The following is a 112956-nucleotide window of genomic DNA, read 5'->3' as shown; positions in this document are numbered from 1 at the left end:
CGCGGAGAGCAGCCGCTCCAACCGCAGCGCGATCTGACCATGACCACCAGCGATGACAATGCGCATGTTTCCGACCGTACGCCCGAAGCCCCGCATCCGCTGCACGACTTCATGCGCCCCACGTGCTCACGCAGGTCCCTGGAAGCGCCCGCCGGGTTCGGACCGTCCCTGTGGACGCGCCCCTTCGCGCCGCACGCTCCCGCGCACCCCTCAGGACACCTCGCCCCGCCCCTGCCGAGGCAGCCCCAGCTCCGCTGTCGCCGCCGAGTTGCAGTACTCGCGGACCGCGCTCGTGCGTGCCACCACGCGCCCCCGGTGCACCACGATCCGGCTGTAGGCGAGGGAGAGGGCCCCGGCCAGATGGTCGCCGCGCACGGCGAGGAGTTCGGCGGGGAAGCCGGCCTCGACACGGACCTCGGGGAGGCCCAGGGCGGCCCGGGAGGAGGCGCTCACGGTGTCGTAGGCATCCTCGGGGCGCAGGCCGTGGCGGGAGGCCAGGAGGTAGGCCGCCTCCAGCGGGTCGCCCCGGCCGACGGGGTTCGACAGGTCGCGCAGGGCGCCGCTGCCGGCCGCGACCCGTACTCCGGCCGCGCGCAGCAGCCGTACCGGAGCCGTGCCGCGGCGGTCCACGGAGCCGCAGCCGCCTTGGGGCAGGCACACCACCGTGACGCCGGCTGCGGCGAGCTGGTCCGCGACCCGGGCGGCCGCCTCGGCGGGCAGGCGCGCGAGCCCGGCGCACGGGCCGAGCGTCACGCCGGGGCGCATGCCACCCGCCATCGCCGCGAGCCGCGCCAGCCGGGCCGGGTCGACGGCGTCCGTGTGCAGATCGACCGGGCAGCCGTGCTCGGAGGCCACCTCCAGGACGGCTTCCGCATAGCCCGTGGGATCGGGGTCCAGATCGGGGCAGCCGCCCAGCACGGACGCGCCCATCTTCGCGGCGTCCCGCAGTATCGCCAGCCCCTCGGCGCCGGCCACCCCGGTCAGCACGCGCGGCATCGCGACCGCCGTCAGTTCCGCGAGCCCGCGCAGCGAGCGGCGTGCCTGGAGCACGGCGGCAAGGGCGGCCAGCCCCTGGACGTCGCCCACGCGCACGTGCGCGCGTACCGCCGTAGCGCCGTGGCCGAGTTGCAGGAGGGCCGCCTCGGTGGCGCGCCGCTGGACGTCGTCGGGGTCGTACGAGACGGGACCGCCGCGATCGGCGGAGAGCGCGGTGTCGCCGTGGGCGTGCGGTTCGGCCGGGGCCGGGAGGAGGAGGTAGCCACTCAGGTCCACGCGCGCGCCGCCCGCGCGGGCCGGACCCGGTGCCAGGCTGCCGGCCGTACCGACCGCCTCGATGCGTCCGCCGCCCAGCCGTACGTCCACGGTCCGGCCGTCGGTGAGCCGTGCCCCGCACAGCAGGAGCCCGGTCGGCTCGGACTGTCCCGAGGAGCCCGGGGAGTTGGACGACGACGAGGGCGGCTGCGGCTGGCTGTCGGGCATCGCGCTCCATGAAGGTCGGTCCGGGCGGGGACTCAAGATCACGCAGAGTGAGTCGAGCCTAGGGTGGCGAACCGCGTGCGGCGGGGAGGAGCGCAATAGTCGTACCGGCCTCGTCGGACCGGTCGGGAACGGTTCGGCACGCGCGCGTGAGGAGCGTCGGAAGGGGCCCGAGAGGCTGCCGTGAGCCGGGCGGAAGAGGACCGGTGGGGCGGCGGGAAACGGATTTGGGTGAACGGCGGCCGAGCGTGTAATGTCTTCATCGCTCGCCCCAATAGCTCAGTCGGCAGAGCGTCTCCATGGTAAGGAGAAGGTCTACGGTTCGATTCCGTATTGGGGCTCTGGTGTGAGAGGTCCCGTCGCGAGGCGGGACTGATCTCATCAAAGCGGTGTAGCTCAGTCGGTAGAGCAAGCGGCTCATAATCGCTGTGTCACCGGTTCAAGTCCGGTCACCGCTACTGACAGTAGCCGATTGCGGGGTCGGTCCTTCGATCGGCTACTCTTTTTGCGTTGAATCAGTCCATCCGTTCGTCTTAGGAGCACTCACGTGGCTGCCACCGACGTCCGCCCGAAGATCACGCTGGCCTGCGTGGAGTGCAAGGAGCGGAACTACATCACCAAGAAGAACCGGCGTAACAACCCGGACCGTCTTGAGATGAAGAAGCACTGCCCGCGTTGCAATGCGCACACCGCGCATCGCGAAACGCGATAACAACAGGCTCGTTCGTGAGGCCGTTCCCGGCTCGGGGGCGGCCTCACGGCGTTTCGGCCGTCGGCTTCCCGCTAGTTTGTGGGGCATCACAGCAGACATCAGGAGGTGCCGGGCCAATGGCGCTCGACCAGTCCTTCGTGGGACGGACCTACCCACCCACCGAGCCCTACGAGGTGGGCCGGGAGAAGATCCGTGAGTTCGCCGAGGCGGTCGGCGACACCAACCCCGTGTACTCGGACCCGGAGGCCGCCAAAGCACTCGGCTACTCCGATGTGATCGCCCCGCCGACCTTTGTCTTCTCGATCACTTTCCGGGCGGCCGGGCAGGTCGTCGAGGACCCGCAGCTGGGCCTGGACTACAGCCGGGTGGTGCACGGCGACCAGAAGTTCGCATACCGGCGTCCGGTGCGTGCCGGCGACCGGCTGACCGTCACCTCCACCATCGAGGCCATCAAGTCCCTCGCGGGCAACGACATCATCGACATCCGCGGCGACGTCCATGACGAGTCGGGCGAGCTCGTGGTGAGCGCCCTGACCAAGCTGGTGGCCCGCGCGGCGGACGCCGAAGAAGGCGAGGCGTGAGGATCCGATGACGTCGAAGATCGCGTACGAGGACGTCGAGGTGGGCACCGAACTGCCCGCCCAGACCTTCCCCGTGACCCGCGCCACGCTGGTGCGGTACGCGGGCGCCTCCGGGGACTTCAACCCCATCCACTGGAACGAGAAGTTCGCCAAGGAGGTGGGCCTGCCGGACGTCATCGCGCACGGCATGTTCACCATGGCCGAGGCGATCCGCGTGGTCACCGACTGGACCGGTGACCCGGGCGCGGTCGTCGACTACGGCGTCCGCTTCACCAAGCCCGTCGTCGTGCCGAACGACGACCAGGGCGCCCTGATCGAGGTCAGCGGCAAGGTAGCGGCCAAGCTCGACGACAACACCGTGCGCGTCGACCTGACGGCGACGAGCGCCGGGCAGAAGGTGCTGGGCATGTCGCGGGCGGTCGTACGGCTGGGCTGAGCCCGGCGAGTTCCACGGCCTGGTAACCCGGCGAGTTCCACGGCCTGGTAAGGGGCGCTCCCCATGGTGGGGCGCCCCTTACGCGCGTACGACCCCTACCCATGAAACGGGCCGCGAGGAGGGGGCGTTCCCGGTCCCTTGACTTGGTTAGTGATTGAGTACTAACTTTCTCGCATGGTCAGGATGAGTGCTGAGGAGCGGCGCGAGAGCGTCGTCCGCGCGGCGATCGCAGAGTTCTCGCAGAGGGGCTACTACGGGACCTCCACCGAGGCGATCGCCAAACGGGTCGGGGTTTCGCAGCCCTATCTCTTCCGGCTCTTCCCGGGCAAGAAGGCGATCTTCGCCGCCGCCTCGCAGCGCTGCATCGACGAGATGCGTGAGCTCTTCGAGAAGGCCGCCGAGGGGTTGCGGGGCGAAGAGGCCCTGCACGCCATGGGGGACGCGTATGTGCGGATCATCCAGGAGCGGCCGGAACGGCTCCAGATGCAGATGCAGACGTACATCACGGTCGCGGCCGCCGAGGCGGAAGGCGAGCACGAGTTCGGCGAGCTCGTGCGGGCCGGCTGGGGGCGGCTGTGGGATACCGTCCATCTGCTCTCGGGCGCCGACGTCGACCGCACCACGACCTTCCTGGCCAAGGGAATGCTCATCAACACCTATGCGGCCATGGGGTTTCCGCCCGAACACCGGGTCTGGCAGGGGATGTACCAGGACGCCGGGGTCACCGGGCTGGGGAAGTGCAGCGACGGGTGAGGGGGCGGTTCGCCCTTCCCCGGCCTGGCCTTTTCATGGGCCAGAAACTTAGTGACCGATAACTAATAATTTCCGCAAGGCCACGCTCTGGGGGAGCGATGTCACAGCAGTCCGCACAGCAGACCGCACGCAAGGGAAGCGCCGCATGGGCGCTCGTCATCACCAGCGTCGCCGGATTCATGGCGGCCCTCGACAACCTCGTCGTCACCACCGCACTGCCCTCCATCCGCAAGGACCTCGGCGGCGCCCTGGACGACCTCGAATGGACCGTGAGCGCCTACACGCTCACCTTCGCCGTCCTGCTGATGTTCGGCGCGGCCCTCGGCGACCGCTTCGGCCGCCGCCGGCTCTTCCTCGCCGGAATCACCGTCTTCACCATCGCCTCCGCCGCCGCGGCCATGGCGCCCGGTATCGACTCACTGATCGCCGCCCGAGCGGTGCAGGGCGTCGGCGCGGCCGTGATGATGCCCCTGACGCTCACCCTGCTGACGGCGGCCGTGCCCGAGGCCAGGCGCGGGATGGCGTACGGCATCTGGGGCGCCGTCAACGGGCTCGCGGTCGCCTCGGGGCCGCTCATCGGCGGCAGCCTCACCGAACACGTGTCCTGGCACTGGATCTTCTGGCTGAACGTGCCGCTCGGCCTCGCCCTGCTGCCGCTCGCCCGTCTCCGTCTCGCCGAGTCCCACGGCACCGGCGCCCCGCTCGACTTCCCCGGCACCCTGCTCGCCAGCGGCGGCCTCTTCGGGATCGTCTACGGCCTGGTGCGCGGCCCCGCCGACGGCTGGACCAGCCCCCTCGTGCTCACCGGGCTGTTCGCGGGCGGCGCCCTGCTCGTCGGCTTCGTCATCCACGGCAGCCGCGCCAAGAACCCCATGCTGCCGATGCGACTCTTCCGCTCCCGGGCCTTCTCCGGGATCAACGCGGCCAGCCTGCTGATGTTCCTCGGGATGTTCGGCTCGATCTTCCTGCTCAGCCAGTACATGCAGGGCGTCCTCGGCTACTCGCCCACCGAGGCGGGCCTCAGGATGCTGCCCTGGACCGGCATGCCGATGCTCGTCGCACCCATCGCCGGGATCCTCTCCGACCGGATAGGCGGCCGCCCGGTCGCCGCCGCCGGACTCTTCCTGCAAGCCGCCGGGCTCGGCTACATGGCCTCCGTGGTCACCGCCCACGCCTCCTACGGCATCCAGCTGCCCGGCCTGATCATCAGCGGTATCGGCATGGCGCTGTACTTCGCCCCGGCCGCCAACCTCGTGATGTCCGCCGTGCGCCCGCAGGAACAGGGCATCGCCTCCGGAGCCAACAACGCGCTGCGCGAGGTCGGCGGCGCGCTCGGCATCGCCGTCATGTCGTCCATCTTCGCCGCCCAGGGCGGCTACGAGAGCGCCCAGAGCTTCGTGGACGGGCTGCGGCCCGCCCTGGTCACCGGCTCCGCCGTGGTCGCCCTCGCCGGGATCGCGGCCCTGCTCATCCCCGGCCGGCGACGGACCGCGCGGACGGTGACCGAGAGGGAGCCGGGCCCGGCCCTGGAGACCGTCGGCAGCTGACGGCACGCGCGCGTGGGGGGGGGGGGGGGGGGGGGGGGGTGTCTGCCTTTGCGTATTCCGGGGAACCCACAAACCCCCCTCTCCCCCCCCCCCCCCCCCCCCCCCAAAACCCCCCCCCCCCCTCCCCCCCCCCCCCCCCCCCCCCCCCCCCCCCCCCCCCCCCCCCCCCGCTGCAGTTTTCCGGGGATATTTCGGTGTATCGGCCGGTTTCGGCCAAGGTTCACGGTGGCTGAAACCCGTCTGTGGAACCCCGGTAGAACAGGGCGGCCGCCCCGGGGTGCCGACTCAATCCCGCCCCCCGTGCCCCGGCACCCACGCCGCCTCACCTTCGGTGCCCGCCGCGGAGGGCACCGCCCTCACCGAGAGCACTCTCCCACCCACTCCCCGCCCCGGGCCGCCGTCACCGCCCCGTCCCGGCCATCGGCCACCCGCTTTCCGCACCTCCCCCCGGTCATCGGCCACTCGCTCCCCGTACCGCCCCCCGGCCCCGACCGCCATCACCGCCCCGTCCCGGCCATCGGCCACCCCTCCCCACGCTTCCCGGCCGCTCGCTCGCCCCCTCCGTCCCGTCTCTCCCCCGCCGCCCGCCGCCCGCCGCACGGCGTCTCGCGTCCGCCGCCTCCGGTGTCCCCCCGGCGCCCCCGCCGCCCGCGCGGTCTCCTCCGTCCCCACCCCCTCGTCACGCCAAGCCCCCGCACCCCCGAAGCTGGTCCCCGGAAAGGCTCCCGTCTCTACCTTGAGTGGAATAGACTCAACTTTGTGTACGTTGGCTGAGTCAGCCGAACGATGCCGAGGAGGAGAACGCGAACGTGGACGCCGAGCTGACCAACAGGAGCCGGGACGCGATCAACGCGGCCAGCAGCAGGGCCGTGACCGAGGGGCACGCGGATCTGACGCCTGTTCACCTGCTGCTGGCTCTGCTTGCCGGGCAGGACAACGAGAACATCACGGACCTGCTCGCGGCCGTCGACGCCGACCAGGCCGCCGTACGCCAGGGCGCCGAGCGCGCGCTGGCCGCGCTGCCCAGCGTGACCGGCTCCACGGTCGCGCCCCCGCAGCCCAACCGCGAACTGCTCGCGGTCCTCGCCGACGCGGCCGACCGCGCCCGTGACCTCGGTGACGACTACCTCTCCACCGAGCACCTGCTCATCGGCATCGCCGCGAAGGGCGGCGCGGCCGGCGAGGTGCTCGACCGGCAGGGGGTCACCGCGAAGAAGCTGGTGGAGGCCTTCCAGAAGGCGCGCGGCGGACGCCGGGTGACCACCGCCGACCCGGAGGGCCAGTACAAGGCGCTGGAGAAGTTCGGGACGGACTTCACGGCCGCCGCCCGGGACGGCAAGCTCGACCCCGTCATCGGACGGGACCAGGAGATCCGGCGGGTCGTGCAGGTGCTGTCCCGCCGTACCAAGAACAACCCCGTGCTCATCGGCGAGCCGGGCGTCGGCAAGACCGCCGTCGTCGAGGGGCTCGCCCAGCGGATCGTGAAGGGGGACGTGCCGGAGTCGCTGAAGAACAAGCGACTGGTGGCGCTGGACCTGGGCGCGATGGTCGCGGGCGCGAAGTACCGGGGCGAGTTCGAGGAGCGGCTGAAGACCGTCCTCGCCGAGATCAAGGACTCCGACGGGCAGATCATCACCTTCATCGACGAGCTGCACACGGTCGTCGGCGCCGGAGCCGGCGGTGACTCCGCCATGGACGCCGGCAACATGCTGAAGCCGATGCTGGCCCGCGGCGAGCTGCGCATGGTCGGCGCGACCACCCTCGACGAGTACCGGGAGCGGATCGAGAAGGACCCGGCGCTGGAGCGGCGCTTCCAGCAGGTGCTGGTGGCGGAGCCGACCGTCGAGGACACGATCGCGATCCTGCGCGGGCTCAAGGGCCGGTACGAGGCCCACCACAAGGTCCAGATCGCCGACAGCGCGCTGGTGGCCGCCGCGACCCTCTCCGACCGCTACATCACCTCCCGTTTCCTCCCCGACAAGGCCATCGACCTGGTCGACGAGGCGGCCTCGCGGCTCCGCATGGAGATCGACTCCTCGCCCGTCGAGATCGACGAACTCCAGCGCTCCGTCGACCGGTTGAAGATGGAGGAACTGGCGCTGGAGAAGGAGACCGACCCGGCATCCCGGGAGCGCCTGGAGAAGCTGCGCCGCGACCTCGCCGACAAGGAGGAGGACCTGCGCGGCCTCAACGTCCGCTGGGAGCGCGAGAAGCAGTCCCTGAACCGGGTCGGCGAGCTGAAGGAGAAGCTCGACGAACTCCGTGGCACCGCCGAACGCGCCCAGCGCGACGGCGACTTCGACACCGCCTCCAAGCTGCTGTACGGCGAGATCCCGCAGCTGGAGAAGGAGCTGGAGGCCGCGTCCGAGGCGGAGGAGGAGACCGCCCGGGACACCATGGTCAAGGACGAGGTCGGCTCCGACGACATCGCGGACGTCGTGGCCGCCTGGACCGGCATCCCCGCCGGGCGTCTCCTGGAGGGCGAGACCCAGAAGCTGCTCCGTATGGAGGACGAGCTGGGCCGCCGCCTCATCGGCCAGACCGAGGCCGTACGCGCGGTGTCCGACGCCGTACGACGGTCCCGCGCCGGTATCGCCGACCCGGACCGCCCCACCGGCTCCTTCCTCTTCCTCGGCCCGACCGGTGTCGGCAAGACGGAACTGGCCAAGGCGCTCGCCGACTTCCTCTTCGACGACGAGCGGGCGATGGTCCGGATCGACATGTCGGAGTACAGCGAGAAGCACAGCGTGGCCCGGCTGGTCGGTGCCCCGCCCGGATACGTCGGCTACGAGGAGGGCGGCCAGCTGACCGAGGCGGTCCGCCGCCGCCCCTACACCGTGGTCCTCCTGGACGAGGTGGAGAAGGCCCACCCCGAGGTCTTCGACATCCTCCTCCAGGTGCTGGACGACGGCCGGCTCACCGACGGCCAGGGCCGCACGGTCGACTTCCGCAACACCATCCTGGTGCTGACGTCCAACCTGGGCAGCCAGTACCTGGTGGACCCGGTGCTCGGCGAGGAGGAGAAGAAGCGGCAGGTCCTGGAGACGGTCCGGCACTCCTTCAAGCCGGAGTTCCTCAACCGCCTGGACGACCTGGTCGTCTTCTCCGCCCTGGCCAAGGACGAGCTGGCCCGGATCGCCCGGCTCCAGATCGACCGGCTGGCCAAGCGCCTGGCCGACCGCCGCCTCGCCCTGGAGATCACCCCCGAGGCCCTGGCCTGGCTCGCCGAGGAGGGCAACGACCCGGCGTACGGTGCCCGGCCGCTGCGCCGCCTGGTCCAGACCGCCATCGGAGACCGTCTGGCCAAGGAGATCCTGTCCGGCGAGGTCAAGGACGGCGACACGATCCGGGTGGACGCCTTCGGTGAGGGCCTGATCGTGGGCCCGGTGACGGCGGAGGAAGCGGCCGGGGAATCGGCCGGTGAAACGGCCGGTGAAACGGCCGGGGAAGCCGTCGAAAGCACCGGTCAGGAGACCGGAAAAACGCTCTGAGCGGAATTCCGCCAACGGGAGATGAACCCGCCGGGGCGGGGGTTGCCACCCCCCTCCCCGGATGGGGGAGGATGGCGGGATCCGTATGAAGGGAAAATCACGGTGACCATCGACCCGTCCTCGATTCCGAACTTCGGGGGCCAGCCCGAGCCGCAGCCCCAAGGACCGGCGGGCCCCGTCGTCCCGGATCAGGATCTTGTGAAGCAGCTCCTCGACCAGATGGAGCTCAAGTACGTCGTCGACGACGAGGGTGACCTCGCGGCGCCGTGGGAGCAGTTCCGTACGTACTTCATGTTCCGTGGCGAGGACGAGCAGTCGGTCTTCTCGGTGCGGACGTTCTACGACCGCCCCCACAAGATCGACGAGAAGCCCCAGCTCCTGGAGTCCATCGACGACTGGAACCGTCGGACGCTGTGGCCCAAGGTCTACACCCACACCCACGACGACGGCGCCGTCCGTCTCATCGGTGAGGCGCAGATGCTCATCGGCATGGGCGTCGACATCAACCACTTCGTGTCGTCCACGGTCAGCTGGGTGCGGGCCGCGATCGAGTTCGACAAGTGGCTCGTCGAGCAGCTCGGTCTGGAGGAGGCCGTCAACGGGGCCGACCAGCCCGAGGGCGACGACGAGGAGTAGGCAGCTCTACAGGGGCGTGTCGGCGACGACGACCAGGTACGCGCCGTAGCCGAACGAGAGCCCGGCCAGGGCCGCGACCACCACGGACGCGTGCCAGGGCCGGGCTCTCGCCGTGCGGACCAGCGCCCGGGCCAGCGGGAGGAGGAGCGGGAAGGCCGGCAGGAGGAAGCGCGGCTTGGACTCGAAGAAGCCCGAGCCGCCGAGCGTGATCAGCAGGAGTACGGCGGTGTAGGCGAGCAGCGGCAGCGGGGCCCGGTCCAGCAGCAGGAGCGCGAAGAGGACCACCGCCGTCGCCACGATCACCAGGGCCATCGGGAAGACGAAGCGGTCGCCGCGCAGCAGCAGGTCGCGGACGAAGCGGAGCGAGCCCCGGCCGAAGTCGAAGCGCGACCCCCACAGGCGCTGTACGCCGAAGTAGCCGCCCAGCGGATCGCCGGCCCGGCGCCCCACCCACAGGACGTACGCGAGCCAGCCGAGCGGGGCGAGTGCCGCGCCCGTCCACAGCCTGTGGGCAACCCGGCCGCGGGAACGGTGTATCTCGCGGACGGCGGCGAGCAGCACGGCCACCGCGACCGCGAAGCCGTTCGGCCGGGACAGGCCCGCCAGGGCCGCCAGGGTGCCCGCCCACAGCCAGTTTCCGGCCAGGACCGCGTACAGGGACCAGGCGGCGAACGCGGTCAGGACCGGTTCCGTGTACGCCATGGACAGCACCACGGAGTGCGGGAGCAGGCCCCAGAGCAGGACGAGGGCCGTGCCCACCGCGCGGCCGTGCAGCCGGGCGCCCACCGCGTAGATGCCCGCGGCGGCGACACCGGCGGCCGTCCAGGAAACCAGCAGGCCGGCACCCGCCCCGCTGAGCGGGGTGACAGCCGTGAGGATGCGGATCAGGGCCGGGTAGAGCGGGAAGAACGCCAGGTCGCTGTGGATGACGTCGGGGCGGAAGTACAGGGTGCGGCCGTAGCCGTGCGCCGCGATGCCCAGGTACCAGACCGAGTCCCAGGACCGGCCGAGCAGGGTCAGCGGATGCCTGCCGCCCGCCCAGGCGGCCAGCGCGACCACGGCCATGCCGGTGAGCCGGGCCGCCGCGAACAGCCCCACCGCGACACCGCCCGCGGTGACGAGGGACGGGGTGAGAGCGGCGGTGCCGGTGGTCGTAGTGGCGGTCGTACTGGCGGTGGTGCTGGCGTGGCTCACATTCGCACCCTGCGGGGGACCGGGGCGAAGTGCGAGAGATATGCGCCCGATGGGGTAGCGGAGGGGCACGCCTCCTGGCGTGGCGCGGGCCGCCGACGAGCCTGGGGGTGGTAACGGGCACGGCTGCTACGGACGGGATCACGGGAACCGCTTGGTCTCCGCGCACGAGCCGATCATCCGCCGGGAGCTCCTTGACGGGCCGCCACGGTCACCACGTCCACCCTTGAGCCACGTCATCGGCTACGCCGCCCCTGACCGCGAGCGCACTGCCGTCGTGACCAGCTCCGGCGCCGAGGTCACCCAGGCGACACCTCCTTGGCCCACCTGTTCCCATGTCGTTGAACAGGCCCCGCCGCGGATCTCCGGCACCGGCGGTGAGCGGGCCGCACAACATGTCCGGACCGGTCTGCCGGCCGTACCGGCGGGCTCGGTGACGCGTCCCTGTCCGTCGTATCCTGACCGCACACGGGAAGGAGCCGTCCATGAGCGTCGACGCGATCGTGCACACCGAGTTCCCCAAGGGGTACACGGTCCTGTTCGGGGCCGACGGAAAGGTGATCATGACCCCGCAGAGCGAAGAGCACTCCAGCACCATCAGGTCGATGCAGATCGACTCCGCTCTTGCCCTCGGCCGTCACGCGAAGGTCACCTCCGATGTCTACATCGACTTCCCCGCCGACGAGAACTCTGCCCCCGACCTCGCGATCCTGCGCGAGGACGCACGCAAGGAAGGCAAGCGCTACGGCTTCGAGGACGTCCTGCTGATCTCCGAGGTCGTCTCGACCTCTTCCGCACGCAAGGACTACGACGACTGCACCGCGAAGTACGGCCGTTACGGCATCCCGACCTACCTGGTCGTGGACCCCTACGCCCAGGAAGTCGTCCTTCACACCCAGCCGACCGCCACCGGTTACATCGCCGCACACACCCACAAGTACGGCACGGGCAAGCTCCCCATCCCCCTGGCCGACGGCCGCACCTTCACCCTCGACCTCGACGAACTCCCGCGCCCGGAGCCGGAGCCGGACGCCCGCTGACGCGAAGGGCCTCCCGTGGCGTGGAGCGCGTCGGTGATGAGTCGCAGTTGAAGACCGAGGGCTATGGCGGGCACCCGACCCGGGATGGCCCGTCGAGCCGGCACCGTCCCCCTCGGCATCCCCGAGTTCCGCGACATCGCCAGTCGCACCGCGGAGCACCTGGACCTCCCGATCCCCTCCGACCTCAGGCAGTGCTCTGTCACCGGCAGCCGAATTCCCCGATCCCACCTACGGTACGGCTTCCACGCGTCCCCGGTCTCGACCAGGTACCCGACTTCGGGCAGCACGAGACCACTCGCATCCCTGCCGAGCTCCTTCACGTCCGCCATGCCCGGAAGCCGGCAGGCGGGCCCCTGAACTGCGAAAGCACTGTTCCGAGTTCAGTCAACATGTCGCGGCGGCCAACGGCCTGCTCATCGGCGCGCAGGCCAAGGGCGACATCGCGCGGGGGAGGTTCCGGAGCGTTCGGCGGTCCGCTCAGGCTTCGGCGATGCCGTCGTCCCGGGCGGATTCGCCGGCGAGCCGCGACCGGCCCCCCGCCGGAATCAGTGGGCGAATGCCTTGCGGAGCCGATCCGCCGCCTCGCGCAGGACCTCGGCACGCTTGCAGAACGCGAACCGCACGAACGGGGCCCCCGCCTCCCGGTGGTCGTAGAAGACCGCGTTCGGGATGGCGACGACCCCGGCCCGTTCCGGGAGCGAACGGCAGAAGGCGAAGCCGTCGTCCTCTCCGAGAGGGCGGATGTCGGTGGTGATGAAGTACGTGCCGGCGGTGTCGTAGACCTTGAACCCCGCCTCCGCGAGGCCCGCCGCCAGGATGTCGCGCTTGGTCCGCATGTCCTCGCGGAAGGCCTCGAAGTAGGCGTCCGGGAGGGCGAGGGCCTCCGCGACCGCGTACTGGAAGGGGCCCGAGGAGACGTACGTCAGGAACTGCTTCGCCGAGCGCACCGCCGTGACCAGCTCCGGCGTAGAGGTCACCCAGCCGACCTTCCAGCCGGTGAAGGAGAAGGTCTTGCCGGCCGACCCGATGGTGACCGTGCGTTCCCGCATACCGGGGAAGGTCGCGAGGGGGAGGTGCCCGGCCTTGTCGAAGACCAGGTGCTCGTAGACCTCGTCGGTGACGACCAGCAGGTCCCGTTCGACCGCCAGTTCGGCGATCGCGGTCAGCTCGGCGTGGGTGAGGACCGTGCCGGTCGGGTTGTGCGGGGTGTTGATCAGCAGGAGCCGGGTGCGCGGGGTGACGGCGGCACGCAGTTCGTCGAGGTCCAGGCGGAAGGCGGCGCCGTCCGGGCGGAGGGTGACCGGGACCCGGGTGCCGCCGGCCATCGCGATACAGGCCGCATAGGAGTCGTAGTACGGCTCCAGGGCGACGACCTCGTCACCCGGCTCCACGAGGGCGAGCAGGGCGGCCGCGATCGCCTCGGTCGCGCCTGCTGTGACCAGCACCTCCGCGTCCGGGTCGTACGACAGCCCGTACCGGCGCTCCTGGTGCGCGGCGATCGCGGTGCGCAGCTCGGGGACGCCCGGCCCCGGCGGGTACTGGTTGCCGCGCCCCTCGCGCAGCGCCCGCACGGCCGCCTCCCTGACCTCTTCGGGGCCGTCGGTGTCCGGGAAGCCCTGCCCCAGGTTGATGGACCCGGTGCTCAGCGCCAGGGCGGACATCTCGGCGAAGATCGTGGTCCCGAACTCTGCGAGCCGGCGGTTCAGGAGGGGGCGTTCGCTGGAGGTCATGCCGGTCATCCTGCGCCCAAGCTCTGGAGTTCCTCAACTTGCCTTCGCTGATGGGCACCTGCGCCAGTTCACGGTGTGCCGCCGCTGAGCAGGGGCGGGGCTGTCGTCGACTGTCGTCGGTTGTCGCCTCGGTCGCCCCCGGACGGCCCACAGACGGCCCGGCTCAGAGCCTCCAAGGCCCGCCCATGACGATGTGGGTCATGGGCGCGAGCGACGCCACAGACGACGCTTCTGATCGGCCGGTTCCTCAATCTCCTGTGGCTCAGGCGGCTCATGCACTTCGGCGAGTTCTGCGACTGATATGCGGAAGGATTCAACGATGATTGATACGCAGAAGAGCGACTCAGGGTTCCGTATCTCCCGGAGAGCCACCATGAGCTCTCTTTCGGACAACCGGTAGATCTCGCGCGTGGCATCAGGCGGTGAAGAGTACCGGTGCGACCGGGCGACCTCTAGCGCCGCATCCCAGGCCTCCTCGGCGCCCCCCTCCACCGCAACTGTGTCGACGGCACCTACCTCGCGTCCGATCTGCTCGATGACAACGAACCAACTTCCGGACCCACTCAACTTGTGCCCTCCCCTGCTGCCGGAAACGTCGCGGGCAGAGCCAATATCGCCTAGGCGGTGCTGTCCCTGGAAGCCAGAGGCCGCGTCTGCTCGGCTCTGCCTGGGTCGATGGCAGACGGGATGGGAGCTCCCCACGCATGCCACTCACCGGCCGGCACTCGCGAACGGCGCCCCTCCGTCTCGGAGCACATGGCCCAGGAAGATCACGGCCCACACGCGGCCCAGTGAGACCCGAACGGCCCCTGATCCGTCAATCCGTGCAGGTCAGGGGCCTTTTTCGGGCGGGGATGCTCAGAAGTTCCTCAACTCGGCTTTGGCCGTCGGCGGGGCCGGGCATCACCGGCTCACGCCGCGGTGACGCGGCGGCCGGGGCGCCCACGGGGGGTCGCTCCGCGCGAACGGAAAGAAGGTGACGCCATGGGCATCGTCTTCATCGTGGCGGCGGCCGCGATCGTCTGCTTCGTGATCGTCCGGGCCGTGGTCCGCAGGGGCGGGCTGACCGGGGGCTCGGCGTTCAGCAGGGGCGGGTCCTCCTCCTACGACGACTCCCGCAGCTGGTGGGCCGGGGACTCGGGATCGTCGTCCTCGCACGGAGGCCACCACGGCGGCCACCACGGCGGGCATGGGGGACACGGGGGTCACTCGTGCGGCGGAGGGCACTCCTCCTGCGGCGGCGGCTCGTCCTGCGGGGGTGGGGGCGGCTGCGGCGGGGGCAGCTGACCGGGGGGATCCGGGGGATCCGGGGGCCGGGGGAGCCCGGGGATCCGAGGGGACCGGGGCGTCCGGGCGGAGAGCGGGGAGCTCTTCCCCCGGGCGCCCCGGCGTGCGCCAGAGGGAGCAGGGCGCACAACGTGGTTGAACAGTTGAGCTGTGGAGCCCTCTGAGGGATGGAAACCCCACGAAGTTGGGTAAAAACGCTGTGGTAGCGCCACAGTTCATGATTCCCTCTAAATCACCAAAGCAGCGCCTCGGACGTCCTGACGACACCCTCCCCCGGCTGGGCCGGCCGGGCCGATCTCCCGGTGTCCACCGAGGTGTGCCGGACCACCCTCCTCCCCATTTGCGTGTTAGCGGAGCCGATCCATGCTCACGACCCTGAACACCACCTACACCGATACGCGCGCGGCCGACCTCGCCTGGGCCCTGGGGCGCGAGCCGCTGCCCGCCCTGGCCACCCTCGACCTGGAACTGTCCGGGGCGAAACTCCAGCTCAGACTGCTGGGCGCGTCCCACCAGGTGCTCCTGGAGGAGGAGTGCGGCGGCTGTTCGGAGACGGTGGCGTGCATTCCGGGGTCCAGCACCCCCCTGCCGCTCGGGGTCGCCAAGCGCATCGGCGACTGGGAGTACGAGTTCGCCGCCCGCGTCGAGGTGCTGTCACCGGGCTCCTTCGCGGGCCGCGCCCAGGAGTTGCTCGCCCTCGTCTCCGAGCATCCGCACGGCCTCGCCGGAGTCTTCCCGGGCAGCCCGCACGCGTTCACCGCGCTGCTCGCCCAGCGCCACCAGGGCCAGGTGCACTGGCGGACCTGGCACGCATACCCGCAGGACGGCCAGTTGGTGGCGACCCGGACCAGGGTCGGCGTACGGGTCCCGGTGCCCCGACCTCTCCCCGGATGACATAAACCAACAGGGCGTCAAGGGCGGCTGATTTCCACACGTGTGGGTGACGAAGCGTACCGAGCGAGTGACGTAACGTCGCAGAGTGATCGATCCGCACGCACCCGCCCCTCCTGGCGCACCGCCGCCCTGGGGTGCCCCCGCGCCGCTGCCCGTGCGGCCGGGGACGGGCCGGTTCCTGGTCCTGGCGTGCGTCTTCGTCTGCGCGGCCTGCGGATTGGTGTACGAACTCGAACTCGTGGCACTCGCCTCGTACTTGATCGGCGACTCGGTCACCCAGGCCTCCGTGGTGCTGTCCGTGATGGTCTTCGCGATGGGTGTCGGCTCGCTGGCCGCGAAGCGGCTGCGCTGGCACGCGGCGGCCGGATTCGGCGCGGTGGAGGCCGCGCTGGCGCTGGTCGGCGGCTGCAGCGCCATGGCCCTGTACGCCGTCTTCGCCTGGACCGGCGGCTGGGGTGGCCTGTGGTCGGCCGGCCCGCGCTGCCTCCTGGTCGCCTTCTCCCTCGCCATCGGCCTGCTGATCGGCGCCGAGGTGCCGTTGCTGATGGAACTCATCCAGCGCATCCGCCGCCAGGACGCGGGCGGCGCGGTGGCCGACCTGTTCGCGGCGGACTACGTCGGCGCGCTGGTCGGCGGCCTGGCCTTCCCCTTCCTCCTGCTGCCGTTCCTGGGCCAGTTGACGGGCACCCTGCTCACCGGCACGGTCAACGTCGTCGTCGGCGGCGCCCTGGTCCTCGGCCTGTTCCGCCGCGACCTGTCCCGCCGGGCCCGCTGGACCCTCCTCGTCGCCAACGTGACCGTCCTCGGCGTCCTCGCCTCCGCCGCCGCCCACGTCGACGACTTCGAACGAGCCGCACGGCACGCGGTCTACGGCGACGACGTCCGGGTCGCCCTCCAGACAGACGTCCAGGAGGTCGTCCTTACCGGCGGCACCCACGGCCGCCCCCTCGACCTCTTCCTCGACGGCCGGCTGCGCGTCGGCGGCCGTGACGAACGCCGGTACCACGAAGCCCTCGTCCACCCGGCGATGAACGGCCCGCACGCGCGCGTGCTGATCCTCGGCGGCGGTGACGGCATGGCCGCGCGCGAGGTGCTCCGCCACCCCGGCGTGGACCGCGTCGACGTCGTCGAACTCGACGCGGGCCTGGTCCGCCTCGCCCGCCAGGACCCCGCCCTCTCCGCGCTCAACGGCCATGCCTACGACGACCCGCACGTCCACGTGGCCATCGCCGACGCCTTCTGCTGGCTGCGCCGGACCGCGCCGCACGCCGCGTACGACGTCGTGATCGCCGACCTGCCCGACCCCGGCATCACGGCCAGCACCAAGCTGTACTCCGAGGAGTTCTACGGCCTGGCCCGCCGCGCCCTCGCCCCCGGCGGCCGCCTGGTCGTGCACGCCGGCCCGGTCCGGGCCCGCCCCCGTGACTTCTGGACGGTGGCCGCGACCCTGCGCGCCGCCGGCCTGGCTACGACCCCCTACCGGGTCCTCGGCCGCGACCCCGCCTTCACCGCCGGCCCCGACCGTTCGGTGGGCGAGTCCAGGGCCCCGCACGACTGGGGCTTCATCCTGGCGGCGGAGGCCTCGCGCGGGCCCCGGCTGCGGCTGCCGGGCGACGGTCCGCGGCTGCACACCCTGACCGGGCGGGACCTGCGCGGAGACGCGCTGGAGACGCCGCCGACCCGACTGCCGGCCTCCACGCTGGTGGATCCGCGGTACTGAGCACGGGCCCGTCCACGGGGAGCCCCACACCCGGCAGCGTGCCGTGCGTCGCGGAGGGTACGTCGGCTTGACTCCTGGGTAGGCTCAGTCGGCATGGAGCACCAGGTACACGTCCCGGCCCCGGCCTCGCGGCTCAGGGAGGCGCTGGCCGACCCCGCGCGGGTCGCCCGGGCGCTCCCCGGCCTCCAGCAGGACACCGGCGCCGCCCCCGGCACCGGCCGCGTCAAGGTCCGCGTCGGCAGCCACTCGATCACCTACCGGGGCTCCCTGCGCGTCACCGCCCGTGACGACGGTTCCTACGCGCTCGACGGCGACGCCACCGAAGCCCGCGGCACCGGCACGGTGAAGCTGGCGCTCACGCTCCGCCTCGCGGACACCGACGAGGGCTGCGAGGTCACGGTGACCGGCACGGCGTCCGCCGGCGGGCGGGTCGCGGAACTGGCGCCGGAGGCGGTGGAGTCGGCGGCGACGCGGCTGCTCACCCGCTTCGTGGAGGGCCTGGGGGAGGCACGGCCCGAGCCTCCGGACCAACCGGTGTCGCTCTTCGAGGCGGAGGTCCCGCCGCCGTCCCTGGCGCCCGAACCGGTCGAGGAGCCGCTGCCCGAGATCTTCGCCGAGGCGGCCCACGCCCGCCGCACGATGATCGGCCGCAGCGCGGAGGAGGTCGACCACGCCCCGCCCCGCGGCCGCTACGCGCCGGTGCCGGCGCCGCAGACGGTGGCGGCGGGTTCGGCCCTGCGGTGGGCCGCCCCGGCGGCGGCACTGGCCCTGGCGTCGGCGATCGTGGTGACGAGGGCGTTGCGCAGACGCCGCTGAGCGAGGCCGCCGCAGGAGGGGGTCCCACTCGCCCGAGCTCGCGGGTGCCGCTGCGCCCATCCGTGCCGCCTGGGGGCACCTCCCAGGCCTTGAGGCACCGGGGGAGGCACGACTGCCCGCGGCTACGACGGGCACCGTAAGGGGCGCGGGGCTGTGATCGATGTGCGGTCCGCCCCGTGGGCGCGAGCAACCCCCACCGACCCGCACCCGAAACCGAACCGCCCCTCCCCACTACTCTCATCCCGTGAGTAACGAAGACATCACGCTGACCGCAGGCGACGCCACCCTCCACCTGCACCCCGGCAACGGCGGCCGTATCGCCGGACTAGAAGTCGGTTCCCTCGAACTCCTCCGCCAGGGCGACCGCTTCGGCTGCTTCCCGATGGTGCCGTGGTGCGGCCGTATCCGGGACGGCCGTTTCCGCGACGGCGCCGACATCGTCCAGATGCCGCTCAACTCCCCGCCGCACGCCATCCACGGCACCGCCCGCGACGGCGCCTGGCGCACCGCCCGCCGCTCCGCGGACGAGGCCGTGATCACGTGCGAACTCGGCGATCCCTGGCCGCATCCCGCCCGCGTCACACACGTGGTCCGGCTCGCCGAGGACTCGTTGACGCTGACGATGGCTGTCGAGACGTACGACAACTCCTTCCCGGCGCAGATCGGCTGGCACCCCTGGTTCAACCGCAACCTCGGCGGCCAGGACGCCCGGATCGACTTCACCCCCGCCTGGCAGGAGGAGCGCGGCGCCGACCACCTGCCCACCGGCAACCGCGTCGACCCCCGGCCCGGCCCCTGGGACGACTGCTTCGGCATGCCCGACGGCGTCGACGTCACCCTCACCTGGCCGGGACAGCTGGAACTGAAGGTCGCCAGCCGCGAGCAGTGGGTCGTGGTCTACGACGAGCAGGAGGCGGCCGTGTGCGTGGAGCCGCAGACCGGCCCGCCGAACGGCCTCAACACGCTCCCCAGGCTCGTCACCCCGCTGGAGCCGCTGGAAGCCACGACCACGTGGACCTGGCGCCGCCTCTAAGCTGGTCGGCATGACGGACGTACGCGCTGAGCTGCTGCAACAGATCAAGGACAAGGCCGTGGTGCACGGCAGGGTGACCCTGTCGTCGGGGCTGGAGGCGGACTACTACGTCGACCTCCGCCGCGTCACCCTCGACGGCACGGCCGCCCCGCTGGTCGGCCAGGTGCTGCTCGACCTGACCGACGGCCTGGAGTTCGACGCCGTCGGCGGCCTCACCATGGGCGCCGACCCGGTCGCCGGCGCGATGCTGCACGCGGCCGCCGCGCGGGGCCGCCGCCTCGACGCCTTCGTCGTCCGCAAGGCGGCGAAGGCACACGGGCTGCAGCGCCGGGTGGAGGGTCCGGAGATCAGGGGCCGGCGGGTGCTCGTCGTGGAGGACACCTCCACCACCGGCGGCTCCCCGCTCGCCGCCGTGGAGGCCGTGCGCGAGGCCGGCGCCGAGGTGGTCGCCGTCGCCACCATCGTCGACCGGGCCACCGGCGCCGACGAGAAGATCCGCGAAGGCGCTGGTGTGCCGTATCTGTTCGCCTTCTCGAAGGATGAACTGGGGCTGGACTGACACCCCGGTCGACGAGTGGGATTGACCCGGACGCGACCGGCGCCCGGCGCCCGGAGCATCGGGTCATGTCTGGAAAGATGGGGACGACGATGACGTCGTACCTCAAGGTCTAGGTCAGGGCCGTAGAGAACCAGCAGTAAGCCGACCCGCACACTCAAGGAGCGGACAATGCCCATCGCAACCCCCGAGGTCTACAACGAGATGCTCGACCGGGCGAAGGCAGGCAAGTTCGCCTACCCGGCCATCAACGTCACCTCGAGCCAGACCCTGAACGCTGCGCTGCGCGGCTTCGCGGAGGCGGAGAGCGACGGCATCGTCCAGATCTCTACCGGTGGTGCCGAGTTCCTCGGCGGCCAGTACAGCAAGGACATGGTGACCGGCGCGGTCGCGCTCGCCGAGTTCGCGCACGTCATCGCCGAGAAGTACCCGGTCAACATCGCGCTGCACACCGACCACTGCCCGAAGGACAAGCTCGACGGGTACGTACGTCCGCTGATCGCGATCTCCAAGAAGCGCGTCGAGGCCGGTCTGACCCCGCTGTTCCAGTCGCACATGTGGGACGGCTCCGCCGAGACTCTCGCGGACAACCTGGCCATCGCGCAGGAGCTGCTCGAGCAGGCCCGCGCGGCCAACATCATCCTCGAGGTCGAGATCACCCCGACCGGCGGCGAGGAGGACGGCGTCTCGCACGAGATCAACGACTCCCTCTACACCACCGTCGAGGACGCGATCCGCACCGCCGAGGCGCTGGGCCTGGGCGAGAAGGGCCGTTACCTGCTGGCCGCCTCCTTCGGCAACGTGCACGGCGTGTACAAGCCGGGCAACGTCGTGCTCCGCCCCGACCTGCTCAAGGAGCTGGCCGACGGCGTGGCCGCCAAGTTCGGCAAGCAGTCCCCGTTCGACTTCGTCTTCCACGGCGGTTCCGGCTCCACCGAGCAGGAGATCCGCACCGCGCTGGAGAACGGCGTCGTGAAGATGAACCTGGACACGGACACCCAGTACGCCTTCACCCGTCCGGTCGCCGACCACATGTTCAAGAACTACGACGGCGTCCTGAAGGTCGACGGCGAGGTCGGCTCCAAGAAGACCTACGACCCGCGCACCTGGGGCAAGCTCGCCGAGGCGGGCATGGCCGCGCGTGTCGTCGAGGCCACGCAGAACCTGCGCTCGGCGGGCAACAAGATCAAGTAGTCGCGCAGAGCCAGGCATTTCCACGGACCCGGTGCTACGGCGCCGGGTCCGCTGTATACCTGGACCCATGTCCGACGTGCGGCTGGCCTCCTCGCAGGGCAAGTGGATCCTGTTCACCACCGTCCTCGGTTCCAGCATGGTGCTGCTGGACTCGACCGTGGTCAACGTCGCCCTGCCCACCATCGGCCGTGACCTGAACACCAGCCTCTCGGCCCTGCAGTGGACGGTCAACGCGTACATGCTGACGCTGGCCGGGCTGATTCTGCTCGGCGGCTCGCTCGGCGACCAGTACGGCCGCCGGAAGATCTTCGTGCTCGGGGTCGTCTGGTTCGCCGCCGCCTCGCTGCTGTGCGGCCTGGCCCCCGACGACATCGTCCTGATCGCCGCCCGCGCCCTCCAGGGCATCGGCGGCGCCCTGCTCACACCGGGGTCCCTCGCCCTCATCCAGGCGTCCTTCCACCCCGACGACCGGGCGAAGGCGGTCGGCCTGTGGTCCGGCTTCGGCGGCATCGGCGCGGCCGTCGGCCCGTTCCTGGGCGGCTGGCTGGTGGACGGCCCCGGCTGGCGCTGGGTGTTCCTGCTGAACGTCCCGCTGGCCCTGCTCTGCGTTCCCGTCGCGCTGCGCCATGTCCCGGAGTCCACCGACGGGCGGCCCCACGGCCGCTTCGACGTCCTCGGCGCGGTGCTGGCCGCCCTGACCCTCGGATTCGTGACCTACGCGCTGATCGATGCCGGGACCACGTCCCTGCTCGCCCTCGCGGGCCTCGCGACCGGCGTGGCCTTCGTGTACGTCGAGAAGCGCCGCCGGGACCCGATGCTCCCGCTGGACATCTTCGGCTCCCGCCAGTTCACCGCGCTGAACGTGGTCACCCTGTGCGTGTACGGCGCGTTCGGCGGCTACTTCTTCCTCACCGCGCTCCAACTCCAGGTGGTGGCGGGCTACTCGGCGCTGGGCGCCGGCACGGCCCTGCTGCCCTCCACCGCGCTGATGCTGCTCTTCTCGGCCCGCTCCGGCGCGCTGGCCGACAAGATCGGGCCCCGGCTGCCGCTCACCGTCGGACCCCTGCTCTGCGCCACGGCGATGATGCTGATGCTGCGGGTGGGCGAGCACGCGAACTACCTGACGGACGTCTTCCCGGCGGTCTTGGTCATGGGCGCCGGCATGGTCACCCTGGTGGCCCCGCTCACCGCCTCGGTCCTCGCCTCCGTGGACACCGCCCGGGCGGGTATCGCCAGCGGCATCAACAACGCGGCAGCCCGCGCGGCGAGCCTGATCGCGGTGGCGGCGCTGCCGCTGCTCGCGGGGATGGGTCCGGAGGCCTACCGGTCGCCCGCGGCCTTCGACGCGGCGTTCGACCGGGCGATGCCGATCTGCGCGGGGGTGCTGGTGGTGGGGTCGGCCCTGGCGTTCGCGCTGGTCCGCAGGCCGGCCCCGGGCTGTGTCCGCCCGGAATGCCGCACCCACGGAAACGTGACCTCACCACCGCTGGAGGCGAAGAGCCTGTAGCCGGAGGGCCGGAGGGCCGGAGGGCCGGAGGGCCGCCGGTGACCGGAGGCGGAGGGCCGGTGGCCGGGCCCTCCGCCTGTCCGCGCGCTATCCCTTCAGCTCGGTGTACGCCTCCGCGCTGCTGTCCTTCAGGAACTGCCAGCACCGCTCGTACTCGTCCTGCTCGCCGATCTCGCCCGCGGCCCGGCCGAGCGCGGCCAGGCAGCGCAGGAAGCCGCGGTTCGCCCGGTGGTCCCAGGGAACCGGACCGTGTCCCTTCCACCCGGCGCGGCGCAGCGCGTCCAGCCCACGGTGGTAGCCGGTGCGCGCGTAGGCGTAGGACTCGACGACCGCGCCGCGCTCGAACGCGTCGTCGGCGAGCAGGGCCCAGGCCAGCGAGAAGGTCGGGAACTTGGCCGCCACCTCGACCGGTGCCAGCTTCTCCTCGCCCAGCAGGCGGTACGCCTCTTCGTTCTCGGGCAGATAGGTCGGCTCCGGGCCGCCGAGCAGGTTCGTGTGCGTCGTCATGGCGCCAGTCTGCCACCGCCGCCCGCGCCGGAGCCCGGGGAGGGCGCCGGGCGGGGGTGCGCCGGGTGGGTGCGCCGGGCGGGGCGCCGGGGCAACCTCGCCCCGCGTCCTGCCGTCTTCCAGACCGCCGCCCCGTACGTGACGGCAGGGGGGAGCACACGTGCGTGATCCAATGCCCGGCGGGCAGCCGCCGGAGGCCCATGTCCTGGCCCGGTTCCTCGCCGCGGACCCGGAGCAGTGGCCGCGGCTCGCCCCGCGGGTGACGGAGGCGGTCGGGATGGCGACGCTGGAGCGGATCGTGCACGCCACGGCCGCCCGGACCGGCGGGTTCGGCACCGTCACGGACAGTCCGGACGGGCTGATCGTGTCCGGCAGCACGGGCCGGGTGCGGGCCTGGGCCCAGGCGGGCCCGGACGGTGAACTCACCGCGCTGCGCATCGAAGGCGCCCCCTACACCCCGCCCCGCCGCCGCCCGCGCCTGTCGGCGGCCCTGACCTGGGCGGTCTGTGCGGGCCTGGCCGTCCTCTGGAACGCCCAGGCCCTCTGGACCGCCGCCGACCGCCTGGCCTGGACCGGTGACCTTGCGATCCTCGCCGCCTGCTGGGTGGTCGTCGAGGGCTGGGGCGCGCCCGCGATGCAGCCCCGCCTGCTGCGGCGCACGGTCGAGGCGGGTGCCGTCGTGGCCCTCGCGTCCGCGTGGCGGCTGCCCGGCCTGCCCACCGGACAGGGTGTGCTCCGCCTCGCCGTCGGCGCACTGCTCCTTGCCGCCGTCGGATGGCCGGTCGGCGCCGCCCGGCTGCACCGCCGGCGGGCACCGTTGTCCCGGCCGCTGCTGTTCCCGCTGGAGGGCTCCTGGTACGTCGTACAGGGCGGCGGCCGCCTGCTGAACCACCACACCCGGGTGCCCGAGCAGCGCGGCGCCCTCGACCTGGTCGCGCTCGGCCGGTACGGCACCCGTACCCGGCGGGGCCGTGAACTGACCGCGTACGCCGCCTACGGGCGCCCGGTGCGCTCCCCCTGCGACGGCACGGTGATCTCCGCCGTCGACACCGTCCGGGACCAGAACCCCGGCGAGATCCGCTACCAGCCGCCCTACGGCAACCACGTCTTCCTGGACACCGGCCGGGAGATCGTCAAGCTCGCCCATCTGCGCCCCGGCTCGGTGACGGTCGCCGCGGGCGACACGGTCCGGGCCGGACAGCCGCTCGGTGAGGTCGGCAACAGCGGCAACACCACCGAACCCCACCTGCACATCCACGCCGAACGCGACGGGGTCGGCCTGGACCTGGAGTTCACCGGCGTAGCCGGCCGGCTGCACCGGGGGCGGACGATCCGCGCGCGGTCGTAGCCCAGCCGGTTCCGGCGGCCCGGAACGCTCGGCCGACCGGGTGGTCCGGTGCCGGTGGTGACGGGTGTGGCCCGTCTGGCAGCGGGCGGGTCTTGCCGTGTGCGGGGTACGTTGCGGAAGATGCGGGTGGGGACCGGGGCCCCCGTGTCGACAACGGCAGGGGCGGACCGCTACCCGGAGTACACAACAGGAGACAGCGATGTCCCTTCAGGCTCAGCCCGACGAGGCTTCGGAGCCCGAGACCCCGCATCTCGACTTCGCGGGCACGACGCCGTACGAGGACTACGTCAAGGCGGACGTGCTCACCCACCTCCAGCACACCCTCTCCGACGATCCCGGAGAGATGGTCTTCCTGGTCACCACCCAGGTCATGGAGCTGTGGTTCACCGTCATCGTCCACGAGTGGGAGACCGCGGCGGCCGCCCTGCGCGGCGACGACATCCCCACCGCGATCAACGCGCTGAAGCGTTCCACCCGTGAACTGGAGGCGCTGAACGCCTCCTGGAAACCGCTCGGCCAGCTCACCCCCGCCCAGTTCAACTCCTACCGCTCCGCTCTCGGCGAGGGCTCCGGCTTCCAGTCGGCGATGTACCGGCGGATGGAGTTCCTGCTCGGCGAGAAGTCCGCGTCCATGCTCGTCCCGCACCGCGGCGCCCCCCGCGTCCACGCGGAACTGGAGAAGGCCCTGTACGAGCCGAGCCTGTACGACGAGGTGGTACGGCTCCTCGCGCGCCGCGGACACCCGGTCCCGGACGCGGTGCTCCACCGTGACGTGTCCCGGCGGTACGACGCCTCGGACGCCGTCGAGGCAGCCTGGGCCGCCGTCTACTCGGGCGACGGGGACGCCGAACTCGCCCGGCTCGGCGAGGCGTTGACCGACGTGGCCGAACTGGTCTGGCGCTGGCGCAACGACCACCTGGTCGCCACCCGCCGCGCCATGGGCGCCAAGGCCGGCACCGGCGGCTCGGCCGGGGTCGCCTGGCTGGAGAAGCGCGCCCGCAACAACGTGTTCCCGGAGCTGTGGACGGCGAGGTCCCATGTCTGAACCGGCCCTGCGGGCAGCGAAACTGGACGCGGCGGACGAACTCGCCGGGGTGCGCTCCCGCTTCGTCCTCGACGAGGTGGTCTACCTGGACGGCAATTCGCTGGGCGCCCTGCCCGCGCACGTCCCCGGCCGGGTCGAGGACGTCGTCCGGCGGCAGTGGGGCGAACTGCGCATCCGGTCCTGGGACGAGAGCGGCTGGTGGACGGCGCCGGAGCGGATCGGCGACCGGATCGCCCCGCTGGTCGGCGCGGCGGCCGGCCAGATCGTGGTGGGCGACTCCACAAGTGTCAACGTCTTCAAGGCACTTGTGGGTGCGGTACGGCTCGCGGGGGAGGGGCGTACGGAGATCCTGGTCGACGCGACCACCTTCCCCACCGACGGCTACATCGCCGAGTCGGCGGCCCGGCTCACCGGCCGTACGCTGCGGCCGGTGGCGCCGGCGGACGTGCGCACGGCGCTGAGCGACCGTACGGCCGCCGTCCTGCTCAACCACGTCGACTACCGCACGGGCCGGCTGCACGACCTGCCGTCCCTCACCGCCGCGATCCACGCGGCCGGGGCCGTGGCCGTCTGGGACCTGTGCCACACCGCGGGCGCGCTTCCGGTCGGCCTGGACGAGCACGGCGTCGACCTGGCGGTCGGCTGCACCTACAAGTACCTGAACGGCGGCCCGGGTTCACCCGCGTACCTGTACGTCCGCCGCGACCTCCAGGACCGCTTCGACTCGCCGCTGCCCGGCTGGAACTCGCACGCCGAGCCGTTCGGGATGCGATCGGGGTACGAACCGGCCGCGGGCGCCGTGCGCGGCCGCGTCGGTACCCCGGACATCCTCTCCATGCTGGCCCTGGAGGCGGCGCTGGAGGTCTGGGACGGGGTGCCGGTGGCCGCCGTACGCGCCAAGTCCCTGGCCCTGACGGACTTCTTCCTGGAGTGCGTCGAGGCGTACCTGCCGGCGGGCCGCGTCGAGTGCGTGACCCCGTTGGCGCACGAGGAGCGCGGCAGCCAGATCGCGCTGCGCTGCCCGGACGCCGGGGACGTGATGAAGCGGCTGATCGAGCGGGGGGTGGTCGGGGACTTCCGGCATCCCGACGTCCTCCGCTTCGGCTTCACCCCGCTGTACGTCGGTTTCGCGGACGCGGAACGGGCGGCGCGGGTGCTGGCGGAGGTCGTGTAGCACCCCGCGGCGAGTCGACATACGGATACGACGACCCGGTTGGGAAAGGCCGGGACGGTACAGAACCGTGTAATCCTCACCGTGCGTGACATCCACGTGTCGCCGCACGTCACCGGCCTGATACCGTCCCGGCCAACGGCGATTCCCCACCTGGTCCGCCAATGTCTCCCCCAGTGCCGAAAGCCTGGGAGGTATCCCCATCGTCGCTGAGAGGTTGGAGCATGCCGGACGACGCCGCAGCAGAACGGGCCGCCGCCGAGGAGGAGTCGGCCTTCTCGCACCCGCACGTCGAGCCCGACGCCACGGCGGCCTACGGCGACCACCCCGACCAGGTGATCGACTTCTACGTCCCGCGCGGTGGCGAGACCGTGGCCCCGCTGGTCGTGATCCTGCACGGAGGCGCGTGGCGGGCACCGTACGACCGCGGCCATGTCACCCCCTTCGCCGACTTCCTGGCCCGGCGCGGCTTCGCGGTGGCCAACGTCGAGTACCGGCGCGGTGCGACGCTGCCCGCGCAGGGCGGCTCGGCCCCGGTGGCCGGCCGCTGGCCGGACACCTTCGACGACATCGCGGCGGCGCTGGACGCCCTGCCCGCGCTGGCCCGCGAGGCGCTGCCCCAGGCGGACCTGCGCCGCACGGTCCTCACCGGCCACTCGGCCGGCGGCCACCTGGCGTTGTGGACGGCGGCCCGGCACGTCCTCCCGGCGGACGCCGCGTGGCGCACCTCCGGCCCGGTGCCGCTGCGGGGCGTGGTGGCCCTGGCCCCGATCGCGGACTTCGCGGTGGCGGAGAAGCTGGAGGTCTGCGGCCACGCGGCGCTCCAACTCCTGGGCGGCGGTGACCAGTTCACCGACCGGCAGCGCTATGCCGACCCGGCGCTGCTGCTTCCCACCGGCATCGCGACCACCCTGGTCCAGGGCCGCGCGGACGACGTCGTCCCGCAGGCGGTCGCCGAGTCCTACGCGGAGGCGGCGGCGAAGGCCGGCGAGGTGGTGGGGCTGACGCTGCTGGAGGACGTCGGCCACTTCCCGCTGATCGACCCGGCGGCGGACGCGTGCGCGGTGGTGGCGGAGGAGATCGCCCAACTGGCCTGGTGAACCAGGCCGGTCCCGTGACGACCTGCCCCTGAGCCCGTCCCCCCATACCCGTAATACCTGAGAGCTACCTGCCAGGTGAGCTCTCCGGCGGGATGCGAACGGCGTCGCCCGTTCCGTAATTTCCTGATCAGACAGGTCCGACGGCCGGGCGAACTGAACGGGAAGGAAACGACCATGACGGGGGCGACGGGGGCGACGGGGGGAGGGGGCCGACGGTGCCGACCGGGGAGCGGGAGAAGTCTGTCCGGGGGTGCCGGGGGGCCGTGCCAGAGGCCACGCCGTACCGCGCTCTCCGGTCGGCCGGCAACGATCGGAGCCCGTCGTGTCTAGGCTGGCCGACGTGACGGAAACGGGGAGTCGGCGGGGGTTCGCGGGCCGTGTCCTGCTCGGGCTGCGGATCCTGCGCGACGATCTGTGCACCGTCCGGACGGACCCCCTGCCCCCCTCGGTGTGGCTGCGCTGGCTGCCGCACGGGGTGTTGTGGCTGGCGGCGGCCTGCATCACGTTCGGCGGCCTGGCCGAGCTGCAGAACCACGGGCGTCTCGGCTTCGGCGGCGCCTTCCTGATCGCGCTCTCGCAGGGCGGCGCGGTCGTTCTCGCCATGTGGCGGCCGATCCCGGCGTGGTGGCTGTCGACGGGCGGCATGCTGGTGGGCGCGGTGACGCTGCTCGACCGCCTGGACATACCCCCGGGAACGCGGTTCGCCTGGCCGTGGACGGTGTCCGGGATCATCGCGCAGCTGCTGGTCCTGCTGCTCCTCTCGCTACGGGTCCGGTTCCGGGTGGCCGTCGAGGCGCTGGTGCTGACCGCGCTCGTCACCCTCTTCCTGGAGGGACAACTGGGCGCGCGACCGCACGAGTCCACTGCGGTGGTGACCATCGCCCTGTCCGCGCTGGTCGTCCCGTTCGGCGCGGCGCTGCGCGGCCGCCGCGAGGCACGCGCGGAGCTCAGTCACCAGGCCACGCTGACCGCCGAGGAGCGGGCCCGGCGCACCCTGCTGGAGGAGCGCAGCCGGATCGCGCGCGAACTGCACGACGTGGTGGCCCACCACATGTCGGTCATCTCCATCCAGGCCCAGGTCGCCCCCCACCTGGTGGAGAACCCGTCGGACGAGCTGCGCGAGAACCTCGACGGCATCCGGCACAACGCCGTGGAGGCGCTGACCGAACTGCGCAGAGTCCTGGGCGTCCTGCGCTCGGAGAGCCCCGACGAGGACGCGCCCGACGACGCCGGCGTCGGCACGCACAGCCCGCAGCCCACCCTGGACCGGCTGGACGCGCTGGTCGAGAACACCAGGGCGGCCGGTCTGACGGTCACCGCACGGATCGTCGGCGACCGCCGTCCGCTGCCGCCGGGCGTGGAGCTGTCGGCGTACCGGATCGTGCAGGAGGCGCTGAGCAACGTCCTGCGGCACGCGCCGGGAGCCACCGCCCATGTGGAGATCGAGTACATGGCGTACGGGCTGCTGGTGGGGGTCGGCAACACCCGGCCGACCCGGCCCGCTCCGCCGTCGCCGGGTGCCGGGCACGGACTCCTCGGCATGCGGGAGCGGGCGGCGATGCTGGGCGGCGCGCTGACGGCGGGACCCCGGCCGGACGGCGGCTACCAGGTCTTCGTGCGGCTCCCGGCCGCCGGCACCGATGAGATCCCGGCACCCCGCCGCACGCCCGCCATCCCGCCCGGTGCCACCGAGCGCACCGGCACCCTCCCTGCCCTCGATTCGAAGGACGGCCGCGCATGACGAGCAGCAAGGGCAGCCCCATCCGGGTGGTCATCGCCGACGACCAGCAGATGGTCCGGCAGGGCTTCACCGTGCTGCTGAACGCCCAGCCCGGCATCGAGGTGGTCGGCCAGGCCGTGGACGGGCTGGAAGCCGTGGTGAAGGTCGCCGAACTCACGCCGGACGTCGTCCTCATGGACATCCGCATGCCCGAGCTCAACGGCATCGAGGCCACCCGCCGGATCGTCGGCGAACGCCCCGACATCAAGGTGCTGGTGCTGACCACCTTCGACCTGGACGAGTACGTGTACGAGGCGTTGCGGGCCGGGGCGTCCGGGTTCCTGCTCAAGGACGCGTCCGCGGACAAGCTCGCGGAGGCGGTCCGGGTGGTGGCGGCCGGTGACGCGCTGCTCGCGCCCGGCGTCACCCGTCGGCTGATCGCCCAGTTCTCCCAGCTCGACGGCGGCGGGGTGCGCGCCCCGCTGAAGACGCGCGTCGGCGATCTGACCGAGCGTGAGACGGAGGTCCTCTCGCTGATCGCGCAGGGGCTGTCGAACGCGGAGATCGCCGAGCGGCTGGTCGTCGCCGAGCAGACCGTGAAGACCCATGTGGGCCGCATCCTGGTGAAGCTGGGCCTCAGGGACCGGACCCAGGCGGCGGTGTTCGCGTACGAGTCGGGGCTGGTACGGCCGTCGGGACACGGAAGGCCCGGAGCCTCGTGGTGACCCTCCCGGCGGATCCCCGGCGGATCCCCGGCGGATCGTCGGTGGGCCCTCGTAGTACCTGAGAGGGACGCCGAAGGACCGACTCACTGGTGACGACGGTGACCCTGGCCGCCGCCTACCGTCGTGTATGTGACCGAGACGACCCAGACGCACACGATGCCATCGGAGCCACCGGACAGCGCGTTCGAGCCGTACAAGCCGCGCAGCCCGGAGATCCGGGCGGTGATGGACGCCCTGCGCAGGCTGCGGCAGGACCTGTTCCAGGACGCCTTCGCCTACCGGCCGTTGCCCCCGTTGAGCAGTGACGGCCCGCGCATCCGCCGTCTGTCCGGCCGCGTGCGGGAGTACGCGGTCTGGACCCCGCATCTCGCGGTGGCCGCGGCCGGCCTGGTGGCGCTGCTGGCGACCGTCACGAACCGTCCGCTGGGAACGGCCGGGGGCCTGCTGGCCGGCCTGATCGTCGTGGCACCCGTGCTGCTGACGCTGGCGCGTCCGGTCGCCGCCTTCTGGCTGTCGCTCGCCGCGAGCTGGGCCGGCACCCTGCTGGGCAGATCCTGGGACGACTGGCCGTGGACGCTGGGCCACTTCATCTCGCACCTGGTGGTGCTCACGGTCGTCGCGGTCCGCACCCGTCCGCGCACGGCGGCCTGGATGTGGGCGATCACCGCGGTCTACGGCGTCTCGTTCGTCTCGGTCGGCACGGTCCACTACACCGACGACGTCGGCCCGATGCTGGTCGTCTCAGCGATAGCCCTGCTGACCGTCACCGTCCGGCAGATCCGCCGGGAGGCCGAGCAGACGGTGACCGCCCAGCAGTCGGAGACGGCACACGAGCGTTCCCGGCGCACGCTCCTCGAAGAGCGCACGACGATCGCCCGTGAACTGCACGACGTGGTGGCCCATCACATGTCCGTCGTCGCCATCCAGGCGGAAGCCGCCCCGTACCGGGTGGAGAACCCGCCGCCGGAGCTGGAGAAGGCGTTCGTCACGATCCGGGAGAACGCGGTGGCGGCGCTCACCGAGCTGCGCCGGGTCCTGGGCGTGGTCCGTGCCGAGGACTACGAGGCCCCGGACGCCCCGCAGCCCACCCTCGCCGACCTGGACGCGCTGCTCGCCAATGTGCGGGAGGCGGGTCTGACCGTCGACAAGGGGGTGACCGGCGCGGTCCGTGAACTCCCGCAGGGCGTGGAGCTGTCGGCGTACCGCATCGTCCAGGAGGCTCTCAGCAACACCCTGCGCCATGCGCCGGGTGCGCCCGCCCGGGTGGAGATCGGATACGTGATCGGCGGCCTGGGGCTGCGCGTGGTCAACGGTCCCCCGCCCCGGCCCGCCCTCCTCAAGCCCTCTCCCGGCGCCGGCCACGGCATCACGGGCATGCGGGAGCGCGTGTCGATGCTGAACGGCGAGATGACAGCGGCCCCGACGGCCGAGGGAGGCTACGAGGTGACGGTCTTCCTGCCGGCCGTCACCCTGACCGAAGGTGACGCATGACCATCCGCGTGCTGATCGCGGACGACCAGATGATGGTGCGCGAGGGCTTCTCGGTCCTGCTGAACGCGATGCCGGACATCGAGGTCGTCGGCGAGGCGGTCAACGGCCGTGAGGCGGTGGACCGCGTCCGTGCACTCGCCCCCGACGTGGTCCTGATGGACATCCGGATGCCCGAGCTGAACGGCATCGAGGCCACGAGGGAGATCGTGGCCGTCGACAACACGGCCAAGGTCCTGGTCCTGACCACCTTCGACCTGGACGAGTACGTCTACCAGGCGCTGCGAGCCGGAGCCTCCGGCTTCCTCCTCAAGGACGCCTCGGCCCGCCAACTGGCGGAGGGAGTACGGGTGGTGGCGGCGGGCGAGGCCCTTCTCGCCCCGTCGGTGACCAAACGCCTGATCACGGAGTTCTCCAGACTCTCCGGCACCCCGCGTCTGATGCCCACGGCCCACGCGGCCTACGGCGACCTCACCGACCGAGAGACGGAGGTCCTGGTCCTCATCGCCCAGGGCCTCTCGAACGCCGAAATGGCCGAACGCCTGGTGGTGGCCGAGTCCACGATCAAGACCCACGTCAGCCGCATCCTGGTCAAGCTGGGCCTGCGCGACCGGACCCAGGCGGCGGTCTTCGCCTACGAGGCACGCCTGGTGACACCGGGCTAGCGGCCGAAGGGCGCGAGCCGGGGGCCGAACGGGGAGCCGAACAGGGCGCACATGCCACAAGCATGATCGTTGTTGCGATTCGGTCCCGAGCCGCACAGCCGTGGACCCGCTGTGATCAGGTTGTGTTTGACTAGTGAAGGAATCAGTCAGATGGCTTGTTTCGGCCGCGTTGTTGATTCCCCTTTCCTTCCCCCCTCCCCCCTTCCTCTCTTTCCTCCCCCCTTCACTCCACACTCTTTCGCCTCCCTCCCGCTGCCTCCGGCGGGAGGTGCCGTCGCCCCCGTTTCGCGTGAAGAAAGTTGCCCGCGATGACCGCTGACGTGTCCGAGTTCCACTACGGCCTGATCACCCCGATAGCCGCGTATCTGATGGCATGTCTGGGTGCCGTGCTGGCTCTGCGCTGCACGACCCGTTCGCTAGGCCGGGGGCGCGGCCAGCGGCGGCTGGGCTGGCTCGCCCTGGGGGCGATCTCCCTCGGCTGCGGCATCTGGACCATGCACTTCATCGCGATGATCGGCTTCAGCGTGGACGGTGCCCTGGTGAACTACGACGCCGGCCGGACGCTGCTGAGCCTCCTCGTCGCCATCGCGGTGGTCGCCGTCGGCGTCTTCCTGGTCGGCTATCGGGGCTCGGGCCCCGTCACCCTGGGTGCGGCGGGCGTTGTCACCGGTCTCGGGGTGGCGGCGATGCACTACCTCGGCATGACCGCGATGCACACCGGCGGCACCGTGCGCTACGACGCCATGGTCGTCGTCCTCTCCGTAGTGATCGCCGTGCTCGCCGCGACCGCCGCGCTCTGGGCGGCGGTGTCGATCAGCGCGGTGTGGGCGACCGTGGTGGCCAGCCTGGTGATGGGCGCGGCGGTGTCGGCCATGCACTACACCGGCATGGCCGCGGTGAGCGTCCACATCCCGCAGATGCAGACGGGCGGCCAGTCCTCGACGAGCCTGCTGTCCTTCCTCCTGGTCATGCTGGCCGGCCCGGTCGCGGCCCTGGTCCTGGCCGGGGCGATCGTCATGTTCGACCCCGAGGTCGTGGGCGGCCAGTCCGACCGGCAGCCCACCAGCCGCCCGGAGCCCGTGCCGACCCGGCGTTTCATGTCCTGACGTCCTCGGGTCTCCTCGTCGCGCTCGGTGCCCCCCCCCGCAACGATCACCTCAAGGCCGGTGAAACCGATCCGCCAGTCGGGTGAAGCCCCTGCTCGGAGCCTGTCGGCGGGGGAACCGGTCCCGCTACATCAAGAGACATGATCAAGCATCTGGAGCGCGGCCTCATCGCGCTCGCGCTGACCGCTGTCCCCCTTCTTCTCACCGGCCTGCCCCTCCAGGCGACCGCGGTGCCGCAGTACTTCCAGATCACCACCCAGCTGAACGGCAAGTGCCTGGCCTCCAACGGCGACAACGTCGAGGTGCAGACCTGCAACGCCGGCACCGGCAACCAGCTCTGGTACTGGTCGGGCAAGAAGCTCGTCAACGGCGCCGAGCAGCACTGTCTCGACGTGAAGAACGGCGAGGTCGACGCCGCGGCCCAGGTCGTCGGCGACTGCCACGGCCTGGCCAACCAGCGCTGGTACAAGGACGGCAACTGGCTGCGCTCGGACGTCAACAGCCAGTGCCTGAGCATCCAGAACAACGGCGACCAGCGCGAGCACGCGGGGATCAACGTCCGCAACTGCGGCTCCAACACCTGGCAGTGGTGGACCCTGCCCAACCCGTAAGCCCTGAGACACCCCTGGTCAGGAGGGGGACCGGCGGTCTAACGTCCGTCCATGGCAGCCTTCGACCCCTGGGACCCGGACTTCCTCGCCGACCCGTACCCCTCCTACGCCGAGCTCCGCTCCCGGGGCCGGGTGCAGTACTACGAGCCCACCGACCAGTGGCTGGTCCCGCACCACGCCGACGTCTCGGCGCTGCTGCGGGACCGGCGGCTGGGGCGGGCGTACCAGCACCGGTTCACCCACGAGGACTTCGGGCGGACCGCACCGCCGCCGGAGCACGAGCCGTTCCACACGCTCAACGACCACGGCATGCTCGACCTCGAACCACCGGACCACACCCGCATCCGCCGCCTGGTGTCGAAGGCGTTCACCCCGCGCACGGTCGAGCGGCTCAAGCCGTACGTGGCGAAGCTCGCCGGCGAACTCGTCGACGGCCTGGTCCACAAGGGCGGCGGCGACCTGCTCGCCGACGTCGCCGAACCGCTGCCCGTCGCCGTCATCGCCGAGATGCTGGGCATCCCGGAGGCGGACCGGGCCCCGCTGCGGCCTTGGTCGGCGGACATCTGCGGAATGTACGAGCTGAACCCCTCGCAGGAGACGGCGGCGCGGGCGGTGCGGGCCTCGGTGGAGTTCTCCGACTACCTGCGGGAGCTGATCGCCGAGCGGCGCGTCCAGCCCGGCGAGGATCTCATCTCGGGGCTCATCGAGGCCCACGACGAGGGCGACCGGCTCACCGAGCAGGAGATGATCTCCACGGCCGTCCTGCTCCTCAACGCCGGCCACGAGGCGACCGTCAACGCCACGGTCAACGGCTGGTACGCCCTCTTCCGCAACCCCGCCCAGCTCGCCGCCCTGCGCGCCGACCACTCCCTGGTCCCCACCGCCGTCGAGGAGTTGATGCGCTACGACACCCCGCTCCAGCTCTTCGAACGCTGGGTGCTGGACGAGATCGAGATCGACGGCACGACGATCCCGAGGGGCGCGGAGATCGCGATGCTCTTCGGCTCCGCCAACCACGACCCCGACGTGTTCCACCGCCCCGACGACCTCGACCTCACCCGCCGCGACAACCCGCACATCTCCTTCAGCGCCGGCATCCACTACTGCATCGGCGCGCCACTGGCCCGTATCGAACTGGCGGCCTCCATGACGGCCCTGCTGGAGAAGGCCCCGACGCTGAGCCTGGCGGCGGAGCCGGAGCGGAAGCCGAACTTCGTGATCCGGGGGTTGGAGGGGCTGAGCGTGGAGGTGAGGTGATCACCCGTTCGGATGATCACCGCTACTCCCGCAGATGGACGCGAATGACCGGTCAAGCTGGTGCCTGCCTGCGAGAGGAGGCACCATGACGGTTATGGCAGAGCGCGCGTCGTCACAGTTGTCCGTGGACGTGTTCGAGCAGATTGCCGAATTCGCCGCCCGTGAAGACGAGACCGTCGGTTTCGAGTTCATCGGCGGACGGATCGGGGTCAAGAAGGTGACGAACGGCAGCCACGGCGAGATCGCGATGTGGTTGGTCTTCCACTGCAAGCAAGCACGGCCCGACCTCACCCTGAACCCAACCGGTCAGGGGCTGAAGGTAGAGGCGTATCGCAGGGGCCGCGCCGAGCCCGACGCCGTACTCGCGCCGACGGGACACTTTAGCGGGAAGGGCGACTGGGCCGACCCCGAGGGTGTGTTGATGGCAGTCGAGATCACCTCCTACGACTCGGACACCCACAACCGTGATCGTGTGGAGAAGCCGAAGGCCTACGCCGAGGCCGGGATTCCCGTCTACCTCCTGATCGACCGCGACGCTCTCTCGATTCTGGTCCACAGCGATCCGGATCCGGAAGACGGATATCGGGACATCCATGTCGTGAAGCTCGGGGCCAAGGTCACTCTCCCGGACCCCGTCGGCATCGAACTCGACACCGAGGAGCTCAGGGACTACCTCGACTGAGCAGTCGTCGTCAGCTGGTGAGGTCCCGCCTCCGCAGTCCCGCCAGCCCGCAGCCCGCCAGCAGCACGGCGAGCCCCAGCAGGATCAGCACCGGCCCCCACGCCATCCCCGCGCCCGGCAGCTTCGGCAGGTGGCCGAAGGGGGAGAGGTCCAGGACGAGTCGGGGGGCGTTCAGGGCCGGGCCCACCCACCCGATCAGCAGCACCGCCACCGCCACTCCCCAGGCCGCCGGGGCCAGCCGGGGTGCGACCCCGTACAGCAGCAGCGCCAGGCCGCCGACCACCCAGACCGCCGGGAGCTGGATGAGGCAGGCGCCCAGCAGCGGGCCCACCTCCCTGCCGTAGCCGACCGCGAAGCCCAGGCCCGCCAGCAGCATGATCAGGACCGAGCCGCCGAAGGCGATGGTCAGATGCCCGGCCGCCCAGCGCAGCCGGCCCACCGCACAGGCCAGCAGCGGTTCGGCGCGGCCCGCGGTCTCCTCGCCGTGCAGCCGGAGGACCGACGCCACGACGTACAGCGCGGCGATCAGGCCCAGCATCCCGACCATCGAGGCGAGGAACGCGTCCGTCACTCCGCTCTGCCCGCCCATCCGCTCGAAGATCTCACGGGCGTCGGCGTTGTCGCCGACGAGGTCGGCGGCCCCGTCCGTCAGTCCGCCGAAGACGATCCCCGCCAGGAAGAACCCGAGCGACCAGCCGAGCACGCCGCCCCGCTGGAGCCGCCAGGCCAGCGCGGCGGCGGAGCCGAGGCGGCCGGTGGCCGGCCCCGGGCGCGTCGGGAAGAAGCTCATCCCCAGGTCACGGCGGCCGGCCAGGACGTAGGCCACCCCGGCCTGCACCAGCACCGCGGCCGTGAACAGCGCCAGCACCCACCAGCGTTCGGCGGCGAAGGGCCGGAGGTTCTCCAGCCAGCCCAGCGGCGACAGCCAGGTCAGCGGTGACGACCCGGCACCGTCCGCGGAGTCGCCCGCCGCGCGCAGCACGAAGGCCGCGCCCAGCACCGCCGACGTCAGGCCCCTGGCCAGCCGTGCGCTCTCGGTCAGCTGCGCCACGATCGCCGCCGTCGTCGCGAAGACCATGCCGGTTCCGGCCAGGCCGAGCCCGAAGGACAGTGCCCCGGCGGCCCCCTGCCCCGCCAGGCCCGCCGTGATCAGCAGGGCCAGTACGGCGTTGGCCACGGCCGCCGCCAGCAGGGCCGCCGTCAGTGCCGCCCGGCGGCCCACCGCGCCGGAGGCCAGCAGCTCCGCGCGGCCGGCCTCCTCCTCTTCACGGGTGTGCCGTACGACGACCAGCAGGCTGGTGACGGCCGCGAGGACACCGGCGTACACGCCCACCCGCCACGCCGTCAGACCGCCGAGCGAGGTGTCGTAGAGCGGGCCGATCAGGGCCCGGAAGGACGCGTTGGTCTCCAACTGGCGGACGAGGTCGGTGCGTTCGGATTCCGTGCCGTACAGGGTCTTCAGTGTGTTCGGCATGGAGAGGACCATCAGCGCGTTCACCGCGACCCAGACCGGGGTCGTCAGGCGGTCGCGGCGCAGCGCGAAGCGCAGCAGGGTGCCGGTGCCCGTGAGGGTGGTCATCGGACGGCCGCCTCGTCCTGGTAGTGGCGCAGGAAGAGTTCTTCCAGGGTGGGCGGGGTGGAGGTCAGGGAGCGTACGCCGGTCCCGGCCAACGAGTGCAGGACGGCGGTGAGTTGCTCGGAGTCGACCTGGAGGCGGACGCGCCGGCCCTGGACGTCGAGGTCGTGCACCCCGGGGAGGCGGGCCAACCCGTCGGGGGGACCGGCGAGTTCGGCGGTCACGCTGGTGCGGGTGAGATGACGCAGGTCGGCGAGTGAACCGGACTCGACCGTACGGCCGTTACGGATGATGCTGACGCGGTCGCAGAGTTCCTCGACCTCGCTCAGGATGTGGGAGGAGAGCAGGATCGTACGGCCTCGGTCGCGCTCCTCCTCCACGCAGCGCTGGAAGACCTCCTCCATCAGGGGGTCAAGACCGGAGGTCGGCTCGTCCAGGATCAGCAGGTCCACGTCCGAGGCGAACGCGGCGACCAGGGCGACCTTCTGGCGGTTGCCCTTGGAGTAGGTGCGGCCCTTCTTGGTGGGGTCCAGCTCGAAGCGGTCGAGGAGCTCGGCCCTGCGACGCGGATCGAGGCCGCCGCGCAACCGGCCGTAGAGGTCGATGACCTCGCCGCCCGAGAGGTTCCGCCAGAGGGTCACGTCTCCGGGGACGTAGGCGATCCTGCGGTGCACCTCCACGGCGTCCTTCCAGGGGTCGCGGCCGAGGAGCTGCGCGGCGCCGGAGTCGGGGCGCAGCAGGCCGAGCAGGACCCGGATGGTCGTGGACTTGCCGGCCCCGTTGGGGCCGAGGAAGCCGTGCACCTCGCCCGCCTCGACGTCCAGGTCGAGGCCGTCCAGGGCCTGCGTGCGGCCGAAGGACTTGTGCAGCCCGGCCACCGTGATTGCCTTCGTCATGGTTCAGAACGTACGCGGTCTTCAGAAAGTTGTGAAGTTAAGGAAGCGTAGAAAGTGAGTGAATCCCGGATAGGCTGGTGACCATGACTACGGATGCGACGGGGCGCGATCAGGAGGCCGTCTCGAAGTTCGTGGAGAGCTTCGCGGCGCAGCTCGTCGAGGCCGGGATGCAGCGCATGCCGGCCCGGATCTTCGCGGCCCTGTTGTCCTCCGACTCGGGCACCCTGACCTCGGCTGAACTGGGGGAGCAGTTGCAGGTCAGCCCGGCGGCGGTGTCCGGCGGAGTGCGCTATCTGGCCCAGCAGCACATGGTCGCGCGCGAGCGGGAGCCGGGCTCCCGGCGGGAGCGGTACCGGGTGCACAGCAACCAGTGGTACGAGGCCCTCACCAACCGGGAGGCCGTGATCAAGCGGTGGGAGGGCGCGCTGCGGGAGGGCGTGAGCAGCCTCGGCGCCGACACCCCGGCGGGGCGGCGGATGGCCGAGACGCTCGCGTTCTTCGAGTTCGTGGACGGGGAGATCGCGGAGATGATGGAACGCTGGCGGGTGCACCGGGACGAGCTGTTCGGCGCGGGCTGAGGTGCGTTCGGTTTCGTCGTACGTCCGCCGACCCTCGTCGTACGTCCGCTAGTCCTTGTCGTACGCCCGTGATGTCTCCTCGTAGGTCCGCGCCAGGTGTTCCTTGAGCCGGGCGTGGCGGAACTGGTACACCGCGCCCGAGTGGCGCAGCACGCCCCTGCGGTGGGCGTCCTTCAGGAAGGCGTTCACCGCCCCCGGCAGCCGGCCGGTCAGCGGCAGCCAGACGCGGGCCAGGACCATCCAGTGGCCCCAGGCGGTCAGGGCGAGCCCGTAGGCGAGGGCGATTCCGAACCCGTGGACGAGCGTGAAGTACACCCAGTCCGGGATATTGCCGACGATCCCGTAGAACAGCCAGCCCACCACCCCGAAGACCAGCGTGTTCACGAGCGCCTGCTGGAGTACCGCCGTGCGGCTGGTCCGCAGGAGGTGAGCGGGGTCGTTCATGGAGTCGGCGGGGATCGGGGCGGCGAGCGCCGCCGTCAGGGCGTACGGGAGTCCGATCACGGCCCCGTAACTGAGGCCGCCGAGGAACGCGAACGCCAGCACGGTCCCAAGTCCGGCCTTGTCTCCCGTCGCCAGGTTGGACACCAGCGGGCCCACGATCGCGAACACGAGCCCGGCCGAGAACCCGCCCGCGTATCCGATCGTCAGCCGCGGTCCGAGCCGTTGCCGGAAGTGACGGATCACGCCCTTGAGCCGGGGGCGTTTCTCCTCCGGCCCGCCCGCGCCGCCGCCGTAGGCGAGCCCGAGGGCCAGCCCGGACACCAGGCCGCCCGCGAGCCCGTTGCGCAGCCCGGACAGGAGGGTCGGCACGAGCGCCATTCCCGTCACGACGCCGTATCCGAGCCCGATCGCGAGCCAGGTGACGAACCCGAACCCGAATCCGCCGGTGAGCCCGACCACCAGCCGACGGGCGAAGGTCCGGCGGGACGGCCTCGTTCCGCCGAGGACCCGCATGCTGACGCCGGACGGTTCACGCGCCCTCCCCCCGTCCGTGAGCGCGTAGACCAGCCCGAACCCCGTACCCGCCAGCAGCCCTTGGAAGGCTCCGCTCAGGGGCACGGCCGCGATCCAGTACGGGGGTTTGGGCGTCACGAACGGCATCAGCGACCAGAGCACGAGCATGTCGAGGAGCCCGAAGGCGAGCCCGGTCACCGTTCCGACCACGACCATGCGCGCGGGGCGGCTCAGCGTTCTGCTGCCCAGCTCCCACCACTTGAGGTCGGGCGAGTCGCCGAGGTGGTGAGCGAGGTAGCCGTACCACTCCTCGACGCGTTCACGGTGTTCCTCGGGGTGGTCCCGGTAGACGGCATGCAGGAAGCCGCCCAGCAGGTCGTCCTCGATCCCCTCGCGGGTGGCGAAGCGTTCGTCCGTCAGCAGCTCCGCCGGTCCGCTCGCCGCCTTGCCGGCCCCGCTCGTTCCCCGTTCGCCGTGGACGATCGCGGCCAGGTCGACCATCAGGGGCGTGGACAGCGCCCGGCCCAGCGGGCCGTCGGGGTTGCCCTTCATCTCGGCCTGCACCCGGTTCCAGTCGGGCGTGGCGCGCTGGGGGCTGCGCAACCGCAGATACTCCACCGCGTCGTCCGGGGACAGCTCGGCCAGTTCGACCACGGCGGCGCGATGCAGTCCTCTGCTGTCCGCCACGGCCGTGCGGTACTCCTCGTGGCGGCTGGTGAGGACGTACGGCAGTGAGGTCCTGGAGAGCTGCTGCCTGGCTCGGTCGCGCAGGGGCTCGGGGATCTCGTCGAATCCGTCCAGGACGGGCAGGATCAACCGCCACTTCACCAGCTCCTCGGCCAGCGTCGTCCGCCCCTCGGCGGCGGCCTCGGCCAGCCATGGCTGGTCGCGCCTCAGCTGGCGGCTCAGCCACTCGTCCAGCGAGTCATCGGCCAGGTTCCACGAACCGAGGCTGAAGATCTCGGGGGCGGGTTTGCCGGGGCGCCGATGCTCCAGCCGCCGCAGCACGAACCGCACGCCCAGCACGGACTTTCCCGAACCGGCCGGCCCCAGCACCACGAGACGGCGGTACGGCAGCCGCCGGTGGACCTCTGCGATCTGGTCCAGAGACCCGCTGAGGTCCACCTCGGTCTGATCGCCCCAGACGTGTTCCGAATGATCCAGTTCCACCTGCTTCGTGTCCACGGACGTCCAGCGCACGGGCAACGGATCGGCGTCCTGGATCCCGCGCTGCTCCGCCTCGGTCTGCCAGCGTCTGTGGAGCGCACCGGCCAGCTTGTCGGCCACCCTGGCCAGGTCGTCGGGCACCAGGACGAACTCGTCGACCTCCCAGCACAACCGGTCGACCGCCTGGGTGAACTCGGCCACGGCCCCGGCCAGTTCGCGGGTCCCTCCAGCCAGTGCGTGGGTTCCGATGACCAGTCCGTCGGCCAGCCTGACCAGCTCACGGGTCGTTCCGACAAGTTCGTCCAGCGGCTGTTTGGGGGGAAGGCGGATGTTCAGCTCGTGGATGATGCCGGCGACGACCATGGTTCCGTCGCCGTGCTGTTCGGCGTGCATGCTGCGGGGCGCCTGCGCGTCGTCCTCGGACCGCTCGCGCCCGTCCCTCTCCTCAGCCATCCTCACCCCGGCGTCGCCTGAACCACAGCGCGCTCGCGAACGCGACCGCTGCCACGGCCAGCACCCCGGCCGCCGCGCGCAGCCAGGCCGGGAGGGGAGTGCGGTCCTGGGCGGAGGTGCGCAGGTCGGAGGTGGCCTCGGGGGAGCCGACCGTCGGGGCGCCACGGGGTACGGCCGCCTTCGACGCCTTCGGCGTACCGCTCGCGGTGACCGAGCCGCTCGGGTCGGGGGTGCGGGAGGGACCGGGGCTGCCGGAGGGCCCGGTGCCGCGCGAAGTGCCCCGGCCGGCACCCGCACCGGAGGCACCCCCGCTCGAACCCGGACCCGAACCCGAACCGGATCCGGCGCCCCCGCCCGCCGCACCCGACCCGGTCGGCGTCGGCTGTGGCCGGGGCGCGGGCAGGATCCGGAGCGACGTCACGGTGCCGCTCTGCCCGGAGTCCACCTGGCAGGACGCGTTCACCGTGCCCAGCTGGGTCGGGCTGCCGTCCGCCCTCCGCGGGGTGAGGTGCAGGGTCACATCGCCGACGGCGACCCTCGCCGTGCCCGCCCGGGTGAAGCGCAGCGGCGGCATGGCCCCGTTCGCCTTCAGGGTCAGCGGGCCGGACGACGGGAGCTGGGTCACCGGGATGTCCAGCGGCAGGGTCCTGTCGATGTCCCCGCCGGGCGCGGTGACGACGGTGGCGGCCTCGGCGGAGCCCTGGATACTGGTCGCCCCGAAGGCCCGGAGCGACTGCGGGACAAGAGGGTCGACCGCCGTCGTGGCCTCGATCGGCACGCGCGGGGTGGAACGGCCGACGGTGTAGGTGTCCGAGGCGTTCCACACGATCGACGCGGTCATCGATGCCCCGCCGAGACCCGAGAACGTACAGGCGAACCGGACCGTGGCGGAAGCCGCGCCCGCGCTGCCGGCCCCCTCCGTGAGAACGACGCCGAGGACGGCGGCCAATGCGGCCGCCGTACGGAGCCCGGCGCTCCTGCGTAAGCCAACTTCCGGGCCGGTAAGGCCAGTTGGCAGTTCATCCGACATGGCCGCACCTTATGGACCCACGCCGGAGACGGCCGGTGGAACGGCGGAAACTTCACCGCACTTCCATGACCGGCCGCCTCCGCCGTCCCCGGCGCCCCCGCTGTCGCCGTACTACCGCTCCCTGGTCTCCTCCAGCACCGTCCGCCCCAGCAGCGCGTACCGCTCCGGCGACCTGCGCTTGAGGTACTGCGCGTAGCCGACGCCGGTCCCGGCGACCAGCGCCACCAGCCACGGCGTCGCCTTCAGCAGCAGCGAGCCGGACTCCGTGCCCGCCGCGACGCCCATGTTGGACACCAGCAGGACGACCACGGCGAGCATCGCGACGCCGCCGACGAGCGGGGCGGTGAAGGTCCTGAACCAGTGCCGGCTCTCGGGGTGGTTCTTGCGGAAGTACGCCAGCACCGCGAACGAGCACACGGCCTGCACTACCAGGATCGCCATCGTGCCGAGGATGGCGAGCAGGACGTAGAGGGCGTTGTACGGGTCCTTGCCCGCGGCCCAGAACGCCCCGATCAGGACGGCGGAGATCACCGTCTGGACCAGGCCCGCGATGTGCGGGGAGCCGTGCCGGGCGTGGGTGCGGCCGACGGTGTTCTGGAGCGAGGGGAGGACCCCTTCCCGGCCCAGCGCGTACATGTACCGGGCGGCGCAGTTGTGGAAGGCCATGCCGCAGGCCAGCGAGCCGGTGACCATCAGCCACTGCATGAGGTCGACCGCCCAGTGGCCGACGTAGTGCTCGGTCGGGTTGAAGAAGAGGGCGAGGGGGTTGGCGGAGGAGGCGGCCTTGACGGCCTCCGTCTCGCCGTTGCCGATGATGGCCATCCAGGAGACGAAGACGTAGAAGACGCCGACGCCGAGGACCGAGATCATCGTCGCCTTGGGGATGATCTTCTTCGGGTCGCGGGACTCCTCGCCGTACATCGCCGTCGACTCGAAGCCGACCCACGACCAGAAGGCGAAGAAGAGGCCGAGCCCCGCGGACGTGCCCTTGAAGGCGTTGACCGGGTTGACCGGGCCGAAGGTGAAGCCGTGCGGGCCGCCGCCGTGCAGGGCGACCGAGATCGCCATCGCCGCGAGGACCGTCACCTCGGTGCCGAGGAGGACGACGAGGAGCTTCTCGGCGACGCTGACGCCGAACCAGGTGCCGGTCGCGTTGACGGCGAGCATCAGGATCGCGAACGCCCACCACGGGACGTCGAGTCCCGTCTGGTCCTTCAGGGTCGTGTTGGCGAAGACCGAGAAGATGCCGATCAGCGCCGGCTCGAACACGGCGTAGGCGAAGGTGGCGAGCAGCCCCGAGGCCAGGCCCGCCGTGCGGCCCAGACCGTAGGAGATGAAGCCGTAGAAGGCGCCCGTCGACGTGATGTGCTTCGCCATCGACGTGAAACCGACGGAAAAGATTGCCAGGACGACCATTGCCACGAGATAGCTCGCCGGAGCGCCGATGCCGTTGCCCGACGACACCATGAAGGGCACGTTGCCGGTCATCGCGGTGATCGGCGCGGCGGTCGCGACGGCCATGAAGACCACCCCGAGCAGGCCGATCGCGTTGGGCTTCAGCCGGTGGACCGTGCCGTCGCCGTCTGTCTTCCCGTCCGGTTCCGTCGCCGGGGCGACTCCCTCGTCCACTGCCATCGGGGTGGCCCCTCTCCTGCTGTTCGCTGGCTGTACTGGACCGGAACTCTGTAGCCCGAATGAGTCGGTAGAGGGTCTCGGGGCGTTAAATGTTTGTCAACCAGACCTTTAGAAATCTGACGCAATCTGTCGGCAACACCCGGCTCGTACGGTCGCCGCCATGAGCACGTACACGGCCACCCTCGGCGGCGAACGCCACCGCTTCGACTCCCTGGCCCGCCTGCTGGCCGCCGCGAGTCCGGAACGCTCCGGCGACCGGCTGGCCGGCCTCGCCGCCGCGAGCGCACGGGAGCGGGTCGCCGCCCGCTGGGCGCTCGCGGAGGTGCCGCTCACCGCCTTCCTGACCGAGCCGGTGATCCCGTACGAGACCGACGACGTGACCCGGCTGATCCTCGACACCCACGACCCGGTGGCGTTCGCGCCGGTGGCCGGGCTGACGGTCGGCGAGTTCCGGGAGTGGCTGCTGGCGGCGGACACCGCGTCCCTGGCCGCGGTGGCGCCCGGACTCACCCCGGAGATGGCCGCCGCTGTGTCCAAGCTGATGGGGAACGCGGACCTGGTGGCCGTCGCCCGCAAGGTGCGGGTGGTCACCGCCTTCCGCTCCACGATCGGCCTGCCGGGGCGGCTCGCGACGCGGTTGCAGCCGAACCATCCCACCGACGATCCGGCGGGCGTGGCGGCCGCCCTCCTGGACGGCCTCCTCCTCGGCTCCGGCGACGCGGTCATCGGCATCAACCCGGCGACCGACAGCCCGAAGGCGGTCCGTGACCTGCTGGAACTCCTGGCCGACGTGATCGACCGCTACTCGATCCCCACCCAGTCCTGCGTCCTGTGCCATGTCACGACGAGCGTGGACCTGATGGAGCGCGGCGCCCCGGTGGACCTCGTCTTCCAGTCCATCGCCGGTACGCAGGCGGCGAACGCCTCCTTCGGTGTCACCCTCGGCCTGCTCGACGAGGCGTACGAGGCGGCCCGCGGGCTGGGGCGGGGGACGGTCGGCGACCACGTCATGTACTTCGAGACCGGGCAGGGCAGCGCCCTGTCGGCGGACGCGCACCACGGCGTGGACCAGCAGACGGTGGAGGCGAGGGCGTACGCCGTGGCCCGCCGCTACCGGCCCCTCCTGGTGAACACGGTCGTCGGCTTCATCGGCCCGGAGTACCTCTACGACGGCCGCCAGATCCTCCGGGCCGCCCTGGAGGACCACTTCTGCGGCAAGCTCCTCGGCCTGCCCATGGGCCTGGACATCTGCTACACCAACCACGCCGACGCCGATGACGACGACATCGCCACCATGCTGACCATGCTCGCCGTCGCGGGCGCCTCCTTCGTGATCTGCACACCGGGCGGCGACGACATCATGCTCAACTACCAGTCCGCCTCCTACCACGACGCGCTCTACCTGCGGGAGGTGCTGGGCCTGCGCCCGGCGCCGGAGTTCGAGGCGTGGCTGGAGTCGATCGGACTGCTGGACGGGAACGGCGGCCTGCGCGAGGTCAGCGGCCATCCGCTGACAGCGATCGGAAGGGAACTGACCGCATGACCGAGGCGACCGACACGGCCGAGGCGACCGACGCGCCCGAGGTGACCGGCGCGGTCGAAGTGGCCGACGTGCCCGAGGTGGCCGGCGTCGGCTCCGATGATCTGTGGTCGCTGTTGCGCCGCCACACCCAGGCCAGGATCGGCCTCGGCCGCTCCGGCTCCGCGCTTCCCACCCGCCACCGGCTGGGCCTCCAGGCCGCGCACGCGGCCGCCCGGGACGCGGTGCACTCGCCGTTCGACCCGGACGCGGTGGCGGCGGGCCTGGCGGGGCTGCCGACGGTACGGGTCCGCAGCGCGGCCGGCGACCGGCCGGCCTACCTCCAGCGCCCCGACCTGGGCCGCCGCCTGCACCCCATGGACCGGGCGCACCTGCCGGCCGGTGACTGGGACGTCGTCTTCGTCGTCGCCGACGGGCTGTCCAGCCGGGCGGTGCACGAGCACGCGGCGGCGGTGGTGCGGGCCACGGCGACCCGCCTCCCCGACTGGCGCGTCGCCCCGGTCGTCCTGGCCGAACAGGCCCGGGTGGCCCTCGGCGACGACATCGCCCACACGATGGGCGCGGCCCTGGTGGTCGTCCTGATCGGTGAACGCCCCGGCATGTCGGCGGCGGATTCCCTGGGCGCGTACCTGACGTACCGGCCGGTGCCGGGCACGACCACGGACGCGGACCGGAACTGCCTGAGCAACATCCGCCCGCCGCTGGGTCTGACGTACGAGGCGGCGGCCGGGAAGCTGGCGACGCTGATGGTGAGGGCGCGGGAGCTGGGGGTCACGGGCGTGGCGCTGAAGGACGAGTCCGCGTCCGATCACGGGAACGTGCCCGAGCGGATCCACTGAGTCACGGCCGGCCCGCGACACCGGGAGTTCTCCCGCCCCGCCGCGGAGCGACACGCGGAGTTCTACCGCGCCGCGGGGCGCGCGGGGAGTCCCCCGTGCCGCAGCCCGCTGCTACGGGGCCACGGGGAGTCCCCCGTGCCGCCGAGCCCGCTGCTACGGGGCCCCGGGCACCGTGAGCCCCCAGGCCCCCTCCACCACCCGCCAGGTCCGCCGCCGTACCGGACCCGCCACCGCCACGTCGGCCCGGTACCGGAAGTCCGCGCCCGTCACCGTCACCGTCCGCCCGGCGGCCCGTACCGGCGTGGCCTCCGCGCCCACGGACAGCGGCCGTACCTCCACCTCGGCCAGCCCGCCGCGGCCGCCCGGCGTCACCGAGATCCCCTCCACCGGCTGGTCCAGGTCCACCACCGTCCGCCCGTCGACCTCGACCCGCAGCCGCGCGGGGCCCAGGCGGGGCACGGCCTGGGCCGGGCGGGCGGACAGGGACCGTACGAGGGTCTGGTACGGCCGGAGCCAGCCCCGGGCCGCGACCGACTCCGCGGCCTCCGGCACCGCCGCCAGCGGCGGGATCCGCAGCGCGCCGAGCACCACCCCGTCGCTGTCGTCGACCAGCAGGTCCAGGCGCCGTTCCACCCCGTCCAGGACGGCCCGCGCCGCCGCCACCGCACCGGTGGGCACCCCCAGCGCGTGCGCGACGCCCAGCGCGCCTCCCACCGGGACCACGGACAGCACACATCCGGCCAGCTCCCGCTGCCGGTGCAGAAAGGTCACCGCACGGATCAGCGCACCGTCGTCGCCCACCACCACCGGCCGCCGCGACCCCCTGCGGGAAAGTACCCGGGCGAATTCCTCGGGCCCGTCCGGCAGACACACCTTCGTGGTCGCACCCGCGCTGAGCACGTCTTTCACGATCCGGACGGACTCACCGTCCGTCTGCCGTGCCGCCGGATCGATGATCACCAGCAGCTGATCGGACGTCGCGAATGTCGCCACCTCGGTCGTGCCTCGCTTCCTCGGGTAGCATCACTGTGCAAGAGCCCCTTGCGCTATTGCGCCAGGGGCTTCGTCTATTCCGGGGCATCCGGTCCGACGGTTGTGCGGCCAACGACGGTCGCGGTGGTACGCGGCGCCGAACCTTACGCGTACGCCCCTGACCTTGGACATGCCCCGCCCGGAAGGGGTGTACGCGCGTGCCCGCACTTGTGCTGCTCGGTGCTCAGTGGGGTGACGAAGGCAAGGGAAAGGCGACGGATCTGCTAGGCGGCTCCGTCGACTACGTGGTGCGTTACCAGGGTGGCAACAACGCCGGCCACACGGTCGTCGTCGGCGACCAGAAGTATGCGCTCCACCTCCTCCCTTCCGGAATCCTCTCGCCTACTTGTGTTCCGGTCATCGGCAACGGAGTCGTCGTCGACCCCTCGGTCCTGCTCTCCGAGCTGAGCGGTCTGAACGAGCGTGGCGTCGACACGTCCAAGCTCCTGATCAGCGGTAACGCACACATCATCACGCCGTACAACGTCACCGTCGACAAGGTGACGGAACGCTTCCTCGGCAAGCGGAAGATCGGCACGACCGGGCGCGGCATCGGGCCGACCTACGCGGACAAGATCAACCGCGTCGGCATCCGGGTCCAGGACCTGTACGACGAGTCGATCCTGACCCAGAAGGTCGAGGCGGCCCTCGACGTCAAGAACCAGATGCTCACCAAGCTCTACAACCGGCGTGCGATCGCCATCGAGCAGGTCGTCGAGGAACTGCTGGGCTACGCGGAGAAGCTCGCTCCGTACGTCGCCGACACGGTCCTGGTCCTCAACCGGGCCCTGGAGGAGAACAAGGTCGTCCTCTTCGAGGGCGGCCAGGGCACGCTCCTGGACATCGACCACGGGACCTATCCCTTCGTCACGTCCAGCAACCCCACCGCGGGCGGCGCCTGCACCGGCTCCGGCGTGGGCCCGACGAAGATCAGCCGGGTCATCGGCATCCTCAAGGCCTACACGACCCGCGTCGGCGCCGGTCCGTTCCCGACCGAGCTGTTCGACGCGGACGGCGAGGCGCTGCGCCGGATCGGCGGCGAGCGGGGCGTCACCACAGGCCGGGACCGCCGCTGCGGCTGGTTCGACGCGGTGATCGCCCGCTACGCGACCCGCGTCAACGGCCTGACCGACTTCTTCCTCACCAAGCTCGACGTCCTCACCGGCTGGGAGCAGATCCCGGTCTGTGTCGCCTACGAGATCGACGGCAAGCGCGTCGAGGAGCTGCCGTACTCGCAGACCGACTTCCACCACGCGAAGCCGGTCTACGAGACCCTGCCCGGCTGGTCCGAGGACATCACCAAGGCGAAGTCCTTCTCGGACCTCCCGAAGAACGCGCAGAACTACGTCAAGGCGCTGGAGGAGATGTCCGGCGCCCCGATCTCCGCGATCGGCGTGGGCCCGGGCCGCGACGAGACGATCGAGATCAACTCGTTCCTGTAGTCGGGCGACCAGCCGAACAACGGCGGCCGGCGGAGACCGCCGGCCGCCGTTGCATTCGACGACGACCCGCCACGCCCCCGAAACCGCTTCCACCGGGGGGGCGAGCGTGGGCAGGGCCTGCCGGCCGGCGCTCGGACGCCGCCGGTGGGAGCCGATCGCGCGACGGTGCTGCTGCGGACGGGTGGACAGGAAGCGTAGGACAGAACTGGACACGTTGGCGCCCGACGGATAGACAGGCATGCGAAGCCTCTGGTGGAGACGGTTCTCTTGGTCGAAAACCCATCTACCAGGGGCTTTACCGCATTGTCAGCCCAACCGCCCTGTCCTTGCGGCAGGTTGGAAGGAGCTCATGTGCTGCCCCGCCCTCCCGGTCAACACCCGTTCGCTCCCGGTAAAGGTCTCTAGACCCGTGAATGCTTCAGACCCGCACGTCAACGCCTTCGCCGAGATCTTCGGCGATCCGCCGGCCGACTACGCCGTACCCGTCGACTGGGCGGCAGTCGAGTCCTGGTTGGGGACGAGCCTGCCCGCCGACTACAAGGCCATCGCCGCCGCGTACGGCCCGCTCGACATCGGCGCCTGGCTCTGGCTTCACATGCCATGCGTCAACCGCGGTTGGTTCGACTACGGGACCTGGGTCCAGCAGACTCGGCGCAACGCCCCCGGCGTCCTTCCCTTCGGCGCCACCCGTACCGCCGATACCCTCTACTGGGACACCACTGCATCCGACGACCCCGACCAGTGGCCGGTCATCATGCACTGTCAGGACGACGAGAACGCGGGCCGCGACCCCTGGCGGCGCTTCGCGACCCCGCTCGTGCCGACGCTGGCCCGGCTCGTGACCGACGGCATGCGCCCGGTGGCCGCCCGAAGTGGCATGCAAACCGACCTGGAGCGCACCCCGTGGACACCGCCGCCTCGGCGACCGGAGCCAAGCGCCCAGCAGCGGGCGGCACTCACCACGGGCAGCGGGCTGGAGACTTTGATCGCACTCGTCCCGCCGCCGGAGACACCCGCGCTCGGTAAGCACCACTGGGACTGGCTGTACGAACGGCTGGGTACACCTCTGCCCGGCGAGTACGTACGACTGATGGAGCGGTACGGGGCCGGCTCCTGGTGTGGCTGGCTGCGCTTCAACATCCCCTTCGGCGAGGACCAGTACGCGCTCGCACCGTGGGCCGAGTGGTACGCGGAGACCTACCAGGGGCAGCGGGCCGAGTTCCCTGAGTATCATCCCCTGGCTGTCTATCCCGAGCCCGGGGGATTCCTGCCCTTCGCCGACTCCATCGACGGCGACCAACTGTGCTGGCTGACCGAAGGTGCCACGCCGGACGACTGGCCATTGATCGTCGTACCGCGCCATGCCGACCAAGGCCCACCGCTCAACACCGACCTCACCAAAACCCTGCTGGAGTGGCTGCGCGGCCGGTACGCGACCGAGGGCCTGCCCCCGCTCGGACGCCGCGACGAGGACCCCCTCGACTACATCGAATTCGAGCCCTACGACGCAGAACCAGCCGCTGATGACCAATGATTCAACGCCGCATCGGTCGAGTTCGAGGTAGGTAGCCGACTCCATCAGCACACCGCACCCTGTCGCTGCCGCTCCACGGCAGGCTTCTGCGATCTCGGCGCGCGGCTCATTCGTCGAAGCGGAGGCGATCCCCTTCGCGAACAAAGGGGACAGGGGCACCAAGGTGCCGGCTCGGCGGGTCAGGGCCGCGCTCCGTCCAGCGGATCGGGCGTTTCGCGCCGCGCTGTCGCCGTTGCTGCCGGGTGCGACGCTACGCGCGGACGCCGCCCGGCCGGTTTCGGGTCGGGCGGCGTCCGCACTGTCGGTGTGTCAGGAGATGGCCTTGATGCCGTCGGTGGCGCAAGAGGCGTCGATGTCGCCGCTGGGGGCTCCGGAGACGCCGATGCCGGCGACGACGCTGCCGTCGAGGGAGACGGGCAGACCCCCGGGGAGGATGTTGAAGCCCGGGATGGAGACCGCTCCGGGGTTGGTCTTCGCGGCCTCCTGGAGCGTGGAGGTGGGTATCTGGAAGCCGACGGCGGCGACGGCCTTGCCGAGGCTCACCTGCACGGTGGCGCCGGTGGCGGTGTCGGCACGCTGCTGGGTGATGGTGATGCCGTCACGGTCGACAACGGTGACCGAGACGGGGTAGCCCTTCGCCCGGCATGAGTTCAGCGCGGCGTCGGACGCCTTCTTCGCGGCGGCGACGGTGAGGAAGTGTGTGGTGCCCAGCGCCTTGGAGGAGCTCCGGGAGGCGGACGTGGGTGCCGCGTTCGGCGCGGAGGCGCTGGCCAGCGTGGGCACGAGGGCGATCGCGGCGCCCGCGGTGGCGACGACGGCGAGGGCGGTGATGTACGTGCGGTTCATCGTCTCTACTCCTGGGTGGTTTCGATCCGCTGGGGCATGGCGGGCTGCGGTGCCTCCGCGGTTGTGCGGAACTATCTGACAGACACTTACTTGAGGCCTCAACTGGACTCTAGACCCGGTTTACTTGAGGGGTCAAGTTCCTGGGTATGATGGCTGCATGACCGAACCGCAATGGCTCACCGGCCAGGAACAGAGCATCTGGCGCGCACTCACTGCGCTGATTCGGACGGTCGATGACCAGCTGGAGCGCCAGTTGCAGCGCGACTCACAGATCACGCTCGCCGGCTACGTGGTCCTCGTGGCCCTGTCGGAGGGCGGGGAGGAACCGCCGCGCATGAGCGACCTCGCCCTGAACCTGGGCTGGTCGCAAAGCCGCCTGTCCCATGCGATGACGTGGCTGGAGAAGTCCGGCTGGGTGCGGCGCATCAAGTGCCCGACCGACAAACGCAGCAGCCTGGCCCAGCTCACCGACAAGGGGCGGCAGAAGCTCGAGGATGCCGCACCCGGCCACGTCGCCGCGGTGCGACATCTGGTGTTCGACGCGCTCACCGCCGAGCAACAGCAGGCCCTCGCGCAGATCAGCGAAGCCATCACCACCCGCGCCACACACTGACCGCCCTCAGGGGCGGCCCTGGTGCTGCCGCTTGCGGACCGGGTGTGGGCCGTGGGCGGCACGCTTGTCCCGCTCACACGCGGGCTGCGTCGACGGAGCGGCGCTCAACCACCCGCACATTCCTCTTTGTTGACCCGGCCATGACCTGTTCCTGGTTTCGCGCGGGCACGGCGTACGGCAAGCATCTACGCGGGTAGCCCGCCGCCCCGCACGCCACGCCCGTCCTCACCGCCCTCCCAGGAGTCCTGAATGCCCGTCAATCCCATGAACCGCCGTGAGTTCGTGCAGAAGTCGGCCGTCACCGGAGCGGCCGTGGCCGTCGCGGGAACCGTCGGTGCCGGCAGCGCCCAGGCCGCCGAGTCCGGGCACGGCCATGCCAAGCCCCCGAAGGCGCCCAAGACCTGGAGCTTCTCCATCCTGGGCACCACCGACCTGCACAGCCACGTCTTCAACTGGGACTACTACACCAACGCCGCCCCGGTGGACTCCAAGGGCAACACCTACGGCATCGCGCGCATCGCCACCCTGGTGAAGAACATCCGCAAGGAGAAGGGCGAGGGCCGGGTCCTCCTCGTCGACGCCGGCGACATCATCCAGGGCACGTCCCTCGCCTCCTACTACGCGAGCGTCGACCCGATCACCGGCAAGAACGGCAAGCGCGGCCCCAAGCACCCCATGGCGATCGCCATGAACGAGATGCGCTACGACGCGGCCGCGCTCGGCAACCACGAGTTCAACTACGGCATCGAGGTCGTCCGCACCTTCGAGAAGCAGTGCGACTTCCCGCTGCTCGGCGCCAACGCCCTGGACGCCAAGACGCTGCAGCCCGCCTTCCGGCCCTACACCGTCAAGCACATCAAGGTGCCCCACGGCCCGGACATCAAGGTCGGCATCCTCGGCCTCACCAACCCGGGCATCGCCCTGTGGGACAAGGACAACGTCTCCGGGAAGATGGCCTTCACCGGCCTGGTCGAGCAGGCGAAGAAGTACGTGCCGCGGCTGCGCGCCCTCGGCTGTGACGTCGTCTTCCTCACCGACCACTCGGGCCTGGACGGCTCGACGTCGTGGGGCGACGAACTCCCCTACGTGGAGAACGCGTCGAACCTGGTCGCCGAGCAGGTGCCCGGCATCGACGCGATCCTCGTCGGCCACACCCACGTCGACGTCCCGACGTACACGGTGAAGAACGCGGAGACGGGCGAGGACGTCCTCCTCTCCGAGCCGTACTGCTACGGCTACCGCCTCTCCCGCTTCGACTTCGAGCTGGAGCTGGTGAACCACTCCTGGAAGATCACCAAGAAGACCGCCACCACCCTGAACAGCAACACGGTGGCCGAGGACCCGCGGATCACCGAACTCCTCACCGCAGACCACGAGTTGGTGGTGAAGTACGTCAACACCGCGATCGGCACCAGCACCGTGGCGATGTCGACGGCGGAGGCCTGCTGGAAGGACGTCCCCGCCATCGACTTCATCCAGCAGGTCCAGATGGACGCGGTGAAGGCGGGCCTGTCGGCGGCGGACGCCGCGCTCCCGCTGATCTCGGTGGCCGCGTGCTTCAGCCGCACGGCCACCATCCCGGCCGGTGACGTCACGATCCGCGACGTCGCGGGCCTGTACGTCTACGAGAACACCCTGTACGGCAAGAAGCTCACCGGCGCCCAGCTCAAGGACTACCTGGAGTACGCGGCGAAGTACTACCACCAGGTCCCGTCCGGCACGGCGGTCGACACCGCGACCCTCACCAACGCCAACAGCTTCTGGGACTACATGTACGACATGGCGGCCGGCGTCGACTACGAGATCGACATCGCGGCGGCCGAGGGTTCGCGCATCAAGAACCTGACATACGACGGCACCGCGGTCGCCGACGACCAGGTCTTCGTCGTCGCCGTCAACAACTACCGCGCCAACGGCGGCTCCGGCTACCCGCACATCGCCGCCGCGGAGATCGCCTACAGCTCCACCAACCAGGTCCGCGACCTGATGGTCGCCTACGCCACGGCGAAGGGCACCATCGACCCGGCGGCCTTCGCGGCCACCAACTGGAAGCTGACGCAGGGCGGCACGCCCGTCTTCTAGTACCTCACAGCTCCACGTGCGGTGGCCCCACCCCTCGGGTGGGGCCACCGCTTTTTCTTTTCCCTGAATAAGAGTGACCTGTCGATTTCATTTGTGGATTCCATTGTTTCTGTGAATCCTGAAAATCTTGGACCGACTGTAATTCGAAACCGTTATCCGGTCGGGTTTTCGCATTGAGTGTCAACATTGTTGTTGGTAATGTCCGCCGTGCTTTCCCTCGATCTTCCGTCCAAGCCAACGGGTACCTCCGTGTGGCTAGTTCGGCATGCCAAAGGAGTAGTACATGAGCAAAGAGAGAACCCGTATGGTCCGCTCCAGGCGGACTCGGAGGGCCATACTCGGGGCCGCCGCGGCCCTGGCGCTGGTCGGCGGCGGATTCGCCGTGGCAAATGCGGCTACGGCCAGCAGTGAGAAATCGGCCGCGGGCGTCCAGCGTCCGGTCGACAAGCACGCCGAGGGCACCGCGGCCGTCGTCAGCGCCGCCAACGCCTTCCTCAACACCCTGACCTCCGACCAGCAGGCCTCGACCCTGCTGGACTTCTCCCAGGCGAACGCGACCGCCTGGTCGAACCTCCCCTGCGGAGGGACCTGCCGCCCCGGCATCCAGTTCGGCACGCTGTCGGACGACCAGCTGGCCGCCGCCGAGCACCTGCTGAAGCTGGCCCTGGGCACCGGCAAGGACACCGGTTACGAGCACGTCCTGCAGACCCTCAAGGCCGACGACGTGCTCGCCTCGGCCGAGAGCACCAGCTCCGCCTCCGCCGCGCCGACGGACGCACCGACGGACGCGCCCACGGCGACCGACTCGGCCACGGCGACCGACACGGCGACCGACTCGGCCTCGGCCGACCCCTCCGCCACGGCCACCGACACGGCGTCCGCCGCCGCCCCGACGGGCGCCCCGCCCTCCGGCGGTACCGGCGGCGGCCCGGGCGGCTTCTCGTACGGCAGCGGCTCCTACTACCTGGCGTTGCTCGGCACCCCGTCCAAGACCGGTTCCTGGCAGCTGCACTTCGGCGGCCACCACCTCGCCGTGAACATCACGTACAAGGACGGCAAGGTCTCCGGCGCCAGCCCCTTCTTCACCGGCGTCGAGCCGACCAGCTGGACAGCGGACGACGGCACCACGTACGCGCCGCTGGCGAAGTTCCGCAACGGCCTGCTGAAGCTGACCGGCAGCCTGAGCACCTCCCAGCTGGCCGAGGCCAAGCTGTCGGAGTCGTTCAGCGACGTGCTGCTCGGCCCCGGCAAGGACGGCGACTTCCCGGAGACCAAGGAGGGCATCAAGGTCAGCGAGCTGTCGCCGAAGCAGAAGAAGCTGGTCCTGGCGGCTATCCACCCGTGGATCGCGGACGTGGACGACGCCACCGCCGCCCGGCTGATGAAGACGTACGCGAAGGAACTCGACCAGACCTACGTCTCCTACTCCGGCGGCACCGGCCTGGACACCCAGGGCGACTACGTGCGCATCGACGGTCCCAGCGTGTGGGTCGAGTTCGTCGTACAGAACGGCGTCGTGTTCCGGGACCAGGTCCATTACCACACCGTGTACCGGGACCACACCCGCGACTACGGAAACGAGTTCTCCTTCTCATGACCGGACCGCGAAACTGGCTGACCACCGTCCTGACACGCCTGGTGGCCGGGATCGCGATCGTGGTACCGGCGGCGCTCCTGCTCGGGGCGTCGCCGGCCGCCGCGCATCCGATGCCGCACTCGGTGGTGCAACTGGACGTGTACAGGTCCTCGGTGTCCGCGCGGCTGGAACTGCCGGTCTCCGACTTCTCCCGGGCCAGCGGCATCGACCTGGACGGCGTCACCGGCAAGGCCGTCCCGGCCGCGCGGGTCAAGGCGATCCGCACCTACCTCGCCCGGCACATCCACCCGACCACGACCGACGGGAAGGCGTGGCGGGTCGGCATCGGCGCGATGCACCTGAGCGCCACCCAGCAGACGTCCACCGGCCCCTACCGCGAACTGACCGTCGCCGCGGTCCTCACCCCGCCCGCCGGCGCCGACGTACGCCACTTCACCTTCCACTACGACGTGATCGTGCACCAGGTCGTCACCCACGTCACCCTCGTGACGGTCCGTCAGGACTGGGCGAACGGCCAGGTCGACAGCGAGGGCACCACCCAGGTCGGCACGATCGAGCTCGACGTCCGGCACATGAAGGTCCCGGCCCTGAAGGTCGACCTCGGCCCCGGCAGCGCCTGGCGCGGCTTCGTCGCGATGGTAGAACTCGGCGGCAACCACATCCTGACCGGCACCGACCACCTCCTCTTCCTGCTGATCCTGCTCCTGCCGGCCCCCCTGGCGGCGACCGGCGGCCGCTGGACCGGACTGGTGGGCCCTCGCAAGGCGCTGGCCCGCATCGGCGGCATCACGCTCGCCTTCACCGCGGGCCACTCGGTGGCCTTGGCTGCCACTGCCCTGGGCCGCCTCCAGATCCCGTCCTGGCCGGTGGAGGCGTTCATCGCGGCGAGCATCCTGGTCGGCGCGATCCACGCGATCCGCCCGCTCTTCCCCGGCCGGGAGGCGATCGTGACCGGCGTCTTCGGCCTGGGCCACGGCATGGCGTTCTCCTTCGTCCTGGCCGAGATGCACCTCTCCACGGGCCAGTTGGTGACCAGCCTGCTCGGCTTCAACCTGGGCATCGAACTGGTCCAACTGCTGCTGGTCTGCCTCACCCTGCCCTCGCTCCTGGTCCTGGCCCGGCTGCGCGTCCAGCCCGCACTCCGCCTGACCGGCGCGGCGCTCACCGGCGTGGCGGCCCTCGGCTGGCTCGTCGACCGCCTCGGCCTGCCCAACCCTGTCGCCCGCGCCGCCGACAGCGCCGGCTCCCACACCACGCTGCTCCTGATCACCCTCGCGCTGGCCGCACTCACCAGCGCCGGGTGGACCCTGGCCACCCGCCCGCGCGGCACCCCACAGGGGCTCAGGCCCCGATGGCGTGCAGACCCGGGCCGGTCATGAGTCTGCGCAGGGCCGCCTCGGCCGCAAGGTCGGCCGGGGTGACGGCGATCAGGCACTGGTCCGAGTCGTCGAGGGTGGCCAGCGTGTCGTAGCAGACGGCCAGTTCGCCGACGACCGGGTGCCGGAGGCGTTTGCGGCCGTGGGCGCGCTGCTGCACCGTGTGGTCGTCCCACCACGCGGTGAACTCCGTGCTCCGGCCCCGCAGTTCGGCGATCACCTCACGCAGCCGGGGGTCGTCCGGGTGGCGGGCCAGGTTCGCCCGCAGGTTGCCGACCGTCTCGCGGGCCACCCGGGCCCAGTCCAGCTGGACCGCGCGCATCCCCGGCTCCAGGAACAGCACGCGCGCGGTGTTGCCGGTGATCTCCCCGGCGGTGCCGAAGTCCGCGCCGAACAGGGCCGTCGCGGCCGCGTTGTGCGCCAGCACGTCGAAACGGAAGTCCACGACATACGCCGGGAGCAGCGGCATCCCCGCCAGCAGCACACGCAGCGAGTCGCCGACCGGAGCGGACAGGTGCCGGGTCACCGGGGTCTCGTCCCGCGCGAGGAGATGCAGATGGTGCCGCTCGGAGGGCGAGAGCCGCAACGCCTGGGCCACCGCGTCCAGCACGGCGGCACCCGGGGTGCCGACCCGGCCCTGCTCCAGCCGGATGTACCAGTCGATGCTGACGGCGGCGAGCTGCGCCACCTCCTGCCGCCGCAGCCCCGGCGTCCGGCGCCGGCCCAGCTCCGGCAACCCGACGTCCTCGGGCCGCAGCCGCGCCCGCATGGCACGCAGGAACTCACCCAGTTCCGCCCGCTTCGGTGCCCGGTCGCTCGCCATGCCCGCCATGCCCGCCATGATCCTGACCCGGGCCGTGCCCTGTCGACCCCGGATCCTGGCATCCCGAATGCCAGGATCCCGAGCGCCTTCCTCCGGCCGCCCCGCGTCCTTGATCGTGGACGCACCGACAGGCACCACCCGTCCAGGAGGGCACGATGAGAGCACCGATCCGAGCCGCGGCCGCACTGGCCGCGGTCGCCGCCGCCGTCACCACCGGCGTGACCACCGCCAACGCCGACAGCCACCCCCACACCGGTCCGGCCGGCGACGGAGGGTACGGCTACACCAGGGTCCGCCAGGGCGTCCCCGACTCCGCCGCCCGCTTCAAGGTCACCAGCCCGGACATCCGCAACGGCGGCACCATCCCGGCCGACTCCTACGCGGACTCGTTCGGCTGCTCCGGCGCCAACCAGCAGATACGGCTGTCCTGGCACGGCGCCCCGAAGGACACCCGCAGCTACGCGGTCACCATGTTCGACCCCGACGCCCCCACCGGCTCCGGCCTGTGGCACTGGCTGACCTGGGACATCCCCGCCACGGACACCCAGCTGGGTGCCGCCCTGCCGACCGGCGCGGTGGCCGGCACGAACGGCGCCGGCCAGACCGGCTACCTGGGCCCCTGCCCGCCGGTCGGCGACATCACCCACCACTACCGGATCACGGTCTACGCCCTGGACACCCCGAGCCTGCAACTGCCCGCGGCGACCCCGGCCGCGATCACCACGTTCACCATGTCGAGTCACGTGATCAGCACGGCGACCATCACGGCGACGGCCCGCAGGGCCTAGTTCCGTGACCTGAAGAGGACGGCGGCGACCGGCTACCGCGCCCAGCGTCCCATGGCCGGTGCGGTGCCGATCAGGCACTCGATGCCGGTGGGGAAGCCGACGAGGGCGTAGGCGGTCAGGCGCAGGTGGCCCTCCATGCAGACCAGGTCGTCCTGCCGATCCCGGCCGGGAAACCGAGTAGCCGTACTCAGGCGGAGACGCGCCGACGGCGGTGAGATGGGGGGCATGAGCTTTCCGCCGCCCCCTTACCCGTCCCTGCCGTCGTACGGCCCCGGGTTCCCGTCGCCGCGTCCCGCGCCGGGCGGTCCGCTCAGGGTGGTCTTCGCCCTGGTGGCCGGGCTGCTGCTAGCGGTCGCCGTCGCGGTCAACGGGCTGTTGTTCTTCGGCATGGCCTTCGCCGGGGACAGCTGCGGTACTTCGGCCGGGACCCAGCGGTTCTGCGACGACTCCGGTGTGTGGATGCTGGTGGCGATGTTCGGGCCGACGGTCGCGCTGGCCGCCGCAGTGGTCACGGTCGTGCTCGGGACGGTGCTGGTGCGGAGGCCGTGGACCGCGCTGGCGGTGGGCGTACTCGTCTACGCGGCCGGGCCCGCGCTCGCCCTGTTCACCGTCTTCGCCTAGTGCGGTGACCGCTACATATCCTGTGTCGGCAGCTTCGGGGAGGGCATGTCCATGCAGCACACCAAGCGAGCAGCGGTCGTTGTCATTGCCGCTGTCCTGATGAGCGGTTGTTCGTCGGGCGATCCGGCGCAGGCCAAGGAGTGGCAGGGCGATTACTGCGCCAAGCTGGGGTCCTGGCAGGATGCGGCGCACGCCACGACCCCCAGCGACAACACCGAATGGGCAGGGCACGAGGCCATCGAGGCCGCGAAGAGGCTGGACCGGGCCGGACTGGAACACGGCGGCACCCACATCCTCGACGACACCGTCAACGCGGTTCGCGGCGACCGCGGGGCCGAGGGGCGTGCGGTGGCCTACTGCGACAGCGCCGGCTTCGAGGGCCCGGTCGACTGGTCCGGCTAGCGGGCCGAGGCGCCGCCCTCCAGGAAGGCGGCCCAGGAGGCCGGGGAGACGGTGAGGAGGGGGCCGTCGGGGCCGGTCTTGGAGTCGCGGATGTGGATGGTGTGGGGGCAGGGGGATATTTCGAGGCAGTCGCCGCCGCTGTCGTTGCTGTAGGAGGACTTGCGCCAGGTGTAGGCGGTTTCGACGCACTGCCCGCCGCTGTCGTTGCTGTAGCTCGACTTGAACCACCGCAGGGTCGTCATGTCCGCTCTTCTCCTGCCAACTTTCGGATGAGGCTCAGCGAGTCGTCCGAGCTCAGCGCCTGGGTTCGGATCTTCGCATATCGGTGAGTGAGGCGAGCGACCTTTGCGGCATCGCTGACCAGCACACTTTCGTCCTCGATCTCCATGTAGACCAGGCGGTGGTGCTCCTTGGTCTCCACCAGCTTCATGTCTCCGCGTGCGCCCGCGTGTCCGGCCCTCAACCCTCGGTCAGTGGGCAGCACTTGGACACTCACATTGTCCCGCTCCGCGTCCTCCGCGAGAGACCGCAATTGGTCGCGCATCACTTCCCAGCTACCGAACGGCCGCCGGAGCACCGACTCTTCCAGGATCACCTCGATCATGGCGGACGGATCCGCCCGCTCGAACAGCGCCCGCCGCGCCACCCGAGCCTCGACCAGTTCCTCCACCTTCTCCTCCGGCAGCTTCGGAAAGCCGCCACCGATCAGTGCCCGCGCGTACTCCGGTGTCTGGAACAGACCGTCGACCACGAACGTCTGGTACGACGACAGCGTCACCGCCTCCTGCTCCACCAGCGCGAAGTTCTTGAACTGGGCCGGATACTTGTCCAGCAGCACGAACCTGCGTGCCTTTTCGAAGATCCCCAGCCCGCCGCCGATCGCCTCCTCCAGCTTGGCGAGCATCTTGTCGCTGGCGGGCTGCGCTCCCGTCTCCATCGCGCTGATCGCGGACCCGGTGTAGCCGATGCGCTTCCCCAACTCCTCCTGCGTCAGCTCCTGTTGCTCACGGAAGGCCTTCGCGAGAGCGGCGAGGAGCTGTGCCGTGCTGCCCGCCTCCGCCTTGTTCTCAGTCCGCGCCATTGCGGTCACCCCCGAACTCAACCGAACTCAAACGGTCAAAACCACCGGACCCCGAATTCCCAGAGTTTGCTGCTCTTGACTCTGAGTTATGGCGACGGTAGCCCTACGTGCCGACACTGATTCCATGAACACGCAAAGTGACCAGTTAAACCTCGGCTGGCTGCCCGCCTCCGGTGTTCAACTCCGCAAAGCCGGTGTGCAGTTCGATGCCGTGCGGGTGGACGACGGGGAATGGGGGCGGCGGCTCGCCGACCGGCTCGCGTGGATGACCGGCGGGGATCCGGGGCCGGTCATCGAGGTCGCGAGCAGGCGGCGGTGTGTGTACTTCCTCGTCCCGGCCGGGAGTACGGACCACCTGCCGTGGCCTGCGGAGGTGACCAGACTGACCGCCGATCCGGCCCGGGTGTCGTACATCCCGATCCCCGCGCTGGACGACATGACCTGGCCGTTGTCCTGGCGCTACCGGCCGACCGCCCCCGACCGTTTCGTACACACGCGACTTCTGCGCACCGCGCTTCACTCGCCGGAGTGAAATGCGCGAACAAACAGCCAGGAAAAGGGGATTCCGGCTTGCGCGCGCCGCTTTGTGTGGCCCTAAAGTCACGATCAACAGATTGCCCCCGCGGTGCGCCAACACCCGGGGGCTCGACACGGGAGCTACCACTCCGATGCGCGTTCATCGTACGGCGCCCCTGCGCGCCTTCGCAGCCCTCGCCAACTCCCGTTTCGGGGACCGACGTCTGTCCTGGGCGGCGGCGGGCGTACTGGCGTACCTCTTGAGTCTTCCGAGCGGCTCGTGGATCACGGAGCGCATCCTCGCCGAGCGGCGCCGGGAAGGGTGCATGTCGATCGTCGCCTCCCTGCGTGAGCTGGAGGAACGGGGCTATCTGCGGCGGGTGGTGCGGCGGGATCCGGTGACGCGGCAGTACTCGACGACCTGCGAGGTTTTCGAGAGGCCGTACGAATCTCGCCCACCGGTGGGTGAATTGCAAAAAGTTCACCCCGTGGCGGCCTAGAAAGCAGAGAAAGGAACGTCGATGACTGTCACACTCGCACGCCCTGAGGTGGTATACCGTCAGTATACTGTCCTCATGGCTGACACCACGATCAAGGTCGACCCCGCCGTCCGTGACCGCCTCCAGGAGCTCGCCAGGGAACGCGGCATGAGCATGCGGGACTTCGTGGCGGAGCTGGCCGGGGCCACGCCCACCAAGGAAGAGCTGCGCAAGCGGTACGAGGAGACCAGGGCGTACGTCGAGGAGCACTTCCTCGGCCGGCCCTATACGGAAGAGGACGAGAAGGCCGGCGAGAAGCTGTGGGCCGACATCGAGTCGGGTCGCATCGGGGAGGTCCAGTGACGGGGGAGGAGCGTTACCCGCTGCCGCGTGCCGTCATTTTCGACGACACGGCGGCCTTGGCGCTCGGCGCCGGGAACAGCATGGCCTCGCGGCTCGTCGTCGAGGCCGAGAAGGACCCCGCCCTGCGCGTCTACATCCCCGCGGTGAGCCTGGCCGCCGCGGAGCGGGAGCGAGCCGGTGTCGCCGAGCATGTCGGGGCCCTGCCGTCGGTCAACATCGAAGCGCTCGACTTCGCGGCGGCCACCGCCGTGGGCAAGCGCCTGCGTGCCACGAAGGGCGCCGCGGAGGAGGGCAAGGACGAGCCCGACTGGAGCGGCGCCCATGTGCTGCACCTCGCCCTGCCGACCGTCGAATGGCCACGCGGCCGTGCCGTACTGACCAGGACCCCGATGCGCTACCGGGGCACCGGCATCCGCACCATCCGCATCGTCGAGCAGAGCTGACGTAGGCCGGCCCCCTTCGCCTCAGCTGAACACGATCATCGACCCCTGCGCCAGGCTCCGCGTCGCCGCCGCGTGCAGGCCGAGCCAGACGTGGCGTTCGCGGGCGAAGGGGCTCGGGTCGTAGGGGGCCGGGTTCGCCGGTTCCTCCAGGTCGGTGGGGGCGGAAGGGGCCTGCGGGGCCGCCGGCGGGTTCGCCGGGTCGATGCCGATCGACGGGGCGACGTACTCCAGCTCGCGCAGCAGCGACTGGGAGGAGCCCAAGGGGCCGCCGCTCGCGAGGAGTTCGTCGCTGGAGAGCGGGTTCGGGAAGTCGACCGGGACGTACGCGCCCGCGTGGTCGTAGTGCCAGACCAGATGCGACTGCTGGGCCGTCGACTCGAACATCTCCAGGAGCTGCTCGTAGTCGCCGCCCAGGTCGTCCACGGGGGAGACGGGCAGGCCGCAGACCTGGAGGAGATAGGCGCGGCGCAGGAAGTGGAGGGCGTCGTAGTCGAAGCCGGCCACCGGGGCGACCTCGCCGGACAGGCCCGGCATGTACTGGTACACCGGCACCGGCGGCAGCCCGGCCTCGGCGAGCACCTTGTTGTATTGCGCGAGTTCCTCGGCGAACGGGTTGTCGGGCGTGTGGCACAACACGTCGACGAGCGGTACCAGCCAGAGGTCACAGGCCAAAGAGGGCTCCTCATATCAGCGCGATATCAGCGCGTTCACAGCAAGTGCTCAGCTAGGTGGTCAGGGAAGAGTAATCGGTGCGGCGCCGGTCAGCTCCCCTCGTGCAGGTCCCATACCCAGACCCCACCGGTCCACTTACCGGGTTTTCCGGTCAGAGCCTGGACCGCCTGCCGCAGCTTGTCGTCGTTGGGCTGTGGGGCGACCACCAGGACGCCCGCCTTCCAGTAGGCGAAGTCCTTCGCGGCCTGCGCCCGCCAGTTCTTGCCGATCACCGGCACTTTCCCGCTGTAGCGGACGTCCCGCAGCATGCTGGAGGTGTAGCGCGGGACGGCACCGTAGATACCGATGCGGTCCTCGCCGTAGGGGCCGTTGAAGTATCCGCCGGGGAGCTTGAAGCCGAGGTCCGCCGCCGTCTGCCAGTGCAGCGCCTCCGCGTACCCGGGATCGGGGAGCGGGATCGGGACGAGGGACTCGCCCTTTCCCACGTACGACTTCCACATCCCGCCCGCGATGAACTCCGGCACCGCCGTCCGCTGCTCGGACTTGAGCGGGGCGGGGACGATCGGGAGCAGCGCGAGCGCGATGGCGAGCAGGCCGAGGTACTGGGTGCCGGCACGACGGGTGGCCAGCACCTTCTCGATCGCGAGCGCGAGCAGCACACCCAGCGCCGGGGCGCAGATCATCGCCACCCGGCCCTCGATCACCGACTCGAAGAGCGGCAGCTTCCGCACCAGCGCCCAGGGGCCGGGATACACCGTGTCGGTCAGCGGGACGCGGATCTTCGGGCCCAGGGACAGGACGGCCGCGGCCACGGAGGTGAACGCCAGCGCCTTGACCAGCGGCCGCTCCCACAGCCGTACGACGATCCCGAAGGCGAGCAGGACCAGCGGCCAGCCGTAGAAGGCGTTTTGTTCGGTGGGGTTGAGGGCGAGCTCGTTGGCGCGGCCCGCGTCCCCGAAGAGCAGCGAGCGCTCGGCGAAGGCGAGAAGCGAGAGCGGGCTGTTTCCGGCGTTGTCGCCGTGCAGGACGCTGTGGTAGCTCTGCGCCCCGGCGAACTGCCAGTAGAGCGGGAAGGCGACGACCGGGAGGCAGACCGCGCCCGCGATCAGCAGGCCCTTGCCCAGCGGACGCCAGGACTCCTTCGCCACCTGTGGTCGTACAGCCGCGTAGGCGACGGCGAACAGGACCATGCCCAGTGCCGCCAGCAGGAACGGCTCCTCGCCCAGGAAGATCTGGTAGGCGGCCATCAGACCGAGCACGATCCCGTCCCGCCGGACCCGGGCGCCCGTGGCCAGGCGCAGGGCACGGTCGATGATCAGCGGGATCATGAACAGGATCACGAAGTTGGGGTGCGCGTTGGCGTGGCTGACCATCGGCGGCGCGAAGGCCGCGAGGGCCGCGCCGACGAAGGCGGCACCCCGGTGCCGCACCACCCGCTTCATGATCAGCCAGTACCAGGCGACGGCGGTCGCGGTCAGGCCCAGCGCCATGCAGACGGAGAGCGAGACGGCCGGTCCGGCCAGGAGCGTGAGCGGGGCGAAGGGGACGGAGACGCCCAGCATGACCGTGTTGGCCATCAGGTTGACGCCGTCGGGGAAGTTCTGGAAGTCGGAGAAGAGCGGGTTGCGGAAGTGCGCGAGGTTGTCCGCGGTCACCGCGAAGAACCACTCCCACTGGTTCTGGTCCTGGAGGGAGTCGGTGAGATAGCGGTGGTCCGGGTCGAAGAAGCGGCCCGAGTAGAGGGCGATCGACAGGGCCAGGAAGAGGACCGTGACCAGGAGGTCGGCCGGCCGCAGACGGCGCAGCCGGAGGCGCGCCAGGTCCGCGAGCACCCTCGGGTAGGCGAGCGGGCCGACCTTGGAGCCGGGCTGGTGGCTCCAGCGGACCGGCACCTCGGCGATGGACCCGCCGCCCCGGTGCAGATGCTGGAGGACCTCGACGTCGATGCCCCACCCGTCGAGGCGGGAGTCGGCGAAGGCCTCGCGGGCCCGGTCGCCGTCGAACAGCTTGAAACCGCACTGGGTGTCCTTGATGCCGGGCACCGCGGTGGCCCGTATCAGCAGGTTCCCGGCGCGGCCGAGCAGCTCGCGCAGCCGGTGCTGGTGGTCGGATATCTCCGCGCCCGCCACCGCGCGCGAGCCGATCGCCGCCGCGTTGCCCTCGCTGAGCGCCTTGTCGAGCCGCTCCAGCTCCTCGATCGGGGCCGCGAGATCGGCGTCGGTCACCAGCACCCGGCGGCCGGCGCTGGCGGCGACCCCGAGGCGCAGGGCGTTGCCCTTGCCGCGGTTGCGGTCAGCGGCGACCAGCCGGATCTGCGGATGCCCTAAGGCGGCGACCTCGCGCGTCCCGTCGGTGGAACCGTCGTCGGAGACGATCACTTCCCAGGTGCCGAAGCGGGACTCGTTGTCGGCGAGGTAGCGGGTGACGGCGTCGAGTGTCGGGCCGAGCCGTCCCTCCTCGTTGTACGCGGGGATGACCACGGACAGGTCGACGGTCTCCGGGGGCGCGGTCATCCGTTCTCCGACAGACGCTCGATGAGGGCGAGGGAGTGGGTGTTGTACGCGGTGACGATCCCCCGGGCGGCCTCGGTGTCCCGCCGGGACAGCGCGTCGACCAACTCGGTGTGCCGGGACCACAGATACCCGCGTAGATCGGGCAGCCTGCGCAGTTGCTGCACCGCGCACACCCAGGACTGCACGCGCAGCCGGTGCAGGAAGTCCCCGAGATAGGGGTTGCCGAACAGCGCGGCCAGCTCCCGCCAGAAGCGGAGGTCGTAGCCGATCAGCACGGTGAGGTCGCCGGCGGTGGCGGCGCGCTGGGCCTCCTCGCCGCGTCGGCGGACCGCGGCCAGGGCGGCCGCGACCCGCGGCTCCTGGGGGTCCTTGAACGCGGGGTGATGGCCCTCGGCGAGGGCGTGGAACATGCCGTCGACGACCAGGCTGCGGGCCTCGATCATGTTCCGGTAGTCGGTGAGCGAGTACTCCGGGACCCGGAAGCCGCGGTGCTGGTCGGCGTCGAGGACGCCCTGCGCGGACAGGTCGACCAGCGCCTCGCGGACCGGTGTGGCGGAGACCCCGTACTGTTCGGCGATCTCCTTGACGGTGAACTCCCGGCCCGGCTGGAGGCGCCCGGCGAGCACCTCGTCACGGAGCGCGTCCGCGATCTGCTGGCGCAGGGTACTGCGGGTCACAGCGCCGTTGCCGGGCATCGTCGGGTGCCTCTCCTCACGCGTTCGGGTGACGTGCTCGCTTACATGTACATCTACGAGCACGCCACCTTACGCGTTCGGGTTGCATGAGCGCCCCTTCAGGGGCGCGGGGAACTGAGCGCTCAGCCCCCACCGCCCCGCACCCGAAATCGGCGCCCTTACACCGTGTACTCGTCGGCCACGCTCAGCGCCGCGTCGAGCGCCGCGAAGCCCTCCTTCAGCTCCGCCTCGGTGACGTTGCACGGCGGCACGACATGCGTCCGGTTCATGTTCACGAACGGCCACAGACCCTGCTGCTTGGCGGCAGCCGTGAACGCGGCCATCGGTGCGTTGGCCTCCCCGGCCGCGTTGTACGGCACCAGCGGCTCCCGGGTCTCCCGGCTCTTCACCAGGTCCAGCGCCCAGAACATGCCGGTGCCGCGCACCTCGCCCACGCTCGGGTGCCGCTCGGCCAGCGCGGCCAGGGCGGGCCCGACGACGTCCGCGCCGAGCCGCTTGGCGTTCTCGACGACGCCTTCCTCCGCCATCACGTTGATCGTGGCGACGGCGGCGGCACAGGCCAGCGGGTGCCCGGAGTACGTCAGGCCGCCCGGGTAGGGCCGCCTGGCGAAGGTCTCGGCGATCCGCTCGCTGATGGCGACACCGCCGAGCGGCACGTACCCGCTGTTCACGCCCTTGGCGAAGGTCATCAGGTCGGGTACGACCCCGAACAGGTCGGCGGCGAACCACTCACCCGTGCGCCCGAACCCGGCCATGACCTCGTCCAGGACGAAGACGATCCCGTGCCTGTCGCAGATCTCCCGGACACCGGCCAGATATCCGGCGGGCGGCACCATGATCCCGGCGGTCCCGGGGATGGTCTCCAGGACGATCGCCGCGACCGTGCCCGGCCCCTCGAACGCGATCGTGGTCTCCAGGTGCTCCAGCGCCCGCGCGGTCTCCTGCTCCTCGGTCTCCGCGTAGAAACGGGAGCGGTACAGGAAGGGCGCCCAGAAGTGCACGACCCCGGCGGCGGCGCCGTCGGAGGCCCAGCGGCGCGGGTCCCCCGTGAGGTTGATCGCCTGCTGGGTGCCGCCGTGGTACGAGCGGTAGGCGGACAGCACCTTCGGGCGGCCGGTGTGCAGCCGGGCCATTCGGACGGCGTGCTCGATCGCGTCCGCGCCGCCGTTGGTGAAGAAGATCTTGTCCAGGTCACCGGGGGTCCGCTCGGCGATCAGCCGGGCCGCCTCCGACCGGGCCTCCACGGCGAAGGCGGGCGCGAAGGTGGTCATCTTCGCGGCCTGCTCCTGGATCGCGGCGACGACCTTCGGATGCTGGTAGCCGATGTTGGTGAAGACGAGCCCGCTGGTGAAATCCAGGTAACGCCTGCCGTCGTAGTCCCAGAAGTACGACCCTTCGGCGCCGGCCACGGCCGGCGGGTCGATGAGGTCCTGCGCGGACCAGGAGTGGAAGACATGCGCGCGGTCGGCCGCCTTGACGGCGGCTCCGGCCTGTGGACTGGGCTGAGGGGTCATGGCGCCGAGCCTAGGAGTGCCCGGTGCGGACGCGATATCGGCGACATGTTCCATGGCCATGGGGATTCCGCGACAGGTTGTCCACAGCCCGTGGATATACCGGAGCGGCCGGTACCTGTTACGGAACCGTAGACAAGGCGGGTCCCGGCTGCCGGAGCGGCCGGAATATTCTCGGCTCGATCACAAGTGTGGAGAAGGGGCGGATCTGCCATGGAGAAGCTGGGGCCCGGGGATCCGCAGCACATCGGGAAGTACCGGCTGCTGGCGCGGCTGGGCGCGGGCGGCATGGGGCACGTGTATCTCGCCCGGTCGGAGCGCGGTCGTACCGTCGCCGTGAAGCTGGTACGGGCGGAACTCGCCGCGCAGGAGGACTTCCGGGCCCGCTTCCGGCAGGAGGTGCGCAACGCCCAGCGGGTCGGTGGGTTCTGGACCGCGCCCGTCCTGGACGCCGACACCGAGGCCGCCGTGCCCTGGGTGGCCACCGGCTATGTCGCCGGACCGAGTCTCCGGCGGGTCGTCGAGCACGACCACGGGCCACTGCCCGAGCGGTCGGTGCGCATCCTGGCTGCCGGGCTGGCGCACGCGCTCACCAACATCCACGCGGCCGGGATCGTCCACCGGGACCTCAAGCCGTCCAACGTGATGCTCACCATAGAGGGCCCGCGGGTCATCGACTTCGGCATCGCGCGGGCCCTGGAGACCCTCCCCGGCGAGGGCATCACCCAGACCGGCTCGCTCGTCGGCTCGCCGGGCTTCATGGCCCCCGAGCAGGTGCGCGGCGACCGGATCACGTCGGCCTCCGACGTCTTCAGCCTCGGCTCGGTGCTCGCCTACGCGGCCACCGGCCGGCTCCCCTTCGGCTCGACCGAGGGCGGCGCACACGCGCAGATGTTCCGCATCGCCCAGGAGGAACCCGACCTGTCCGGGATCCCCGAGGGCATCGCCGACGTGGTCCGCGACTGCCTGCGCAAGGACCCGGCGACCCGCCCGTCCCTGGACGCGATCCTGGCGCGGACGGGAGCGGTCGACACGGTCGAGGAGGGCCGCTCCCGGGACCCCTGGCTACCGGGCTCCCTGGTGGCCCAACTGGGCCGCCACGCGGTGGAGCTGCTGGAGGTGGAGGATCCGACGGTACAAGGGATCTGGCCGCAGGTGGCGGAGGAAGGGGCGCGAGGCCCGGCCGGCCAAGGGGTGCGGGGCGGCGCTGAAACCGAGGCTGCCGCGGCGGGGGCGCGACCAGCCCCGGCGTACCCGCAGCCGACACTCGACCCGCCGTCCCACGAACACGCCCCGGCCCACCCCGCCTACGGCTACCCGAACCAGCAACCCCACCAGCACCCGCAGCCCTACAACCCCTACACCGACCCCCACGCCACCCCTCACACCACCATCGCCACCCCCGAGCCGACCCAGCCGCTCTACACACCCCCGCCACCCCCGCCGTACGACCCCACCCCCGTCGGCGAGTCCCGCCGTACCCCCCGTTCCACCGCGCTTCTCGTCACCGTCGCCCTGGTCGTGATGCTGGCCGCCGGCGGCTCCGTGTACGCGCTCATGAACAACGGCGGCGACGACAAGGCGGGCGGCGCCCCCACCCCCACCCCTTCGGCGACCGCCCAGACCTCCTCGGGTGAACCGACGCCCAGCGAGTCGCCCTCCTCCTCGGCCCCCTCCGCCGGCACCGTGCCCACCGCCTTCCTCGGCACCTGGACCACCGCGATAGACAACTCCACCGGCCACAACACCCGCGAACTGACCATCCGCCAGGGCGCGGTGGGCGACACGATCCTCACCCTGGTCGCCGACGGCCCCGGCTACCACTGCGAGTTCGACGCGAAGCTCGCCGCGAAGCCCGGCTCGGGCGGCCCGCTGGAGATCGGTCCTTCCACGGTCACGACGGGCGAGCCCCGTTCGTCGTGCAGCGCCGGCGAGGCCACCGAGGTGACCCTGCTGTCGGACGGCAGGCTGAAGCGGGTCCGCAAGGACGGCGGGGAGAGCCTCACGTACAGCAAACAGTGAACTCCCGTGCCCCCTGGGGTAGTTGAACGTCCGAAGAACATTCGCTCAGGCGGCCGAGAAGTACGAGAAGGACTGCGAGGGGGCGTACGGGTCGGTCGGCTACGCCGAGCTGAACGTGGCGGCCGGGGCGAAGGGCCTGCACACCCTCTCCCTGGACCACGACGCCCCGTCCGTGGAGGCGATCGGGCGCGGCGTCAGCCCGTACCCGTACCGCGAGATCGAGTACGCGTACACCTATGGCCAGCCCGCGGCCGACACGCTGGCGTCGAGCTTCCTGTCGTACGTCGTCAAGGGCAACGGCCAGGACGTGATCCGCACGCACGGGCATGTGCCCTGCTACCTCCCGGTGGGGATGACGCTCTGCCGGTGAGCCGCGGCGGTTCAGCCGAGGCTCACCCAGGTGCCCCGGGCGGCCGAGCGGCTCATCGCGTCGAGGGCGGTGGCACTGTGCACGGCGTCCCGCAGGGTCGGGCCGTAGGGGGTGTCCTCGGCGATGGAGCGCAGGAAGTTGCGGGCCTCGACGACCTTGAGGTCGTCGTAGCCCATGGCGTTGGCCGCGCCGGGCTGGAAGGCGCCGTACTCGCCGTGTCCGGGGCCGACGTAGACCGTGCTGACGGGCTGGTCCTGGTAGGAGGTGCCGCGGCTGACGCCGAGTTCGCCCATCCGCCGGTAGTCCCAGAAGACGGCGCCCTTGGTGCCGTGCACCTCGAAGCCGTAATTGTTCTGCTCGCCGACCGAGACCCGGCAGGCCTCCAGGACACCCCGGGCGCCGGAGGCGAAGCGCAGCAGGCAGTTGACGTAATCCTCGTTCTCGACCGGGCCGAGCGCGCCGCCGGTGGCCAGGGTATGGCCGGCGGTGGCGCCGGTGGGGCGGGCGCGCTCCGGGATGAAGACGGCGGTGTCGGCGGCGAGCGCGGTGATCTCGCCGAGCAGGAAGCGGGCCAGGTCGACGCCGTGCGAGGCGAGGTCGCCGAGGACCCCGCCACCGCCGCGGGCCCGCTCGTAGCGCCAGGTCAGGGCCCCGTCCGGGTGGGCCGCGTAGTCGCTGAAGAGCCGGATGCGGACGTGCGTGACGGTGCCCAGGTCGCCGGAGGCGATGAGGTCACGGGCGTGGGCGACGGCGGGCGCGTTGCGGTAGTTGAAGCCGACCGTGCCCTGGACGCCCGCCTTCGCGACGGCGTCGGCGACCGCGCCGGCGTCCTCGGCGGTGAGCCCGACCGGCTTCTCGATCCAGAGGTGCTTGCCGGCCTCCGCCATGGCGACGCCGATCTCCCGGTGCAGGAAGTTCGGCGCGGTGATGCTGACGGCGTGCACGCGCGGGTCGGCGACGACCTCGCGCCAGTCCCGGGTGGTGGACGCGAACCCGAACTGTGCGGCGGCCTCCTCGGCCCGGCCCGGCACCTCCTCGGCGACGGTCACCAGCTCGGGGCGTACGGACAGCCGCGGGAAGTGGTGGGGGACCCGCTGGTAGGCCTGGGTGTGCACCCGCCCCATCCAGCCGAACCCGACGACGGCGACGCCGAGCGTTCGCACCATGTGGCTGCCCCTCTTCGGACCGTTCCGGAGACTGTCCGCTCACGATGCGGGGCCGCTTCCGCCGATGTCAAGACATTAGGCCGTCTTAACAAATCTGCTCACCGGGGTTCCGGCGGCCGCTGTCTGGGCATGTTCGGGCGGGTTCCGTTCGTGCCCGGGGGCAGCGGGAAGCGGCCGTTCAGATGTCCCGCGTCCGCGCGGGGGCCCGCCGTCACCGTCGCCTGCATGCCGAGCGGTGCCGGGCCCGTGCGGAACTCCACCATCCAGTCGGCCGTCTCCGTGCGGACCAGCTCGGTCACGTCCTCCGAGAACCGCCGCAGCACCGCCAGGCACCGCTCGGCCGCCTCGCTCGCCGTGCCCTCCGCCGGTCCCAGCACCTCCCGCACACTCTCCGCCGCCCAGTCGAACTGGAGCGCCTGAAGCCGTCGCTGCACGGCCTGCGCGGTCGCCATGTCCCTTATCCAGCCGGAGGTCACCCCGAAGAACCGGTCGATGCCGACGCACGCCACCGCCATCAGCAGCGCGAGATACCCCCAGGGCGCGACCCCGCTGACCACCCCGGTGAGGTCGAGCAGCGGCAGCGCGGCGCCCAGTACCGCGCCCACGGCCGCCCCGCACCGCAGCGCCCGGGCCCCCCGCCGTTTCCACACCCGGTCCGACAGATACCACTCGGCGGTCACCAGCGCCCCGCGCTCCACCCACCGGTACAGCTCGTCGAGCCGCTCGGCCGGCTCGCCCCAGTCCCCGAGCGGGAACGGCCGCCCGGTCAGATCACCCGGCCGCAGTCCGGCCGCGCCCTCGCCCCGCCCGTCCTGAGGCGGTCCCTCGGGCTGCATCTCCGGCTGGCCCACCCGGCACTCCCTACTGATCACAACCGATCACGTTCCGTGATATCGGACCGTCATTGCGCATGGCCTCGGCCGTCGCACTGGACGTGACAATGGATGCTGACGACGGGAACCCTTCCTACCGCCCAACGGGTGGCGAAGGCTTTGCTTTCGCCTCTTTTCCGCTCGTAAGTGGGTCTTGATCAGGTATAGGGCCGCCAGGATTCTCACTCGAAAGAGTGGCGGGGCGATGGCTGCGCCGACCACGTAGGCTCATCCACAGCAGAGCAGAACGAACCAGACACGTACGCGGACCCAGGAGCTGATCGTGATCCCCGGTGGTGGCCAGCCCAATATGCAGCAGCTGCTCCAGCAGGCCCAGAAGATGCAGGAGGACCTGGCACGGGCCCAGGAGGAGCTGGCGAACACGGAGGTCGACGGGCAGGCGGGCGGCGGCCTGGTGACGGCCACCGTGACCGGCGCCGGCGAGCTGCGCGCGCTGAAGATCGACCCGAAGGCGGTGGACCCGGACGACACCGAGACCCTCGCCGACCTGGTCGTCGCGGCCGTCCAGGCGGCCAACGCGAACGCCCAGGCGCTCCAGCAGCAGAAGCTCGGCCCGCTGGCACAGGGCCTGGGCGGCGGCAGCGGTATCCCCGGTCTGCCGTTCTGATCCCACCGCTGCGATCGCGCCGTTCTGATGTTCGTCGCCCGCGCGACACCCGTACCGCCTTCCTAGGACAGGCGGCAGCCAACTACGGTACGTACCGAAAGACTCCAGGAAGGGCAGTCCGTTGTACGAAGGCGTGGTCCAGGACCTCATCGACGAGTTGGGGCGGTTGCCCGGCGTCGGTCCGAAGAGCGCGCAGCGGATCGCCTTCCACATCCTGCAGGCGGAGCCGACGGACGTACGACGGCTCGCCCAGGCCCTCCTGGAGGTGAAGGCGAAGGTCCGCTTCTGCGCGACCTGCGGCAACGTGGCGCAGGAGGAGCTGTGCAACATCTGCCGCGACGCGCGCCGCGACCCGACGGTGATCTGTGTGGTCGAGGAGCCCAAGGACGTGGTCGCCATCGAGCGCACCCGTGAGTTCCGCGGCCGCTACCACGTGCTCGGCGGCGCCATCAGCCCGATCGAGGGCGTCGGCCCCGACGATCTGCGGATAAGGGAGCTGCTCGCCCGTCTGGCAGACGGCGCGGTCACCGAACTCATCCTGGCCACGGACCCGAACCTGGAGGGCGAGGCGACCGCCACCTACCTCGCCCGCATGATCAAACCCATGGGCCTGAAGGTCACCCGCCTGGCCAGCGGCCTCCCGGTGGGTGGCGACCTGGAATACGCGGACGAGGTCACCCTCGGCCGCGCCTTCGAGGGGAGACGACTCCTAGATGTCTGACGCCACACTGCACGCGACCGCCCAGGACCCCGACGACTTCGCGGTCCAGATCGCCGACCAGGTCGAGAGTTTCCTGGTGGCCGTCACGGAGGTGGCGAAGGGCGACGAGCCGGACTCGGCGGTCCCCTTCCTCCTCCTGGAGGTCTCCCAGCTGCTGCTGGCCGGCGGCCGACTCGGCGCGCACGAGGACATCGTCCCCGACGAGCGCTACGAGCCGGACCTGGGCCCCGAGCCGGACGTCGACCAGCTCCGCGAGAACTTCGCGCGCCTCCTGGAGCCCATCGACGTCTACTCCGAGGTCTTCGACCCGTACGAGCCCCGCAGGGCGCCCGTGCCGGCCCGTCTCTCGGACGACCTGGCCGACATCATCACCGACCTCCGCCACGGCATGGCCCACTACCGGGCCGGCCGCACCACGGAGGCCCTGTGGTGGTGGCAGTTCTCCTACTTCTCCAACTGGGGCCCCACCGCCTCCGCCACCCTGCGCGCCCTCCAGTCCATCCTCATCCACGTCCGCCTCAACCAGCCCCTGGCGGAGCTGGACGGCCTGGACACGGACCAGGACACGATCGGCGACGAGACGCTGGAGTTCGAGGCGGGCCAGGTCATGCAGGAGGAGATCGGCGGGTCGCTGGGGATCAGGCCTTAGCAGCGCCGGGAGGCGGGCCTCAGAGGTCCCGTCTCCGTTGGACGGCCGTCGCGCAGACGAGGAGTGCGGCGGCCAGTACGGTCACGTACAGGACGCCGGTGAGCGCGCCGCCCGGCAGTGGGGGAGCCGTCGGGTCGCCGCTGACGGCGTTCATCGCGGTGAAGGGCAGCCAGGGCGAGACGCCGGTGCCCAGCAGCCAGTCGGCCAGCGGCCCCAGGGCGGGCTCGGCCACGAACGGCCAGACCAGGAGCAGGGCGATGGCGAGGCCGGCGCTCTTGACCAGGACGCCGACGGAGACGCCGATGGCCGCGCCGATCGCGTACGTGAGAACGATGCCGCACAGGGTGCGCCACTCGGCGCCGGTGTCGGGCGCCAGATCCGCCTGCGGGGCCACCACCGCGGCCACCGCCAGCCCGCCCGCACACAGCACGGCACCCACGGCCACGGATCCGACGACGGCCGTCACGGCCTTGGCCCCGATCAGCCGACGCCAGTCCGGCACCGCCAGATACGACGCCCAGATCGTTCCGGTACGGAATTCCTGGGTGGCCGTGCGGGCCGCGAGCAGCATCATCAGTGACTGGCCGAACGCCGGGCCGGTCATCGCGTCGACGAGTCCGGGCCGCTGCCCGCTCTCGGTCACGCCCACGCCGATCCCGCTGAAGGCGAGCGAGACGACCGCGGTGACCGCGAGGAACCGCCAAGTAGAGGACAGCGTACGGAGCTTGACGAACTCCGCCCGCACACCCGCGGGGTCGACCACGGAACACATCCTGCTCATGCGCGGACGTCTCCTCTGAACTCGACGGCCTGACTGGTCAGTCGGAGGAAAGCGTCCTCCACGGTGGCGCGACGGGGAGTGAGCTCGAAGAGCGCGATGCCCGCGCGCAGGGCGAGGCGACCGATCTCCTCGCTGCTCAGTCCCCGTACGAGCAGGGCCGGTGGTCCGGCGTCCTCCACCGTGGCACCCCCCTCGGCCAGGGCCGCGCGCAGCCGCGCCGGGTCGTCCGCGCGGACCAGGACGACGGGCGGTTCGGCCTGGTCGGCGGCCTGGGCGGTGAGTTCCTCGACGCTGTGCTGGGCGATGAGACGTCCCTGTCCGATGACCACGACATGGTCGGCGGTGAGCGCCATCTCGGCGAGCAGATGACTGGAGACGAGGACGGTACGCCCCTCGGCGGCCTGCGCCCGGATCATGCCGCGCATCCACGCTATGCCTTCCGGGTCGAGGCCGTTGACGGGTTCGTCGAGCACCAGCACACGCGGCTCGCCGAGCAACGCGACGGCCAGACCGAGCCGTTGGGCCATGCCCAGGGAGAACGTCCCGGCGGGCCGGTCGGCCACGGCGGTGAGGCCGACCTGCTCCAGCACCTCGCCGACCCGCCGCCGTTCGATCCGGTTGGCAGCTGCCAGCCACTCCAGATGCGCCCGCGCGGACCGCTTGGGGTGCGTCCAGCGGGCGTCGAGCAGGGCTCCCACGACCCGCAGGGGGTCCGGGTGCTCGTGATAGGGCCGGCCTTCGATCAGCGCGGTACCGGCATCCGGCCGGGTGAGCCCGAGCAGCATGCGCAACGTCGTCGTCTTCCCCGCCCCGTTGGGGCCGAGAAAGCCGGTGACGGTCCCGGGGGCCACGGTGAAGGACAGCTCGTCGACGACGCGCTTCTTCCCGTACGACTTGGAGAGCGAGCTGACGTCGATCACGAGAGCGGCCAACCGTGGTTCAGCCAGAAGACGAATCCGGCGGCGATCAGCAGCACCGGCGCGAACACGCCTCCGACGCCCGGCTTCTGCCGGGTCACCGCACACCACACGGCCATGCACAGGGGCGGGACCCAGCCGCAGAAGTACAGGGTCCACCCGATGCGTTCGCCGGTGTCATTGCGCAGAAGGAAGAAGAAGAGAAAGGCGCAGCCGGCGAAGAGGGCGGGAGAACCCCAGAGGTTGTCCGCCACGATCTGCCCGCGCGACTTCCGGGGCGTGTCCTGCCCCGTGTCCTGCCCCGTGTCCTGACCCATGTCCGCTCCTGGTCGGCTGCTGAAGATCCGGGGGCTCCCGCAGGAGCCCCCGGTGGGTGCGTGAGGTCAGACGACCTGGTTGACCAGCCATTCGATGAGCTGGACGACGATGTACTCCGGCGAAGCCTTGATGGCCCACTTCACCGGGTTGAAGTTGGAGAGGCTGTTCACCCACTTCATGAAGGCGGCGTAGCCCTTCTTCGCCGCCTTCACGGCCGCCTTGAAGAGCGCCGGGCTCTTCTTCAGCAGCGTCTTGAGCGCACTGAGCTTGCCCAGTGCCACCCGCTCGCCCTCGGCCTGCGCCTCCGCCTGGGACGACGACTCGATCTCGGGGTAGTACTCGATCCCCGTCTCGCCCTCGGCGAGAGCGCCGACGGACACGGCGGCGACGGTGCGCGGCGCGGAGTGCTGGGCGGCGGCCGAGGCTATCGGCGCACCGGCGCCCACGAGCAGAGCGCCGAGAATCGTCGACGAGACGATCCGCTGCTTCCGGTTCATCACATGACTCCTTGGGGGCACGAGCGGCCCCGGTCAGCAATAAAGTGGGAAGCTCCGTGGCCACGGACAGCGGTCTCGTCGCGGTACCAGCGTGACGAGACCGCGCTGCGCTGCGGTTTCGGAGCCGAGGAAGATCCTTACGCGGGTAGACCGCCACCGGTATCCGCCAACCGACCCCCTCCGCCCGGACGATGGGCGATGCCGTGGCATGTGAAGATCTCGCGGACCTTTCAAGTGGCCGCAGTTACGCTGTACATGACCTTTTAACAACTCAATGCAGTTACCAGGGGGAATCTTTGATCCGGGTGATGCTCGCCATGGACGAGTTGTTGCTGCGTACGCGTGTCGAGGGCCAACTTCGGGGAGCTGATGGCATCCACGTGGTCGCGGCTGTCGGGGCCTGGCCCACACGGGAGTTCGTGGGCAGCGTGCGGCCCGATGTCCTCCTGGCCGAGGCCGCCGGCGCGCCCTGGGCCCGGGCGGCCCACGACCACCTCGCGCAGACGGCACCGCTCGTTCTCGTCGGACCGGGACAGCGCAGCCGTGAGAGCGGGGACGACCGGTCAGGCTCCCCTCGTCTCCTGCTGAACTGCACGTCTTCCGCAGCCGAGTTGGCGGCGGCCGTCCGCTCCCTCGCCGCCCACCCGGTGAGCCCGGAACCCCGCGCCCTTCTCTCACCCCGGGAACGAGAGGTCCTCTCCCTCCTCGTCGAGGGCCGCACCAACCCCCAGATCGCCCACTCCCTCTTCCTCAGCCCCACCACCGTCAAGTCCCACGTCAGCACGATCCTCCGCAAACTCGGCGTGGAGAACCGGGTCCAGCTCGCGGCGCTGCACGGGATGTCGACGGCATCGTGACCGCCGAGCCCGTCGAGCGAGACGTTCCGTGAACTTCACCCCCGACACCGAGCCCCTCAAGGAGTTCGTGGCCTGAGCCGCCGCCCCCACAGCGGGACCATCGCCGTCGGGCGGACCCCGCGCCGGCCGCCCGCCAGGCCCGCCACGCTGATCGCGCCTGCCGCGCCTGCCGCGCCCGTCGCGCAGTGCGCCGGGGCGACCCCTCGGCCGGGCCGAGCAGCAGGATCAGGGCCGGTACGGCGGCCGGCGCGAAGCCCATGCCGGTCGGCCACCGCCACCGCACACCCGCGCCCAGCGGCACGCTGCCGGAGAGAAGGATCAGCGCCGTCATGGTGTACCCGCCTGCACCAGCGGTCGGGCAGCGCACTCCCTCGTCGCGGCCCTCCGGAGCAGCTGCTCTCCTCCCGCCCCGTCCTGTGGTTCCTCTTCCTCTTCTTCTTCCTTTTCTTCCTCTTCAACCTCGTCGTCGCCGCCGGCGCGCCCTTCGCCGTGGACGCCGGCCAGGGTGTACTGACCGCCGTCGGCATGGGCGTCGTCTCGCTCGGTGCCGGGGTCAGCCTGCTGCGGGGCTGACCGGACGCGGGCCCGGCACTGTGAGCCGGGGCACTTTCCGCGTGGTGGGCCGTGCACGGGGCATGTTCCGTCCCGGAAGCGAGCGGCGGAACACCCCGCCAGGACGTCTCACCATGCGGGAGCACGCTGGTGGAATTCGACCGCTCGTTAAACTGAGCCGACAGAGACAAACCGAGCGAGGAGCGCACGTGGGCCTTGTCGTGCAGAAGTACGGAGGTTCCTCCGTTGCCGATGCCGAAGGCATCAAGCGCGTCGCCAAGCGAATCGTGGAAGCGAAGAAGAACGGCAACCAGGTGGTTGTCGTCGTTTCCGCGATGGGCGACACGACGGACGAGCTGATCGATCTGGCCGAGCAGGTGTCCCCGATGCCTGCCGGGCGTGAGTTCGACATGCTGCTGACCGCCGGAGAGCGGATCTCCATGGCACTGCTGGCCATGGCGATCAAAAACCTGGGCCACGAGGCCCAGTCGTTCACCGGCAGCCAGGCAGGTGTCATCACCGACTCGGTCCACAACAAAGCCCGGATCATCGACGTCACGCCGGGGCGGATCAGGACGGCGCTGGACGAGGGCAACATCGCCATCGTGGCCGGGTTCCAGGGCGTCAGCGCGGACAAGAAGGACATCACCACGCTGGGGCGCGGCGGGTCCGACACCACGGCCGTGGCGCTCGCCGCCGCGCTCGACGCCGAGGTCTGCGAGATCTACACCGACGTCGACGGTGTGTTCACCGCCGACCCGCGCGTGGTGAAGAAGGCGCGGAAGATCGACTGGATCTCCTTCGAGGACATGCTGGAGCTCGCCGCCTCCGGTTCCAAGGTGCTGCTCCACCGCTGTGTGGAGTACGCACGCCGCTACAACATCCCGATCCACGTCCGGTCCAGCTTCAGCGGACTTCAGGGCACGTGGGTCAGCAGTCAGCCGATTGGGGACAAGAAGGTGGAGCAGGCCATCATCTCCGGTGTCGCGCACGACACCTCCGAGGCCAAGATCACGGTCGTCGGTGTGCCGGACAAGCCGGGTGAGGCCGCCGCGATCTTCCGGACCATCGCCGACGCCCAGGTCAACATCGACATGGTCGTGCAGAACGTGTCCGCCGCCGCCACCGGCCTGACGGACATCTCCTTCACGCTGCCGAAGACCGAGGGCCGCAAGGCCATCGACGCCCTGGAGCGCAACCGGCCGGGCATCGGCTTCGACTCGCTGCGCTACGACGACCAGATCGGCAAGATCTCGCTGGTCGGCGCGGGTATGAAGACCAACCCCGGGGTCACCGCCTCGTTCTTCGAGGCGCTGTCCGACGCGGGCGTGAACATCGAGCTGATCTCGACCTCCGAGATCCGTATCTCGGTCGTCACCCGCGCCGACGACGTGCCGGAGGCCGTGCGCGCCGTGCACACCGCCTTCGGGCTCGACTCCGACAGCGACGAGGCCGTGGTCTACGGAGGCACCGGCCGATGACTGGAAAGCCGACGCTCGCGGTCGTGGGGGCGACCGGGGCCGTCGGCACGGTCATGCTCCAGATCCTGTCCCAGCGGGCGGACGTCTGGGGCGAGATCCGCCTGATCGCCTCCGCGCGCTCGGCCGGCCGCAAGCTGACCGTGCGCGGGGAGGAGGTCGAGGTCGTCGCCCTGTCGGAGGAGGCCTTCGACGGGATCGACGTCGCGATGTTCGACGTGCCCGACGAGATCTCCGCGCGCTGGGCGCCGGTCGCCGCCGCCCGGGGCGTGATCGTCGTGGACAACTCCGGGGCCTTCCGGATGGACCCCGAGGTGCCCCTGGTGGTACCCGAGGTCAATCCGCACTGCGCCCGCAGCAGGCCGCGCGGGATCATCGCCAACCCCAACTGCACCACCCTGTCGATGATCGTCGCCCTGGGCGCGCTGCACGCCGAGTTCGGGCTGCGCGAGCTGGTGGTGTCGTCGTACCAGGCGGTGAGCGGGGCCGGACGGGCCGGCGTGGAGACGCTGCGGGCCCAGTTGTCGATGGTCGCCGGTACGGAGCTGGGCACCAAGCCCGGTGATGTGCGGCGGGCCGTCGGGGACCTCACCGGGCCGTTCCCGGAGCCGGTCGCGCTGAACGTCGTGCCGTGGGCCGGGTCGCTGCGCGAGGACGGCTGGTCGTCGGAGGAGATGAAGGTGCGGGACGAGTCCCGCAAGATCCTCGGGCTGCCGAAGCTGCCGGTCGCGGTGACCTGCGTCCGGGTCCCGGTGGTCACCACGCACTCGCTGACCGTGCACGCCCGGTTCCAGGGCGAGGTCACCGTCCACGGGGCCCGGGAGATCCTGGACACCGCCCCGGGTGTCGTCCTCTTCGACAATCCGGCCGCCGGGGAGTTCCCGACGCCCGCCGACGTGGTGGGCACCGATCCGACCTGGGTCGGGCGGGTACGGCGGGCGCTCGACGACCCGACCGCGCTGGAACTTTTCGTCTGCGGGGACAATCTTCGCAAAGGTGCCGCTCTGAACACCGCGCAGATCGCCGAGCTGGTCGCGGCGGAACTGACTGGCCGTTCAGGTGCGGCGGAATTCGCGTGAACAGCCGGTGACCACGGGAAACGTCCCGGGTGGGAGCGGGCCCACATGTAGGGTCGGCGTAAGAAATGTGGCCATGAGCATGGTCCAAACCACTTGAATCCCGCCCCCTCGGCGTTCGAAGATTTTCCTCCCCGTCCTCCGCAACCACGCGGACGGCGGGGAGCGTCTTTGCGGTCGCCCTCTTACTGGGCGCTTACGCGGCCGGCCTTCGGGCCGTGGGGACGCATGATCCTGGCGTGGGGACGCCGTGATCTGGGCGTGGGGACGTCCGTTCAAATGGGACATAAGGGAAGAGCGGGACGCATGACGGCATCTGAGGCACCGTCGGGTGTACTGCCGGACGCGCGGAGAACGGTCTGGACCGCGCGGGCCGGCCGACCCGGCATGCCCGGCGCGACCCCGCCCGGCGCGCCTGACGCGAAAGTAATGCCCGACACGTACAACCCCGAGGGGGGTAGGCGTGTCCAACTGGCGTGGCAGAGGTACTCGAACTCAGTGCGCCCCTCGGCGCGACGGCCTTGCGGCCGCCCCGCGCGGGCCTGCGCCCCCGCGTGTCCGGCGCGGCCGGCGGCATGCCGGTGATCGCGCCCATGCCCGCAGCGCGGCCCACCCGCATACCCAGCCAGCGCGACGGCTCCGAGGAGACGGCGGCGGCCGGTACCACCGTCGACCACCTCACCGAGACCTACCGGGCGCACTACCGTTCGCTTCTCGGCCTCGCCGCGCTCCTCCTCGACGACACCGCGTCCTGCGAGGACGTCGTCCAGGAGGCGTTCATCCGTGTCCACTCCGCCCGCAAACGCGTCCGCGACCCGGAGAAGACCCTGGCGTATCTCCGCCAGACGGTCGTCAACCTCTCCCGCTCCGCGCTGCGCCGCCGCATCCTCGGCCTCAAGCTCCTCTCCAAGCCGATGCCCGACATGGCGAGCGCCGAGGAGGGCGCCTACGACCAGCTGGAGCGGCGCGACCTGATCCAGGCGATGAAGGGCCTGCAGCGCCGCCAGCGCGAGGTCCTCGTGCTGCGCTACTTCGCCGACATGACCGAGGCCCAGGTCGCCGAGACGCTCGGCATCTCGCTGGGCTCGGTGAAGGCGTACGGCTCGCGCGGCATCGCGGCGCTGCGGGTGGCGATGGAGTCGCTGGCATGACGGACAGCCCCGAGGGAGGCGACTCACATGATCGCCACGAGCCCTACGCTTGGCACGAGCCGACACGGGACGGTGCACCGGGGGACGGTGCTCCGCGCGGCGCCGGTCACGAGCCGCAGGGTTCTCGCGAGGCGGGGGAGCCGGTGCGGGATCATGAACCTGCCGGTCGGCGAGAGCCGGCGCGGGACCACGAGCAAGAGCACACGCAATCGCACGCTGGGAACGGAACTGTGAACCACGGCCCCGACGAAAAGGGCCCCGAGGAGCTCGGACAGGGCTCTGACGGGCTCGGCCCCGGGCATGACGGGCTCGGCGGCGACGAACTGGCCCTGCGCCGGATGCTGCACTCCGCGGTCGACGATCTCGCACCGCGCGACGGTGTCCTCGACCACCTGCGCCGCGCGGTGCCGGCCCGCCGCGCCCGCAAGCGCCAGGCCGCCGTCGGCATGGCGGCCGCCGCACTGTTCATCGGCACCGCGATCCCCGCCCTCGTGCACGTCTCCAACTCCGGCGGCATCGACCCCAACACCTCCATCGCCGGCCAGGCCTCCCAGGCCCAGGGCGGCGCCACCGGCGGCAAGAACCCGGACGGCGGCACCAGCACCGCGGGCGGCACCAGCGGCCAGGCCACCAGCCAGCGTCCGGGCAGCACCAAGGGCAGCGGCAAGGACGAGAGCACCGGCGCCGTCGGCGGCACCAAGGTCGTCCCCTCGGCCAGCGCCGACACCATGGCCCCGGTCTGCACCGCGGACCAGCTCGCCACCCCGACCGCCACCGTCGACGCCCCCGACTCGACGGGTGTCGTCTACGGCACCTTCCGCGTCCTGAACGTCTCGAAGACGAGCTGTACCGTCGGCGGCCCCGGCAGCGTGGGTCTGCTCCCGCAGGGCGCGGCCGACGCCACCAAGCTCAGCCAGGTCCGCCACACCTCGGGCGACGCGGCGGCCGGGCTCCCCGACCCGTCCACCGAGCTGACCGGCCTGGTCCTGGCACCCGGCGAGGCCTACGACGAGAAGTTCGGCTTCGTCCCCCTGGAGACCTGCCCGACCAGCGGCTCCGGCACCGACGGCTCCACCGACACCGGCGGCACCGGCGGCAGCACGCCCTCCCCGAGCCCCTCCGAGGACCCCGGCAGCAGCACCGGTACGACCACCTCCGGGTCGGACGGCACCACCACCCAGCTGCTCACCGAGGACGGCACGGCCGACGGCAGCGTCGCGATCTCGTACACCCCGGAGGCCGGGTCCCCGACCGGCTCCGCGACGGTGACGAACGCGTGCGCCGGGACGGTCTACTGGACCGGGGTTCTGCCGGGGGCGTGACCGGCGCCGCGGGGGCGGCGCCGTCGGCGTCCCTCAGACGGCGGTCGGCTGCTGGGCCAGGGGCTCCTCGTCCGGTACCAGGCCGAGCGCCGCGTCCCGGGCGAACTCCGCCTCGCGGCGCAGCAGCCGGAACCACATGAACACCACGAACCCCGCGAACACGAACCACTCGCCGGTGTAGCCGAGGTTCTGGAACGCCTTCAGATCGAGCCCCGAGTTGTCCGGCGCGGTCGCCGGCACGGCCGTCATGCCCGAGTCGGCCTTCTCCAGCGTGATCCACGCGTCGTACACCCGGTACGGCACCAGGTTCACCAGCGAGGCCGCGCTGATCGCCGCCGTCTGCCCCGACGGCAGCCCGCCCTGGGTGCTGACGCCGTTGTCCCCCGGTGTCTCCGAGGCCTGGAGGGCGCCGGTGACGGTGACCTCGCCGGCCGGCGGGGCGGGCGCCCTGGCCGCGTCGGCCTTGCCGGGCAGCCAGCCGCGGACCACGGGCAGGGCCTGGCCGGAGTCGGTGCGCAGCAGGGTCAGGACGTAGAAGCCGTCTTTGCCGTCGAGCTGCCGGTCGGGCACCAGCAGCTGCTTTGCGTACCGGCCGCTGACGGTGGCCCGCTTGCCGGAGGTCGACTGGTCGACGGGGAGCAGGTCGGCCAGGGGCCGGGCCGCTTCCGTCCGGGCGGCCTCGACCTGCCGGTCGGCGCTGCGGTGCGCCTCGACCCGCGACTCGAAGCGGCTCAGCTGCCACGACCCCATGAAGATGCAGAACGGGATGGCGAGCAGCACGAAGACGTTGATGCCCCACCAACGGGGTGTCAGCAGAAAGCGGTACACGCCTTCCACGGTACGGGGCGCTTTGCGGGGGGTTGGGAGTGGGGTCGGCCCCGAGCGCGCGGCCGCTCGCAAAGTTATCCACAGGCTGAGGGCACCCGTCAGCGCATTGTGGGTGGAGGCGGGCACTATGGGGCCATGACTGCGGCCATGAGTGAGAGCGACATGCCGGACTGGGAGAAGCGCTTCCGCGCTCCTCGGGTCTCCCTTCCGGACTGGGCGGAGGACGCCCCCGACCGTTCCCTGTTCGTGTCGAACGCGACGGGGACGTATGAGCTGTACGCCTGGGACCGCGCGAGCGGGGAGCAGCGGCAGGCGACGAACCGGCCGAACGGCACGACGGACGGGCTGCTCTCCCCGGACGGCGCGTGGATCTGGTGGTTCGACGACAAGGACGGCGACGAGTTCGGCGTCTGGCGCCGCCAGCCCTTCGGCGGCGGCGCGGACGAGGAGGCGACGCCGGGCCTGGAGCCGTCCTACCCCTCGGGCCTGGCCCTGGGCCGGGACGGCCGTACGGCGGTCGTCGGCCGCTCCACGGACGACGAGGGTACGACGATCTACCTGGCCGAGGAGGGGAAGGCGCCGCTGGAGATCTACCGCCACGCCGAGTCGGCGGGCGTCGGCGACCTCTCCCACGACGGCTCGCTGATCGCGATCGAGCACACCGAGCACGGCGACGCGATGCACTCGGCGCTGCGCGTGCTGCGTCCGGACGCCACGCCGGTCGCCGAGCTGGACGACACCAGGGGCGGCACCGAGGAACTGGGCCTGGAGGTGCTGGGCTTCGCCCCGGTCGACGGCGACCCGCGGCTGCTCATCGGCCACCAGCGGCGCGGCCGCTGGGAACCGCTGGTCTGGGACGTCGTGACCGGCGAGCAGACGGACCTGACCCTCGACCTGCCGGGCGACGTGAGCGCGGAGTGGTATCCGGACGGCAGCGCGCTGCTGATCGCCCACAGCAACAAGGCCCGCAGCGAACTGTTCCGCTACGACCTGGCGACGCACGAGCTGACCCCGATCCCGACCCCGGCGGGCTCGGTCTCCGGGGCCACGGCCCGCCCCGACGGAACCGTCGAGTACCTCTGGTCCTCGGCCGCCGAGCCGCCGGTGGTCCGCTCGACGACGGGCGAGGTGGTCCTGGACCCGCCGGGCATGAAGTGCCCCCCGTCCGTCCCGGTCTCGGACGCCTGGGTGGAGGGCCCCGGCGGCCGTATCCACGCGCTGATCCAGAAGCCGGCGGGAGCGGAAGGTCCGTTGCCGACCGTCTTCGACCTGCACGGCGGCCCGACCTGGCACGACAGCGACAGCTTCGCGGCGGGGCCGGCGGCCTGGGTGGATCACGGCTACGCGGTGGTCCGCATCAACTACCGGGGCTCCACGGGCTACGGCCGCGCCTGGACGGACGCGCTGAAGCACCGGGTGGGCCTGATCGAGCTGGAGGACGTGGCGGCGGTACGGGACTGGGCGATCGAGTCCGGCCTGGCCGACCCCGACCGGCTGATCCTGACCGGCGGCTCCTGGGGCGGCTACCTGACCCTGCTCGGCCTGGGCACCCAGCCCGATTCCTGGGCGGTGGGCATCGCGGTCGTCCCGGTCGCCGACTACGTCACGGCGTACCACGACGAGATGGAGTCACTGAAGGCGATGGACCGCACGCTGCTGGGCGGCACGCCGGAGGAGGTCCCGGACCGTTTCGCCGCGAGCTCGCCCCTGACCTACGTGGACGACGTCAAGGCCCCGGTCTACATCTCGGCCGGCGTCAACGACCCCCGCTGCCCCATCGGCCAGATCGACAACTACGTCGCCCGCCTGGCAGCCCGCTCGGCCCCCCACGAGGTCTACCGCTACGACGCGGGCCACGGCTCCCTCGTCGTCGACGAACGGATCAAGCAGCTGAGACTGGAGATGGAGTTCGCGGAAACCCACCTCGCGCCTACGGCGACAGCACCGACGGACTGAGCTGGGCCAAGCACCAGGCCAGGGCCGAACCGGCCAACTGGCCAACTGGCCAACTCCGCGAGGCTTGGCGCGCCCGTAAGGGGCGCGGGGAACTGCGCGCCAAGCCCCCACCCGCCCCTACCGACCCCACCACCGCAACCCACCCGCCCCTACCGACCCCACCACCGCAACCCACCCGCCCCTACCGACCCCACCCGCCCTACTGACCCACCACCGCAACCCACCCACCCTCACCTCTCAACCGAGCGAGTCGGGTGGGTGGGCAGGCGGGACCCGGCGTCCGGACAGCTCCGCCAGCCCCCTGCGCGTGACCGCGACCACCACCCGGTCCCCGGCCCGCAGCAGATAGTCCCCGGCGACCGGTCGTCCCTCCAGCGCCAGCACCCGCCATGCCCCCGCCCGGAACGCCCCGTCCACCGTCCGCCCCTCCAGCTGCGGATGCCCGATCACATCCACCGCCGCCACCAGCAGCACCTTCCGCTCCACCGGAATCGCCCCGAGGATCTGCCGCCCCAGCATCGCCCCCGCGAAGGACGGCGCCGCCAGATAGGACACACTCCGACTCCGGGTGACCGCGCGCGGATGCGCGGCCCGCAGCGTCCGGTACACGGCCGTCGCGAAGTCGTCGTCGTACAGCCGCAGCACGGCCTTCAGGTCCGGCCGTACCGCCCGCGCGTACAGCACGGCCTCCAGGTTCGTCGTGTCCGCGCTGGTCACCGCGAGCAGTGCCTGCGCCCGATGGATCTTGGCGGCCTCCAGGACCCCCTCCTGGGTGACGTCCCCGAGCACCACCGGCACCCGCAGCCGCCGGGCCACCGCCAGCCCGCGTGCCTCCGGATCGGACTCGACGCACACCACGGGAACATGCAGTTCGCGCAGCCGCGTCAGCACCCGCGTGCCGATCTTGCCCAGCCCGAGCAGCACCACATGCCCGCTCAGCCCCCGCGGCGGCTTGCGCAGCGCGGAAGCCGTCCGGAAGGTACCGAGCGCCTCAAGGACCGCCGCCAGCAGCACCGGCAGCAACAGCAACCCCATCAACCCGGACAGCAGTTGAAGGATCTGCCGCCCGAGCGACTGCCCGATCGCGGGATCGTCGATGGCGAACAGATCGAGGAGCGTGTAGTAGAAGGCCCGTACCGGATGAATACCCGTCACCACCGACAGCGCCACCGCGAGCGCGACCACACACCCCACGACCCCGGCCAGCGACCACCGCAGCCGCCGCGAGAACAGCGAGACGAGCAGCGGTACGACCCCGACCCCGACCCGGCGCCGGTCCTGCGCCGCCGCCGCGGACGAGGACGAGGACACCTGCTCCAGCACCATCAGGCCACGCTCACCCGCGGCCCGTACCTCCGCGTCGTCGGGCAGCAGCCGCGGCCCCTGCTCCCCGGTGCCCTCGGCCGGTTCGGGACCGTTGTTGTTCGCCGAGAACAGCGCCAGCGTGCACAGCCCCTGGTCGGCGTCCGGCCCGGCGAGGGCCCCCGGCGGCAGGTCAACGGCCCGCAGCACCAGCCCGTCCGTCTGGATGACCTTGCCGGTCCCGGCGAGCGCGGTGGCGGCGAGTGCGGGCGCGGCGGTGTCGGCGTCGGAGAGTACGGTCGTGGACGTGTCGCCCGCACCGCCGTCCGTGTCGCCGACCGCCAACACGGCGGCCTGGTCGAGGAGTTCCTCGATGTGCTGCCCCAGCCGCCGGTTGTACAGCCGCAGCACGAGCCGCAGCCGCGGGTTCAGCCGGCGGGCGGTGAGGGCGGCCCGGATGTTGGTCTCGTCGTCGTCGTACACGAGCGCGAGCGCGGCGGCCCGCTCCACGCCCGCCTCGGCGAGGACGGCCTCGGTGGCCTCGACGGCCTCCAGCACCCGTTCCCCGCGCGGGCCTTCACCGGTGACCGGGCCGGTACCGCCGTTGCCGTTGCCGTTCCCGTTGGCCCGTCCGACGGCGGCGCTGACCACCCGGTCGAGCAGCGCGGCCGAGGCGGCCCGGGCCCGTCCGACGACCGGCGGCCTGGCGATCCGCACGTTCGGCGGTACGACAAGGGTGACCTGCTCGCCGTACACGACACGCAACTCGGCCGCCAGCCGGTGCGCGAGCCCGTCGTCGCCGCAGACCACCATGGGCGCCGGGGCGCCACCACCTTGATACGGAACGCTCGCCACAAGGGAAAAGACTGCCTCAACGGGACGCATGGTTCCAGCAACGAAGTGAACAGCCGACCCGAACCGCTCGTAGGGAAGGGGAGGGAGCATAATCCCGGATCTGACCGAAGTGCCGGAGGTATCCCACCCGTGGCCATCACCGAGAAAGCCGCCCCGCCTGGCGTCGCGCCCGAGGACCGGACCCCCGGCACCGACGCCACCCCCGACCCGCCCGATCGCGAGGGCTGGCATCTCAGCTCCCCCCTGGCCCTGACCCTGCTCCTCCTCCTGGTCGTGGTGTTCCAGGGCCCGGTGCGCGGCGCGCTGTCGACGCCGGTGATGCAGAGCTGGATGACGGTGTTCGTGGCGGTGGTCGTCCAGGCGCTCCCGTTCCTCGTGCTCGGCGTGCTGCTCTCGGCGGCGATCGCGGTCTTCGTGCCCCCGTCCTTCTTCGCCCGCGCCCTGCCCGGCCGCCCCGCGCTGGCCGTTCCGGTCGCGGGGCTGGCCGGCGCCGTGCTGCCGGGCTGCGAGTGCGCGTCCGTCCCGGTGGCCGGCGCCCTGGTACGCCGGGGTGTCACCCCGGCCGCGGCCATCGCCTTCCTCCTCTCCGCCCCCGCGATCAACCCGATCGTGCTGACGGCGACGGCGGTGGCGTTCCCGCGCAACCCCGAGATGGTGCTGGCGCGGTTCGCCGGCAGTCTGCTGGTGGCGTGCGGGATGGGCTGGCTGTGGCAGCGCCTCGGCCGTACCGACTGGCTGCGCCTGCCGGCCCACGCGCACCACGAGGGCGAGACCAGGGCGGAGGCGTTCTGGGACTCGGTCCGTCACGACACCGTGCACGCGGGCGGCTTCCTGGTCCTCGGCGCGATGGCGGCGGCGACGCTGAAGGCGGTGGCCCCGGCGGAGTGGCTGCGGACGGCCGCCGCCAACCCGGTGATCGCGATCCTCGCCCTGTCGATCCTGGCGGTACTCCTCTCCATCTGCTCGGAGGCGGACGCGTTCGTGGCGGCCTCCCTCACCCAGTTCTCGCTCACCGCGAAGCTGGCGTTCCTGATCGTGGGCCCGATGATCGACCTCAAACTCTTCGCGATGCAGGCGGGCACCTTCGGCCGCGGCTTCGCTCTGCGCTTCGCCCCGGCCACCTTCGCCGCGGCGATCACCGGCGCGGTCCTGACCGGGGCGGTGCTGCTGTGAACCGGCAGGCCCAGGCGGCGATGATGTTCCTGGTGGGGGCGGCCCTGCTGCACGCGGGCGCCACCGACCTCTATCTGCGCTATGTGAAGGCGGGCCTACGCCCGCTGTTGCTGGCGGCGGGCGTCGTTCTGATCGTCTCGGCCCTGGCGACGGCGTGGTACGAGTGGCGCCGCAGCCGCCGTCGTACCGCTTCCACGGCTACTTCCACGGCAACTTCCACCGCTACCTCCACCGCTACTTCCACCGCTACGGACCACAGCCACCCCGAACCCCGGATCTCCTGGCTCCTGGTCCTCCCCCTCCTGGCCCTGATCCTCATCGCGCCGCCCGCGCTCGGCTCCTACAGCGCCCTGCGCGCGGGCACGGCCCTGCAACAGCCGTACGGCTACACGAAGTTGCCGACCGGGGACCCGATACCGCTCGCCCTGGTCGACTACGCGGGCCGGGCGGTGTACGACCACGGCCGTTCGCTGGACGGCCACCGCGTCCGTATCTCCGGCTTCGTGGCCGTGGACTCCGCCGGCACCCCCTACCTGGTCCGCATGGCCCTCAACTGCTGCGCCGCGGACGCCCAGCCGGTGAAGGTGGCCCTGACCGGCAAGATCCCCCCGGTCCTCCAGCCGGACGCCTGGCTCCAGGTGACGGGCACCTACACCGCCCGGCGGACCCGCGACCCGGTGAACGGCGGCCCGATCCCGTTCCTCCAGGTCACCGCGGCCAAGCCGATCCCGACGCCGGCCGACCCGTACGACGAGACCTGGAACAACTGAGAGGTCACCGGAAGAAGCCGGCCAGCTTCTCGACCGCCGGGGTGACGTAGGCGTCCTGGTCGTAGAGGTCGACGTGGGTCGCCCCGTCGATCCAGAACAGTTCCTTGGGACCGGAGACCCGCTGGAAGGCCTCCACGCTCATCCAGGAGGTCACCGCCTCCCGTCCGACGATCATCAGTAGCGGGCGCGGGCCGAGCTGGTCGAGGGCGCGGAAGGCGTCGAAGGACGCGATGCGGTCGACGCTGTTCCAGGTCAGGGTCTCGGCCGAGCGGGGGTGGTGGGCGCGGGGCGTGCGGTAGTACTCCCACCCCGCGTACACGTGCTCGCCGCCGGCCAGCGCCTCTTCCTCGGTGGCGGGGAAGAGCGGGAAACTCCCCACCCCCTCGCCCCGGGCCTCGGCGGTGCGCGCCGCGGCCGCCGCCGCCAGCATGCCCTGGAGGACGGCGGGATCCTGGGCCCCGTCGGCGCCGTTGCGGAACTGGCGGGCGATGTCGACGGCGCTGACGGTGGCGACGGCCCTGATCCGCCGGTCGGTCGCGGCGGCGGCGAGGGCGTACCCGCCGGAGGCGCAGATGCCGAGCGCCGAGACGCGGTCGGGGTCGGCCTCCTCCCGGGTGGTGAGGAAGGAGACGGCGGCCTTGAGGTCCTCGACCCGCTGGGCGGGATCCTCCAGCCCCCGTGGCTCGCCCTCGCTCTCGCCCTGGTGGGCGGCGTCGAAGGCCAGGGTGACGAAGCCGTGCTCGGCGAGCCGCCGCGCGTACAGCCCGGCGGCCTGCTCCTTCACCCCCGTGCCGGGGTGCCCGACGACGACGGCGGGACGCGGTCCGGCGGTGGCCCCGTCGGTGGCATCGTCGGGAAGGTACAGATGGCCGGAGATCTTCAGTCCGGCGCTGGGAAAGGTGATGTCGGTCCTCATGCCCCCACGTTCGCCCCGCACGAACGGTCGCTACCAGGGAGGACTCTGCCTATGCACTCCAGTACCAGGCACGGGGCGGCCGACCGGGCGGACACTGAACCCATGACCAGCAGCCCCGGTGCCGCCGCCTCCGACAACGAACTGGGCGAGTTCCTGCGCGCCCGCCGCGCCGCCCTCACCCCGCGGCGGGCGGGCCTCCCGGACGACGGCCGGCCGCGCCGCGTACCGGGCCTGCGCCGCGAGGAACTCGCCCAGCTGGCGCACGTGAGCATCGACTACGTGGTCCGCCTGGAGCAGGGCCGCACCCGCAGGGTCTCCCGCGCGGTGCTGGACGCCTTGGCCGACGCCCTCCAACTCGCTCCGGACGAACGGGACCACCTCTTCACCCTCGCCGAGACGGCACCCACGCGTCCGGCCCGTCGGCCGGGCCCGCCGGAGGTCGCTCCGCACCTGCGCCAGCTGCTGGCCACCATGCCCGACGTCCCGGCGATGGTCCTCGACCGCCGTATGGACGTACTGGCCTGGAACGGCGCGGCCGCCGCCCTGCTGACCGACTTCACGGCGGTGCCCCCGGCCGAGCGCAACCTGATCCGTCTGACCTTCCTGGACGAGACCTTCCGCGCCCTGTACGCGGACTGGCCGCGCGCGGCCCGCGAATGCGTGGCGGTTCTCCGCATGGAGGCGGGCCGGACCCCGCACGACCCCGCGCTGACCGCTCTGATCGCCGAACTGACCACCCAGGACCGGGACTTCAAGACCTGGTGGGCCACCCACCAGGTCCGCGGCCCCCGCCAGCTGACCAAGACCTACCGCCACCCCGTGGCGGGCCCGCTCACTCTCGACGTCCAGCAGTTCTCCGTGGACACCCACCCCGACCAGCAGTTGATCGCCTACACCGCGGAACCCGACTCCGCGTCGTACGAGGCACTCCGCTTCCTGCTCCAGTGGTCGACGACGCAGCCGTCCCAGGCGGTCCGGCCGACCCCGGAGAGCCGGAACGGCTGACGGCGGTCCGGTGGTCCCGCGGTCCGCGCCGGTCCCGTTCAGGCCCGGCCGACCGTGTCCTGCTCTTCCGCGCCGGCCGGCACGGGGACCGCGCCCTCGGCCGGAAGGGGATCCGCCGTCCCGGACCCGCGGGTGAGGCGGCGGGCCAGGGGTTCGGTGTAGCGGGCGGTGAGGGGGCCGAGGACGACGAGGATCAGGACGTAGGCCGTGGCCAGGGGGCCCAGGGAGGGTTCGATGCCGGCGGTGACGGCGAGGCCCGCGATGACGATGGAGAACTCGCCGCGGGCAACCAGTGTGCCGCCGGCCCGCCAACGGCCCTTGGCGGAGATCCCGGCGCGCCGCGCGGCCCAGTAGCCGGTGGCGATCTTCGTCAGCGCGGTGACCACGGCCAGGGCGAGCGCGGGCAGCAGCACCGGCGGAATGCTCGCCGGGTCGGTGTGCAGGCCGAAGAAGACGAAGAAGACGGCGGCGAACAGGTCACGCAGGGGTGCGAGCAGGTGGTGGGCGCCCTCCGCGACCTCGCCGGAGAGCGCTATGCCCACCAGGAACGCACCGACGGCGGCGGACACCTGGAGCTGCTGCGCGATCCCAGCGACCAGCAGGGTCAGACCCAGCACCACGAGGAGCAGCTTCTCCGAGTCGTCGCTGGAGACGAACCGGGAGATGTGCCTGCCGTAGCGCACCGCCACCACCAGCACCAGCCCCGCCACTCCGAGGGCGATCGCCAGCGTGAGGCTGCCCGCGGCCAGTCCGGCACCGGCGAGCAGCGCGGTGACGATCGGCAGGTAGACCGCCATGGACAGGTCTTCGAGGACCAGGATGCTCAGTATCACCGGGGTCTCCCGGTTGCCGAGCCGCCCGAGGTCGCCGAGGACCTTGGCGATGACGCCGGACGACGAGATCCAGGTGACGCCGGCCAGCACCACGGCCGCCACCGGGCCCCAGCCCAGCAGCAGGGCCATGGCGGCGCCGGGCAGCGCGTTGAGCGCGGCGTCGACCAGGCCCGCCGGGTACTGGGTTTTGAGGTTGGAGACGAGGTCGCTGGCCGTGTACTCCAGGCCGAGCATGAGCAGCAGCAGGACGACACCGATCTCGGCGCCGATCGCGACGAACTCCTCACTCGTGCCGAGCGGATAGATCCCGCCGTTGCCGAAGGCGAGCCCGGCCAGCAGATAGAGGGGTATGGGCGAGAACTGGAAGCGTCCGGCGAGCCGGCCGAGCAGGCCCAGGCCGAGGATGATCGCCCCGAACTCGATCAGGAAGACGGCGGAGTCGTGCACGGTGGCCTCACTCCCGCCCGAGTATGGAGGCGGCCGCGTCGACGCCCTCCTGGGTGCCGATCACGATGAGCGTGTCCCCGCCGGCGAGCCGGAAGTCGGGTGTGGGGGAGGGGACCGCCTCGGCGCGGCGCAGCACGGCGACGATGGACACCCCCGTCTCGGTACGCATCCGGGTCTCGCCGAGGAGCCGGCCGTTCCAGTACGACGCCGTGCCCAGCTCGATCCGCTCGGCCACCAGCCCCAGATCGGTCGTCGAGAGCAGGTTCGGGCTGTGGTGCGTCGGCATCAGCGCGTCGATGAGCGCGTCCGTCTCGCCCGAGGACAGCCGCACCGACAGCGCACAGGCGTCGGGGTCGTCCTGGTGGTAGGCGCTCAGGATCCGCGAACCGTCCCGGTGCGCGACCACGGACAGCCTGCGCCGCTCCCGCGTGGTGAGGTCGTAACGGACCCCGATTCCCGGCAACGGCGTCCTGCTCAGGCGTGGAGCCCCCAAGGCTGTCTCCCCTGTCTCGTCGGTCTCGTTCCGCTGTCCCTTTGCGATTTCTTTAACCAACACCCTAACGGCCGACCGATGAACGCCGACGAGCGGTGCGGGGAGGGGCGGAAGGCGAGAGGTCAGGGAGAAGGCAGAGAGGGAGCAGGGAGAGGGGCCGAGCGCAGGGGCCGGAGCAGGGCGGTGCGTGGCCCGGGTGGGGGCCGGGCGGGCGTCAGCTCGGGTACGGCACGTAGCAGTCCAGGGCCGGGTGGTAGAGGGCCTGCCAGGTGCGGCCCTCGATCACGCCGCTCTCCGGGAGGCCGTGGCAGACCTGGATCCACTCGATCTTCTTCAGCGTGCGGTTGCCGTAGTTCCCGTCGGCGACCAGTTGGGGCGGCTCGCCGCCCCAGGCGTTGCTGAGGCACTGGGCCTGCTGCACCGCCGCGCCGGTGTCACCGTACGTGAGGGTGGGCCGGAAGCCCGACGACACGTAGGAACAGCTGTGCTCGGTGGCGGCCGCGGCGGTGTGGGGCACCGCCAGGCCCAGTGCGGCGGCCGCGCTCAGGGCCGCGGCCGAGGTGAGCAGTCGGTTCCGTCGCATGCGCGCTCCTTCGAGGCCGGCTCATGCCATGGTCGCGCGGGGGCGGGGATCTCCGCGACTTGGACTCGCCGCCGCAGGAGGGAGAACGGAAGCAGGGGAGTGCGGTGGCGGTCGCTCTCGCCCGCTCGCGCAGCGGTCCCGGTCTCCTTGTGCGTCTGTTGCGCGGATGCGTTGAGCGACGGAGTCAGATCACCGGCTCCGGCTACGAGCCGCCGCTCACACCCGCCGTTTCGGCTGCCGTTTCGTCTGCGGTTTCGTCTGCGGTGTCGGCTGTGGTGTCGGCTGTGGTTTTGGCTGTGGTTTTGGCTGGCGTCCCGGCCGTCGTCCGGGGGTGCGCGGTACGGCGGTCGCGCATGCCGACGATCCCGCCGAGCAGCGCCATCCCCAGGCAGCCGAGCACGATGACGGTGGACGACGCCTTCAGCATCGACAGGCCCGACCCGGTCAGCAGGACGACCAGCGCCCAGCGCACCGCGCCTCCGGCCACCCGGCTGGAGACGACGGAGCCGAGCAGGACGCCCGGGACGGCGCCGATCAGGAGGGTCGCCGCGAGTCCCAGGTCGGCGTCGCCGACGAGCAGGTGGCCCAGGGCCGCGGCGGCCACCATGGGGATGGCCTGCACCAGGTCCGTACCGACGAGATGGTTCGCCTTGAGACGCGGGTGGGCCAGCATCAGCATCACGATGATCAGGGAGCCCGAGCCGACCGAGGTCATCCCGACGATCGCCCCGCCCACCAGTCCGATGAGCGGCGTCGCCACCGGCCGTACCGGAACATGGGCGTCCTCGGCGTCGTCCTCGGTGGCGGCGCGGCGGCGGTCGAGCCACAGGCGGGTGAGCATGCCGGCGACGGCGAGCATCAGCGCCGTACCGACGACGTACTTGACGCGTTGTTGCAGGTCGTCGCCGTCGCCCAGGGCGCGGAGCAGGAAGACGCCCCCGAAGGCCGCCGGGACCGCGGTGGGCAGCAGCCGACGCACGATGTCCCAGCGCACGGTGCCGGCGCGCTGGTGCACCAGCGCGCCGAACGGCTTCATGAAGACGGACGCGGCCAGGTCGCTGCCGATGGCTGCCGTGGGGTTCACCCCGAACACCATGACCATGATCGGGGTCATGAGGGCTCCGCCGCCCATGCCGGTGAGACCCACGGCGAAGCCGACCAGGGCTCCCGCGATGATGATCGGGCCGGTGGAATCCATGGGGCGGACCTTAACCACCATTCCTATGGGAAAGGTATGGAACGGCCTGTTCCACTTCCCCGAGGCCGCCCGCCGAAACCGCCCGTCCCGCGCCGGAGCCTCCGCCGAGGCCGCCCGCCGAAACCGCCCATCCCGCGCCGGAGCCCTCCGCTGAAACCGGCCGGCCCGCGCCGGAGCCCTCCGCTGAAACCGGCCGGCCCGCGCCGGAGCCCTCCGCTGAAACCGGTCGGCCCGCGCTGAAACCCGGCTGAAGCCGTGCTGAACCGCCGTGGCCGCAAGCTCTGCGGCATGACGACGACAGACAGCGAACTGGCCATCGAGGCCATCGGGTTGCACAAGGCCTACGGGGACAAGACCGTTCTCGACGGCATCGACATCCGGGTACCGGCGGGCACGATCTTCTCCCTCCTCGGACCGAACGGCGCCGGCAAGACCACGGCGGTCAACATCCTCTCCACCCTGATCTCCGCCGACGCCGGCCAGGCCCGTATCGCCGGCCACGACGTCACCGCCGAGGCCCAGTCGGTACGGGCCGCCATCGGGGTCACCGGACAGTTCTCCGCCGTGGACGGCCTGATCACCGGCGAGGAGAACATGCTCCTGATGGCCGACCTGCACCACCTCTCCAAGAGCGAGGGACGGCGGGTCACCGCCGAACTGCTGGAGCGCTTCGACCTCACCGAGGCCGCGAAGAAGCCCGCGTCCACCTACTCCGGCGGCATGAAGCGCCGCCTCGACATCGCCATGACCCTGGTCGGCAGCCCGCGGATCATCTTCCTCGACGAGCCGACCACCGGCCTGGACCCCCGCTCCCGCCACACCATGTGGCAGATCATCCGCGAACTGGTCTCCGGCGGGACCACCGTCTTCCTCACCACCCAGTACCTGGACGAGGCCGACCAGCTCGCCGACCGCATCGCGGTGCTCAACGGCGGCAGGCTCGTCGCCGAGGGCACCGCCGAGGAACTCAAGCGACTCGTCCCCGGCGGCCACGTACGGCTGCGGTTCTCCGACCCGGTGGCCTACGAGCAGGCCGCCACCGCGTTGCGCGAGACCGCTCGCGACGACGAGGCGCTCGCCCTGCAGATCCCCAGCGGCGGCACCCAGCGCGAGCTGCGCGCCATCCTCGACTGGCTCGACGCCGCCGGCATCGAGGCCGACGAACTCTCCGTGCACACCCCCGACCTGGACGACGTGTTCTTCGCCCTGACGGGCAACCCCGCAGCCGCCACCGACAACGCCGACAGCACCATCAACACCGCCAAGGAGACCGTCCGATGAGCACCGGGTCCTACGCCCTCCGCGACAACCTCACCATGCTGCGGCGCAACCTCCTGCACGCCCGCCGCTACCCCTCCCTCACCCTGAACCTCCTGCTCACCCCGGTCATCCTGCTGCTCCTGTTCGTCTACGTCTTCGGCAACGTGATGAGCGCCGGCATCACCGGCGGCCACGCCGACCGGTCCGACTACGTCGCCTACCTCGTCCCCGGCATCCTCTTCCTGACCGTGGCGATGACCTCGCTCGGCACCGCGGTGTCCGTGTGCACCGACATGACCGAGGGCATCATGGCCCGCTTCCGCACCATGGCGATCTCCCGCGCCTCCGTGCTGGTCGGCCATGTGATCGGCAGCGTGATCCAGACGATGATGGCCCTGGTGCTGGTCCTCGGCATCGGACTGGCCATCGGCTTCCGGCCCGACGCGACGCCGGTGGAGTGGATCGCGGCGGTCGGGCTGATGGCCCTGGTCAGCCTCGCGCTGACCTGGCTCGCGGTCGGAATCGGCCTGATCAGCCCCAACCCCGAGGGGGCCAGCAACATCGGGACGCCGCTGGTCATGCTGCCGTTCCTGTCCAGCGCGTTCGTGCCGGTGGACGCCATGCCGGGCTGGTTCCGCTGGTTCGCCGAGTACCAGCCCTTCTCGCCCTTCATCGAGACCCTGCGCGGTCTGCTGCTGGGCAGTGAGATCGGTACGAAGAACGCCGTGCTGGCCCTGGCCTGGGGCCTGGGGCTGACCGTGCTGGGCTACCTGTGGTCCCGGGCGCGGTTCACCCGCGAGCCCCGGCAGTGAGCTCGTGCAGGGCCACGACCCGCAGCTGATCCCGCCCCAGGGCCGCGTACTCCGACCTCGCGTCGGCGTACGCGGCCCGGTCCGCGTTCTCGGCCGCCGCCCGGGAGCGGGTCAGGGACAGGGTGGGGAACTCCCGCACCACCGGCATCCGTTCGGACAGCGCCAGCAGCCGTACGGCCGCCGGATCGCCCTTGGCCAGCCGGGCGTGTCCCAGTGCCAGCAACAGCGTGCCGTACACGGGCAGTTCCACCGGGGACCCGTCGGCCGGTGAACCGTCGGCAGGGCCACCGGACAGCAGCCCGAGCAGGTACGCCCCCAACTCCTCGGTGAGCGCGGCCACCGGATCCGGCCGGCCGTGCTGCGCGTGCGCGGCCACCGCCGCCGACTGCAGCTGAAGGACCCACGAGTCCACGAAGGGATCGTCGGCGAACAGCGCACCGGCCTCCCGTACCCGCTCCGCGGCCCGGCGCCACAGCCCGAGCCCGACCTCGGTCAGCCCCCGGGACAGCGCGATCTCCGCCCTGGCCGGCAGCTCGGGGCTGTACACCTGGTCCGACTCCGGCGGCTGGTCCGCGGCGGCGAGGCCCAGCCAGTACTCGGCCTCGTCGATCTCGCCCCTGTGCAGACAGGCCAGCACCAGCCCCCAGCGGATGCCGAGCGTGTCCGACCCGTCGCCGAACGCGTCGAGCGCGGTCAGCGCGGCACGCAGATGGTCGTACGCCTCCGCGCCCCGCTCGGACTGCAGGCACAGCTCGCTGACCCGGCCGTGGCTGAGCAGGTGCATGGCCGGGTTGTTCAGCGGAGCGAGCGCGTCGAGCATCCGGCGGGCGCTCTCCAGGGCCCGCTCCGTGTCGTGCCCGGCCTCCCAGACGTAACTGGCGACGGCCGAGGCGATGCCCGCCAGCATCGGCTCGTCGGCCTCGCACAGCTCCTGGAGCCGGGCGAACTCCGGCGGCCGTATCTCCGGCACGGCGCACAGCACGACGGACAGGGCCCGCAGCACGGTGTCCGGCGGGGCGGGCGGCAGTCGGCGCAGGGTCACCAACTGGCGTACGGCGTGCGGGCCGTGGCCCATGAAGAGACTCGCCGCACACACCGCCGCCGCGCTGCGGGCCGGTTCCACGTCCTCGGGGTTCTCGGGACGGAAGTGGGAGAGGGGGCCCGCGGTGTCGGCGGCCAGCGAGGCCAGGCGGCCGTAGTGGGAGCCGGTGGACCACAGGGAGGACAGTACGGCGGTGACGGCCGCGGTGGTGGGTCCGTCGGCGCGGGCCAGCGCGTACCGCAGGGCCAGGACGAGGTTGTCCTGCTCGGCGCCGATACGGCTCCAGGCGGCCCCCGGACGGTGGCTGAACAGCTGGTCGTGGTGAGCCCGCCCGAAGGCCCGGGCCCAGACCAGGAACCGGCCGGTCACCGCCTCCTCCTCGCCGGCCTCGGCGCGTCGGGCGGCACCGAACTCCCGCAGCGTCTCCAGCATGTGGAAACGCACCCCGGACGGGCTGTCGCCCACCTTGAGCAGGGACTGGCCGGCCAGTTGCTCCAGCAGGGCCAACGTGTCCCCGCCCTCGTCGAGCAGGTACTCGGCGGCCTCCTCGGTAAAGCCGCCCGGGAACACCGACAGCGCGCGCAGCGCCGCCCGGCCGTCGGCCTCCAGGAGATTCCAGCTCCACTCGACCACGGCCCGCAGCGTGCGATGCCGTTCGGGCGCGTCCCGGGCGCCGCCGCGCAGCAGCGCGAAACGGTCCTGCAGTCGGCGCGCGATGTCCGCCACGGACAGCACCCGCACCCGGGCCGCGGCCAGCTCCACGGCCAGCGGCAGCCCGTCCAGGTGCCGGCAGATCTCGGCCACCTGGTCGGCGGGCAGCTCCACTCCCGGCCGCGCGGCCCGCGCCCGCTGCCCGAACAGCTCGACCGACGTCGCCGCCGAGAGCTCCGGCAGGGCGTACACGGACTCAGAGGTCAGCCCCAGCGGAGCCCGGCTGGTGACCAGCACCCGCAGCTCCTTCGACCGCGAGACCAGCGCCTGTACGAGACCGGCGGCACCGGCGATCACCTGCTCGCAGTTGTCCAGCACCAGCAGCGCGGGTCCCGTGCCCAGCGCGGCGACGATGCCGCTCACCGGATCCCCGCCCCCGCTGAACCGCCCGCCCTCCCCGGCGCCGACGGCCGAGGCCACCTCGCCGGCCACGTCGTCGTCGGCGAGGACACCGGCGAGGGTGACGAAGTACACCACGGGCTGCTCGGCGGCCCGGCTCACCGCGTGCGAGAGCCGGGTCTTGCCGAGACCGCCGGGGCCGACGACGCTCACCACCCGGGACGTGCGCAGCAACCCGCCCACCGCGGCGACATCCGCGTCCCGCCCCACCAGGGGGTTCGGCTCGTGCGGTACCCCGTGCCGGACCCTGGGCACGTCCGCCCGCACCAGCTCCTGGTACACCGACTTGATCCCGGGCCCCGGGTCGGTCCCCAGCTCGTCCCGCAGCCGGCGGCGGTAGGCGTCGTACCGGGTCAGCGCCGCGGCCCGCCCGGCGGTCGTGGCCTCGCACCGCAGCAGCTCCGCCAGCACCTCCTCGTCCCGCGGCAGCTCCCGGGCCAGCGCGGCCAGCGGTTCCGCGGCCTCCGCCCGCCGGTCCAGCCGGGCGAGTGCGAGCGCCCGCGCCCGGACCAGCGCGCGATGCGCCCGGACCCGCGCGGTGCGCAGCGCCACCACCGGATCGTGCAGGTCCTCGCCCGCACCGGCGCCCACGCTCCCGTCCCAGAGCGCCAGCCCGGCCTCGGCCTGTGCCAGGGCGCCTTCGTGGTCCCCGGCCCGCGCCCGCTCGGCACTGCCCGCCTCGTGCAGCAGCAGAGCGGAACTGTCGACCTGCGGCTCGTCCAGCGCCAGCCGGTACCCCGTCGGCGTACTCACGATCAGCTCGGCACCCAGCTGCGACCTGAGCCGCGACACCAGGATCTGCACGGCCTTGCCGGGCCGTTCGGGCAGCTCCTCCGCCCACAGCCCCTCCACCAGCCGGCCGGTGCTGCAGCCACCGCGCAGATCCTCCGCGAGCAGCGCCAGCAGCCCGCGCAGCCGGGGCGCGGTGATCTCCCGTCCGCGGCAGACGACTCGGGGCAGCAGGGTCAGCTCGGTGGTCACCTGTGCAGAGTAGTCAGGGGGTGGGGTGAAACGGGGCCGGCGGTCGCCCCTCCGTCAACGCCGCGCGGAGACTCCTTCAGCGCCGCGCGGAGACGACGTAGTAGTCCAGCAGCCCGTCGCGATAGGCCGGCAGGAAGTTCCGCGGCCACTGCACGGGCAGGTCGATGCCGGACAGGAAATGATCCAGGCCCGCCCAGACATGACCACCGATCGACTCGGCTCGTACGTCGGTCAGCCCGACGGCGTCCAGGGCGTCGAGCAGCGAGACAAGCGAGTGGGCCACATCCAGCCCGGACGCGAAGCTGTCCAGCCGCGCGGCCAGCTCCGCACCCACGCCTTCGGCCCCGACCGGCAGGAAGAAACTGGTGACGGCGAGCCGGCCGCCGGGCCGCAGGACCCGCGCGGCCTCACGGCCGAACGCGGCCAGGTCACGGAAGTGCTGGGCGGCCTCAACGGAGTACAGACACTCGAACCGGCCGTCCTCGAACGGCATTTCCTCCGCCGCCCCATGAGCGAACCGAAGCCGGCCGGGCGCCCGGCCGAGAAGCTCGGCGTTGGCCCGCCGTGCCCGCTCCAACTGCTCGGGATGAACGTCCATTCCGGTCACGGAGGCGAACCCGAACTCGTCCAACGCGAGTACGGCGCCGAGCCCGAGCCCGCAGCCGACCTCGACGGCATGGGCGTCCGCCCCGTCGAGCGTGCCCAGCACACGGCGGTAGAGATTCCGCTGACTGCGCACCCGGTCCTCGGTGGTCAGCGGCCGGTCGAGCGGAATCCCGTCCCAGTGGCCGAAGTTGATGAACCCGCCCGCGAACGCCGGTGCGGAGCTGAGGTCCTGGGGCCCGTAGACGGCACGCACGGAAGGCGCGACGTCGTAGCGGATACCGTCCACACGATCTCCCTGTCCACGATGAGAGTGCTCGGCCTCTGGAACGCATCGTGCCCCCTGCCCGGCCACGGCGGCCAGACCACCCGCCCCGCCCTGCTGCGGCACCGCACCGCATCGACGACACCGAGCGAACCCGCGGAGGGCGGGCCAGCGGCAGCCGAAGGGGTCACCTCAGCCGATTGGCCCTCAGAAACCCCGGATGGCTTCCCCGATGAGCGCTCCGCCGGATGTCGATCTAGCCTCCGAAATGAGCGCGGAATTGATCTTTTGATGGTGCGCTCTACTCGCCCTAGGAGGAGAAATGAACAGTTTCCGCAAGGTCGCCGTCGCGGCCGCCATCATAAGCGGTGTCAGCCTCGTGGCCATCAGCCCTGCCAACGCCCAGGCTGCGCAGAGCATGCGGGGCGGCGGCGGTGGCGGGTGCAAGTCCCACGACCTGAACCTCGACATTCTCGGTGAGGTGGGCATCTTCAACGGCCTGGGCGGCAACCTGATCAACGGCGAAGGCAGCCCAGGTGCGCAGGTCACTGACATCGGTTCCGACTGCGGTCACGGCTGGTAGCAGCCTTGCCCGTATTCGCTTGAAAATAGATGTCAAAGGCCCCGATCCGTGACGGCGGATTCGAGGGGCTGTTGTCGCAGACGCTCGGCTGGGATTTCCCAGCCGAGCGTTTCGCGTAATCGACTTCGAACCGGTCGGCCATGACCCACCACCTCGCCGTCTCAACCGGCCGCACGGACACAGACCTCGGACTGGCGATCCCGGCAGCGCCGGCAGCGGCCGGGTGCCGCCGCCCGGAACGCGCGCTCGCAGCCGTCGCAGGTCTGGAAGGGCAGGACGGCCGGGCGGGCCGTGGGCCGGTCCTCGATCCTGGCTGCCGCTGGTACCGCGGTCAGGGGAGTCTCCTTGAGCCGGAAGCCGAGGATGCCGGCCGGACGGACCAGCAACTGATCCGGGAGTCTGTTGGTCAGGTGCTCGGTGATCTGAGTCGGCAGGACACCCGCCGCCAGCCACTGGGTCACGGCCGGGGCGAGACGGGCGGCTTCCTGCGCGGACAGCAGGAGCCGGGGGTCGACCCGGCGCAGTGACGCCAGTACGGCCATGGCCTGCGGGTCGGCCTCGGAGGAGGGAAGCGGGTCCGGTGCCGCGGAGGGTGCCGGTACGCGGGTCGTAGCGGGAATCGGCTTCTCTCCCCTCGGCCTACGCGGTCGAGGCGGCTTCGGCGGTTCGGGCGGCCCGTCCGGGTCGTCGTCCGGAGCGCCGTCCGGAGCGCCGTCCGGAGCGCAGTCCGGATCGCCGTCACGCGCGTCACCGCGTACGACGTCCCCCGGCGCGTTGTGGAAGTACGTCCGCGTACGGATGTGCCCACCGGGCCCGCGCTCCCGGCGGCGTTCCAGATAGCCCGCCCCCTCAAGTTCCTTGAGCGCACGGGAGATCAGGATCTCGCCCTCGGTGAAGTGCTCGCACAGGGCGGCGATGCTCACGCGGGTGCCTTCGGGCAGGGACAGGATGTACACCGCGACGCCGACCGTGACCGCGCTGCCGCGTCGCTGGGCGAGGGCGTTGGGGACCACGGTGAAGTCGGCCGCGAGAGGGGTACGTACGTGGATCACGCCAGAGGTCGGAGCCCCGGCGTCGGCGCGCAGGCGCGCGTTAGACTGCGGATCAGCCATCGGGAAGACGGTTACTTCCTGATCGGTCAGGCCCTCGATCGGGATGCCAGTCCCGGCCGGGGGCCGTCGTCTGTGTGCGGTTGTCGCGGCGAACGTAACCGCCCGCGTTCGGGCCACGCAAGCCGGTCACCCGGACGGGTGACGTGGGACTTTCCGGCGCCTTCCCGGCGGGGAGGGTGGGTGGGCGGGTAGTTCTTTCCCCGGTTCTTTGAGGAGGCCAGTGGCCCGCCGAACCCTCGCGGGCAAGGGCCCGGTGAGCCCGGCACGCGGACGCCGACCGGAGCCCGGCCGACTCAGCGACGGTGACGCAGGGCCTTCAACCCGCCTTTGAAGACGCCCAGGGCCAGGAGGCGGAGCGAAGCACAGCGTGGGACCGGCGAGAGAAGGCGAACGCAGCCGGCCCAGGTCGTACCGCATGCCCAGCACGAAAGCCGCCGTCACTGGCAGCTCTCAGCCTGGGAAGCCGAGGTGACCGTAGGGCTCGCTGTGGGGCGGACACAGGGGAAAAGCCCCAGTTCACGACCGGAACCCGGGCTCCCGCTGCCACCCTCGGACTGCCGGCACGCCAGCCTGCGCATTCCGTGCGAGCACGCCGGTCGACCCGGTCGACCCGGTCGCAGCCGAGCGGCGGTGGAGATCGTCGGCAGGATCGGTTGCCAAGCGTGGCGGGACACGATTCGTGGAAAGCTCACGTCCGCCGCGCCCGAAGGCTGTTCGGACTCACCAAGTACCTTCTGGCACAGGCGTGTTGGAATGCCCTTATGGCCACTCCCGCTGACGGAACCACCCACCTGAGTCCGGACGAGCCCGAGCACCGCCTGCGTGCCGAGATCGAGCGACTGCGAGACGAGGCGACGCACCAGAGGACACTCGCCCACCGCCGGGCCGAGTTCTGGACCAAGATGGACATCGCCCTCGGTTTCCCCGCGGCCCTGCTCGCCGGTACGGCAGGAACGGCAGGACTGGCCTCCGCGGACGCGCGCGTTCCCGCCGCCCTCGCCGCTCTGACCTCCGCCGGGTTCGCGGCGGGAGCGGGCTTCCTGCGCAGCGACACCAGGCGCCGCGCCAACAAGCGCGCCCGGCACGCGTGGGCCTCGGTCGAGGCCAGGGCCACGGTGGCGCTGGCCCAGGAGCACGTGACTCCCGAGATCCTCGGCAGTCTGCTGGAGTGCCGCCAGGCTGCGCTGGCGGCCTACGACGGCGAGGAGCCCCGGCCGGGAGCGTCGTGAACCGACTGATGACGAGTCATACGCCCCTGAGACAACTCTGGTCGGCCAGGTAGAGGCGGAGTCGGCCGGGAAGCACGTCCGTTCCGTCAGCGCCCTTGAGCCCGGAGGCTCGGCGCCAGTGGGACGGCCGGCGCGGCGTGGCACCGGAAAGACCCGCGGCAGGTCCGGGTTCGTACGACACCGCGTGCTTCCTTCCGCCCCCATCGATACGCGCCTGAACCGGGAGGTGAACGGGCAGGTCAGGAACCCCAGACCACGCCGTGAAGCGGTTCACGGGCGGCTGCTCGGAGGTCGTGACACATGTCCGGAGCGTCGGACGGCTGTCTGCCCCGCTTCACCGGCTCATCCCTCGCTCTTGAGTTCGGGCTCCTTTTCCCGATGGGTGCTGGTCGGTGCGGCAGGCGAGGCCACCTGGCCCAGCGGCTCGGCCAGCACCCCGTACCCCACAGCGGCCACCACGCCGACGACGGCGCACCCCGCCCACAGGGCGTCGGATCCGAAACGGTCGATGACGACACCGCCGAGCAACGGACCCGCGAAGGTTGCCCCGGACCACGCCAGTGTGTAGACGCCCTGATAGCGACCTCGACTGTGCGCCGGTGAGAGCGACGCGGCCAGGGACATGCTGGTCGGGTTGTGCATGACCTCACCGATGGTCCACAGGCAGACGGTCACGATGTAGAAGGGCACGGAGTGAGCGAAGGCGGTGAGTCCGAAGCCGAAGCCGGAGAGCAGGGAGGCGATGATCAGGACAGTGACGGGCTGGATGTCCTTCAGGGCTCTGGTGACGGGGATCTGGGCGAGGACGACCATCAGTCCGTTCATGCTGATGACGATGCCGTACTCCTTGCTGGAGAAACCCTCCTTGCCCATGCTGACCGGCAGCGAAGTGGTGTACTGCATCAGCACCAGGGCGACCAGTAAGGACAGGAAGACCACGGCCAAGAAGCGACCGTCCCGCAGCACCGCGCCCAGGCTCGGCGCGGGACCCGCGGACGCACCGCCCGCACCGCCCGTCTCTTCCTGTCCGCCGGCCAGGTCAGGGTCGGCGGACAGGCTGTCCTGAGGTCTGGTCTCGGGCACCTTGAGAAAGATGACAACGGCGCACAGCAGGACGGACGCCGAGTTCCCGAGGAACAGCAGCAGGTATCCGTGCTCGGCGATCAGTCCGGCAGCGGCCGAGGCCACGCCGAAACCGATGTTGACGGCCCAGTAGTTGAGCGAGAAGGCCCGGACCCGGTCCTTGTCCGGCACCAGGTCGGCGATGATCGCCTGAATGCACGGCCGCGCGGCGTTGGCGGTGACCCCCAGAACGGTCACGACCACCGCGATCAGCACGGGTTCCCGGCTGAATCCGAGAGTCGCCATGGCGGCCGCAGTGGCCAGTTGGGAGATCAGGAGCGTGGGCCGCCGGCCCACCCGGTCCGCCAGCACCCCCGCCACCACGGCCGCGACAGCGCCGCCCGCTCCGTACAGCGCGGCCACGAGACCCGCGAAGCTGGCGGACAGTCCCCGTTCCGTCGTCAGATAGAGCGCGAGGAACGTCGTGACGAAGCCCCCGAGCCGGTTGATCAGGGTGCTCGCCCACAACCACCAGAACTGAGACGGCAGGCCCCCCATGGCGTCCTTGATGGCACGCGCCATGGGCGCCGGGCGTGGCAGGGCTGACACGAGACCCCCGGGGTCATGAGAGCGGAAGGGCGACGAGCTGGGGAAGTAAGTACCGCCTGGCAGCTCCGCATGTTACCCACCCCGGGCGGCCAGAAAAACGCCGAACGGCAAGGATCGCGCGGTCTCCCACCCGAGTGACGCCGATCGTCGTCCGCGGCGAACCCGCCGGAGCCCAGCCCGCACCAAGCCACACCGCGCAGCAGACCGCGGTGGGCCATCGCCGAGCCAGCCACCCGGTAGTGAGCCGCCTCGAACTCCTTGGGTCGGGGGCTCAAGGGCCGAGTACAGGCGCCCGTTCCTCTACCGGCCGACCCACTGCACGACGGCGCGTTCGACCTGGTCAGCGCCCCGCCAGGGCCCTCGGTGTTCGACCGGTTCGGCTTTGGAAGTGCCGTTGAGGGCCTCGGCCATCGCGTTGTCGCACGAGTCTGCGACGGAGCCCACCGACGCGGCGGCCTGATCAAATTCGATTGGCCCCCCGAGCACAACAGAGGGCCAATCGCGCTCACGCGATTGCCCCTCTGACCAGCGTCGGGGTGGCGGGATTTGAACCCACGACCTCTTCGTCCCGAAGCAACTTGGGCGCGGACTATGTCTTGGGCCATCGAGTCCTTCACCTGCGCTGATGGCCCGCAGACGTTCGCACTCGTCCGCCGTTGTTCGTCGGCGTTGTCACGCAGTTAGACACGCAGATGAGTTTGGCTCCAACGTACTGAGCCCCTGCCTGCCGCTCCGACCTCAGCCCTTCTGACCCTTGAGAACACTTGAGGCAAGGTCGTCGACAGAGCGACGCAGCTCTCGTTCTGACAGGGAGTCTTTAGGCCCAAACCGCTCAACGTAGAACGTTGCTCCGTCACCTACGTCAACGGTGAGCTGAGCCTTCCAGGCGTCACCGTAAAGGACTTGACGCGCAGCGGCACGCCCCTGGACCATCAGCGGCTCCGCCTTCTCTGGGATTACGTCTGTTCCATCCACCGTCTGCTGCAGTGAAGCCGCGGTGGGGTAGAAGGCGACTACGAACCCAGCTGGCTCAGACGCGCCGTCTTCCGTCATCATCAGATAGCAGGAGGACCCTCCCTTCTCCTCGGCCATCGGAGATGCCTCCCTGATGCTGAGCTGCTGTTGCATCGCACCACTCACGAGCTTGCAGACGTTCGTCTCGCTGACGCCGGAAAGAACAGCAGTTCCCTGTCCAGACGCCGTGGCGTTCACCGACCCAGACGAGTCCGCCATGACGTAGCCAATGCTGCCGCCGGCAGCTAGACAACACGCCGCGGTAAGGACCAGCAGGCTCGTCACTCGGACACGTTGACGCTTGGCGACGGGCTCAGCCGCTTCCTTGGGGGAGAGGGTGCCCGCGCCGCTCTCGTGAGTTGAGGTGTCCTCGCTGACCATGGCGAGAGCATCACACCAGACTCACAGCTGATGTCTTGGCGATGCCTGATCGTTGCGCAGCAACCATTGAGCCATCAGCTTGGGAAGCTGCGGCACTCTGGGGTCAGTTGGTGGGCTGAACTGGGCGAACGGGTGATGCGTGGCTCTAGACGCTCGGTTGCTTTCACCGTGGGTCCCCGCTGTTCCCCGCTCGATCTGGTGCGGTTGTGGTGCGGGGTGAGGATCGCGGGAGCAGATGTGTCCCCGTCTCCGAGGGCTCACGTGCTGGGGGCGCGAAAGGTGACCTGTCGGCGCGCGGCCTCATCGATCTCGTCGAGGGTGATGAGAGGGGTGGCCCGGGTGTGGAGGGCTCCGCTGGCCTTTACGGTGAGGCTGACCGCGGCCATGGAGACCGAGTCGGGGAAGTCGACGATGAGCACGATGTCATCCTCCCCGAAGGCGAAGTACATGGCCTCGACCTGCCCGCCGAGGCCGGTGACGACTTGGTCGACGGCGGCGCGGCGGCCGCTTGCGCCTTCCTTGAGCAGCCCCTTGGTCCCCTCGGGCGTATAGGTGGCCTGAATTAGGAACTTCGGCACAGGCGTGCCTCCTGCCGATCGATTGTCTGGTGTGCAATGGCCTTCCCGCTGTCGCATCGACCACTACTTGCGGACCGATTGGATTCACTCGTTGGAACCCGCGCCTCTTTCTGCTGATCACTGTCGAGGAGCTGCAGTAGCGCTGAGTGGCATACGGCTGCACAAACGCGAAGACCCCGTCGTCAGCGTTTCCGCTGGTGACGGCGCCTTGGTGCGCCTCGTGGCGTCCTTCCAAGGCGCTTACGTTCGCTCAGGCTGAGGCGGTGCTCAAGGGAGCCAAAAGGACCTCGATGTACGCCTGCATCGTCGTGGCGCTGCTGACTGGGGCCCGCACCGAGGAACTCCGCGCCCTCGCCTGGGACCACGTCTTCCTGAAGGGGCGCCCTGAGTTCGACCCGCCGCAACCCCCGCACATCGCCGTGTGGCGCTCCGTCCGGTGGAGCGGGGACACCAAGACCCGGAAGTCCCGGCGCACGCTCGCCCTGCCGGCGCGGTGCGTCGAAGCCCTCTGGCAGCAGTTCGAAGAGCAGGGCTGGGATCGGCTCGCCGCTGACGACGCCTGGGAGGAACACGGGCTTGTCTTCTCCTCGGCCGTCGGCAAGCCGCTCGACGCTGCCAACGTTCGCCGGGCCTTCCGCCAGGCGCTCAAGGACGTCGACGGGATCAGCGCCGGCGAGTGGACTCTGAGGGAGCTCCGGCACAGCTTCGTGTCTCTGTTCTCAGGTCGGGGTGTCCCGCTGGAGGAGATCTCCCGCCTCGTAGGCCACTCGGGCACGGCCGTGACGGAGGAGGTCTATCGAAAGCAGATCCGACCCGTCATCCAGACAGGTGCGAAGGCAATGGATCAGATTTTCAAGGTTCCCAATCGCGACTAGACGCGAGGCTGGTTCGGGCGGCGGTTGCTGGGCCAATCGCCGCCCAACGCTTTGTCTGCCTCGTGGACAGTCATCAGCCGTTTGGGGTTTGGGGTCCATCCCCGCGACGCCATAGGTCACGCAGTTCTCGGAATGCCTTGATCACGCGAGCGCACGCTTCCAGCAGTCCTGGCAGTAGGAGGAGGAAGAGCGTCACGACGCCGAAAATGCTGAGCAGCAACAGGCTGACACTGTCGTCCCAAGCCACTGGCCATGTTTCCCTTCTGGATCGCACGGCCAGACTGGGCATTAGGGCAGGCTCAGCCCGACCGTGTTCGCGGTCGAGGTGAGTTCTGCCAGCGCCAGAAGATCACGAAAGGTACAGGAGCGGTGCCGGTGGTGTAGCTGCCACTACTCCGACGGTCCTCACGAAAATGGGCTGGGTGATTCGCGGAACCTCGGCTGCGTGGCGCCGGACGAACCTCGAAAGACACCTGTCGCGGCCGACCTAGTCGGTCTGACGCTCGCGAACTACCGAGCTGGCCTCTCCGGCAGCTCGTGGCCGACCTAGTCGGTCTGACGCCTGAGTCCCTGAAACGTGAGAGCACCACGCTAGCGCCATGCGCCACCCTGCGGGGCGCGATCTCTGAGAAGCCACGCGTCGTACCGGGGGCGCATTGGCGCGCGTAGTCACGCAAACCAGCAGGGGCCTGATCCACTTTCGTGGATCAGGCCCCTGACCTGGTATTACGGCGTCGGGGTGGCGGGATTTGAACCCACGACCTCTTCGTCCCGAACGAAGCGCGCTGCCAAGCTGCGCTACACCCCGATGTCGCTGCTGTCCTGCTTGTCGCGGCGACGTCGTTTACTTTAGCCCACAGGTGGCTGGAGACGAAATCCGGTTTATGGGCGGCGGCCGACCGGGTTCGGGCGGGTGTGGTCCAGGGCTACCAGGAGCACCGCCAGGGTGTAGAAGGCGAGGCCCAGGAGGAGGGCGTTGGCGAGGGCGCCGCGGTAGCCGTGCTGCTCCGCGTCCAGGAAGGGGTAGAGGTAGCGGCCCGGCGTGCCGGGGAGGAGCAGCTCCGCTCGGGTGAGGAAGAAGGCCAGGTAGGCCAAGGGGTAGAACATCCAGCCCGCTGTCTGGCGGAGGTGGAGGCGGCCGGGCGGCGTGAGGATCAGCCAGTCCACGAGGGCCGCCACGGGTGCTGCCGTATAGAGGAGCTGCAGGGCCAGCCACTGGCCGTGCCCGGCCACTGGCGGGTGTGTCGAGCCCGTCATGGAGAAGGGGGGCGTGGTGTGGCCCAGGAGCAGGTGGTAGACCAACCCGGAGATCACGATGTAGAGCAGCGCCGCGCCCGTCAGGGACGAGGACAGTGGGCGGGACGCCTGCCAGGCGCGGCGGGCCGAGGCCAGGCTGACCAGGGCCAGGAAGATCGCCGCCTGTATCCCGAAGTAGCTCATGATCTGGCCCGGACTGCCCAGTAGCAGCTCCAGGGCCACGCCCGCCGACGCCAGTGCGGCCGTCAGCAGGCGGAACACCGCGGTCAGGGGGCGTCGGGTGGGGGCCACCACCGCCGTCGCCGGAACGTAGCCGGGCAGCAGTACGGGCGTGCCCGGGACCGCGGGGAGGTCCGGGATGTCCCGGGGTATCGGAGCCGTCATGCCCTCAAGGTAGAAAGGAAGGGGCATAACCGGCATGTTGGCCTACGCCGGGTGGGTTACGAGGCGAGTGGGCTACCCGGTGGGTGGTTATCCGGTGACTGGGTTATCGGGTGGCTGGGCTGTCAGGTGAGTGGGTTCCCGGGTGAGTGGGTTCCCGGGTGGGGCACCCCCCGCCGGCTCCCCGCGTAGCCTCGCCTCTCCCCTTCCCTCCTACTCCCGGCCCACCAACGTCAGCAGCGTCGCCTCCGGTGGGCAGGCGAAGCGGACCGGGGTGTAGCGGTTCGTGCCGCAGCCCGCGGAGACGTGGAGGTACGACGTACGCCCCTCCGCCGTGTGCCGCGAGAGGCCCTTCACCCGCTCCGTGTCCAGGTCGCAGTTGGTGACCAGGGCGCCGTAGAAGGGGATGCAGAGCTGGCCGCCGTGGGTGTGACCGGCCAGGAGCAGGGGGTAGCCATCGGCCGTGAACGCGTCCAGGACGCGCAGGTACGGGGCGTGGACCACGCCCATCGAGAAGTCGGCCGTACCGGACGGGCCCCCCGCCACCTGCACATACCGGTCCCGCTTGATGTGTGGGTCGTCCAGTCCCGTCAGCTCCACCGAGACGCCCTCGATCTTCAGGGCACCCCGCGTGTTCGTCAGGTTCAGCCAGCCCGCCCCGTCGAAGGCGTCCCGCAGGTCCTCCCACGGGTTGTGGATCACGCCGACCGCCGGCGGGTTGCCGTTCAGGCCGTGATTGCCGCTCGTCTTCTCCAGCAAGTAGCGGGCGGGGTTGCGGAGTTTGGGGCCGTAGTAGTCGTTGGAGCCGAAGACGTACGCGCCGGGGAAGTCCATCAGGGGGCCGAGCGCGTCCAGGACCTCCGGGACGCCCTCCGGGTCGGACAGGTTGTCGCCCGTGTTGATCACGAAGTCGGGGCGCAGACCCGCCAGCGACCGCAGCCAGCGCTGCTTCTTGCGCTGTCCGCTCACCATGTGGATGTCGGAGACCTGGAGCACGCGCAGCGGGCGCATCCCCGGCGGGAGGACCGGGACCGTCACCCGGCGCAGGCGGAACGAACGGACCTCGAAGCCGGCCGCGTACAACACACCGGCGGCACCGAACGCCGCGATTCCCAGGGGTACTCCGTATCGAGCGCGCATACGACCATCGTGTCAGACGGAGAGAGGGCCCAGAGACCGGGCGGTGCAAAGAAAGAAGGAGAGGGGCGGGGGAGAAGGACCGGCTAAAACGGCGGGCGGCCCGCGTGCGGCACCTGCGACAATCGGAACCATGACCACCACGCTCAAGTCGAAGCTGCACGACGACCTCAACTCCGCGATCAAGGCACGTGACGAGCTCCGCTCCTCGACGCTCCGGCTGACGCTCGCCGCGATCACCAAGGAGGAGGTCGCGGGCAAGGAGAAGCGCGAGCTCTCCGACGACGAGGTGCTCAAGGTGATCGCCAAGGAGGCGAAGAAGCGCCGGGAGGCGGCCGAGGCCTTCGCGCAGGGCGGTCGTACCGAGAGCGCCGAGCGGGAGAAGGCGGAGGGCGAGCTCCTCGACGAGTACCTGCCCAAGCAGCTCAGCGACGAGGAGCTGGGCGGGATCGTCGCCGCGGCCGTCGAGGAGGCGAAGGCGGCGGGCGCCGAGGGGCCGCGGGCCATGGGCGCCGTGATGAAGATCGTGAACCCGAAGGTGGCCGGGCTGGCCGAGGGCGGCCGCGTCGCCGCCGCGGTGAAGAAGCGGCTCCAGGGCTGACACCGGAAGCGCTCCAGGGCTGACTTCGGAAGCGGCTCCAGGGCTGACTTCGGAAGCCCCGGAGGCTTCGGGCGGTACGACGGCGGGGGGGGGAGGGGGGGGGGGGGGGGGGGGGGGGGGGGCCCACCCCCCCCCCCAAAGAAAAAAAAAAAAACAAGCAGAAGACCCGCCCCTTCCCCCGCTTTCCCCTCTTCCATTCTCCC

Annotated in this window: 102 protein-coding genes, 3 tRNA genes and 4 pseudogenes (1 of these 109 only partly in view); 66 read left to right on the top strand and 43 right to left on the bottom strand. The window is 71.1% G+C overall.

Annotated elements, in window-relative coordinates:
- Together ACZ5K7_RS31765 and ACZ5K7_RS31760 are read right to left on the bottom strand one after the other, a co-directional pair.
- On the bottom strand, positions 1–66 hold the 5' portion of the coding sequence (locus ACZ5K7_RS31765; protein WP_351693831.1) for an SDR family oxidoreductase. The gene continues 591 nt to the left of window position 1, outside the view; 66 of the gene's 657 nt are visible here — the first part of the coding sequence; the start codon lies at positions 64–66; its stop codon lies beyond the left edge, outside the window.
- A 144-nt stretch (positions 67–210) separates the two neighbouring features.
- Complete coding sequence (locus ACZ5K7_RS31760; protein ID WP_468918590.1) at positions 211–1479, bottom strand: amidohydrolase family protein; 1269 nt, start codon at positions 1477–1479, stop codon at positions 211–213.
- A gap of 265 nt (positions 1480–1744) precedes the next feature.
- Between ACZ5K7_RS31760 and ACZ5K7_RS31755 the strand changes: the two genes are divergently transcribed.
- The 9 genes and pseudogenes from ACZ5K7_RS31755 (at position 1745) to ACZ5K7_RS31715 (ending at position 9632) form a co-directional block, all read left to right on the top strand.
- Positions 1745–1817: transfer RNA gene (locus tag ACZ5K7_RS31755), tRNA-Thr, on the top strand.
- Between the two features lie 44 nt (positions 1818–1861).
- Positions 1862–1934, top strand: a tRNA-Met gene (locus ACZ5K7_RS31750).
- 89 nt (positions 1935–2023) lie between these two features.
- The gene (rpmG, locus tag ACZ5K7_RS31745) at positions 2024–2188 is read left to right on the top strand and encodes a 50S ribosomal protein L33 (RefSeq protein ID WP_003948671.1); all 165 of its coding nucleotides are present in this window, start codon (positions 2024–2026) and stop codon (positions 2186–2188) included.
- A 116-nt stretch (positions 2189–2304) separates the two neighbouring features.
- Positions 2305–2769: an FAS1-like dehydratase domain-containing protein gene (locus ACZ5K7_RS31740; RefSeq protein WP_468918587.1), complete on the top strand. Its 465-nt coding sequence runs from the start codon at positions 2305–2307 to the stop codon at positions 2767–2769.
- Between the two features lie 7 nt (positions 2770–2776).
- A complete protein-coding gene (locus ACZ5K7_RS31735) occupies positions 2777–3205 on the top strand; it encodes a MaoC family dehydratase (protein WP_046731092.1) in 429 nt (142 codons plus the stop codon).
- Between the two features lie 174 nt (positions 3206–3379).
- A complete protein-coding gene (locus ACZ5K7_RS31730) occupies positions 3380–3958 on the top strand; it encodes a TetR/AcrR family transcriptional regulator (RefSeq protein WP_351693821.1) in 579 nt (192 codons plus the stop codon).
- A 98-nt stretch (positions 3959–4056) separates the two neighbouring features.
- On the top strand, positions 4057–5505 hold the full coding sequence (locus ACZ5K7_RS31725) for an MFS transporter (RefSeq protein ID WP_468918583.1): 1449 nt from the start codon (positions 4057–4059) through the stop codon (positions 5503–5505).
- An 809-nt stretch (positions 5506–6314) separates the two neighbouring features.
- Positions 6315–8903 (top strand): annotated as a pseudogene (gene clpB, locus ACZ5K7_RS31720) (ATP-dependent chaperone ClpB); the annotation flags it as partial.
- Positions 8904–9098: 195 nt separating this feature from the next.
- Positions 9099–9632, top strand: coding sequence for a YbjN domain-containing protein (locus ACZ5K7_RS31715; protein WP_468918580.1), 534 nt, complete (start codon positions 9099–9101; stop codon positions 9630–9632).
- 6 nt (positions 9633–9638) lie between these two features.
- Here the strand turns inward: ACZ5K7_RS31715 and ACZ5K7_RS31710 are convergent, their stop codons facing one another.
- Entirely contained in the window at positions 9639–10826 is a 1188-nt protein-coding gene (locus tag ACZ5K7_RS31710) for a hypothetical protein (protein WP_468918577.1), read from the bottom strand.
- A gap of 482 nt (positions 10827–11308) precedes the next feature.
- Between ACZ5K7_RS31710 and ACZ5K7_RS31705 the strand changes: the two genes are divergently transcribed.
- A complete protein-coding gene (locus ACZ5K7_RS31705; protein ID WP_468918575.1) occupies positions 11309–11863 on the top strand; it encodes a Uma2 family endonuclease in 555 nt (184 codons plus the stop codon).
- A 545-nt stretch (positions 11864–12408) separates the two neighbouring features.
- Here ACZ5K7_RS31705 and ACZ5K7_RS31700 read toward each other — a convergent pair.
- Positions 12409–13602 carry a pyridoxal phosphate-dependent aminotransferase gene (locus ACZ5K7_RS31700; RefSeq protein WP_468918572.1) on the bottom strand — a complete coding sequence of 398 codons (1194 nt, stop codon included), beginning with the start codon at positions 13600–13602 and terminating at the stop codon, positions 12409–12411.
- Positions 13603–14577: 975 nt separating this feature from the next.
- Here ACZ5K7_RS31700 and ACZ5K7_RS31695 point away from each other — a divergent pair.
- The 8 genes from ACZ5K7_RS31695 (at position 14578) to ACZ5K7_RS31660 (ending at position 22600) form a co-directional block, all read left to right on the top strand.
- Positions 14578–14880, top strand: a complete 303-nt coding sequence (locus ACZ5K7_RS31695; RefSeq protein ID WP_468918569.1) for a hypothetical protein — start codon at positions 14578–14580, stop codon at positions 14878–14880.
- Positions 14881–15243: 363 nt separating this feature from the next.
- The gene (locus ACZ5K7_RS31690) at positions 15244–15774 is read left to right on the top strand and encodes a DUF2617 family protein (RefSeq protein WP_351708107.1); all 531 of its coding nucleotides are present in this window, start codon (positions 15244–15246) and stop codon (positions 15772–15774) included.
- 85 nt (positions 15775–15859) lie between these two features.
- On the top strand, positions 15860–17494 hold the full coding sequence (locus ACZ5K7_RS31685) for a polyamine aminopropyltransferase (protein ID WP_468918566.1): 1635 nt from the start codon (positions 15860–15862) through the stop codon (positions 17492–17494).
- Between the two features lie 93 nt (positions 17495–17587).
- On the top strand, positions 17588–18310 hold the full coding sequence (locus ACZ5K7_RS31680; RefSeq protein WP_351708113.1) for an SRPBCC family protein: 723 nt from the start codon (positions 17588–17590) through the stop codon (positions 18308–18310).
- A 244-nt stretch (positions 18311–18554) separates the two neighbouring features.
- Complete coding sequence (locus ACZ5K7_RS31675; RefSeq protein ID WP_468918563.1) at positions 18555–19343, top strand: aldose epimerase family protein; 789 nt, start codon at positions 18555–18557, stop codon at positions 19341–19343.
- A 10-nt stretch (positions 19344–19353) separates the two neighbouring features.
- Complete coding sequence (gene pyrE / locus ACZ5K7_RS31670) at positions 19354–19902, top strand: orotate phosphoribosyltransferase (protein ID WP_468918562.1); 549 nt, start codon at positions 19354–19356, stop codon at positions 19900–19902.
- 168 nt (positions 19903–20070) lie between these two features.
- Positions 20071–21093 carry a class II fructose-bisphosphate aldolase gene (gene fbaA, locus ACZ5K7_RS31665; RefSeq protein WP_351708122.1) on the top strand — a complete coding sequence of 341 codons (1023 nt, stop codon included), beginning with the start codon at positions 20071–20073 and terminating at the stop codon, positions 21091–21093.
- 67 nt (positions 21094–21160) lie between these two features.
- Positions 21161–22600 (top strand): MFS transporter, encoded by a 1440-nt coding sequence (locus ACZ5K7_RS31660; RefSeq protein WP_351708125.1) that lies wholly within the window; start codon positions 21161–21163, stop codon positions 22598–22600.
- 87 nt (positions 22601–22687) lie between these two features.
- Here ACZ5K7_RS31660 and ACZ5K7_RS31655 read toward each other — a convergent pair whose 3' ends face one another.
- Complete coding sequence (locus ACZ5K7_RS31655) at positions 22688–23107, bottom strand: DUF3151 domain-containing protein (protein ID WP_468918561.1); 420 nt, start codon at positions 23105–23107, stop codon at positions 22688–22690.
- A 160-nt stretch (positions 23108–23267) separates the two neighbouring features.
- On the opposite strand from ACZ5K7_RS31655, the gene ACZ5K7_RS31650 reads away from it, so the two are divergent.
- From ACZ5K7_RS31650 to ACZ5K7_RS31595, 12 genes are all read left to right on the top strand, one after another.
- On the top strand, positions 23268–24455 hold the full coding sequence (locus tag ACZ5K7_RS31650) for a M23 family metallopeptidase (protein ID WP_468918559.1): 1188 nt from the start codon (positions 23268–23270) through the stop codon (positions 24453–24455).
- A 199-nt stretch (positions 24456–24654) separates the two neighbouring features.
- The gene (locus ACZ5K7_RS31645; RefSeq protein WP_351708134.1) at positions 24655–25500 is read left to right on the top strand and encodes a tryptophan 2,3-dioxygenase family protein; all 846 of its coding nucleotides are present in this window, start codon (positions 24655–24657) and stop codon (positions 25498–25500) included.
- A complete protein-coding gene (gene kynU, locus ACZ5K7_RS31640) occupies positions 25493–26674 on the top strand; it encodes a kynureninase (RefSeq protein WP_468918557.1) in 1182 nt (393 codons plus the stop codon). The genes ACZ5K7_RS31645 and kynU overlap by 8 nt, the downstream gene beginning before the upstream one ends.
- A 221-nt stretch (positions 26675–26895) precedes the next feature.
- Positions 26896–27771, top strand: coding sequence for an alpha/beta hydrolase (locus tag ACZ5K7_RS31635; protein ID WP_468918555.1), 876 nt, complete (start codon positions 26896–26898; stop codon positions 27769–27771).
- 340 nt (positions 27772–28111) lie between these two features.
- Positions 28112–29512, top strand: coding sequence for a sensor histidine kinase (locus ACZ5K7_RS31630; RefSeq protein WP_468918554.1), 1401 nt, complete (start codon positions 28112–28114; stop codon positions 29510–29512).
- Positions 29509–30216: a response regulator transcription factor gene (locus ACZ5K7_RS31625; RefSeq protein ID WP_351708146.1), complete on the top strand. Its 708-nt coding sequence runs from the start codon at positions 29509–29511 to the stop codon at positions 30214–30216. The genes ACZ5K7_RS31630 and ACZ5K7_RS31625 overlap by 4 nt, the downstream gene beginning before the upstream one ends.
- A gap of 129 nt (positions 30217–30345) precedes the next feature.
- A complete protein-coding gene (locus ACZ5K7_RS31620) occupies positions 30346–31707 on the top strand; it encodes a sensor histidine kinase (protein ID WP_450972925.1) in 1362 nt (453 codons plus the stop codon).
- Positions 31704–32369: a response regulator transcription factor gene (locus ACZ5K7_RS31615; protein WP_351708149.1), complete on the top strand. Its 666-nt coding sequence runs from the start codon at positions 31704–31706 to the stop codon at positions 32367–32369. The genes ACZ5K7_RS31620 and ACZ5K7_RS31615 overlap by 4 nt, the downstream gene beginning before the upstream one ends.
- Positions 32370–32677: 308 nt before the next feature.
- Complete coding sequence (locus tag ACZ5K7_RS31610; RefSeq protein ID WP_351708152.1) at positions 32678–33475, top strand: MHYT domain-containing protein; 798 nt, start codon at positions 32678–32680, stop codon at positions 33473–33475.
- Between the two features lie 140 nt (positions 33476–33615).
- On the top strand, positions 33616–34086 hold the full coding sequence (locus tag ACZ5K7_RS31605) for an RICIN domain-containing protein (protein WP_351708155.1): 471 nt from the start codon (positions 33616–33618) through the stop codon (positions 34084–34086).
- Positions 34087–34137: 51 nt separating this feature from the next.
- Complete coding sequence (locus ACZ5K7_RS31600) at positions 34138–35343, top strand: cytochrome P450 (RefSeq protein WP_468918551.1); 1206 nt, start codon at positions 34138–34140, stop codon at positions 35341–35343.
- 85 nt (positions 35344–35428) lie between these two features.
- Positions 35429–36025: a Uma2 family endonuclease gene (locus ACZ5K7_RS31595; protein ID WP_468918549.1), complete on the top strand. Its 597-nt coding sequence runs from the start codon at positions 35429–35431 to the stop codon at positions 36023–36025.
- A 10-nt stretch (positions 36026–36035) separates the two neighbouring features.
- Here the strand turns inward: ACZ5K7_RS31595 and ACZ5K7_RS31590 are convergent, their stop codons facing one another.
- Together ACZ5K7_RS31590 and ACZ5K7_RS31585 are read right to left on the bottom strand one after the other, a co-directional pair.
- Entirely contained in the window at positions 36036–37604 is a 1569-nt protein-coding gene (locus tag ACZ5K7_RS31590) for an ABC transporter permease (protein ID WP_468918548.1), read from the bottom strand.
- The gene (locus ACZ5K7_RS31585) at positions 37601–38497 is read right to left on the bottom strand and encodes an ABC transporter ATP-binding protein (RefSeq protein WP_468918546.1); all 897 of its coding nucleotides are present in this window, start codon (positions 38495–38497) and stop codon (positions 37601–37603) included. The genes ACZ5K7_RS31590 and ACZ5K7_RS31585 overlap by 4 nt, the downstream gene beginning before the upstream one ends.
- Positions 38498–38580: 83 nt before the next feature.
- Between ACZ5K7_RS31585 and ACZ5K7_RS31580 the strand changes: the two genes are divergently transcribed.
- Positions 38581–39075, top strand: a complete 495-nt coding sequence (locus tag ACZ5K7_RS31580) for a GbsR/MarR family transcriptional regulator (RefSeq protein WP_351708170.1) — start codon at positions 38581–38583, stop codon at positions 39073–39075.
- 48 nt (positions 39076–39123) lie between these two features.
- Here the strand turns inward: ACZ5K7_RS31580 and ACZ5K7_RS31575 are convergent, their stop codons facing one another.
- The 3 genes from ACZ5K7_RS31575 to ACZ5K7_RS31565 all read right to left on the bottom strand — a co-directional run bounded on the left by ACZ5K7_RS31575 (position 39124) and on the right by ACZ5K7_RS31565 (position 44317).
- Positions 39124–41652, bottom strand: a complete 2529-nt coding sequence (locus tag ACZ5K7_RS31575; protein WP_468918542.1) for an NACHT domain-containing protein — start codon at positions 41650–41652, stop codon at positions 39124–39126.
- Positions 41645–42682 (bottom strand): DUF6801 domain-containing protein, encoded by a 1038-nt coding sequence (locus tag ACZ5K7_RS31570; protein ID WP_468918539.1) that lies wholly within the window; start codon positions 42680–42682, stop codon positions 41645–41647. Before ACZ5K7_RS31570 ends, ACZ5K7_RS31575 begins: the two co-directional genes overlap by 8 nt.
- Positions 42683–42793: 111 nt before the next feature.
- Positions 42794–44317, bottom strand: coding sequence for an APC family permease (locus tag ACZ5K7_RS31565; RefSeq protein ID WP_351708179.1), 1524 nt, complete (start codon positions 44315–44317; stop codon positions 42794–42796).
- A gap of 160 nt (positions 44318–44477) precedes the next feature.
- Here ACZ5K7_RS31565 and ACZ5K7_RS31560 point away from each other — a divergent pair, with 160 nt between their 5' ends.
- Together ACZ5K7_RS31560 and eutC are read left to right on the top strand one after the other, a co-directional pair.
- On the top strand, positions 44478–45860 hold the full coding sequence (locus ACZ5K7_RS31560; protein WP_351708182.1) for an ethanolamine ammonia-lyase subunit EutB: 1383 nt from the start codon (positions 44478–44480) through the stop codon (positions 45858–45860).
- Complete coding sequence (eutC, locus tag ACZ5K7_RS31555; protein WP_468918535.1) at positions 45857–46696, top strand: ethanolamine ammonia-lyase subunit EutC; 840 nt, start codon at positions 45857–45859, stop codon at positions 46694–46696. The genes ACZ5K7_RS31560 and eutC overlap by 4 nt, the downstream gene beginning before the upstream one ends.
- Before the next feature lie 153 nt (positions 46697–46849).
- Here eutC and ACZ5K7_RS31550 read toward each other — a convergent pair whose 3' ends face one another.
- On the bottom strand, positions 46850–47689 hold the full coding sequence (locus tag ACZ5K7_RS31550) for a diacylglycerol kinase family protein (RefSeq protein WP_468918533.1): 840 nt from the start codon (positions 47687–47689) through the stop codon (positions 46850–46852).
- Between the two features lie 197 nt (positions 47690–47886).
- Between ACZ5K7_RS31550 and ACZ5K7_RS31545 the strand changes: the two genes are divergently transcribed.
- On the top strand, positions 47887–49170 hold the full coding sequence (locus ACZ5K7_RS31545) for an adenylosuccinate synthase (RefSeq protein WP_351708191.1): 1284 nt from the start codon (positions 47887–47889) through the stop codon (positions 49168–49170).
- Positions 49171–49269: 99 nt separating this feature from the next.
- On the opposite strand, the pseudogene ACZ5K7_RS31540 reads toward ACZ5K7_RS31545, so the two are convergent.
- Positions 49270–49410 (bottom strand): annotated as a pseudogene (locus tag ACZ5K7_RS31540) (IS5/IS1182 family transposase); the annotation flags it as partial.
- A 169-nt stretch (positions 49411–49579) separates the two neighbouring features.
- Between ACZ5K7_RS31540 and ACZ5K7_RS31535 the strand changes: the two are divergent.
- The gene (locus tag ACZ5K7_RS31535) at positions 49580–50704 is read left to right on the top strand and encodes an SMI1/KNR4 family protein (protein WP_468918530.1); all 1125 of its coding nucleotides are present in this window, start codon (positions 49580–49582) and stop codon (positions 50702–50704) included.
- 309 nt (positions 50705–51013) lie between these two features.
- Here ACZ5K7_RS31535 and ACZ5K7_RS31530 read toward each other — a convergent pair whose 3' ends face one another.
- Positions 51014–51550: a GlcG/HbpS family heme-binding protein gene (locus ACZ5K7_RS31530; RefSeq protein ID WP_351708197.1), complete on the bottom strand. Its 537-nt coding sequence runs from the start codon at positions 51548–51550 to the stop codon at positions 51014–51016.
- A 157-nt stretch (positions 51551–51707) separates the two neighbouring features.
- On the opposite strand from ACZ5K7_RS31530, the gene ACZ5K7_RS31525 reads away from it, so the two are divergent.
- The 4 genes from ACZ5K7_RS31525 to ACZ5K7_RS31510 all read left to right on the top strand — a co-directional run bounded on the left by ACZ5K7_RS31525 (position 51708) and on the right by ACZ5K7_RS31510 (position 57221).
- Complete coding sequence (locus ACZ5K7_RS31525) at positions 51708–52163, top strand: MarR family winged helix-turn-helix transcriptional regulator (RefSeq protein ID WP_351708200.1); 456 nt, start codon at positions 51708–51710, stop codon at positions 52161–52163.
- Between the two features lie 249 nt (positions 52164–52412).
- Entirely contained in the window at positions 52413–54245 is a 1833-nt protein-coding gene (locus tag ACZ5K7_RS31520; RefSeq protein ID WP_468918526.1) for a bifunctional metallophosphatase/5'-nucleotidase, read from the top strand.
- A gap of 283 nt (positions 54246–54528) precedes the next feature.
- Positions 54529–55842 (top strand): DUF3500 domain-containing protein, encoded by a 1314-nt coding sequence (locus ACZ5K7_RS31515; RefSeq protein ID WP_468918523.1) that lies wholly within the window; start codon positions 54529–54531, stop codon positions 55840–55842.
- On the top strand, positions 55839–57221 hold the full coding sequence (locus tag ACZ5K7_RS31510) for a HupE/UreJ family protein (protein WP_468918521.1): 1383 nt from the start codon (positions 55839–55841) through the stop codon (positions 57219–57221). The genes ACZ5K7_RS31515 and ACZ5K7_RS31510 overlap by 4 nt, the downstream gene beginning before the upstream one ends.
- On the opposite strand, the gene ACZ5K7_RS31505 is transcribed toward ACZ5K7_RS31510, so the two are convergent.
- Positions 57184–58050 carry a helix-turn-helix transcriptional regulator gene (locus ACZ5K7_RS31505; RefSeq protein WP_468918518.1) on the bottom strand — a complete coding sequence of 289 codons (867 nt, stop codon included), beginning with the start codon at positions 58048–58050 and terminating at the stop codon, positions 57184–57186. The two genes, ACZ5K7_RS31510 and ACZ5K7_RS31505, sit on opposite strands and share 38 nt — an antisense overlap.
- Positions 58051–58196: 146 nt before the next feature.
- On the opposite strand from ACZ5K7_RS31505, the gene ACZ5K7_RS31500 reads away from it, so the two are divergent.
- Positions 58197–58829, top strand: coding sequence for a YbhB/YbcL family Raf kinase inhibitor-like protein (locus ACZ5K7_RS31500; RefSeq protein WP_468918515.1), 633 nt, complete (start codon positions 58197–58199; stop codon positions 58827–58829).
- Between the two features lie 32 nt (positions 58830–58861).
- Here ACZ5K7_RS31500 and ACZ5K7_RS31495 read toward each other — a convergent pair whose 3' ends face one another.
- The gene (locus ACZ5K7_RS31495) at positions 58862–59056 is read right to left on the bottom strand and encodes a hypothetical protein (RefSeq protein ID WP_468918512.1); all 195 of its coding nucleotides are present in this window, start codon (positions 59054–59056) and stop codon (positions 58862–58864) included.
- On the opposite strand from ACZ5K7_RS31495, the gene ACZ5K7_RS31490 reads away from it, so the two are divergent.
- Complete coding sequence (locus tag ACZ5K7_RS31490; RefSeq protein ID WP_468918509.1) at positions 59055–59450, top strand: hypothetical protein; 396 nt, start codon at positions 59055–59057, stop codon at positions 59448–59450. The genes ACZ5K7_RS31495 and ACZ5K7_RS31490 overlap by 2 nt on opposite strands.
- Before the next feature lie 51 nt (positions 59451–59501).
- Positions 59502–59852 carry a hypothetical protein gene (locus ACZ5K7_RS31485; RefSeq protein ID WP_450972916.1) on the top strand — a complete coding sequence of 117 codons (351 nt, stop codon included), beginning with the start codon at positions 59502–59504 and terminating at the stop codon, positions 59850–59852.
- Here ACZ5K7_RS31485 and ACZ5K7_RS31480 read toward each other — a convergent pair.
- Positions 59849–60094 carry a DUF397 domain-containing protein gene (locus ACZ5K7_RS31480; RefSeq protein ID WP_468918506.1) on the bottom strand — a complete coding sequence of 82 codons (246 nt, stop codon included), beginning with the start codon at positions 60092–60094 and terminating at the stop codon, positions 59849–59851. The genes ACZ5K7_RS31485 and ACZ5K7_RS31480 overlap by 4 nt on opposite strands.
- Entirely contained in the window at positions 60091–60942 is an 852-nt protein-coding gene (locus ACZ5K7_RS31475; protein WP_468918503.1) for a helix-turn-helix domain-containing protein, read from the bottom strand. Before ACZ5K7_RS31475 ends, ACZ5K7_RS31480 begins: the two co-directional genes overlap by 4 nt.
- Before the next feature lie 115 nt (positions 60943–61057).
- Between ACZ5K7_RS31475 and ACZ5K7_RS31470 the strand changes: the two genes are divergently transcribed.
- The 4 genes from ACZ5K7_RS31470 (at position 61058) to ACZ5K7_RS31455 (ending at position 62734) form a co-directional block, all read left to right on the top strand.
- Positions 61058–61465, top strand: a complete 408-nt coding sequence (locus ACZ5K7_RS31470) for a hypothetical protein (protein WP_351708229.1) — start codon at positions 61058–61060, stop codon at positions 61463–61465.
- Between the two features lie 136 nt (positions 61466–61601).
- Positions 61602–61949 (top strand): hypothetical protein, encoded by a 348-nt coding sequence (locus tag ACZ5K7_RS31465; protein WP_468918500.1) that lies wholly within the window; start codon positions 61602–61604, stop codon positions 61947–61949.
- 75 nt (positions 61950–62024) lie between these two features.
- Positions 62025–62291, top strand: a complete 267-nt coding sequence (locus ACZ5K7_RS31460) for a cupin domain-containing protein (protein WP_351956492.1) — start codon at positions 62025–62027, stop codon at positions 62289–62291.
- Positions 62288–62734, top strand: a complete 447-nt coding sequence (locus ACZ5K7_RS31455; protein ID WP_468918498.1) for a PIN domain-containing protein — start codon at positions 62288–62290, stop codon at positions 62732–62734. The genes ACZ5K7_RS31460 and ACZ5K7_RS31455 overlap by 4 nt, the downstream gene beginning before the upstream one ends.
- Positions 62735–62755: 21 nt before the next feature.
- Here ACZ5K7_RS31455 and ACZ5K7_RS31450 read toward each other — a convergent pair whose 3' ends face one another.
- The 4 genes from ACZ5K7_RS31450 to ACZ5K7_RS31435 form a co-directional block, all read right to left on the bottom strand.
- Positions 62756–63406, bottom strand: a complete 651-nt coding sequence (locus ACZ5K7_RS31450) for a hypothetical protein (protein WP_351708236.1) — start codon at positions 63404–63406, stop codon at positions 62756–62758.
- An 89-nt stretch (positions 63407–63495) separates the two neighbouring features.
- Positions 63496–65919 carry a dolichyl-phosphate beta-glucosyltransferase gene (locus tag ACZ5K7_RS31445; RefSeq protein WP_468918496.1) on the bottom strand — a complete coding sequence of 808 codons (2424 nt, stop codon included), beginning with the start codon at positions 65917–65919 and terminating at the stop codon, positions 63496–63498.
- Positions 65916–66614 carry a GntR family transcriptional regulator gene (locus ACZ5K7_RS31440; protein ID WP_351708242.1) on the bottom strand — a complete coding sequence of 233 codons (699 nt, stop codon included), beginning with the start codon at positions 66612–66614 and terminating at the stop codon, positions 65916–65918. The genes ACZ5K7_RS31445 and ACZ5K7_RS31440 overlap by 4 nt, the downstream gene beginning before the upstream one ends.
- Positions 66615–66772: 158 nt before the next feature.
- A complete protein-coding gene (locus tag ACZ5K7_RS31435) occupies positions 66773–68128 on the bottom strand; it encodes an aminotransferase class III-fold pyridoxal phosphate-dependent enzyme (RefSeq protein ID WP_468918494.1) in 1356 nt (451 codons plus the stop codon).
- 210 nt (positions 68129–68338) lie between these two features.
- On the opposite strand from ACZ5K7_RS31435, the gene ACZ5K7_RS31430 reads away from it, so the two are divergent.
- Both ACZ5K7_RS31430 and ACZ5K7_RS31425 read left to right on the top strand, forming a co-directional pair.
- Entirely contained in the window at positions 68339–70147 is a 1809-nt protein-coding gene (locus ACZ5K7_RS31430) for a serine/threonine-protein kinase (RefSeq protein ID WP_468918491.1), read from the top strand.
- An 88-nt stretch (positions 70148–70235) separates the two neighbouring features.
- A pseudogene (locus tag ACZ5K7_RS31425) lies at positions 70236–70517 on the top strand (phosphate ABC transporter substrate-binding protein); the annotation flags it as partial.
- An 11-nt stretch (positions 70518–70528) separates the two neighbouring features.
- On the opposite strand, the gene ACZ5K7_RS31420 reads toward ACZ5K7_RS31425, so the two are convergent.
- Both ACZ5K7_RS31420 and ACZ5K7_RS31415 read right to left on the bottom strand, forming a co-directional pair.
- Complete coding sequence (locus ACZ5K7_RS31420; protein ID WP_468918488.1) at positions 70529–71683, bottom strand: Gfo/Idh/MocA family protein; 1155 nt, start codon at positions 71681–71683, stop codon at positions 70529–70531.
- A 98-nt stretch (positions 71684–71781) separates the two neighbouring features.
- Complete coding sequence (locus ACZ5K7_RS31415) at positions 71782–72534, bottom strand: SLATT domain-containing protein (protein WP_351708254.1); 753 nt, start codon at positions 72532–72534, stop codon at positions 71782–71784.
- A 304-nt stretch (positions 72535–72838) separates the two neighbouring features.
- On the opposite strand from ACZ5K7_RS31415, the gene ACZ5K7_RS31410 reads away from it, so the two are divergent.
- From ACZ5K7_RS31410 to ACZ5K7_RS31400, 3 genes are all read left to right on the top strand, one after another.
- Entirely contained in the window at positions 72839–73183 is a 345-nt protein-coding gene (locus tag ACZ5K7_RS31410; protein ID WP_351708258.1) for a YbaB/EbfC family nucleoid-associated protein, read from the top strand.
- A gap of 121 nt (positions 73184–73304) precedes the next feature.
- Positions 73305–73904, top strand: coding sequence for a recombination mediator RecR (gene recR, locus ACZ5K7_RS31405; protein ID WP_123975374.1), 600 nt, complete (start codon positions 73305–73307; stop codon positions 73902–73904).
- Positions 73897–74553, top strand: a complete 657-nt coding sequence (locus ACZ5K7_RS31400) for a DUF5063 domain-containing protein (protein WP_351708261.1) — start codon at positions 73897–73899, stop codon at positions 74551–74553. Before recR ends, ACZ5K7_RS31400 begins: the two co-directional genes overlap by 8 nt.
- 19 nt (positions 74554–74572) lie before the next feature.
- On the opposite strand, the gene ACZ5K7_RS31395 is transcribed toward ACZ5K7_RS31400, so the two are convergent.
- From ACZ5K7_RS31395 to ACZ5K7_RS31380, 4 genes are all read right to left on the bottom strand, one after another.
- Positions 74573–75334, bottom strand: coding sequence for a hypothetical protein (locus ACZ5K7_RS31395; RefSeq protein ID WP_468918484.1), 762 nt, complete (start codon positions 75332–75334; stop codon positions 74573–74575).
- A complete protein-coding gene (locus ACZ5K7_RS31390) occupies positions 75331–76254 on the bottom strand; it encodes an ABC transporter ATP-binding protein (RefSeq protein ID WP_468918482.1) in 924 nt (307 codons plus the stop codon). The genes ACZ5K7_RS31395 and ACZ5K7_RS31390 overlap by 4 nt, the downstream gene beginning before the upstream one ends.
- Positions 76251–76568, bottom strand: a complete 318-nt coding sequence (locus ACZ5K7_RS31385; protein ID WP_351708269.1) for a hypothetical protein — start codon at positions 76566–76568, stop codon at positions 76251–76253. Before ACZ5K7_RS31385 ends, ACZ5K7_RS31390 begins: the two co-directional genes overlap by 4 nt.
- Before the next feature lie 66 nt (positions 76569–76634).
- Entirely contained in the window at positions 76635–77066 is a 432-nt protein-coding gene (locus ACZ5K7_RS31380) for a hypothetical protein (protein ID WP_351708272.1), read from the bottom strand.
- 308 nt (positions 77067–77374) lie between these two features.
- Between ACZ5K7_RS31380 and ACZ5K7_RS31375 the strand changes: the two genes are divergently transcribed.
- The 5 genes from ACZ5K7_RS31375 (at position 77375) to ACZ5K7_RS31355 (ending at position 83502) form a co-directional block, all read left to right on the top strand.
- Positions 77375–77923 carry a helix-turn-helix transcriptional regulator gene (locus ACZ5K7_RS31375; RefSeq protein ID WP_351708275.1) on the top strand — a complete coding sequence of 183 codons (549 nt, stop codon included), beginning with the start codon at positions 77375–77377 and terminating at the stop codon, positions 77921–77923.
- Between the two features lie 761 nt (positions 77924–78684).
- Positions 78685–79956, top strand: a complete 1272-nt coding sequence (locus ACZ5K7_RS31370) for an aspartate kinase (RefSeq protein WP_351317465.1) — start codon at positions 78685–78687, stop codon at positions 79954–79956.
- Positions 79953–81032, top strand: coding sequence for an aspartate-semialdehyde dehydrogenase (locus ACZ5K7_RS31365; protein ID WP_351708278.1), 1080 nt, complete (start codon positions 79953–79955; stop codon positions 81030–81032). Before ACZ5K7_RS31370 ends, ACZ5K7_RS31365 begins: the two co-directional genes overlap by 4 nt.
- Before the next feature lie 473 nt (positions 81033–81505).
- Positions 81506–82180 (top strand): SigE family RNA polymerase sigma factor, encoded by a 675-nt coding sequence (locus ACZ5K7_RS31360; RefSeq protein ID WP_351708281.1) that lies wholly within the window; start codon positions 81506–81508, stop codon positions 82178–82180.
- A gap of 230 nt (positions 82181–82410) precedes the next feature.
- Entirely contained in the window at positions 82411–83502 is a 1092-nt protein-coding gene (locus ACZ5K7_RS31355; protein ID WP_468918476.1) for a hypothetical protein, read from the top strand.
- Positions 83503–83535: 33 nt separating this feature from the next.
- On the opposite strand, the gene ACZ5K7_RS31350 is transcribed toward ACZ5K7_RS31355, so the two are convergent.
- Positions 83536–84330: an SURF1 family protein gene (locus tag ACZ5K7_RS31350; protein ID WP_468918473.1), complete on the bottom strand. Its 795-nt coding sequence runs from the start codon at positions 84328–84330 to the stop codon at positions 83536–83538.
- 147 nt (positions 84331–84477) lie between these two features.
- Between ACZ5K7_RS31350 and ACZ5K7_RS31345 the strand changes: the two genes are divergently transcribed.
- Positions 84478–86286, top strand: a complete 1809-nt coding sequence (locus ACZ5K7_RS31345) for a S9 family peptidase (RefSeq protein WP_450972909.1) — start codon at positions 84478–84480, stop codon at positions 86284–86286.
- Between the two features lie 237 nt (positions 86287–86523).
- On the opposite strand, the gene ACZ5K7_RS31340 is transcribed toward ACZ5K7_RS31345, so the two are convergent.
- Positions 86524–88401: an NAD-binding protein gene (locus ACZ5K7_RS31340; protein ID WP_468918470.1), complete on the bottom strand. Its 1878-nt coding sequence runs from the start codon at positions 88399–88401 to the stop codon at positions 86524–86526.
- 171 nt (positions 88402–88572) lie between these two features.
- Between ACZ5K7_RS31340 and ACZ5K7_RS31335 the strand changes: the two genes are divergently transcribed.
- Both ACZ5K7_RS31335 and ACZ5K7_RS31330 read left to right on the top strand, forming a co-directional pair.
- Positions 88573–89616 carry a permease gene (locus ACZ5K7_RS31335; protein WP_351708296.1) on the top strand — a complete coding sequence of 348 codons (1044 nt, stop codon included), beginning with the start codon at positions 88573–88575 and terminating at the stop codon, positions 89614–89616.
- Entirely contained in the window at positions 89613–90386 is a 774-nt protein-coding gene (locus ACZ5K7_RS31330; protein WP_468918467.1) for a TIGR03943 family putative permease subunit, read from the top strand. The genes ACZ5K7_RS31335 and ACZ5K7_RS31330 overlap by 4 nt, the downstream gene beginning before the upstream one ends.
- Before the next feature lie 4 nt (positions 90387–90390).
- On the opposite strand, the gene ACZ5K7_RS31325 is transcribed toward ACZ5K7_RS31330, so the two are convergent.
- Positions 90391–91302, bottom strand: a complete 912-nt coding sequence (locus tag ACZ5K7_RS31325) for an alpha/beta hydrolase (RefSeq protein ID WP_468918464.1) — start codon at positions 91300–91302, stop codon at positions 90391–90393.
- A 102-nt stretch (positions 91303–91404) separates the two neighbouring features.
- Between ACZ5K7_RS31325 and ACZ5K7_RS31320 the strand changes: the two genes are divergently transcribed.
- Positions 91405–92307 carry a helix-turn-helix transcriptional regulator gene (locus ACZ5K7_RS31320; RefSeq protein WP_468918461.1) on the top strand — a complete coding sequence of 301 codons (903 nt, stop codon included), beginning with the start codon at positions 91405–91407 and terminating at the stop codon, positions 92305–92307.
- A 38-nt stretch (positions 92308–92345) separates the two neighbouring features.
- On the opposite strand, the gene ACZ5K7_RS31315 is transcribed toward ACZ5K7_RS31320, so the two are convergent.
- The 4 genes from ACZ5K7_RS31315 to ACZ5K7_RS31300 all read right to left on the bottom strand — a co-directional run bounded on the left by ACZ5K7_RS31315 (position 92346) and on the right by ACZ5K7_RS31300 (position 95861).
- Positions 92346–93587, bottom strand: a complete 1242-nt coding sequence (locus ACZ5K7_RS31315) for a cation:proton antiporter (protein WP_468918458.1) — start codon at positions 93585–93587, stop codon at positions 92346–92348.
- Between the two features lie 7 nt (positions 93588–93594).
- Positions 93595–94080: a cation:proton antiporter regulatory subunit gene (locus ACZ5K7_RS31310; protein WP_468918456.1), complete on the bottom strand. Its 486-nt coding sequence runs from the start codon at positions 94078–94080 to the stop codon at positions 93595–93597.
- Positions 94081–94294: 214 nt separating this feature from the next.
- A complete protein-coding gene (locus ACZ5K7_RS31305; protein ID WP_351708314.1) occupies positions 94295–94663 on the bottom strand; it encodes a peptidoglycan-binding domain-containing protein in 369 nt (122 codons plus the stop codon).
- Positions 94664–94865: 202 nt separating this feature from the next.
- Entirely contained in the window at positions 94866–95861 is a 996-nt protein-coding gene (locus ACZ5K7_RS31300; protein WP_468918453.1) for a sulfite exporter TauE/SafE family protein, read from the bottom strand.
- A 288-nt stretch (positions 95862–96149) separates the two neighbouring features.
- Between ACZ5K7_RS31300 and ACZ5K7_RS31295 the strand changes: the two genes are divergently transcribed.
- Positions 96150–97142, top strand: a complete 993-nt coding sequence (locus tag ACZ5K7_RS31295) for an ATP-binding cassette domain-containing protein (RefSeq protein ID WP_468918450.1) — start codon at positions 96150–96152, stop codon at positions 97140–97142.
- Positions 97139–97933 (top strand): ABC transporter permease, encoded by a 795-nt coding sequence (locus ACZ5K7_RS31290; protein WP_351708323.1) that lies wholly within the window; start codon positions 97139–97141, stop codon positions 97931–97933. The genes ACZ5K7_RS31295 and ACZ5K7_RS31290 overlap by 4 nt, the downstream gene beginning before the upstream one ends.
- On the opposite strand, the gene ACZ5K7_RS31285 is transcribed toward ACZ5K7_RS31290, so the two are convergent.
- Positions 97911–101066, bottom strand: a complete 3156-nt coding sequence (locus ACZ5K7_RS31285; RefSeq protein WP_468918447.1) for an ATP-binding protein — start codon at positions 101064–101066, stop codon at positions 97911–97913. The genes ACZ5K7_RS31290 and ACZ5K7_RS31285 overlap by 23 nt on opposite strands.
- Before the next feature lie 76 nt (positions 101067–101142).
- Positions 101143–101958, bottom strand: a complete 816-nt coding sequence (locus ACZ5K7_RS31280) for a class I SAM-dependent methyltransferase (protein WP_351708328.1) — start codon at positions 101956–101958, stop codon at positions 101143–101145.
- A 298-nt stretch (positions 101959–102256) separates the two neighbouring features.
- On the opposite strand from ACZ5K7_RS31280, the gene ACZ5K7_RS31275 reads away from it, so the two are divergent.
- Positions 102257–102517, top strand: coding sequence for a hypothetical protein (locus tag ACZ5K7_RS31275; RefSeq protein WP_351708331.1), 261 nt, complete (start codon positions 102257–102259; stop codon positions 102515–102517).
- A 161-nt stretch (positions 102518–102678) separates the two neighbouring features.
- Here the strand turns inward: ACZ5K7_RS31275 and ACZ5K7_RS31270 are convergent, their stop codons facing one another.
- Entirely contained in the window at positions 102679–103629 is a 951-nt protein-coding gene (locus ACZ5K7_RS31270; RefSeq protein ID WP_468918444.1) for a hypothetical protein, read from the bottom strand.
- A 761-nt stretch (positions 103630–104390) separates the two neighbouring features.
- Between ACZ5K7_RS31270 and ACZ5K7_RS31265 the strand changes: the two genes are divergently transcribed.
- Positions 104391–104858 carry a hypothetical protein gene (locus tag ACZ5K7_RS31265; protein ID WP_351708334.1) on the top strand — a complete coding sequence of 156 codons (468 nt, stop codon included), beginning with the start codon at positions 104391–104393 and terminating at the stop codon, positions 104856–104858.
- 342 nt (positions 104859–105200) lie between these two features.
- Here the strand turns inward: ACZ5K7_RS31265 and ACZ5K7_RS31260 are convergent, their stop codons facing one another.
- The 3 genes from ACZ5K7_RS31260 to ACZ5K7_RS31250 all read right to left on the bottom strand — a co-directional run bounded on the left by ACZ5K7_RS31260 (position 105201) and on the right by ACZ5K7_RS31250 (position 108502).
- Positions 105201–106502 carry an MDR family MFS transporter gene (locus ACZ5K7_RS31260; RefSeq protein ID WP_468918441.1) on the bottom strand — a complete coding sequence of 434 codons (1302 nt, stop codon included), beginning with the start codon at positions 106500–106502 and terminating at the stop codon, positions 105201–105203.
- Positions 106503–107267: 765 nt separating this feature from the next.
- Positions 107268–107924, bottom strand: a complete 657-nt coding sequence (locus ACZ5K7_RS31255; RefSeq protein WP_468918438.1) for a hypothetical protein — start codon at positions 107922–107924, stop codon at positions 107268–107270.
- Positions 107925–108181: 257 nt separating this feature from the next.
- Positions 108182–108502, bottom strand: a complete 321-nt coding sequence (locus ACZ5K7_RS31250; RefSeq protein ID WP_351708343.1) for a GYD domain-containing protein — start codon at positions 108500–108502, stop codon at positions 108182–108184.
- 221 nt (positions 108503–108723) lie between these two features.
- Between ACZ5K7_RS31250 and ACZ5K7_RS31245 the strand changes: the two are divergent.
- Positions 108724–109377: pseudogene (locus ACZ5K7_RS31245) on the top strand (site-specific integrase); the annotation flags it as partial.
- 734 nt (positions 109378–110111) lie between these two features.
- Here the strand turns inward: ACZ5K7_RS31245 and ACZ5K7_RS31240 are convergent.
- The 3 genes from ACZ5K7_RS31240 to ACZ5K7_RS31230 all read right to left on the bottom strand — a co-directional run bounded on the left by ACZ5K7_RS31240 (position 110112) and on the right by ACZ5K7_RS31230 (position 112155).
- Positions 110112–110185 (bottom strand) — tRNA-Pro (locus tag ACZ5K7_RS31240).
- A gap of 74 nt (positions 110186–110259) precedes the next feature.
- Positions 110260–111018 carry a Pr6Pr family membrane protein gene (locus ACZ5K7_RS31235; protein WP_468918435.1) on the bottom strand — a complete coding sequence of 253 codons (759 nt, stop codon included), beginning with the start codon at positions 111016–111018 and terminating at the stop codon, positions 110260–110262.
- 210 nt (positions 111019–111228) lie between these two features.
- Positions 111229–112155, bottom strand: coding sequence for a metallophosphoesterase (locus tag ACZ5K7_RS31230; protein WP_351713701.1), 927 nt, complete (start codon positions 112153–112155; stop codon positions 111229–111231).
- A gap of 130 nt (positions 112156–112285) precedes the next feature.
- Here ACZ5K7_RS31230 and ACZ5K7_RS31225 point away from each other — a divergent pair, with 130 nt between their 5' ends.
- A complete protein-coding gene (locus tag ACZ5K7_RS31225; RefSeq protein ID WP_351713699.1) occupies positions 112286–112753 on the top strand; it encodes a GatB/YqeY domain-containing protein in 468 nt (155 codons plus the stop codon).
- Positions 112754–112956: the final 203 nt, after the last annotated feature.

The sequence above is a fragment of the Streptomyces sp. NPDC031497 genome, from assembly GCF_055580905.1.
The sequence above is the reverse complement of the archived record's forward strand: the minus strand, read 5'-3'. Positions and strand labels throughout refer to the sequence as shown.

Coding starts and splice junctions, on each gene's coding strand:
- ACZ5K7_RS31760 (WP_468918590.1), bottom strand. CDS start 1,479: ATGCCCGACAGCCAGCCGCAGCCGCCCTCGTCGTCGTCCAACTCCCCG.
- ACZ5K7_RS31740 (WP_468918587.1), top strand. CDS start 2,305: ATGGCGCTCGACCAGTCCTTCGTGGGACGGACCTACCCACCCACCGAG.
- ACZ5K7_RS31735 (WP_046731092.1), top strand. CDS start 2,777: ATGACGTCGAAGATCGCGTACGAGGACGTCGAGGTGGGCACCGAACTG.
- ACZ5K7_RS31730 (WP_351693821.1), top strand. CDS start 3,380: ATGGTCAGGATGAGTGCTGAGGAGCGGCGCGAGAGCGTCGTCCGCGCG.
- ACZ5K7_RS31725 (WP_468918583.1), top strand. CDS start 4,057: ATGTCACAGCAGTCCGCACAGCAGACCGCACGCAAGGGAAGCGCCGCA.
- ACZ5K7_RS31705 (WP_468918575.1), top strand. CDS start 11,309: ATGAGCGTCGACGCGATCGTGCACACCGAGTTCCCCAAGGGGTACACG.
- ACZ5K7_RS31700 (WP_468918572.1), bottom strand. CDS start 13,602: ATGACCGGCATGACCTCCAGCGAACGCCCCCTCCTGAACCGCCGGCTC.
- ACZ5K7_RS31695 (WP_468918569.1), top strand. CDS start 14,578: ATGGGCATCGTCTTCATCGTGGCGGCGGCCGCGATCGTCTGCTTCGTG.
- ACZ5K7_RS31690 (WP_351708107.1), top strand. CDS start 15,244: ATGCTCACGACCCTGAACACCACCTACACCGATACGCGCGCGGCCGAC.
- ACZ5K7_RS31680 (WP_351708113.1), top strand. CDS start 17,588: ATGGAGCACCAGGTACACGTCCCGGCCCCGGCCTCGCGGCTCAGGGAG.
- pyrE (WP_468918562.1), top strand. CDS start 19,354: ATGACGGACGTACGCGCTGAGCTGCTGCAACAGATCAAGGACAAGGCC.
- fbaA (WP_351708122.1), top strand. CDS start 20,071: ATGCCCATCGCAACCCCCGAGGTCTACAACGAGATGCTCGACCGGGCG.
- ACZ5K7_RS31660 (WP_351708125.1), top strand. CDS start 21,161: ATGTCCGACGTGCGGCTGGCCTCCTCGCAGGGCAAGTGGATCCTGTTC.
- ACZ5K7_RS31655 (WP_468918561.1), bottom strand. CDS start 23,107: ATGACGACGCACACGAACCTGCTCGGCGGCCCGGAGCCGACCTATCTG.
- ACZ5K7_RS31645 (WP_351708134.1), top strand. CDS start 24,655: ATGTCCCTTCAGGCTCAGCCCGACGAGGCTTCGGAGCCCGAGACCCCG.
- kynU (WP_468918557.1), top strand. CDS start 25,493: ATGTCTGAACCGGCCCTGCGGGCAGCGAAACTGGACGCGGCGGACGAA.
- ACZ5K7_RS31635 (WP_468918555.1), top strand. CDS start 26,896: ATGCCGGACGACGCCGCAGCAGAACGGGCCGCCGCCGAGGAGGAGTCG.
- ACZ5K7_RS31625 (WP_351708146.1), top strand. CDS start 29,509: ATGACGAGCAGCAAGGGCAGCCCCATCCGGGTGGTCATCGCCGACGAC.
- ACZ5K7_RS31615 (WP_351708149.1), top strand. CDS start 31,704: ATGACCATCCGCGTGCTGATCGCGGACGACCAGATGATGGTGCGCGAG.
- ACZ5K7_RS31610 (WP_351708152.1), top strand. CDS start 32,678: ATGACCGCTGACGTGTCCGAGTTCCACTACGGCCTGATCACCCCGATA.
- ACZ5K7_RS31605 (WP_351708155.1), top strand. CDS start 33,616: ATGATCAAGCATCTGGAGCGCGGCCTCATCGCGCTCGCGCTGACCGCT.
- ACZ5K7_RS31600 (WP_468918551.1), top strand. CDS start 34,138: ATGGCAGCCTTCGACCCCTGGGACCCGGACTTCCTCGCCGACCCGTAC.
- ACZ5K7_RS31595 (WP_468918549.1), top strand. CDS start 35,429: ATGACGGTTATGGCAGAGCGCGCGTCGTCACAGTTGTCCGTGGACGTG.
- ACZ5K7_RS31590 (WP_468918548.1), bottom strand. CDS start 37,604: ATGACCACCCTCACGGGCACCGGCACCCTGCTGCGCTTCGCGCTGCGC.
- ACZ5K7_RS31585 (WP_468918546.1), bottom strand. CDS start 38,497: ATGACGAAGGCAATCACGGTGGCCGGGCTGCACAAGTCCTTCGGCCGC.
- ACZ5K7_RS31580 (WP_351708170.1), top strand. CDS start 38,581: ATGACTACGGATGCGACGGGGCGCGATCAGGAGGCCGTCTCGAAGTTC.
- ACZ5K7_RS31575 (WP_468918542.1), bottom strand. CDS start 41,652: ATGGCTGAGGAGAGGGACGGGCGCGAGCGGTCCGAGGACGACGCGCAG.
- ACZ5K7_RS31570 (WP_468918539.1), bottom strand. CDS start 42,682: ATGTCGGATGAACTGCCAACTGGCCTTACCGGCCCGGAAGTTGGCTTA.
- ACZ5K7_RS31565 (WP_351708179.1), bottom strand. CDS start 44,317: ATGGCAGTGGACGAGGGAGTCGCCCCGGCGACGGAACCGGACGGGAAG.
- ACZ5K7_RS31560 (WP_351708182.1), top strand. CDS start 44,478: ATGAGCACGTACACGGCCACCCTCGGCGGCGAACGCCACCGCTTCGAC.
- eutC (WP_468918535.1), top strand. CDS start 45,857: ATGACCGAGGCGACCGACACGGCCGAGGCGACCGACGCGCCCGAGGTG.
- ACZ5K7_RS31530 (WP_351708197.1), bottom strand. CDS start 51,550: ATGAACCGCACGTACATCACCGCCCTCGCCGTCGTCGCCACCGCGGGC.
- ACZ5K7_RS31525 (WP_351708200.1), top strand. CDS start 51,708: ATGACCGAACCGCAATGGCTCACCGGCCAGGAACAGAGCATCTGGCGC.
- ACZ5K7_RS31520 (WP_468918526.1), top strand. CDS start 52,413: ATGCCCGTCAATCCCATGAACCGCCGTGAGTTCGTGCAGAAGTCGGCC.
- ACZ5K7_RS31515 (WP_468918523.1), top strand. CDS start 54,529: ATGAGCAAAGAGAGAACCCGTATGGTCCGCTCCAGGCGGACTCGGAGG.
- ACZ5K7_RS31510 (WP_468918521.1), top strand. CDS start 55,839: ATGACCGGACCGCGAAACTGGCTGACCACCGTCCTGACACGCCTGGTG.
- ACZ5K7_RS31505 (WP_468918518.1), bottom strand. CDS start 58,050: ATGGCGGGCATGGCGAGCGACCGGGCACCGAAGCGGGCGGAACTGGGT.
- ACZ5K7_RS31500 (WP_468918515.1), top strand. CDS start 58,197: ATGAGAGCACCGATCCGAGCCGCGGCCGCACTGGCCGCGGTCGCCGCC.
- ACZ5K7_RS31490 (WP_468918509.1), top strand. CDS start 59,055: ATGAGCTTTCCGCCGCCCCCTTACCCGTCCCTGCCGTCGTACGGCCCC.
- ACZ5K7_RS31495 (WP_468918512.1), bottom strand. CDS start 59,056: ATGCCCCCCATCTCACCGCCGTCGGCGCGTCTCCGCCTGAGTACGGCT.
- ACZ5K7_RS31485 (WP_450972916.1), top strand. CDS start 59,502: ATGCAGCACACCAAGCGAGCAGCGGTCGTTGTCATTGCCGCTGTCCTG.
- ACZ5K7_RS31480 (WP_468918506.1), bottom strand. CDS start 60,094: ATGACGACCCTGCGGTGGTTCAAGTCGAGCTACAGCAACGACAGCGGC.
- ACZ5K7_RS31470 (WP_351708229.1), top strand. CDS start 61,058: ATGAACACGCAAAGTGACCAGTTAAACCTCGGCTGGCTGCCCGCCTCC.
- ACZ5K7_RS31465 (WP_468918500.1), top strand. CDS start 61,602: ATGCGCGTTCATCGTACGGCGCCCCTGCGCGCCTTCGCAGCCCTCGCC.
- ACZ5K7_RS31460 (WP_351956492.1), top strand. CDS start 62,025: ATGGCTGACACCACGATCAAGGTCGACCCCGCCGTCCGTGACCGCCTC.
- ACZ5K7_RS31445 (WP_468918496.1), bottom strand. CDS start 65,919: ATGACCGCGCCCCCGGAGACCGTCGACCTGTCCGTGGTCATCCCCGCG.
- ACZ5K7_RS31440 (WP_351708242.1), bottom strand. CDS start 66,614: ATGCCCGGCAACGGCGCTGTGACCCGCAGTACCCTGCGCCAGCAGATC.
- ACZ5K7_RS31435 (WP_468918494.1), bottom strand. CDS start 68,128: ATGACCCCTCAGCCCAGTCCACAGGCCGGAGCCGCCGTCAAGGCGGCC.
- ACZ5K7_RS31430 (WP_468918491.1), top strand. CDS start 68,339: ATGGAGAAGCTGGGGCCCGGGGATCCGCAGCACATCGGGAAGTACCGG.
- ACZ5K7_RS31420 (WP_468918488.1), bottom strand. CDS start 71,683: ATGGTGCGAACGCTCGGCGTCGCCGTCGTCGGGTTCGGCTGGATGGGG.
- ACZ5K7_RS31400 (WP_351708261.1), top strand. CDS start 73,897: ATGTCTGACGCCACACTGCACGCGACCGCCCAGGACCCCGACGACTTC.
- ACZ5K7_RS31395 (WP_468918484.1), bottom strand. CDS start 75,334: ATGAGCAGGATGTGTTCCGTGGTCGACCCCGCGGGTGTGCGGGCGGAG.
- ACZ5K7_RS31385 (WP_351708269.1), bottom strand. CDS start 76,568: ATGGGTCAGGACACGGGGCAGGACACGGGGCAGGACACGCCCCGGAAG.
- ACZ5K7_RS31380 (WP_351708272.1), bottom strand. CDS start 77,066: ATGAACCGGAAGCAGCGGATCGTCTCGTCGACGATTCTCGGCGCTCTG.
- ACZ5K7_RS31375 (WP_351708275.1), top strand. CDS start 77,375: ATGCTCGCCATGGACGAGTTGTTGCTGCGTACGCGTGTCGAGGGCCAA.
- ACZ5K7_RS31365 (WP_351708278.1), top strand. CDS start 79,953: ATGACTGGAAAGCCGACGCTCGCGGTCGTGGGGGCGACCGGGGCCGTC.
- ACZ5K7_RS31345 (WP_450972909.1), top strand. CDS start 84,478: ATGAGTGAGAGCGACATGCCGGACTGGGAGAAGCGCTTCCGCGCTCCT.
- ACZ5K7_RS31340 (WP_468918470.1), bottom strand. CDS start 88,401: ATGGTGGTCTGCGGCGACGACGGGCTCGCGCACCGGCTGGCGGCCGAG.
- ACZ5K7_RS31325 (WP_468918464.1), bottom strand. CDS start 91,302: ATGAGGACCGACATCACCTTTCCCAGCGCCGGACTGAAGATCTCCGGC.
- ACZ5K7_RS31320 (WP_468918461.1), top strand. CDS start 91,405: ATGACCAGCAGCCCCGGTGCCGCCGCCTCCGACAACGAACTGGGCGAG.
- ACZ5K7_RS31305 (WP_351708314.1), bottom strand. CDS start 94,663: ATGCGACGGAACCGACTGCTCACCTCGGCCGCGGCCCTGAGCGCGGCC.
- ACZ5K7_RS31300 (WP_468918453.1), bottom strand. CDS start 95,861: ATGGATTCCACCGGCCCGATCATCATCGCGGGAGCCCTGGTCGGCTTC.
- ACZ5K7_RS31295 (WP_468918450.1), top strand. CDS start 96,150: ATGACGACGACAGACAGCGAACTGGCCATCGAGGCCATCGGGTTGCAC.
- ACZ5K7_RS31290 (WP_351708323.1), top strand. CDS start 97,139: ATGAGCACCGGGTCCTACGCCCTCCGCGACAACCTCACCATGCTGCGG.
- ACZ5K7_RS31275 (WP_351708331.1), top strand. CDS start 102,257: ATGAACAGTTTCCGCAAGGTCGCCGTCGCGGCCGCCATCATAAGCGGT.
- ACZ5K7_RS31270 (WP_468918444.1), bottom strand. CDS start 103,629: ATGGCTGATCCGCAGTCTAACGCGCGCCTGCGCGCCGACGCCGGGGCT.
- ACZ5K7_RS31265 (WP_351708334.1), top strand. CDS start 104,391: ATGGCCACTCCCGCTGACGGAACCACCCACCTGAGTCCGGACGAGCCC.
- ACZ5K7_RS31260 (WP_468918441.1), bottom strand. CDS start 106,502: ATGGCGCGTGCCATCAAGGACGCCATGGGGGGCCTGCCGTCTCAGTTC.
- ACZ5K7_RS31255 (WP_468918438.1), bottom strand. CDS start 107,924: ATGGTCAGCGAGGACACCTCAACTCACGAGAGCGGCGCGGGCACCCTC.
- ACZ5K7_RS31235 (WP_468918435.1), bottom strand. CDS start 111,018: ATGACGGCTCCGATACCCCGGGACATCCCGGACCTCCCCGCGGTCCCG.
- ACZ5K7_RS31230 (WP_351713701.1), bottom strand. CDS start 112,155: ATGCGCGCTCGATACGGAGTACCCCTGGGAATCGCGGCGTTCGGTGCC.
- ACZ5K7_RS31225 (WP_351713699.1), top strand. CDS start 112,286: ATGACCACCACGCTCAAGTCGAAGCTGCACGACGACCTCAACTCCGCG.